The sequence below is a fragment of the Embleya sp. NBC_00896 genome, assembly GCF_045207785.1.
In the GTDB taxonomy this organism is placed as follows: domain Bacteria; phylum Actinomycetota; class Actinomycetes; order Streptomycetales; family Streptomycetaceae; genus Embleya.
This window is the reverse complement of sequence record NZ_CP108777.1, coordinates 974,869-1,089,373: the sequence shown is the minus strand read 5'-3', so window position 1 is coordinate 1,089,373 and position 114,505 is coordinate 974,869. Positions and strand designations below refer to the sequence as shown.

The following is a 114,505-nucleotide window of genomic DNA, read 5'->3' as shown; positions in this document are numbered from 1 at the left end:
CCTGCTGCCGGCGGTGTGGATCAACCGGATCTTCGAGCCGCAGAGCTCCGAGGCCGAGGAGCTGTGCCGACACACCATCACCGCGTTCCAACTCCTGGACTTCCTGTGGGACATCCACGAGGACCTGGAACTGGGCCGGCTCTACCTGCCGACCGAGCACCTGACCCGGTTCGGCATCGACCGCGATGGCATCGAACGGCTGGTCGGCAGCGGTCGGACCGACCGGGCGCTGCGCGAGCTGGTCCGGTTCGAGATCGAGGAGGCCAAGCGGCATCTCGACATCGGCCGGGCCTGGCCCGCCACGCTGCACCCGACGTCGCGTACCTTCATGCAGCTCGACATCGAGACGCACTACCTGATGATCGACGAACTCCTCGCCGACGACTGCGCGTTCTTCACCAAGCCGCGCAAGGGCATGGGCTTCGTCTCGCGCAAGGTGGTCCCGCGCACGCTGCTCGCGATCGGCCGGGCCAACCGGATCAACCGGCAGGCCGAGCTGAACGGCTTCCGGGTTCCCCCGCCGTATCAGCCGAGCAAGGGCTGAGGGGGCACCCGATGGGACGTTCCGCGGTCGTCGCCGGACTCGGCGCGTGGACCCCGCCGCGCGTGGTCACCAACGACATGCTCGCGGCCGAACTGGACACCTCCGACGAGTGGATCAGGACCCGGACCGGCATCGACCGACGCCATGTGGTCGATCCCGGCACCAGCACCGGACACCTCGCCACCGAGGCGGGCCGCCGGGCCCTGGAGTCGGCGGGGACGGCGCGGGTCGACCTGGTGGTGCTCGCCACCAGTACGCCGGACCGCCCGTGCCCGGCCACGGCGCCGGTGGTCGCCGCCCGGCTCGGCCTCGCCGGGGTCGGCGCGTTCGACGTGGCCGCGGTGTGCACGGGGTTCGTGTACGCGCTGGCGACCGCGGCGGGGCTGATCGGCACCTCGGTGGCCGACAGTGTCCTGGTGATCGGCGCGGACACCTTCTCGACCATCACGGACCCCGCCGACCGCACCACGCGCGTGGTCTTCGGCGACGGCGCCGGCGCAGTGGTGCTGCGCGCGGGTGACGACGAACAGCCGGGCGCGCTACGGGGGTTCGATCTGGGCAGCGACGGCAACGGGGTCGATCTGATCACCGTCGCGGCGGGCGGTTCCGAGCACCGGGAGGCCGACGCCGACGGCTGGTTCCGGATGGCGGGCGCGCAGGTCTTCGCCCAGGCGGTGCGCCGGATGAGCGAGTCGGTACGGACCTCGTTGACCCGGGTCGGGTGGACCGGCGACGACGTGGACCTGGTGGTGCCGCACCAGGCGAACGTCCGCATCCTCGACGCCTGCGCGCGCGACCTGGGCATCCCGACCGAGCGGGTGGCCAAGAACATCGACCGGGTCGGCAACACGGTCGCCGGCTCCATCCCGCTGGCCCTGGCCGACGCCGCTACGCGCGGTGTCCTCAAGCCCGACGCCAGGGTCGTCCTCACCGGCTTCGGCGGCGGCCTGACCTGGGGATCCACGGCGCTGACCTGGCCCGACATCACGGCCGCGTACGACGACTGAGAGCCCGCGAACCCGACAGCGGTCCGCGATTTCACCAGGGCTCCACGAAGAACGGCTCCACGAAGAACGGTACGACGAAGAACGGCACCACGATACGAAGAAAGAGAGGTCAGCCGTGGCCGAGTTGCAAAGCCGCCTCGAAGCGGTAATCAAGGAGACCTACCCGCCGGCGGCCGTCGATCTGTTGCTCGAAGGGGCCACCTTCGAGGCCGCGGGCGTGGACTCGCTGGGCGTGGTCGAGTTGCTCCTGCTCCTGCAGCGGGAGTTCGGGACCGCGATGGACGGCGACGAGCTGACCGTCCACTCGACGCTCACCGACACCGTCGACCTGCTGCGCTCCGAGGCCGCGGGCGGCTGACCCGCGCGCCTGCCCGCGACCCCGGCCGACACCCGACTCCACCGGCCCGCCGCATCCGCGGTGGGCCGGGTGGGCCGGGGCCGTCACGCAGCCGCCTCCTCCGCCAGTTCGGCCCAGGCCGCTCGGGCCCGCGGCCCCCACTCGGCGTGCAACCGTGCGAACAGCCCCGCCGCCCGGTCGCCGATCCAATGCGCCGGCAGCAGCGCGCTCGGCAACTGCGGGTCGAGCAGCGGAAACCGCCGCCACTCGTGCACCAGCCGCAGCTGCGCGAGCAGTACCTCGAACCGGGTCGTCGGACGCAGGTCGGAGAACTCGTCCAGGAACGCCCGATACCGCTCGGCGATCTCGGCGAGGTCCCACGCCTGGTCCACCATCGCCCGCTCGGAGCCGATCCCCCCGAACGCGCCCCGGAACGAGAATGCCGGTGCGTCCAGGCCCAGTTCACCCAGGATCCCGGCGGCCTCGGCCGCCCGGCCCGGGTCGGGGCCGATCCACAGGCCGGGCGCCGGGCTGCCGAACCCGGCCCAGGTGAGCTTCGTCCGCAGCTGGTGGCGTACTTTGCGCCGGCTCTCGGGCACGGTCACCATCAGCACCAGCCACGTCCCGTCCCACTCGGGGCGCGGCGCGCCGAACGAGTAGATCCGCTCGGCCCCCTCGGTGAGCAGCCGGCGTCCGGACGCGGTGATCACCCACCGGGTGCGCCGGCCGACCCGCTCCGCGTCGATCCGGCCGTCGGCGGCGGAGCGCGCGAGCGCCTGCCGGGCCGAGCGCTCCTCCACGCCGAGGCCGTCGAGGGCGGCCAGCAGCGTCGCCGTCCAAGCCGCGCCGCCGCCGGGCAGGACGCATTCGCCCAGCAGGGTCATCAGCCACGACGGGGCGCCGGCCGCTCCGAGCTTGTCCCGGCGCACGACCGGCGGCCGGGTGGCGGAAGCGGCCCGTACGGGCTTGGCGCCGGCGGGTGTTCCGGGCGCGGGCGGCATCGGTGTCGGTCGTTCCATGCCGGCCATTATGCCGGCCATATTCGACAAACTCTTGAAGCTACGTCGTTCTTGTGTAGAGGATTGAGCGGCCCGGTTTCACGCCCCACCCCACGGAGGCGTACAGCATGTCCATCACGGCGCAGCCCGAGACGACCCACGCCCCGGTCACCTTCGACACTCGCCCGGAGGCATATCGGCACTGGACGTTGGCGGTCGAGGGCCAGGTCGCGCGGCTGACCCTCGACGTCGACGAGGACGCCGGCCTGGTCTCCGGCTACGACCTCAAGCTCAACTCCTACGACCTCGGCGTCGACATCGAGCTCTACGACGCCGTGCAGCGGCTGCGCTTCGAGCACCCCAGGGTGCGCGCGGTCGTGGTCGGCAGCGGCAAGCCGAAGGTGTTCTGCGCCGGCGCGAACATCCGGATGCTGGCGGGCTCGTCGCACGCCTGGAAGGTGAACTTCTGCAAGTTCACCAACGAGACGCGCAACGGCATGGAGGACGCGTCGGCCCACTCCGGCCTCACGTTCATCGCCGCGATCGACGGCACCGCGGCCGGCGGCGGCTACGAACTCGCGTTGGCCTGCGACGAGATCGTGTTGCTCGACGACGGCTCGTCGGCCGTCTCGCTGCCCGAGGTGGCCCTGCTCGGCGTCCTCCCGGGCACCGGCGGCCTCACCCGCGTGGTCGACAAGCGCGGCGTCCGCAAGGATCTCGCCGATGTCTTCGCGACCAGGCCCGACGGAGTGCGCGGTCGGACCGCGGTGGACTGGGGCCTGGTCGACGAGGCCGTCCCGCGCAGCCGAGCCTGTACGACCTGCGCAAACCCTTCCAGGCCAATGTCGAAGAGGGCCGCCACCTGTGGGCGATGGTCTACCTTCCGCACGTTCACTTCGGTCGGGACGGGCGCGTGGAGGTCGAATCGCTGCTGCTGCGCAAGGCCGGCAGCGCGGACGCGCCGTGCATCCTGGGCGCGTTCAACGAGCCGACCATCGACTGGCTCGCGTTCTTCATCGGATATCTCCGAGGATTCCCCGGACTTTGGGTCGGGGAGGAATCGGACTCCTGCGGAGCTTGGCGGGGGCGGCGATTGGCCGTCCGGTGGATCGTCGTGCCCTGACCCGCAGGTTTGGTCTTTACTTGTTGTCGCACTATTTTGTGATGCATGAGTAATATCGGTGTGAAGCGGGCGTTCAAGTACCGCTTCTACCCGACCCATGCGCAGGCGGCCGAGTTGTCGCGGACATTCGGGTGTGTGCGGAAGGTCTACAATCTGGCGCTCGCGGTGCGTACGCAGGCATGGGCGCGACGGGAGCAGGTGGACTACGACCAGACTTCGGCGATGCTGACCGTGTGGAAGAAGACCGAGGAACTGGCCTACCTCTGCGAAGTGTCGTCGGTTCCGTTGCAACAGACGCTCCGGCACTTGCAGGGAGCGTTCACCAACTTCTTCGCGAAGCGGGCGAGGTACCCGCGTTTCAAGTCGCGGAAGAAGTCCCGCGCGAGCGCGGAGTACACCCGCTCCGCGTTCAGGTTCCGCGACGGCCGGATCACTCTGGCGAAGATGGCGGATCCCCTGGACATCGTGTGGTCCCGCCCTCTCCCCGAGGGTGTCGAGCCGACCAGGGTGACCGTCAGTCGCGACTCGGCGGGGCGCTGGTTCGTGTCGATGCTGTGTGACGACCCGTCCGTGAAGCCGCTGCCCGTCACGGATACGGCGGTCGGGGTAGACGTCGGCGTGACCCACCTGTTGACCCTCTCCACCGGTGAGAAGATCGCCAACCCCCGGCACGAACACAGGGAACGCGCCCGTCTGGGCAAGGCCCAACGAGCACTGTCCCGCAAGGCCGTGGGCAACGGCGCGAATCGGATCAAGGCACGGCGCAGGGTCGCCGGGATCCACGCGCGTATCGCGGACCGGCGCCGCGACCACCTGCACAAGCTGACCACTCGACTCGTTCGTGAGAACCAAACGATCGTGATCGAGGACCTGGCCGTCCGCAGCATGGTCGGGAACCATTCGCTGGCCCGTGCCATCTCGGACGCGGCGTGGTCGCAGTTCCGGAGCCTTCTGGAGTACAAGGCTGCCTGGTACGGGCGGGAAGTGATCGCGGTGGACCGCTTCTTCCCCTCCTCCAGGCTGTGTTCCACTTGCGGCGCCTTGCAGAAGAAGATGCCGCTCGGCGTTCGGACCTGGACGTGCGCCTGCGGAACGGCCCACGATCGGGACGTGAACGCAGCAAGGAACCTTCTGGCCGCCGGACTGGCGGTGACAGCCTGTGGAGCCGATGTAAGACCCCAACGGAACACTCCGGGCGGGCAGTCGGCGACGAAGCAGGAAAGCCCACGGCGCGAGCCGTAGGAGTCCCCCTCCTTCAGGAGGGGGAAGAAGTCAAGTTCACGTATTTCACCCGGGACGGCAAGTACCAACTGGGCACGTTGAAGGAGAGCGCGTTCGACCCGCTCGCCCGTACCTGCGAGTTCATGCTGAAGGAGGAGGCCCACCACATGATGGTGGGCACCACCGGCGTGGACCGGGTGGTCACCCGCACGGCGGAGCTGATGCGCGAGCACGACACCGACGACATCGCGCCGCACGGCGGCATCCCGCTCGCCGTGATCCAGCGCTACCTCAACTTCCACTACAGCGTCTCGCTCGACCTGTTCGGCTCGGAGACCTCGACCAACGTCGCGAACTACTTCACCAACGGCGTCAAGGGCCGCTGGCAGGAGGAGCGGCGCGCCGACGACCACGTGCTGACGGAGGGCCTGGTCGAGATCGAGACCGTCGCGGACGGGCGGTTCGCGTCGGTCGCGACCCCCGCGCTCGTGGCGCTCAACCAGGACCTGCGCGGGCGGTACTCGGCCGACTGCGCCACCGGCGTCACCCGCTGGAACCGTGTCCTGCGCGAGCACGGCGTCGACGCACGGCTCGCCCTCCCGCACGCCGGCTTCAACCGCGCCGTGGGCATGTTCGCGGGACACCACGTCAGCCCCGACGGGCGCCTGCTCGCGGCCGACGAGTGGGCGGCGCACCGCGACCACTGGCTGCCGAGCGCCGACGACCTGGCGCACGTCGCCTCGCTGATGCGGCCGGTGTTCGAGCCCGGACACGTGGCGGCGTGGATCGCCCCACCAAGACAGGGCATCGACGGCCACCCGTCCGACTTCGCCTACGTACACCTGACCTGACCCGACCCGACCCGACGCGACCCGAACCTCCGAGCCGGACCCACCCGCCCCCACCCGCTCCGACCGCGAGCGGAAGCCCGTGGCGTCTTGCGACGCCACGGGCGACCGTCCTACCGGGGTGCGACCACCCACGCGACGTCCGGCAGGTAATTGGGTGCGGACGTGAAGCCGGAGAGCTTCTTGCCGTTGAAGGCGTAGATGCCGTCCATCCGCATCACGGACACGAACCAGCCCTGGTCGACGACATAGCGCAGTACCTCCCCGTAGCGAGCCCCCTGCTGGTCGGCGGGCGCCGCGGCGGCCTCGGTCAGCCGGCGGGTGAGCCCGGGGTCCTCGGACGCGAACGGGTTGAACGCGGTGGCGTGCGGCAGCAGCCAGTCGAGCGACATCAGGTACGTGGGCGCCGCGCCGTAGCCGAAGGCGAGCACGGGGAACTTCTTGGAGGTGGCGTTGGTGAGCCACTGTCCGATGCTCGTGTCGGTGGTGACCTTGGCGTTGACGCCGATTTGCTTCCACTGCTCGACCACGGCCTGGGTGACCAGGTCCATCCCGAGCATGCCCATCGTCTCCATGTCGAAGGAGAAGCCGTTCGGGTAGCCGGCCTCGGTCAGCAACTGCTTGGCCTTCGCCGGGTCGTACGGATACCGTCGATCGGTCTCCGCCGAGAAGCCGTCGGCACCGGGCAGGGCGACCTGGGTGGTCGGCTGTCCGTACTGCTGCACCAGGGCCTTGGTGATGGTCTCCCGGTTGACGGCGTAGTTGAGCGCCTGTCGGACCCGGACGTCCTTGAGCGGCGGGGCCACCGTGCCGGCCCGGTCGACCAGGCTGACCCCGAGGGTGAACAGCGGTGTGTTGGTGATCTCCAGGCCGCCGGACTTGGCGGTGTCGACCTGACCGGCGGTGATGTTCAGGACATCGGCCTGGCCGGTCTTGACCGTCTGGAGCGCGGAGTTGGGGTTGGGGATGACCTTGATGACCACCTTCTTCCAGTGGATCTTGGTCTTGTCCCAGTAACCGGCGTTGGGCGTGTACGTGTAGTGGTCGCCCGACACCGTCTGACCCGCGTCGAGGACGTAGGGGCCGGCGCCGAACGAGGCGGTGCCCAGACTTTCGCCGGGTCCGCGAGGCCGGCCGGGCTGATCACCGAACCCACCAGGGACACATGGTCCAGGAGCCGGGGCAGGACCGGGTTCGGGGTGGCGCAGTGGATGCGCACGCTCAGCGGGCCGGTCGCGGTGATCGACTCGATCGACGACAACCAGGAGACGTTGAGGCCGTTCTTGCGGGTGTAGTTCAGCGACGCGGCCACCGACTCGGCGGTGAGCGGAGTGCCGTCCGCGAACTTCACACCCTCGCGCAGCTTGAACTCGAAGTCGGTGTTGCCGGCGCCGACATAGCCCCATTCGGTGGCCAGAGCCGGCTGGGTCTTCCCGTTCGCGTCGAGCCGAAGGAGCGTGTCGTAGGTCAGGTTCACGAACCAGTTGTCGGAGCCGACGTTGGCCTTGGCCGGGTCGAGGCTGGCCGGCGGGCTGAGCGAGACGAGGGTGAGCGTGTCGCCCTTGCCCCCCGAGCTCCCCGTCGACGAGCCGCCGCAACCGGCGGCGACCAGCACGAGCGCGGCAACAGCCGCTACCGCATGGGCTATTCGGAGTCTTCGCAAGACGATCCCTCTCTCACGTGATGACCGGTGGGAACCGGGTGATGCTTCGCCGAAGGGTTCGCGGCGACGGGGTGGGGGTGCAGTTCCGCACTGCGATGGCACGCGGCCGCGTGCGTGCTCGACGGGCCCGGGACGGCCCGCAGTTCGGGGCGCACGGTGTGGCAGATGTCCACGGCGTGCGCGCAGCGGTGCGCGAAGACGCAACCGGCCGCCGAGGGCGGGCGCGGGGGCTCGGCCGCGACGCGGCGTTGCCTGCGGGCGCGTTGGACGCGGGGGTCCGGTACCGGTACGGCGGCGAGCAGGGTCTGCGTGTACGGGTGGACGGGGTCGGTGTAGACCTCGTCCGCGGTGCCGGATTCCATCACCTGGCCGCGATAGAGCACGATGATGCGGTGCGACAGGTGGCGGACCACGGGCAGGTCGTGTGCGATGAAGAGGTAGCTGAGCGCGAACTCCCTTTGCAGGTCCCCCAGGAGGTTCATCACCTGGGCCTGGATCGACAGGTCGAGCGCGCTGACCGGTTCGTCGCAGATCACCAGCCGCGGGGAGATCATCAAGGCCCGGGCGATGGCGATCCGCTGGCGCTGTCCGCCGGAGAACTGGCCCGGGTAGCGGTCGGCGGTGTCGGCCGGCATGCCGACCCGCTCCAGCATCGTCGCGACCCGTTCGGCGATCTCCGTACGGTCCGATCGCCGGTGCGCCACGAGCGGTTCGGCCAGGGTCCGGCCGATCGTGCGCGCGGGGTTGAGCGAGGAGTACGGGTCCTGGAAGACCACCTGCAGGCGGGAGGCCAGGCCGCGGCGCGTGGCCCGGGCGGCGTGCGTGATGTCCGTGCCCTCGAAGTGCACCTGACCGGAGTGGATCGGGTTCAGGCCCAGCACGGCGCGCCCGATGGTGGATTTGCCGGAGCCGGATTCGCCGACCAGGCCGACGGTTTCGCCCTCCCGGATGCTCAGCGAGACGCCGTCCACCGCGCGCAGCGGCGGGATCCTTCGGCCCTGGCGGAACTCGACCGCCAGGTCGCGGATGTCGAGCACGAGCGGTGGTGTCATCGGCGGGATCCCTCCGTGAGCAGGTGCTCGGCGTGCACGCAGCGGGTGAGTCGCCCGGGTGCCGGTTCGACCAGGGCCACCGGCTCGCGGGTGCACTCGTCGGTGACGCGCGGGCAGCGCGCGGCGAACGCGCAGCCGTGTGGCCGGTTTCCGGGTGCGGGGACCGACCCGGGGATGGTCGGGAGCGGGCCGCGGGCGCCCGCGTGGTGGGGGTTGGCCGCCATCAGGCCGGCGGTGTAGGGGTGCAGTGGCACGTCGAACATCGCGTCCACGACGGCCTGTTCGACGACCTGGCCGGCGTACATGACCACGGCGCGCCGGCACAGGTCGGCGACCACGCCCCAGTCGTGGGTGACGATGAGGACGGCCATGCCGGTCTCGGCCTGGAGCGCGCGCAGCAGGTCGAGGATCTCCGCCTGGACGGTGACGTCCAGGGCGGTGGTCGGTTCGTCGGCGATCAGCAGCTTGGGTTCACCGGCCAGGGCCAGGGCGATGGCCACGCGTTGGGCCATGCCGCCGGAGAGCTGGTGCGGGTAGCGCGCGGCCACCGCCTCCGGGTTCGGCAGGTTGACCAGGTCCAGGAGTTCGCGGACACGCTGCCGGGCGGCGGCGCGATCGCAGCGACGGTGTCGGCGTACCGCTTCGGCCAGTTGGTGGCCCACGGGGTAGGTGGGGTCCAGGGCGACCATGGGTTCCTGGGAGACGTAGGCGATTCCCGATCCGCGCACGCGCGCCAACGCCTCGGGCCGGTCCACGAGTTCGGTTCCGTCGAAGACGACGCTGCCGGCGCTGATCCGGCCGCCGCCGGGGACCATGCCCAGGATGCCGAGCGAGGTGACCGACTTGCCGCAGCCGGATTCGCCGACCACGCCCAGGGTTTCCCCGGGGCGGACGTCGAGGCTGAGCCCCTGCACGACGAGCACGCCGCCGATCTCGATCGACAGGTCGCGGACCGAGAGCAGCGCCGTGGGATCCGGTGCGCTCGGCGTGGTCCCGACGGGTACGCGGTCGGCCTTCTCCCGCCGCGGGCCGCCGGAACCCTGCCGGACCGACCAGTTCTCCACGGCCGCGTCGCGGACCGCGTCGCCGAGCAGGGCGAGCGCGACGACGGTGATCACCATGGGGACGCCGGCGGGTACCAGCATCCAGGGGTCGCGGTCGATGGCCTGGGAGGCGTCGGAGACCAGGCCGCCCCAGGAGGGGTCGGGCGGTTGCGCTCCAAGGCCGAGGAAGCCGAGACCGGCCTGGATGGTGACCACGATGGCGGCGAAGAGCGCGGCCTGGACGATGACGATGCTCGCCATCCGGGGCAGGATGTGCCGCCACAGGATCCGCGGGTGGGACAGGCCCGCGACCTTGGCCGCGTCGACGTACAACTCCTCGCGGATGCCCAGGGTTTGCGAGCGCAGGATGCGGACGAGTCCGGGGCTGCCGAGCACCCCGAAGGTGATCATCGCGGCGTGCAGGTTGCCGGGGAAGACCGACAGCACCACCAGCACGATGATGATCCCGGGCAGCGCGAACATCAGGTCGGCCGTCCAGATGGTCAGCCGGTCGATCCGGCCGCCGAGGTAGCCCGCGAGCAGGCCGAGGGTCACCCCGATGAGCAGGTAGACCGCGAGCGCCTCGGCGACGGCCAAAAGGGTGGACCGGCCGCCGAACAGCAGCCGGCTGAGCAGGTCGCGGCCGAGGCCGTCGGTCCCGAGCAGGTGCGCCCCGGACGGTCCCGACAACACGCTGCCGAGATCCTGTTCGAGCGGCCCGTGCGCGGTGATCAGCGACGCGCCGGTGGTGGCGACGGTCAGCAGGACGAGCCATCCCAGCGCGAACATCGCGGCGGGTCGGCGGACCACGCGGCGGGCGAGACCGGCGCGCACGGGCTTGGTGGGAGCGCCCTGGACGGGCTTGGAAGTCACCGCGTCGGAAGGGATCGTCTTGGCGGTGGCGGTGTCGGAAGCGACGGTGTCGGAAGCGACGACTTCGGACGTGGCAGCGCCGGAAGTCGCGGCGGTGGTCGGCTCGTTCACGCCGCACGCACCCTCGGGTCGAGCCGGCTGTAGGCGAGGTCGACGAGCAGGTTGACCAGCACCACGAGCAGGGTGATGTACAGGACGGTGCCTTGGATGACGGGGATGTCGTGCTGGACGGTGGCCTGTTGGATCACGCCGCCCAGGCCCGGCATCGCGAACACGGTCTCGACGAAGACCGTGCCGGCGAGCAGGTTGACCAGGACGACGCCCAGGACGGTCACCACCGGCATGGCCGCGTTGCGCAGCACGTGGCGGTACAGGATCGAACGCGGCGAGAAGCCGTTCGCCTCCATGACCCGGATGAAGTCCTTGCCGGACACGTCCAACACGGAGTCGCGGGTCTGTTTGGCGATGATCGCGACCGCGCCCAGGGACAACGACAGGACGGGCAGGACCAGCGACCGGGCCCATTCGAAGGGATTCTCGGCGAGTGGTACGTAGCCGGTGACCGGGAACCAGGCGAGACGCACGGCCAGGCCGGCGATCAGCACCAGGGCCAGCCAGAACGCCGGGACGGCGAGCCCGAGCAGCGACAGCACGTCGACGGCCCGGACCAGCGTCCCGCCGCGTCGCGCGCTGAGCACGCCGAGCGCGACGCCGACGATCCCGGACAGCGCGGTGCCCGCCAGGATCAGCGACAGCGAGACCGGGACGCGGTTGTTGAGCATCGTGGTGACCGGCTCCCCGCTGAACAGCGAGGACCCCAGGTCGCCGCGCACGACGCCCTCCAGCCAGTGCCAGTACTGCACGGGCAGCGGTTGGTCCAGGCCCAGCTGGTCGCGAACGGTGTGGTACTGCGCTTCGGTCGCGTGCTGGCCGACGATGGTCCGCGCGGGGTCCCCGGGCACCAGGGACACCAGGACGAACGTGAGTGCGGAGACCGCGAACAACAGGGGGATCGAGGACAGCAGCCGTCTGGCCACTGTTCGGAGTACTGCCATGCGCTCACCTCATGGGGTGGGGTGTAGCCCGTCGGGCGCGGGGAGCGGGCGGCGCCATTGCCGTCACCGGGAGCGTTGAACGGAGTGGTCGGCCTGTGGCCTGCCGGCCGCAGCCGCCGGACGGGCCGGAAGAAGCACCGTCCGGCGCTGTGGGCAGGCTTTCGAGGTCGTGCGGTGAGCGGGACGGAGGCGGATCGCGCCGGTCCCTCGGCTGCGCGGTGGCGGAGCACCGCGCCGGGTCACCAACAACGCTGATTCGATTCAGCGATCAGCGGAATCGTACTGCGTTATTTTGACCACCGCTAGATTCACTGCATACGAGCGAGATTACAGTTCCGACCGCGCCCGCCACAGGCGGCGCGAGGCGGCGAGCGGATCCACGACCACGGTGGGATCGACGTCCCAGATCCGGGCCGAGGCCTCGGTCGCGGTGAACCGCGGCCAGCCGGGATCGCCGGTGGCCGCGAACGAGATCCACGCGGAGCGAAGTGCCGCGGACACCTTGAAGAAACTCGCCGGCGGCTGCTTGCCGCCGAACAGGAACCCGCCGAGCTCGCCCTTGGCGTGCCCGAAGGTCGCGGGCACGTCGAGCGTGTGGACCGCCCCCAGGACGCCCCCCAACGCCGGGCAGGGCCAAGCGAATTCGTACAGGAAGGCGCGTCCGCCGGCGGCCGCGTGCGCCTGCGCCAACCAGGTCGACGGCATCCGGAACAGCGAGTCGGAGAACATCGCGGTGTACACCTCGCCGTCGCTGCGCCCCGGCATCGCCGCCCGGTAGCCCGCCGGCGCGTCGGCGTCCAGCCCCAGCAGCTTCGCGACCTCGTCCAGGTCGATCGAGCGGCGCGCCGGCTTCGGCGTCGCCTTGTCCCGGGGCGGTCGGCTGCGCGCCATCGCCAGGAGCAGCGGCAGCGACTTGACCATGCCGATCAGGCTGGGCTTGATCGCGCCCTGCTGGAGCGACCACAGGGTGAACTCGTCGCGGGTGTACCCGGAGATCAGATCGATGTCGCGGGCGGCCCCCGAGGCCAGCGCGAGCCACGGCTTGTCCACGACCGTGACCCCGTCGATCGTCGGCGAGAACGCGGTGATGGCCTCCGGGGTGCTCCACGCGCCCGGATCCGCCTCCATCGCCGCGAGCGGGACGTCCTGGGCGGCCAGCAGGACCTCCGGCGGCACGTCGGCGAGGTGGTCCGGATCGACGCCCGCCGCGTCGGTGATCAGTTTCGAGATCCGCCGCGCCTCCTCCTCCGGGATGTAGCGGCCGGCCAGGCTCTGCACGATGGCGCGGTGGAACAGGCCGCGCGCGGCGGGCGCGGTCATCAGCGCGGCGATCGAGGCGCCACCGCCGGACTCGCCGAAGACGGTGACGTTGTCGGGGTCGCCGCCGAATCCCGCGATGTTGTCCCGGACCCAGGCCAGCGCCGCGATCTGGTCGAGGAAGCCGCGGTTGGCGGGGGCGCCGGGAACGTGGCCGAACCCCTCGAAGCCCACTCGGTAGTTGAAGGTGACCAGGACGACGCCGCCGCGCGCGAGCACCGCGCCGTCGTGGGTCGGGTCGCCGGAGTGCCCGGACTTCCAGGCGCCGCCGTGGATCCACACCATGACGGGCAGCCGATCGCCCGCGCCGCCCGGTGTCCAGACGTTGAGGCTCAGGCAGTCCATGCCGTCCTCGGGTCGCCACACCCTGGGCGCGCCGGGCACCAGCGGAAGCTGCGGCGGTGCCGCGCCGAACTCGCGCGCGGAGCGGACGCCCGCCCACTTGGGGGGCGCGCTCGGCGCCTGGAAGCGCAGCGGGCCCTCGGGTGGGGAGGCGAACGGGATCCCCTTGAAAACGGTCAGGGCGGTCGAGGTCACGCCTTCGACCTCACCGCCGGTTGTCTTGACGACCATGCCCATGGACTTCCTCCTGACCTCGACGTGCACCACCGTCGAGACGTGTCGAAACGTGGTCTGTCGTGGAACGCCGGCGTGGAGGCCGGGGCCCCAGTATCTTGATATCGGGACGACAGTCAATGAAACGCGATAGATGATGTGTCCGTCGCGATGGCGTCCACCCGCGGGGTCAGTGCGCTTCGGCGCGGTCGTCGAGCAGTCGCAGCACCCGGTCCGGGTCCTGTTCGACGCGCGACGCGTGATCGAACGCCATCGTGTGCCGGTGCACCCGGTCGTACGCCGGCCACGACCCCGGATCGCCGTCCCGGGCGAACGCCGCCCAGGCCCGGCCGAGGGTGTCCGCGAGCTCCTGCGGCGGCCGCGCACCGGTGAACCGCTCGACCCCGTCGACCGCCAAGTTGTCGAATACAAAGGCCAGTTCGAGCGAGTGGCAGGCCCCGAGCCGGCCGTCGAGCGCGGTCGAGGGCCAGCAGAACCGGTACCGCCACACCCCGGCGCCGTCGAGGCCGGCCCGCGCCTCGGCCAGCCGGCGGGTCGGGGCCCGGAAACCCTGGTCGCCGATCAGCGCCGACACCAGGCCGAGCGGCGAGGTGTCCGGCTCGACGCTGCGGAACGCCGCCAGGGCCGGCTCCGGCGCGCCGTACGTCGCGGCGAACATCGGCGCGAGCGCCGCCTCCGGCACCTCGCTCGCCGAGGGGTCGAGCACGGTGAACATCCGGCCCTCGTCGGCGTTGGCGCCCAGGATCAGCGGGATGTCGCCGCCCGCGCCCTTGCGGATCTCGGCCAGCGGCATCCCGGTCAGCGTCAGGCCGTCCATCACCGGCCCGAACGCCAGGGCCACGCTCTCGCTCTTCGCCCACCGTGCCCGGCTCACCGCGTCCTGGGCGCGGAGCAGGTCCTCGGTCGGCACCTCCCGGAGTCGACGCGCCTCGGCGGGATCGATTCCCAACTCGGCGAGCACTTCGCGGGCGACCTCGGCCGCCACGGCGGTGTCGTGGGCGCCCTCGCCGCTGCCGCTCTGCAGGATCGCCTTGTGGAACAGGCTGCCGGACCCGGGGGCCGACAGGTGGGCGGCGATGCTCCACGCGCCGGCCGACTGGCCGAACACCGTCACGTTGCCGGGGTCGCCGCCGAAGCCGGCGATGTTGTCGCGGACCCAGGCGAGCGCGGCGCGCTGGTCCAGCAGGCCGACGTTCCCGGATCGCTCGTAGTCCGCGCCGAGCAGTTCGCCGAGGTAGAGGAAGCCGAACGCGCCGAGGCGGTAGTTGATCGTGACCACGACCACGTCGTGCCGCTCCGCCAGGCGGACCCCGTCGAACACCGGGTCGCTGCCGCTGCCGGTGAGGAAGGCCCCGCCGTGCAGCCACACCATCACCGGCCGCCGCGCGGCGTCGGTGCCGGGCGTCCACACGTTCAGGTTCAGGCATTCCGCCTCGTCGTGCACGAACGGGGGATGGCCGAACATCCGCTCCAGGACGACATCGTGGTTCTGCGGCGCGACCGGCCCGTACGCACGGGCGTCACGGACTCCGATCCAGGGCTCCGGGGGCAGCGGCGGGCGGAAGCGCCGCGCGCCGATCGGAGGCGCGGCGTAGGGAACGCCCTTGAAGGCGAAGGTGTTTCCGTGCGCGGTGCCACGAATGCCGCCGTGTGTGGTCGGCACGACCGGGTCGGGAGGCGAATCCTGCATGGTCATGGTTTCCCTTCGGGTCCGCGCCGGATGCCCGTGCGGCGTCCGACGCCGAGGTCAGTATGTCGCTGATGTGACGACAGTCAAGGAAACTCGATCAATTCTTCCCGGGAGCTGCCACTAAGCTCGCGTCGGCGGCGGAACGGGGCGGGTCGCCCTGCTGATGCGCGCGCCCCGGTGGAAGCCCTCGACCGGGATCCGGCGAGGACGCCGGACGGGGGATCCGTTGCCCGAGCGGGACGAGGAAGTCGCGCGCGTGGGGCCGTATCGCCCGGAGCGTCTGCTCGGCGAGGGCGGCATGGGCCGGGTCCTGCTGGCGCGCCGGGTCGACGAGCCGGACGCGCCGGCGGTCGCGCTCAAGGTCGTGCACCGGCACCTGGCCCGGGACGCCGCGTTCCGGACCCGGTTCCGGCACGAGGTCGCCGCCGCGCGGGCGGTGGACAGCCGGTTCGTCGTGCCGATGGTGGACGCCGACACCGACGCCGCCGATCCGTGGCTGGCGACCGCGTACGTGCCCGGCCCCAGCCTGGCCCAGGCGATCGCCGCGACCGGGCCGCTGTCCGAGGAGCGGTTGGGCGAACTCGCGCTCGCGCTGGCCTCGGCGCTCGCCGACATCCACGCCGCGGGCCTGGTGCACCGGGACCTCAAGCCGTCCAACGTGCTCATTCATCCCGACGCCGGGCCGCTCGTGATCGACCTGGGCATCGCCCGCGCCGCCGACGCGACCCGGCTGACCGTGACCGGCATGGTGATCGGTACGCCCGGCTACATGGCGCCCGAGCAGTTCACCACCGGCGCGTCCGCGCCGACCGTCGACGTGTTCGCCCTGGGCGCGGTGCTGGCCTTCGCGGCCACCGGACGCAGGCCGTTCGGGGAGGGCTCCGCGCATCGGATCGGCTATCGCACGATCACCGACGAACCGGACCTGACCGACTGCCCGGAGTCGTGGCTGCCGCTGATCGGCGCCTGCCTGACCAAGGACCCGGCGGTACGGCCGACCGTGCCCGCGGTCCTGGCGGCGCTCGCCGGCGGCCCCGCCCCGCATCTGCCCGCGACGCCGGCCCCGGCGGCACCGCCGCCCGCCGCGCCGTCCCGGTTCACCCGCCGCCGTCGGGTCGCGCTCGCGGCCGGCCTGGCCCTCGTCCTCGTCGGCGGCGTGTCCGCGGTCGCGCTGCGGGGCGGCGACGAGACGGCGGGCGCGCACGGATCGCCGTCCGGTTCCCCGCCGGCCCCGGTCCCGTCCGGGCCTCCGCCGCTGCCGCAGCCGACCTCCGCGATGGGGCCCGTCGCCGCCGCGTCCGACTGGTCGCGGGCCTGGCAGGACCTGTATCGGTACGACAGGAATGCCGAGGCCGAGTGGAAGCGCCGGTCGGAGTGGGGGAGGGCCTATGCGATGGAGGTGTGGCTCACCGGCGACATCCTCGTCCGGGTCGGCAACGACGAGGTGCGGGGGCTGGCGCCGAGCAGCGGGAAGGTGCTGTGGACCCTGAAACCGCCGGCCCCCGGCATGGTGCCGTGCCGAGCCTCGCACACGGTGTCGGACGGGGTCGGCGTGGTCGTGTTCGGCAGCCGCGACGAACCTGAGGACCGCCCGGGGCACTGCGATCGCGTCGTCGCCGTGGACATCGCGACCGGGAGCGTGCGGTGGGAGCGCCGCCGCCCCGGCGACGCCCCGGATTCCCCGGGCGGCCCGCGGAGCGAGGAGATCGGGGTGACCGCGGACCGGGTGGTGGCGAAGTCCGGGGACCTGCTGACCGCGTGGCGGCTGCGCGACGGCGAACAGGTGTGGCAGTACGACGGTTCGGCCGAGAACTGCGCGCTCGACGCCATCGCGGTCGGCCAGTCCACCGTGGCCGCGGCGCTCACCTGCCCGAAGCCGCCGGGGCGGTCCCGGCGTCCGCGGCCGACCGTGGTGCGGTCCCTGAACGCCGCCGACGGCAGCCTGCGTTGGTCGGGATCGACACCGGGAGACGCGCCGATCGAGCAACTGGAGACCGCGGAACCGGTGTCGGTCAGTGTGTTCCCACCGCCCAAGGGACTGGACGACCTGGGCCCGATGCTGGTGTTCGACGACAACGGCAGGCCGGGCCCGCTGCTGCGCGCGACGCAGGACTTCGGCCCACTGGGCGCGTGGCCGCGCAATCGCGAACAGATCTCCCCACGCGTGTTCGGCTGGAAGGACACCGTCGTCACCACGACGGATCGCGGCGAATCGGGAAACCGGGCCAGGGAGGTCGTCGCCGTCGATGCCCGCACCGGTCGCATCCGATGGCACGTGCCGGTGCGGCCCGGATACATCCCGCTCGTCGCGGGTTTCGACGACGACGGGGTGCTGGTGCTCGAATGGGGCCCGGCGCCGGCCCTGGTGCGGTTGTCGGCGGACGCCGGCCGAGCGCGGTCGGCCGGCACGCTCTCCGGCGGCGCGTACGACGACTATCTGGACTTGAGGGGACTACGGGCTTCCGGTGGGTACCTGGCGGTGTTCACCAACGACGACACCATGCTGTTCGTCGGAGTGGTGATGCTCAAGGCGGCCGGCGGTGGCCCGTCGTGACGGGGTGCGGGCGACGAGCGAAGTGGAACGGGTGAGCGTGGACGTACCACCGTTGGCGGACGACGACCCGGAACAGGTCGGCGGATACCGCCTGTTGGGCCGACTCGGCCAAGGCGGCATGGGTCGGGTCTTCCTCGCCGAGGACGGCGAGGGTCATCGGGTGGCCGTCAAGATCGTGCACGAGGAGTTCGCCGCGAACCCCGAGTTCAGGTCCCGGTTCCGGCGCGAGGTGGAGGCCGCCGAGCGAGTGCTCGGCTACTTCACCGTGCCGCTGGTCGACGCCGGTCCGGACGCGGAAACCCCCTGGCTGGCCACGCAGTTCGTGCCCGGGCCGGCGCTGGGCACGGCGGTGCGCCGGGACGGCCCGATGCCGCTCGCCGAGTTGTGCACCCTGGCCGCGGCACTGAGCGAGGCCCTGATCGTCATCCACGCGGCCGGCGTGGTGCACCGCGACCTCAAGCCGTCCAACGTGCTGCTCGGCGAGGACGGGCCCCGCGTCATCGACTTCGGCATCGCCCGGGCCGCGGACGCGGAGGACCTGACCCGATCCGGCGCGGCCCTGGGCACGCTCGGCTACGCCGCGCCCGAGCTCTTCCTCGCGGACGGCCCGGTCGGGCCCGCCGCGGACGTCTTCGCGCTCGGCGGCGTGCTGCTGTTCGCGGCCACCGGGCGCGACCCGTTCGGGGACGGGCCGCAGGTCGCCCTGGTCTTTCGCACCGTGCACCTGGAACCCGACCTGACCGGTGTCCCCGCACCGCTCGTCGGCCTGATCGAGCGATGCCTGGACAAGGACCCGGCCGGACGGCCGACGCCGCGCCAGGTGCTGGCGGCCGCGCGCGCGGCGCAGTCCAGGGTGGAGCGGCCGGCGCAACCCCCGCTTTCGGTGGGGGAGTTCGAGGCGACGTCCGGGTTCGACGAGGCCGAGGAGACCTTGGGGACGGACGCCGCGGGGGAGATCACGCTTGCCGTACCGGTGGCGGGATACCCGGAGCCGTCGCGCCCCGCCCGGCCGCCGAACGACCGGGCCCCCGGCCGATCCCCCGGGTTCCGCCGGTCCCTCCGGGCCCGAATCCGGACCTCGGCGTCGACCTCGACCCGGACCCGGCGCCTCGGCCTGGTCGTCGCCGGTGTGGCCGGCACCACCGCGCTGGCGATCGTAGCCCTGCTCGCATTGCCGGACGGTGGCGGTGGCGCCGGCACCGGCACCGGCCGACCCACGGCGCCGGTGCTCGCGGCGGCCGCGTCCGGCGGCGACCCGCTGCCGCCCATCGCGGTCGAGGGCAACCGACAGAAGACCTGGTCGGCGATGACCCAGGACGCCGACCTGGACAGCGCCGTGGTGGGCCTGTGGCTCACCACGGACGTGCTGGTGCGCATCGACGCGTCCGGCGTGCGCGCGTACGACCCCGCGAAGGGCAACCAGCGGTGGGCGGTGGCCTCGCCGGTCGAGGGGATGGTCCCGTGCAGCGCCTCGCAGGGCCGGACGGCCACCAGCGGTGGGATCGGCGTGGTCGGCTATGGGAAGGCGTACTCGGATCCGGTCGTGTGCGAGGACATCGCCGCACTGGACATCGCCACCGGGAGGCTGCTGTGGCACCGGTCCGTCGGCCGCCCGCCGGGTGGGCGGCGGATCGCCGCCGTCGCCGGCGACACGTTCGTGGTGGCTGGTGAGGAGGGCCTGGTCGGTCTGGAGCGCGCGACCGGGCTGCTGCGCTGGACCTATCGCTGGGTCAACGGCGACTGCCGGGTGACCGACGTCCGCCCCGGCCCGTCGGCGATCGCGGTGGCCGAGTTCTGCGAACCGCCCAACCGCGGCGCTCTGACCACGCGACTGCTCGAACTCGACCCCGCCGGCGGCACGGAGCGGCGGCGGCAGGAGGTGTCCGCCTGGCGGGCGGCCGGGCTCGTCGGGGCCGACCCCCTGGTGGCCCACTACTCCGACGACTCGGGCTGGGACCATCTGGTCTCCTTTCCACCGAACGGCGGGCCCGCCCGGGACGTGCGGTCGGAGGTCTCGGTCGACGCGTTCAAGGGCGACATGTACGCCACCCCCGAGCTGCTGATCGCCCGGGTGAAGTCGACGAACACCGGGTTCGGGCCGGACGCCGAGGACTTGGTGGCCATCGAGCTCGCCACCGGGAAACTGCGATGGCGCCAGGTGCTGCCGACCGCGTACGGTTTCGAGCTGCTGGCATTCGAAGCCGACAGCATGGTCACGGTGGAGCCCCAGGCGCCCCAACGGTCCGACATCCTGCGGGTGACCCGACGCGACCTGTCCAACGGTGTGGTCTCCGCCAGTGGTGGCCTGCCGACCGCCTACGCCGAGCACAGCTTCGCCGATTACGTCGTCGCGGCCGGCGCCCTGGTGGTCCGGGTGGACGACCAACGACGCCCCGGCCTGGTCGCGTTCGAGGTACCACCGGACTGACCGGACCCGCCGTATGCGACTCGCCGAATCACCGACTCGCTGACTCACAGATCACAGATCACAGATCACAGATCACAGATCACAGATCACCGACTCATGGAATCACCCGAAACGTCGAAGAATGTGCCGCCGATCGCGGTGCGCCCGCGAGACGCTTCCGAGGTAGTGGTCGACACCTCACCCGGGAGCCTCCAGATGACCGACACCGGCCAACCGCCCGCGCGCTACGACGACCTGCGGGCGCTGTTCGTCAACTGCACGCTCAAGCGATCGCCCGAGGTCAGCAACACCCAGGGGCTGATCGACATCAGCCGCGGCATCCTGGCCGGGCACGGCGTCGCGGTCGACGAGATCCGGGCGGTGGACCACGACATCGCCACCGGTGTCTGGCCGGACATGACCGAGCACGGGGCGACAAGCGACGCGTGGCCGGCGCTGTACGAGCGGGTGATGGCGGCGGACATCCTGGTCCTGGCCGGGCCGATCTGGCTGGGCGACAACAGCTCGGTGACCAAGCGCGTGATCGAGCGCCTGTACGCGTGCTCCAGCCTGCTCAACGACGCGGGACAGTACGCCTACTACGGGCGGGTCGGCGGCTGCCTGATCACCGGGAACGAGGACGGCGTCAAGCACTGCGCGATGAACATCCTCTACAGCCTCCAACACCTCGGCTACGTGATCCCGCCGCAGGCGGACGCCGGCTGGATCGGCGAGGTGGGCCCGGGCGCGTCCTACCTGGACCCCGGGTCCGGCGGGCCGGAGAACGACTTCACCAACCGCAACACGACGTTCATGACCTGGAATCTCATGCACCTGGCCCGGCTGCTCAAGGACGCGGGCGGGATGCCGGCGTACGGCAACCAGCGGGCGGGTTGGGACGCGGGGTGCCGGTTCGACTTCGAGAACCCCGACTACCGCTGAGGCCGGGGCGTCGCGGCCAGCGCGGCGATGGCGGTCCGGGTCCAACTGCCGGCGGCGCCGGGGCAGCGGGCGAGGTAGCGCGCCGCCCGATCGGGCGACCAGCCGTGCGCCTCGGCCAGCCCGGCGGCCAGGTGCCGCAAGTAGGCGGCGGCCGGGGGGTTCCAGGCCACGTCGGCGCTGCGCCAGGGGGCGGTGAAGGTGAGGATCGGGAAGCCGGCGGCGGCACCCACCTTCACCAGCGTCTCGTAGCGGCCCGGTCCCAGGGTCGAGCGCCCGGCCGTCAGCGCCTCGGTGAGGTCGGCGTCGGGCTCGACGCCGGGCGGCCGGTACATCTCCTGCGCGGCCACGTCGTGGAACTGAGCCGTCGTCAGCAGGTAGGCCCGGGCGGGCATCCGGCCCGGATCCAGCGGATCGTACAGCGCGAGCCCACCGGTCCAGGCCGGAGACTCCAGCGCGAAGTACAGCCGTCCTGGGAGGAACACGGGCATCGTCTCGCGCGGCGCGGTGTGGTCCCGGCAGCCCGGATAGGTCCGCGCGCTGTCGGGCGGGGTGCCGCCGCGCAGGTAGTAGTCGAACCGGGCCGCGTGCATGTTGGACCCGTACGCGGCGTACCAGACGTGATCGGCGCTCAAGCCCCGAAGCCTATCGGCACGCCCCTTCGGGCCCGCGCACGCCGGACGGCCGGTGTCGGTGCCTCCGGCGCGCGTGGGCGGCGGTCGCGGCGTCCAGGACGGTCAGCGAATGACGACACGTCAGGCCCGGCCGCGAGCGTTCTCGTGTGTCCGGAATCACGCGCCCTGTCAGAGCGTCACCTCGCGATCGCGCAGTGGCGGTAAACCATAGGCGAGTTGATCGATGTGGCCGGAAAGCCACGTCGGATTCCGCAAAAGTTGATCACGCTCTCAAGATCAACTCCGTTAGTCTCGCCGTCGTCCTCAGCCGCACGGTGAGCCAAGGTGATCGACAAGTGACGCAGAGACTGGCCGTTCCCCCCATCTATTCGCCGTTCCAACCGGCCATCCACGCGCGGTATGCCGCGATCGACAAGCAGACGGCTGAGTGGGCCGACAAGTTCCGCATCGGCTCCGAAGAACTCCGAGCCAAGCTCGTCACCCAGGAGATCGGCACCTTCGCCGCGAGGATCCTGCCCGACGGCCAAGAGGAAGCCATCGGCATCATGGCGGACTTCGTCCTGTGGCTGTTCGGCGTCGACGACGGCTACTGCGAGGAGGGCAGCCTCGGCACGGACCCCGGTGGGCTGGTGGCCGTCCTGTCCCGGCTGACCCGCATCGCGCAGAACCCCGAAGCGCCGATGATGGTCGACGACCCGCTCGCCATGGGCCTGCGCGACCTGCGGCGCCGAATATCCGTGCACGCCACGCCCGTCCAGACGGCCCGCTGGGTCGACGCGCTGCGCGAGTACTTCATGTCCGTGGTGTGGGAGGCCTCGCATCGCAGGCTCGGCACCGTCCCGGACCTCAACGACTACACACTCATGCGGCTCTACGACGGGGCGACCTCGGTCGTACCGCCCATGATGGAGTTCGCGTACGGCTACGAACTGCCGCCCAACGAACGCGACGACCTGCGGGTGCGCGCGCTGGCGGAGATGGCGTACTTTCTCATCACGTGGGACAACGACATCTTCTCGTATCACAAGGAAAGTCGTGCCGGCCAGTACTACCTGAACGTCCTGCGGGTGCTCGAGCACCACGACAACCTCACCCCCGAAGAGGCGTTGCCGACGGTGATCGCTCAACGCGACCGCGTCACCTGCCTGTTCCTGCGCGTCCGCGAGCAGCTCTTCACCACCGCCGGCGCCGACTTGCGCCAGTACGTCGACAGCCTCGCGGCGTTCATCCGCGCCTCACAGGACTGGGGGGTCAGCTCCCATCGGTACACCACGCCCGACGACCCCGCGAATCTCCCTGCGGCGTTCCACGACACCCCGAGTGATTCGAGCACCGCCCCCCTGCCGATCCCGTGCATCGCCTGGTGGTGGGACCTCCTTCCCGGCTGAATCGATGAAGCTCACCAGGGCCGATCTCGACCGAGTGGCAACACGCTTTACCGACAAGGAGTATTCGCGATGACACGTGATCTGCGTTCGCTGCCCCGAGCACCCGGTCGGCTCCCGCTGGTGGGCCACGCGATACCGCTGCTTCGCCGTCCGTTGGAGTTCCTGAAGGCGCTCGCCGACAGCGGCGATATCGTCCGGGTCGACATCGGCACCATGCCGATCTACTTCGTCACCACCCCCCAACTGACCCACGACCTGCTCGTCGGCAAGGCGGGGGCGTTCGACAAGGGCAGGTTCTTCGACCGCGCCCGCGTGCTCCTGGGCAACGGGCTGGCCACCGCCGAGGCCAAGGCCCACCGCAGGAACCGCAGGCTCATGCAGCCCATGTTCCACCGCGCGCGCATCGCCGGCTACGCCGAGGCCATGTCCGCCCGGGCCCGGGCCGTGTCCGACTCCTGGGAGGAGGGCCGTACCGTCGCCCTCGACCAGGAGTTGTACAACTACTCCGTCAACGCCCTGTCCGACACGCTGTTCTCGTCTTCGATCGACAAGGAGACGGCCGAGGCGATCCGCCACGATGTGCCCATCCTCATCAAGTACGGCCTGGTCCGCGCCGTCCAGCCGACCGCTGTGGACCACCTCCCGCTGCGCGCCAACCGCCAGTTCGACGCGGCGTCGGCCCGGCTGCGCGCCATCATCGACGACATCGTCGCCGTCGCTCGGGACCGCGGCGACGACGGGCCGGACCTGCTGTCGTCGCTGCTGGCCGCGCGCGACGCCGACACCGGCGAGGCACTGACCGAGACCGAGGTGCGCGACGAACTGGTCACCATCCTGTTCGCCGGCACGGAGACCTCCGCCGCGACCCTCACGTGGGCCTTCCACGAACTGGCAGGCAACCCCGAGGCCGAACAGCGGGCCGTCGACGAGGTCCACGCGGTGGTCGGCCAGGGCCCCGTCGAGGCACACCACGTACCGCATCTGAAGTACCTCGCCCAGGTCGTCGACGAAACCGCCCGGCTGCACGCCCTCCCGCTGCTGATGCGCCGCGCGATCGAACCGGTCGAACTCGGCGGCGTCACCCTCCCGGCCGGCACCGAGATCGGCTTCAGCCTGTACGCGCTGCACCAGGACCGCCGCCTCTACCCCGACCCCCAGCGCTTCGACCCCGACCGCTGGGCCCCGGAGAACAGCGACGGCCGCCCCCGCGAGGCGTTCATCCCCTTCGGGGCGGGCGCCCGCAAGTGCATCGGCGACACGTTCGCGCGCATGGAGATGACGATCGGGCTGGCCACCTTGCTCGCCCGCTGGAAACTCGTGCCGGTCGAAGGCGTGCGCATCCGCGAGGTCACGGCGGCGGTCGCCCACTGCGACCGGATGCCGATGGTGCCGTACGCGCGGAACCCGCACGCGGCAACCACCGACGCGGCGGCGGCGCGGGAGGCGGGCACGCACTCGGGAACGTAGCCGCCGCATTGGCATGACGCACGGAACCGGGCCGCGGAACCCTCAGGTTCCGCGGCCCGGTTCGTCACGCGGAGGCGCCGACGTCGGCGTCCCGGCTACCTCCTGCGGCGCAGGCCGAACCAGCCCGCCACCCGATCGAGCAGCAACACGCGTTCCGGGGCGCGGGCCGGCACCGGAGCCGGGGGCGCCACGACGACGGCGTCCGAAGCCGACGCGAGGACCTCCGCGGCCGCACCCGCGGGCCGCTCGACCGGCGCCTCAGCCGCCACTGCCGCCGGCTGCCGGACCCTGGGCTCCCCCGTCTTCCCGGACGGCGGCGCCACGCGCGCCTTGGGGGTAAACCTCACCGGCAGCGAGGTCAGCTGCCGGGACAGCCAGGACGCGGCCCAGGTCAGCTCCTTCTCCTCGACCGCGAGCATGATGTCCGGCAGGCGCCCGATCAGCACGTCGATCGCGGTCTCGGTGATCGCGCGGCCGACGTCCTGCCCCGGGCACTCGTGCGGGCCGCCGCTGAACGCCAGGTGCGAGCGGTTGCCGTGCATCGGCGCGTCCAGGTCGGGCCGAACCTCCGGGTCGACGTTGCCCGCGGCCAGCCCCAGCAGCAGCATGTCACCGGCCTTGATCGACTTGCCGGCCAGCTCGGTGTCCCCCGTGGCCCAGCGTGCCGGGCACACGATCGTGGACGGCTCGTCCCACAGGATCTGCTCGAGCGCGTCCGGCAGCGTCATCCGCGCGCCCGCCAGCGACGCGCGGAAACGGTGGTCGGTCACCATGATCCGCAGCGTGTTGCCGATCAGGATGGTGGTGTTGATATGCGCCGACACCAGGATCAGCCGCAGGTGCTGGACCACCTCTTCGTCGGTCATCCCCACGCGGTGCTGCATCAGCGCGGACGCGAAGTCGACGCCCGGCGACTCGCGCAGCCTGGCCACGTGCGCACGGAGGGAGGCCACCACGAACTCGTTGCTCTCGAACGCGGTGCCGGTGCCGCGCGTCAGGTCCAGCGTGGCGTCCACCAGGCGAGGGCCGTACTCCTCCGGCATGCCGTACAGCTGCGTCAGCACGAGCATCGGCAGCTTCTCGGCGTATTCGACCATCAGGTCGGCCTCGCCCGTGGCACAGAACGCGTCGATGAGCTGGTCGGCGAAACGCGTGACGTGCCGACGCATGCCGCGCCGGTCCAGGCCGTCGACGCCGTCGGTGACCGCCGAGCGCAGCCGCTCGTGCTCGGCGCCGTCGACGAACACACACAGCGGCTGCCAGCCGACCAGGGGCAGCAACGGCGAGTCATCGGCGACCTCGCCGTCCCGCTGCGACTTCCACAGCCGGGAGTCGCGTGTGAACCGGCTGGCGGACCGCGCCACCTCCAGGTTCTCGCGGTACCCCAGCACCAGCCACGCGGGCAGGTCGCCCTCCATCAGGACCGGCGCGACGGCGCCGTGCTCGGCGCGCAGCCGCTCGTACAGGCCCATCGGGTCGGTGCGGTGCTCGATGCCGTAGATCCGGGCCAGGCCGCCCGGACCGTACGAGTCGGACCCGGCATGCGCGGGGCAGCCCGGCGGCGGGGCGAGCGCCTGGGCCCCTTCCGAGGCGCCGCCGACCGAGGGGGTGCTGCTCATGGTGTCTCCGAATCTGCGAGCGTCATCGCGTGCAGGTAGCGCGTGAGTTCGAGTAGGACATCGCGGCTGGACGAGCGGTTCCGGACGTCGCAGTCGAGCATCGGGATCCACGGCGGCAGGTCCAGCGCCTCGCGCAGTTCGGCCAGTTCGTGCCGCGGCGACGCGGGGAAGGCGTTGACAGCGACGACGAACGGCATACCGCGTTCCTCCAGGCGGCCGATCACGTCGAAGCTGACCTCGAGGCGGCGCGTGTCGACGAGGACCACCGCACCGAGCGCCCCGTCGAACAGCCCGTTCCACAGGAACCAGAACCGCTCCTGGCCGGGTGTGCCGAACAGGTAGAGGACCAGCCGCTCGTTGAGGCTGATGCGGCCGAAGTCCATCGCGACGGTGGTCTCGGTCTTGTCCTCGACACCGGTGACGACGTCGATGCCCTCCCCCGCCCGCGTCATGGTCTCCTCGGTGGTCAGCGGCCGGATCTCGCTGACCGAGCGGACCATCGTGGTCTTGCCGACACCGAAGCCGCCCACGATGACGATCTTGACGGCGGTGGTGGCCGTCTCCGGCAGGGTGTCCTGCGGGCGGGGGCCCGGGAAGTCCCGGGGTTCAAAGCTTTCGTAGTCCATGCATCACCGCCTCAAGCAGTTCCACGTCGGGCAGCGACGCGGCGGGGATCGGCGGGCGGGCCTCCACCCACCGCTGGGCGATCAGGTCGGTCAACAGCACCATGACCACGCTCGCGGGTAACGCCAGGTACGCGGAGACCTCCGCCACCGACAGGGGGGACGCGCACATCCGCACGATCGCGGCGTGCTCGGGTTGCAGGACCGGGTCCGGAGCCGACCGCGCCACGATCAGGGAGACCAGGTCGAGCGGCTCCCGCGCGGTCGAGCCGCTGCGGCCGCCGGTCAGGACGTACAGCCGCTCAGGGGACCCTTCGTCCCAGTCCAGTCGCCGCGGTCCGGTCACGTGGCCCGCCCTGCGGGGGTGGCCCGCGGCGGACTGCTGAGATGTTCCCCGATGCGGGCGACCAGGTCGCGCATGCGCTGGCCCATCAGGCCGGCGTCGACGCCCTCGTCGGCGAGCACCGCGAGGTACGCCCCGACCCCGGCGGCCATCAGGTAGAAGAACCCGCCGTTGACCTCGATGACGACCAGGCGCATGCGCCCGTCGCCGTGCGGCAGTTCCAGCGCGATCGCCGCCGAGAGGCTCTGCAGGCCCGCACAGGCCGCGGCAATGCGGTCCGCGGCGTCCTGGTCGCCGCCGTGCTGGGCGATGCACAGCCCGTCAGCGGACAGCACCACCACGTGCCGGGTCTGCGGGACGCCGTCGGCGAGGCCCTTGAGGATCCAGTCCAGATCGGCCCGGTTCTGCATCACCGCTCACCTTCTTTCTGGGGCGTGTCCTGGTGCTCGTCGCGGCTGTCCGCCGCGGCCCCGGACGTGGCTGCCTCTCCCGAGACGGCGCTCTGGAACGCGGCCAGCCACAGACCCGGTCCGGGTGCGTCGGTTTTATCCGTTCCGCTCTGCGCGGGAGGCGCGGACGCGGTCGCGGGGCCGGCCGGGTCGGGCGGTACGGACGCCAACCAGGGAGGGGTGGCCGCCGCACGCCGACGCCGCTGCGGCAGCCCGTTCGGGGTACGTCCCACCGGCTCGTTGTCGTCCTTCGGCGAAGTGGCTCCTCGGGTCGTGTCGGACGACGGGGTCCGGGTACGGGCCGCAGGCAGCGCGTCCAGGCCGGGGGCCGCGCCGGACACCACGGAGATCGGGGCGGTGGTGAGCAGGTCCGTGGGGACCACGAGGATCGCGCGGACGCCGCCATACGCCGAAGGGCGCAGTGACACGCGGAACCCGTGCTGCTGGGCCAGCCGGCCGACGACCGCCAGGCCGAGCCGCGGTGTCTCGCCCAGGTCGGTCAGGTCCAGGCCGGCGGACGCCTCTTCGAGCAGGCGCTCGACACGGCGGCGCGCCTCCTCGGCGAGGCCGATGCCGCCGTCCTCGATCTCGATGGCGACGCCGGTCTGCACCTCGCTCGCCGTGACCCGGACGACCGTCTTGGGCGGCGAGTAGCGGGTGGCGTTGTCCAGGAGTTCGGCCAGCGCGTGGATGAGCGGCTCGACCGACGAGCCGACGACCGCCACCTCGGCGACCGCCATCAGCTCGACGCGCGGGTAGTCGGTGATGCGGGAGACCGCACCGCGCAGCACGCTGTACAGCGCCACGTTGTTCTGCCACTGGCGGCCCGGTCGCGCGCCGCCGAGCACCGCGATGCTGTCCGCGAGCCGCCCGATCAGGGCGGTGCCGTGGTCCAGGCGCAGCAGGTCGCCGAAGACGTCCGGAGCGGCGCCGTGGCGCTCTTCCATCTCGCGCAGATCGGTGGCCTGCTGGTGGATGATCGCCTGGACGCGCCGGGCGATGTTGACGAACGCCCGCTGTGCCGAGTCGCGCAGGCCCTCCTCGGCCTCGACGGCCTCGGCGACCGAGCGCAGCAGGGTGCGCTGGGCGGCGGCGAACTCGGGGGTGACGTCGGGTGCGTCACCGAATTCGTGGACGATCTCCCGGGCGGACTCGCCCTGCTGGAGACGCAGGATCGTCTTGGGGAGCAACTCGTCGGTGAGCTGCAGCAGCGCGGCTTGCTGGGCCTCGAGGCGGCGGCGCAGGGTGGCCGCTTGGGCGTCGTCGCGGCTGTGCTGTTCGGCCACGGCGTTCTCGCGCAGGGCATTCAGCTGCCGTATTCGACGGCCTCTGCGGATCGCCTCCGCACAGGCCGCGCCTATCGCGAGGGTGGCCGCCGCGAGGCCGACGCCCAGCGGCAGACGCACATCGGCGTCCACCATGGCGACGGCGGCAACCGAACAGGCAAAAGAGAGAACCACCGGAAGCAGCCAGGCGGCACCGGCGGAGGTGGAACGTGGGGGCCCGGGGGGCGAGCCGATTCGAACCATGGACATCCTCGAAATCGTGCGGACGGGGCGGTGGGACACGCCGGCGCGTCAAGGTTCGCCGTCCAACACCGACGCGTGCTCGGCCCGGCGGACGGTTCGGCGCTTGTGGCGTGTCCGACTCGGGGCGATCGGCATCGGCGCGCACGCGCCGCGCGGCAGACGCCGTGGCCGTCAGGCACTTGGCGAAGCACACCCCGTTGCGCATGCCGCAGTCGTGGTACAGCGGCCCCTACCAACCCCGTCATCGCGGTCGGTGGTGCCCCGCAGTGCGCAACCACTGGCAGTAGTCGCCCGCACGTCACAGGGCCATGCATCCCGGAGCATAGCCGGTGGCACGCCCAGGCAATCACGGCCTCCCCCTTGCGAAGGGTGCCGAACCCCGGGGCGCACCAGGCCAGTTCAAACGCGCGTGTGTGGTGACAACGAACGGCCGCATGAAGGACGGTTCCCGCAATCAGCTCGGCGAAGTGGCGGGCGCTGCGGAATGGAGCGGCAGCAGCGGGGCGCCCGGCCCGGGGCGAGCGCAGTCGACCATGGGTCCACGTCGACCGGAACATCCGACCGGACCAGGAAGCGCCCGTCGTCCTGCGGCTTGATGGGCCGGAGTCGCGCGGGGCCGGGGCGACACCGGCGAAGGCGGCGAGGCGGTCGGGGGTGGCGAGCACGGTCGTGTCGCCGCCGGTCGCGACAAGGAACTCGGCGCGGCATTGGTGAGAATCAACTCACTTTCCAGAGAAGGAATACGCCGGTCGGCGGGGACCGCAGACGGTTGATCGAACGGGTGCGGTGGGCGGCGAGATCCATGCGATCGCCCGCGGCGCCGTCGGCCAGGTCCACCGCCCGGACGATCTCGTCGCCGAACCCAGGACGTCGGCCACCGGGTCGGGCAGTTCCGGCTCGTCGTTGGCCACCCGGCGCGAGAGCCGGCGTTTCCCGGTCTCGTCGATCGCCACGCAATGGTGATGGGTCTTCTTTCGAGCCCGTCCACGACCCCGGTGGCCCGGGGTGTTCGTTCGGGGTCGGCGGGGTCGGCGGCAGCGACACGGTTGGTCGAGCGCGGGCCCGTCGGGTGGGGCGCGCTCGTGCCTTGGACGTACGTCCACTCGCCGCACGAGTAGATCCGCGCGCGATGGGGCACCGGCTCGGGGCGGTGGGATCGGCGCGACGGCAAGGGATGGTCAACGGTGGAGATCGGCACGAGGGTCAAGGCGGTCAAGCAGCTCGGCGGCGGGTTCAAGCAGGAGGTGCCCGCGGACGCCGAGGGGTTCGTGGTGGCCAGGCGCTTCGGCGGCGACCTGGAGGTCGCCTTCACCCTGCCGGGGCTTCTCGGCGGCACCCGCACCGTGAACGTGCCGGTCGAGCCGTCGCACGTGGCACCGACCTGATCGCGGCACGATGCGCCCCTAGTCGCCGAGCAGTACCGGGAGTTCGCCGTAGCCGCGGAGCAGGAGGCGGTCGTGGCGGGTGGCGCCCGGGGCCTGGGTGAGCGCGGGGAAGCGGGCGAGCACCCGGGGGAAGGCGACGGTGGCCTCCAGGCGGGCGAGCATCGCGCCGACGCAGTAGTGGATGCCCGCGCCGAAACTCAGTGACCCGGTCTCGGCGCGCCACGGGTCGAAGCGCTGCGGTTCGGGGTAGCGCGCGGGGTCCCGGTTGGCCGCGCCGATCAGCAGCAGCACCTCGCCGTGCCGTGGCAGTGCCAGGCCCTCGACGTCCAGGCCGTCGCGCAGCGCGATCCGGGACGTGAGCTGGACCGGGGAGTCGTGGCGCAGCACCTCCTCGACGAAGTCGGCCGCGCGGAGCTCTCCGGCCGTGAGCGCCGCCCGCACGGAGGCGTGCCCGAAGAGCAGGGCCAGGCCGTTGCCGAGCAGGTTCGTGGTCGTCTCGAAGCCGGCCACGAGCAACACGACGAGATTGGCGATCAGTTCGGTGTCTGTGCCCTCCGGGTCCGGGTCCTCGTCGCGCAGGCGGACCAGGGCGCGCGTGTTACGGATAGCTGACTACCCGAAGGCGCCTTAAGGTCGGATCGGCTGTGCCGGCGGATCCCTTGTCTGCTCCTGGCTCGGCCCACGGGCCGCACGCCCATCGGCGGATGCTCCGGCCCCCGACACCGCCGTTTGTCATGCCACCTGGGGCGTTCGTCAGCCCGGGGGGCACGTCGACGGCGTTTCGCGGTGGTGGCCCGAACAGGAAAGTCAAAATTGAGTCAGGAACTGTCGACGGTCGAGCCGACGTGGACACCCGAACACGTCTCGTCCCGCGACGAGGAGGCCACGCCCACCGGCGTGAGTGGGAAGCCGGACTCTCCCGGTGCCGCCCTCGCGCGACCGAACCGCGCTCCCTATGCCTTGGCTGCGCTGGCGTTCGTGGTGTACACGACGCATTCGTTGTTGCGGCATCGGCGCATGGAGACCCACGGTTACGATCTCGGGATCTTCGAACAGGTCGTCCGTGCGTACGCCCATTTCGACGCGCCGGTCTCCGAAATTCGGGGTCTGGGTTTCAACACCATCGGCGAGCACTTCCATCCCATTCTCATCCTGCTCGCACCGATCTATCGGGTGTGCCCCTCGGCGCAGACGCTGTTGGTGGCGCAGGCCGTGCTGCTCGCGATTTCGGTGGTGCCCATCACGCGGATGGCGAGCGAGGTCCTGGGGACGCTCGGCGGCGCCGCCGTGGGTGGCGCCTATGCCATTTCCTGGGGCATCCAGTCCGCGGTCGATTTCGATTTCCACGAGATCTGTTTCGCCGTGCCGCTGCTGGCGTTCGGTCTGGAGCGCTTCCTGGTGGGCAGGTATCGGGCGGCCCTGTTGTGGTGGCTGCCGCTGTTGCTGGTCAAGGAAGACCTCGGGTTGACGATCGCCGCCGCGGCAGTCCCCCTGGCCTTCGCACGGCAGCGGCGCATGGCCGCGCTGCACGCGGCCATCGGCATCGCGGGTTTCCTCCTCACGGTCTTCGTGATCCTGCCCGCCCTGAACCCGTACGGTACGTTCGCGTTCTGGGGCTCGTTTGACGGGACATCCCAAAACGACAAGAGCAACAACGGCGCCTCACTGGGCAATGTGCCGATGATGCAGCTGCTCGTGGACCTGCCCAAGGCGATGATCCTCCCGGAGCAGAAGTGGATGACCCTGTTCACCCTCCTGGTGCCCACCGGATTCATCGCCTTGCGCTCACCGCTGGCCGCCATGCTGCTCCCGACCCTGCTGTGGCGCTTCACCTCTGACAATGCCTTTTACTGGGACACCCGCTACCACTACAGCGCGGTGCTGATGCCCATCGTCTTCGCCGCCTTCCTGGACGGACTGCGCCGTCTGCGTGCGGCCCGGACGGATTGGCTGCGCCGCTACGCGGCCAAGGCCGCCATCGTTCCGCTGGTGGCATCGCTCGCGCTGGCACGGGACTTCCCGCTCGTGGACCTGTTTCGCGGGGACAGTTGGCGCGTGCCCGACCGGGTCGTGGCCGCCCGGCGCGTCTTGGGCGCGATCCCCGACGGCGCTCAGGTCACCGTCACCGAGGCCTATGCGCCGCAACTCACCTCGCGCACCCGGGTCACCGAATTCCCCATCGTCCTTCCCGGCCCCGGATACGCGGTGATCGAGTTCTGGGACAACTACGCCGACTGGGGCAAGCACGCGGTGGAGGAACTCACGTCCCAGGGGTTCGAACTGATCGTCGAGGCCGAGGGAACCGTTCTGCTCAGGCGGTTTTGAGTCCGGGTGGGCACCGGACCCGACGGGGTGCGGCGCCCGGTGGAGTCTGCGGCCTACCGCAGAGCCGTACTGGCACCGGCCTCCTCTCGTCGGATGGACCGGCACGACAGCATCGGCTCAAGTTTCAGTGCCGCCAGGGTTTACGCGCGGGACAGGGGCGGGCTTCGGGAAGAGCACCCTGTGAAGGCCGGCGGCCAGGACGCCGCCCACGAGGGGGGCGACGATGAAGAGCCACACCTGATCGAGGGCTGTTCCGCCGACGATGAGGGCGGGGCCGAGACTGCGGGCCGGGTTCACCGACGTTCCGGTGACCGGAATCCCGATGAGGTGGCACACGGCGAGCGCCAGCCCGATGGTCAGTCCTGCCATCGTGGCATTCGCGGTTCTTCCCGTTACGCCGAGGACGACAAAGACGAAGAGGGCGGTCAGCACCACCTCGATCAGGAAGGCGCCGCCTCCGTTGATGTGGATGGCACTGGCGTCACCCCAGCCGTCGGCCCCAAGGCCGGTGGTCGAACGGCTGTAGGCGGGCGAACCGGCGAACGTGCCCCACAGGAGCAAAGCCCCGAGGATCCCCCCCACGAACTGCGCGCCCCAGTAACCGACCGCCTCGACCAGCGTAATCGAGCCGGCCAAGAGGGCTCCGAGGCTGACGGCCGGATTGACGTGACAGCCGGAGATGGGCCCGAGCACGTACGCCAGGGCCAGCAGGGTGAGGCCGAACGCGAGTGCGGTTGCGACCACACCTGCGGCGTAACTGGTCCCCGTGGTGCCGAAGCCGAACGACAGGGTTGCCACACCGACGGCGACGTACACGAGCAGTCCCGTCCCCAGCAATTCCGCAGCCAGCTTGCGGACCATGTCGTTCCCTTCCCGGACGGGTACATGCGGATCACTGCGGTCTGCGAAGCAAGTGCACGCGAGCCGGCACCCCTCACAAACGCAGAGAGTCATCGGAAAGTATCACAAAGTAGCAATTATTGAGTGATGTCGGTTTTGTTCGCCCGGCGGGTGGAGGCCACTGCCCGTACGGTCCTGCTGCGAGGGACGCGCAGGGCGAGCCGGTCGACGCACGTCGGCGTGGCCGCGCGGGAGCAGATCAGATCGGCTGGAGGCCGTGGCCGGTTTCGAGCGAGTACGCGTGGGTCGTCGGGGGCCCGACCCCGCCGGGAGGCGTAGGCGGCGAACATGCCTACGGCGCCGGCGTGTGTGGGCGGCGGCTCAGCCGTCGGTCTCGGTCTTGCGTTGTCGGGTCCAGTCGGATCGGGTCAGGGTGTATTCGACCTCGCCGTGTTCGGAGCCCTCGATGGCGTTGGACCAGTTGCCGAAGTAGGTGCGGGTGAAGGTCAGGCCGACCTTTGCCATCACGCTTCGCGAGGCGGTGTTGACCGTCATCGTGTTCGCGGTCACGCGTTGCACGTCGAAGTCGGTGAAGCCCTTGTGCACCAGGGCCCGCGAGCCCTCGGTCGCGTAGCCGACACCCCACGCGTCCCGGCGCAGCCGGTAGCCGAGTTCGACCACCTCCGCGCTGTCCTCAGCGAGCGGGAGGTATTCGAACCAGCCCAGGAAGCGCCCCGAGGACCGTTCCTCCGCGGCCCAGAAGCCGCGCGTGCCCAAGCAGGCGAAGTCGTGGAGCAGTTGGGGCATGACCCGACCGCGGACCCGTTCGCGAGGGGTCGGCCGGCCGCCGTTGATGAAGCGCATCACGGCCGGGTCGCTGTCGAGTTCGACCAGGTGGTCGACGTCGGACTCGGTGAACGCGCGCAGCACCAGGCGAGGGGTCTCCAGGAAGGTCGACACGAACTCATCTTCGTCGCCGTCGCCCGGCCCGGGCCAACGGATATTCGGGCCCCGCGCCACGACGACGGGTCGGCCGGATCCCGCCGCACTGTCCACACAGACGACGCTGCGATCCCGGGGCCACGCGCAGAACGCGGCGAGCAGGCCGATCACATCGGTCAACCATCAGCGGTTCGGCAATGCGGGACCGGCCGTCGAGGCCGTCGGTCCGAGCCGGTGATCGGGTCGGGCCGGGTCGTGCTCAGTGGGTCATCGTCGTGTTGTGTGCGCGGATCAACTCGATCGCCCGGTCCCGGTCGCGCGATTCCAGGGCGTCGACGATCTCGACGTGCAGCGTGTGGCGTTCGCGGATGTACTCCTGGAGGGGCTGCTCCCTCGCGGGCAACACGGACAGCGTGTGCGACTCGATGATCTCCAGCAGGCTGCCGTAGAGGGAGCGCAGCAGCGGGTTCGGGCTGATCGCGGCGATCCGGGCGTGCAGGTGCCAGTTGGCGTACGCGAAGGCATGGGGGTCCTCAGCCTCCACCGCCCGCTCCATGACCGCGAGTTCGCCGCGCAGGTCGGCGATGTCCGCCGGCGAGCCGTGCCACAGGGCGTCCTCGATCAGCAGTGGCTCGAGCGAGTCGCGGATGCGGATGGCGTCGGCCACGTCGGTCTGGTCGGCGTCCAGGGCGAGGACGGAGTTGCCGAGTCGGACCATGGGCGACTGCTCGGCGACGAACAATCCGCCGCCGGGGCCCGGGCGGACGGTGACCAGGCCGCGGGACTGCAACAGCCGCAGGGCCTCGTTGAAAGTGCCGACCGAGACCCCGCACATGCCGCGCAGTTCGTCCTTGGTGCCGAGCCGGGCGCCGGGCGCCGAGCGCTCGATCAGCGCGGCGATGCGGTCGGCGGCGATCTCGGCCCGGCCCTGGGACACGGGTCGCTCGGCGGCGTCGAACGCGCGCGGGGTCCGCCCAGGCGCGACGGCGTCGCCCGGCGCGCTCTTCCCGCCGCGGCGGGCCGGCACTGGGCGGGCGAGGTGGTCGTCTGCGGTGGCCAATGCGTCCTCAACCTTCGAATCAATTCATCATGATGATATCAGCGTGAGGTCCTTGACGTGCGTGTAGGCATGGCGCAACATCGTCATAATCATCATGATGATTGGAGGACGCGGCAGGCAGGCCAGGGCGACACAAGCCCGTCCGGCCCGACACGACAGATCCTCCGTTTCCTCGTTTCCCTGCTTCCCGCTTCCCGTTTTTCGCTTCCCAGAGGAGTCTTCCCGTGCGTATCGCCAATCTCTCCGGCCGCCTGGTTTTGCTGCACGAGGGGAAGGCCGTCGACGTGGAGCGGGCCAGTGCCGGCAGGTTCGGCCCCGACCCGCAGGCCGTGTACGAGCGGTGGGCGGAGTTCCGCGCCTGGGCCGCCGACGCCGAGCCCGGCGACACCGGTGTGTCCTTCGCGCCGGCAGACCTGGGCTCGCCCGCCCCGGCCCCGCGCCAGGTGCTGGCCGTCGGCCTGAACTACCGCGACCACGCCGCCGAGTCCGGGTTCGCCGTGCCGCAGGGCCTGCCGCCGGTCTTCACCAAGTTCGCCACCAGCGTCACCGGCCCGGTCACGGACGTCCGGCTGCCCGAGGGCGGGCACACCGACTGGGAAGTCGAACTCGTCGCAGTCGTCGGACGCCGGGCCCACCAGGTCTCCGCGGCCGATGCCTGGGGTCATGTCGCGGGCCTGGCCGTCGGCCAGGACATCTCCGAGCGGATTGCCCAACTCGCCGGACCCGCACCCCAGTTCAGCCTGGGCAAGTCCTTCCCCGGATTCGCCCCGATCGGCCCCTGGCTGGTCACCCCCGACGAGTTCGAGAACCCCGACGACCTCGAACTGCGGTGCGCGATCAACGGCGAACAGGTCCAGAAGGGCCGTACCCGGGACCTGATCTTCTCGGTGCCGGCGCTGATCGCCGGATTGTCCGCGGTGCTTCCGCTGCTGCCGGGCGACGTGATCTTCACCGGTACCCCGGCCGGCGTGGGCCTGGGGCGCAACCCTCAGCGTTGGCTCGCCGAAGGAGACGAGTTGGTCAGCACGATCGAGGGCATCGGCGAACTGCGGCAGCGCTTCACGAGCTGAACCTCCCTGCCCGACCGGCCCGCGTACCCGATGCCGCCCACCCCGTACAACGGACCGTCCCCGCCGCGAACGGCCCTCGGCGGGGACGGTCCCGGGTCAGGACGTCGCGGGGATGGCGATCCGCAGCGGGGCGGCGGTCGCCGCGACGACCTGGTCGACCGTCACATCCGGGGCGGTCTCGACCAGTTCGAGACCGGTCTCGGTCACGTCCAGGACCGCGAGGTCGGTGATGATCCGGTGCACGACGCCGCGGCCGGTGAGCGGCAGCGTGCAGCGTTCGACGATTTTCGCCTCACCCGTGCGGGTGGTGTGTTCCATCAGGACGATGACCCGGCGGGCGCCGTGGACGAGGTCCATCGCGCCGCCCATGCCCTTGACCATCCGGCCGGGGACGGTCCAGTTCGCGAGGTCGCCGCCGGCGGACACCTGCATGCCGCCCAGGACGGCGGTGTCGATGTGGCCGCCGCGGATCATCGCGAACGACAGCGCCGAGTCGAAGTAGGAGGCGCCCGGCCGGATGGTGACGGTCTCCTTTCCGGCGTTGATCAGGTCCGGGTCCACGTGCGCGTCGTCGGGGTAGGGGCCCACGCCCAGGATGCCGTTCTCGGAGTGCAGGACCACGTCCACCCCGGGCGGCAGGTGGTCGGGGATCAGGGTCGGCAGGCCGATGCCGAGGTTGACGTAGCTGCCGGAGCGCAGTTCGCGCGCGGCGCGGGCGGCCATGCCTTCGCGGGTGAGTGCCATCAGATCCCTGCCTGGTTCGGGGCGACGGGCGCCGTCGTGCGCTTCTCGATCCGCTTGCGGCTCGCGTCCGCGACCGTGACGACGCGTTGGACGAAGATCCCGGGGAGGTGGACATCGTCCGGGTCGAGGGTGCCGACCGGGACGAGGCGCTCGACCTCGGCGATCGTGATCCGGCCGGCCATCGCCGCCAGAGGGTTGAAGTTGCGGGCGGAGGAGTGGAACACGAGGTTGCCGTGTGCGTCGCCGACGGCGGCCCGCACCAGCGCGAAGTCGGTGGTCACGGACTCCTCGAGGACGTGCTCGACGCCGTTGAAGACCCGGGTCTCGCGCGCGGGGGAGGCCACGGCCACCGAACCGTCCTCGGCGTAGCGCCACGGCAGTCCGCCCTCGGCGACGGGCGTGCCCACCCCCGCGGTGGTGAAGAACGCCGGGATGCCCGAGCCGCCGGCCCGGAGCCGTTCCGCGAGCGTGCCCTGGGGGACGAGTTCCACCTCGAGTTCGCCGCCGAGGTAGCGGCGGGCGAACTCCTTGTTCTCGCCCACGTAGCTCGATGTCATCCGGGTGATCCGGCCGGCGCCGAGCAGGATGCCGAGGCCGCCGTCGTCGACCCCGCAATTGTTGGACACCACCCGCAGGTCGGTGGTGCCCGAGTCGAGCAGCGCGTGGATCAGGTCGTCGGGGATCCCGCACAGGCCGAACCCGCCGACGGCGATCGAGGCGCCGTTGGGGATGTCACCCACTGCGGCTGCTGCCGAGGATCGTGTCTTGTCCATGGTTCGCAGACGCTAGGCGCGCCGGAGGACCCGATCCATGTGGTGATGCGCCACAGTGTGGGGAATCGATGTGGGTGTGGCCCACATAGGTGGCGGATGTCGGCGGTCGTAGCCTCGCGGGCATGTCGAATCCTTCGCTCGGTACCGGTACGCCGCTCGTCGCGCTCGCCCTGTCCGGGCGCACGGCCCTGGTGACCGGTGGCGCGAGCGGCATCGGGCGCGCGTGCGTCACGCGGCTGGCCGCGGCCGGCGCGCACGTGCACGTCCTGGACCGGGATCCGGCGGCCGCCCAGGAGGCGGCGCGCGCGTGCGGCGGCACCGCGCACGTGGTCGACCTCACCGACATGGACGCGCTGGAACGGGTGTTGGAACGGCGCGGCCTGGCTCCCGATGTCGTGGTCAACAACGCGGGGTTCCAGGTGGTGGCCCCGATCCACGAGTTCGACCCCGAGGACTTCCGGCGGATCATGGCGGTCATGGTCGAGGCGCCGTTTCGGATCCTGCGCCGCGCGCTGCCGCACATGTACGCGAACAACTGGGGCCGCGTCGTCAACATCTCGTCGGTGCACGGCGTGCGCGCCTCGCCGTTCAAGTCGGCGTACGTCGCGGCCAAGCACGCGCTGGAAGGGCTGTCGAAGGTGACCGCGCTGGAGGGTGCCCCGCACGGGGTCACCTCGAACTGCGTCGACCCCGCGTACGTGCGCACCCCGCTGATGGAGCACCAGATCGCCGATCAGGCCGCCCTGCACGGCATCGCCCCCGACGACGTGGTGCGCGACGTGATGCTGGAGCGCACCGCGATCAAGCGGCTGATCGAGCCGGCCGAGGTCGCCGAGTTCGTCGCGTACCTGTGTACCGACGCGGCGTCGTTCATCAGCGGCGCGTCCCTGCCGATGGACGGGGCCTGGACCGCGCGCTGAGCGGTCGGGGCGCGGGCCGAACCCCCCGTGGGCGGCCGGCCGGGGCCACGCATAATGGCCGGATGGATCCCGTTTCGGCGGTGGCCGCCGTCCGGGCCCTGCTCGACCTGCTGCACCGCGACGCTCCCGCGGGCGAGTTCGAGCGCGCCGTCGTGGCGGCCCGGGCCGCCGGGGCGACGCCCGAGCTGCTCGCCGAGATCGACGGTGCCAAGGTCACCGCGTTGCGGCTGCGCGACGTGCTGCGGGAGCGCCGCCGCCGGGAGTCCGAGCTGGCCGCGCTCAACGAGACCGCGAGCGACCTCGCCGGCCTGCGCGACCTCGACCTGGTGCTGCGCGCGATCGTGCACCGCGCCCGATCGCTGCTGGGCACCGACACCGCCTATCTGTCGCTGCACGATCCGGTCGCGGGCGACACATACCTGCGGGTCACCGCCGGGTCGGTGTCCACCCGCTTCCAGCGGCTGCGGCTGGCCATGGGCGAGGGGCTCGGCGGCCTGGTCGCCGAACTGGCCACGCCCTACGTGACCGCCGACTACTTCGCCGACGACCGCTTCCTGCACACCCACACCATCGACGGCGGGGTCCGCGAGGAGGGGCTGGTGGCGATCCTGGGCGTGCCCCTGCTGCTGGGCGAGACCGTGATCGGCGTGCTGTTCGCGTCCGAGCGCAGGCCCCGGGTGTTCCGGCCCGACGAGATCTCGCTGCTGTGCTCGATGGCCGCCCACGCGGCCGTCGCCATCGACACCGCGAACCTCCTGGAGGAGACCCGGTCCGCGCTCGCCGACCTCGCCCGCGCCAACGAGCGGGCGGCCGCGCACAGCGCCTCGGTGGAGCGGGCCGCCTCGGCACACGACCGGTTCACCGAACTGGTCCTCGCGGGAGCCGGCGTGGACGACGTGGTGCGCGCCGTCGCGGAGGTCGTGGGCGGCGAGGCGACCCTGTGTCTGGGCGACCCGGATCCGGAAGCGGCCGGGCCGGGCGACCCCGACTTCGTGGCCGCCTCCGCGCAGGCCCAGGCCACCGGCCGCGCGGCCCGGGTCGGCCGGGTGCACATCGCGCCGGTGTCGGCCGGCACCGAGCACCTGGGCGTGCTGGTCCTGCACAGCGGCGACGACCAGGCCGCCTCGGACGCCCGGATCCTGGAACGGGCGGCGATGGTCATCGCCCTCCTGGTCCTGTTCCGCCGCTCGGCCACCGACGCCGAACACCGACTGCGCGGCGAGCTGCTGCACGAGATCCTGACGTCCACGGGCCGCGACCCGGCCGCGCTGACCGACCGCGCGGCCCGGCTCGGCGCCGACCTGGACCGCCCGCACGTCGCCGTGGTCGTCGACGCGCCCGACGCCGACCGCGCGCGCCTGGGCTCCGCCGTCGCGCACCTGGCCGCCACCGCGCACGGTCTCGCCGGCGAGTACGACGGCCACACGGTGCTGCTGCTGCCGGGCGACCGACCCGCCGAGCTCGCGCGCCGCGTCGCCGCCGACCTGCGGACGGCGCTGGGTCGCCCCGCGACGGCCGGCGCCGCCGGTCCCGCGCGCGGTGTGGCGGGCTGCGCGGACGCGTACGCCGAAGCGCGCCGCTGTCTGGAATCCCTGCGCGCGCTCGGCCGCGTGGGCGAGGGGGCCTGCACCGACGATCTCGGCTTCGTGGGCCTGCTGCTCGCCGAGCACAAGGACGTCGCGGGCTTCGTGCACCGCACCATCGGTCCCCTGCTCGACTACGACCGGGCCCGCGGCACGGAGCTGACCCGGACCCTGTCCGCCTACTTCGACTGCGGCGGCAGCCTCACCCGGACCCGTGAGCTGCTGCACGTGCACGTCAACACCGTGTCCCAGCGGCTGGAACGGGTGGCCGCGCTGCTCGGCCCCGACTGGCAGGACCCCGAGCGCGGCCTCCAGCTCCGCCTCGCGCTGCACCTGGCTCCCCTGGTGCCGTGACCGGAAAGGCTCACCGGCTCTCGGCGCCTGACCCGGGCCGGTGACGACACCGCTTCCGCGCCCTGTCCCGACCCCGCCGCGATCGGGTCGGTCGGCCTCTCGTAGCATGGCCGGCGATCAACCGCCGCAACGTCACCCGGCGTGGTCGTACCGTCGTGCGCGCCGGTGGGGATCCTCCGCCCGAACTCCGTCGTCGGCCTTCGCCGCCAGTCCCGGTGCGAGGTGTCGTGGCGCGCCCTCGTGCGGGCCGAAGGCGCCTCGTCGGGTCCTGGCGCCTCGGCCCCGAGTCGGCAGTCTTCCGGAAGGACCCGATGCATGGCGCTCACCGAGGCCCTCAGCGAAACTCGGCAACGCGCCGCCGCCCGGCTGGAGCGCGTGGCCGTCCCGCGCCGGCTGCGCAGTCGACGCGCCGTCGAGTGGTGGATCGCCGCCCTCTTCGTCTGCGCGGGCTTTTGGCTGTACAAGGACCTGTGGGCGGATCTCGACCACGCCTACCTGGTCAACGGCGGCCAGGACCAGAACATGTGGGAGTGGTTCTTCACCGTCACCGCCGACGCGACCGTGAACCTCCGCGATCCGCTGTTCACCGAACTCCAGAATCATCCGCTCGGCGTGAACATGATGGCCAACACGGCCATGCTCGGCCTGGGCATCCCGCTGACTCCGGTGACCCTGATCTTCGGGGCCTCCACCACCTGGGCCATCGTGCTCACCGGCGGCCTGTCCGGTACCGCGTTTGCCTGGTACCGGTTGCTCTCGCGGCATCTGGTCCTCTCCCGCGTGGCGGCGGTGATCGGCGCCGCGCTGTGCGCGTTCGCGCCGCCGATCGTCTCGCACGCCAACGCGCACCCCAACTTCGCGGTGTTGTTCGTGTTCCCGCTGATCGCGGGGGTGCTGATCCGGCTGTGGCGCGGCGAGCCGCCGATCCGCAACGGCATCGTGCTCGGGCTGCTGATCGCCTTCCAGATCTTCGTCGGCGAGGAGCCGCTGCTCTTCGCCGCCACCGGGTTCTTCGTGTTCGGGGTCGTGTACGCGCTCGCGTCGCCCCGCGAGGCCCGGGCCGCGGCGCGGCCGTTGGGCATCGGCCTGCTCGTGGCGGCGGCGCTGTCGCTGGTGTTGGTGGCCTACCCGCTGTGGGTGCAGTTCTTCGGGCCGCAGAGCTACACCGGGATCGAGCACGAGGCGGGCAACGACGCGGCCGCCTTCGTGGGGTATGCGAGCGATTCGCTGGCCGGCGACCGGGCCGGCGCGGCCACGTTGTCGGTCAACCAGACCGAGGAGAACGCGTTCTACGGCTGGCCGCTGGTGATCCTCGCGGTCTTCCTCGCGATCTGGCTGTGGCGCATGGCCGTCGCCCGTGCCGCCGCGATCACCGCGCTGGTCGCGGCGGTGCTGTCGCTGGGCGTGACGATCGTCGTCGACCACGAGGACACCGACATCACCGGGCCGTGGAAGTGGGTGAACGAGCTGCCGCTGTTCGAGTCGACGCTGGAGTCGCGGTTCGCCCTGGTCTGCGCGCCCGCGTTGGGGATATTGCTCGCGCTGGCCACCGACCGGGTGTCGGCCTTGGTCCGGTCGTGGTCCGGAGCCGTGCCCGGGGTCCCGATTCGGCTGATCTGGGCGGGGGTGCTGACCATGGCGCTGTTGCCGATCATGCCCACCCCGCTGGACGTCGCGGATCGGCGACCCGTGCCGCGGTTCTTCGCCGAGGGGGACTGGCGGCGGTACGTGGACGACGGGTCGGTGGTCGTGGTGCCGCTGCCGAACGCCGGCGACGCCGACGCGCTGCACTGGCAGAACGAGGCGGGGAGTGGCTTCCCGCTCGCGGAGGGCTACTTCGTCGGGCCGTGGGGTCCCGACCGGATCGGCGTGTACGGCTCCCCGTACCGCCCCACCTCCGCACTGCTCGGCAAGGTCGCCGCCGAGGGCGTGGTCTCCGAGATCACCGACGACCAGCGGCGCGAGGCCCGTGAGGACATGGCGTACTGGCGCGCCGACGTCGTCGTACTCCCCGAGCGTGAGCACGAGTCCGAACTCGTCGCGACCCTCGAAGCCCTCCTGGGCCCGAGCGAGCGCGCCGCGGACGTATGGGTCTGGGACGTCCGCCGCCTCGTCCCGTGACAACCGCGGAGCATTCGCCGGGCCGGGTTACGACGAGCCGGCGGAGTGTGTTTGTTAATGGCTGGTCGTGGGCTCGGATCGGTTGGATGATCCGGGTGGGCCGACGGCCTCGGCCGGGGCGCCGAGTTCCTCGAGGGTCGTCGAACAGGAACCCGCTTCGAGCGCGGTGTTCCGGTGAACCGTTGGGAGGAAACAGCCGCGTGAAACACCTGAGCGAAGCGTTGGAAGCGCTCGACGCCCAAGACACCCGGACGCGTGACATCGCCGCCGACCGGCTCGGCGACCTCTTGCAAGGCACCGCTTTGCCGCAGGCCGACGCCGAACTGGTCGTGTCGCGGCTGGTCGCCCTCTTCGTCCGTGACTCGGACCACGGCGTTCGGGAGGCCGCGCTCAACTCGGTCTGCGAGGCGTGCAATCGCCGCCGACTACCGCTACGACTGTTCGAGGACCTGGTCCCGATTCCGCCGACCCTGAGGAACGACCTTCTCGCGTACACCCTCTACATCCTCGGCTCGACCCGGGATCCCGCCGCCGAAGAGGTGATCAGCCCCTTCGTCACCCACGCCGACGCCTCCGTCCGGGAAGAGGCCGCCCTCGCTCTCGACGAGATCCACGCAGCCCAAGGACCCCGGAACGCATCCCCGCCCCACAGCTCTTGACGCACGCCGCGCTGGGCAGACTGAGCCGGCGGGAGCGAGAGGTGGCCGCCGCGGTCGGCCAGGGCCGCTCCAATGCCGAGATCAGCCGCGAGCTCTTCATGAGCGTGGCCACCGTCAAGGCCCATGTCTCCTCCGTGCTGACCAAGCTGGACCTGAACAACCGCACCCAACTGGCCATCCTCGTCCACGACGCCGGTCCGACCGGCTGACCGGCACACCCGCCGGCCGCGTGGCCCCACCGGACCGGTCGGGTGCGTGGTGTCGGTCACCCGCTCGTCCCGGTTGTCGGGGATCGTGGGAGGCTGCGTTCTGTGACTGTTCTTGTCGGTGCGCCGCTTTTCGTTGGCCGTGAACCCGAGTTGGCGAGGCTCGTGGAGGCGCTGCGGGACGCCGACGGCGGGGTGCCCCGGGTCGTCCTGGTGACCGGTGAGGCCGGCGTCGGCAAGACCCGGTTGCTCGACGAATTCCTCGGTACGGCGGGGGGATGGTCCGAGAACGCCGTCGTCGCGGTCGGCTCGTGCCTGGAACTGGGCGCCGAGGGGCTGCCGTTCGCCCCGTTCGCCGGGGTCCTGCGCGCCCTCGCCGGGGCGCTGGGGGACGACTTCGAGGCCGCCGCCGCGGACCGCCGGCGCGAACTGGCCTGGATCTCGCCGACGCTGGCCGACGAAGCCGCCGACGGGGTGCCGCCCGAGCGGGCGCGGTTGTACGAGACCGCGCTGCGGCTGCTGGAGCGGCTGGGCGAGGATCGCCCGCTCGTCATCGCGTTCGAGGACCTGCACTGGGCCGACTCGGCGACCCGCGAGCTGCTCGCGTTCCTGGTCCGCTCGCTGCGCCGCGGCCGGATCCTGATCGTCGGCACCCTGCGCGCCGACGCGATGGACCGCAGCCACCCGATGCGCCGCCTGGTCGCCGAGCTCGAACGCATCCGCACCGTCACCCGGATCGAACTCGGCCGACTGACCATGTCCCAGGTCGAGCAGCACCTGGGCGGCCTGCTCGGCACCACCCCCTCGCACGCCCTGACCCGCCAGGTGTTCGAGCGCTCCGAGGGCAACGCCTTCTTCGTCGAGGAACTCGCCGCCGGCGTGCGCGACGGCCGGCTCACCGACCTCTCCGACACGCTGCGCGACCTGCTCCTGATCCGCATCGAGCAGTTGCCCGAATCGGCTCGCCGGGTGGTTCGGCTCGCGGCCGTCGGCGGCATCGGCGTCGAACACCCGCTGCTGGCCGAGGTGGCCGGCCTCGACCCCGACACGCTGGAGACGGCGCTGCGCGCGGCGGTCTCGGGCCATGTCCTGGTGTCCGACCCCGACGGCTACTCGTTCCGGCACGCCCTGGTCCGCGAGGCGGCCCTCGACGACCTGCTCCCGGGCGAGCGGATGCGGATGTACGCGGCGTTCGCCGAGGCGCTCGACGCGCTCGTGGCCCGCGGCGAACTGCCGGCCCGGCGTGAACACGTCGACCGCAGGGCGCGCTACTGGTTTGCCGCGGGCCGCCCCGCGCAGGCGCTACCCGCGTGCGTGACCGCCGCGGCGGCCGCGACCGACCGCTACGCGTTCGGCGAGGCGTGGGCCCTGTACGAGAGCGCCCTCGCGCTGTGGGACCAGGTCCCCGACCCGGAGACGGCCACCGGTACGACCATGGCGGAGCTGCTCGACGGGGCCATCGCGGCGGCCCACTACGACAACGCCGGCGATCGCGAACTCGCGCTGCTGCGCCAGGCGTTGGACCTGGTCGACGAGGAGCGCGAGCCGTACCGCGCGGCCGCGTTGTGGACCCGGCGGGCGAAGACCCTGTGCCGGCTGGCCCGCAGTTCGGGCATGACCGAACTCGAACGCGCCGAGCGACTGCTCGTGGGACTGCCGGAATCGAACGAATACGCGGCCGTGGTGATCCGGATCGCCCGCACACACTTCCTGGAGGGGAACGGCGAGGAGGCGCCGGCGGTCGCTCGCCAGGCGCTGGCCATCGCGCGCCGGGTCGGCGACGAGGACGTCATCGCCGGCATGGAGCAGATGCTCTCGTGGTTCCTCGCCGGGGTCGGCGAGATCGAGGAGAGCCTGGCGCACGGCCGCGAGGCGCTGCGCATCGCGGAACGCGCGCACGGCGAGCCGGACACGCTCGTGTTCGTGCTCGGCAACTGGGCCTCGGTGCTGGAGGGGCTCGGTCGGCACGAGGAGTCCGTCGCAGCGGCCCGCCGGGCCCTGGACGTCTCGCGCGACCGCGGCCTGATGCGCGTCAGCGCGGCGTTCATCCTGGGCAACCTCGCCGAGAGCCTGTTCTCGCTGGGCCGCTGGGACGAGGTCGCCAAGGCGGTGGACGACCTGCGCGAGCACGACCCCGACCGATTCGCCACCGGTCACGCGGAACGGTCCCTGGCCCTGTCCCACCTCCTGCGCGGCGACGTGGCCGAGGCCGCCGCGCTGCTGGCCCGGACGCAGGAGAACGGCCGGACCGCCTACCAGGAGGCCCAGCACCGGATCCCGCAGTCGGCCGCCGAGATCGCGCTGGCCCGAGTGCAGGGGAATCGGACCGCGCTGCGCGAGATCCTGGACGCGGAACTGCGCGCCGGATTCCCGGTCGGCAACCAGCGGTTCGCGTTCCCGCTGCTGGTCGAGGCGGCCCGCGCGTACGCCGCGGACGCGGGCACGGACGAGGCCCGCGAGGACCTGCGCCGGATCCGCGAGGCCGGCGCCGCGCTCGCGCTCGACTGCGACCTCGACCGGGCGCACGCGGTGACCCTGACCGCGCTGCTCGCCCGCGCCGAGGGCACCGACACCCTCGCCCGGTGGCAGACGGCCGCGGCGGCGTGGGAGCGGACCACCCAGCCCTACCTCACGGCCCAGGTCCAGGCCGACCTCGGCGCCGCGCTGATCACCGCCGGCGACCGCGTCGGCGCGACCGAGGCGCTCACCCGCGCGCACGCCGAGGCCGACCGCCTCGGCGCCGTACCGCTGCGCGAGCAGGTCGAACTCCTGGCCCGCCGCGCCCGCATCGACCTGGCCGTGCGCACCACCGGCCCGGCCCGACCCACCCATCAGGTCGGCGACCTGACCCCTCGCGAGCGCGAGGTGCTGCGCCTGGTCGCCGACGGCCGCACCAATCGACAGATCGCCGAAGAGCTGTTCATCAGCGTCAAGACGGCGAGCGTCCACGTCTCCAACATCCTCGCCAAACTGGAGGTCGCCACCCGAGGCGAGGCGGCGGCCTTGACGCACCGCGTCCACCTCCTCGAAGACCCCCCAGCCGAACAGGCGGCGTCCTCGGGGACTTCCGGCGTGCTCTAAGGTAAGGCTTACCTCCATACCTTCACGCGCCAAGGAACCAGGACCCATGCCGATACCTCGCCGCCGGATCGCCGCCGTGGCCGTGACCCTGTCCGCCGCCCTGCTCACCGGGGCCTGTGGCAGCTCCGACAGCTCGGACGGCTCGGACAAGACCAAGCCGGCCGTGGCCCAGGGCGGCAAGGAGTTCGGCAGCGCCGGCCAGGTCACCACCGGGCTCGGCACGGACGCGGCCCCCGGGCAGTTCCCGCGCACGATCCGCACCGCGATGGGCGACGTGACGCTCAAGAGCCAACCGAAGCGGGTCGTGGTCCTGGACACCGGCGAGCTCGACAACGTCGCGGCGCTCGGCGTCCAGCCGGTCGGCGTCGCGTTCACCGACGGCTCGCAGGAACTGCCCGCCTACCTGGACGGCAAGGCCGGCAAGCCGCAGAAGGTCGGCACGATCAACAACCTCAACCTCGAGGCGATCGAGAACCTCAAGCCCGACCTGATCCTCGGCAGCAAGCTGCGCGCCGAGCAGCAGTACCAGGTGCTGTCCAAGATCGCGCCCACGGTGTTCTCGGTCCGGCCCGGCTACACGTGGAAGGAAAACTTCCTGCTCAACGCCGCGGCCCTGGACAAGACGGCGGACGCCAAGCGGCAGCTGGACGCCTACCAGGCGCGGGCCAAGGCGCTCGGCGACAAGCTCGGCCCGAACAAGCCGACCATCTCCATGGTCCGCTTCATGCCGGGCAAGATCAGGCTGTACGCGAACAAGTCGCTGATCGGCACCGTGCTCCAGGACGTCGGCCTGCCCCGTCCGGCCAACCAGAACATCGACGACCTGGCCGTCGAGCTGTCCGAGGAGCGGATCACCGAGGCCGACGCCGACCGAATCTTCGTGGGCACGTACGGCCCGGCCGACAAGACGGCCCAGACCCGGGTGACCGACAACCCCCTGTGGAAGAAGCTCGGCGCGGTCGAGAAGGGCAAGGCCGTCACGGTCCCCGACGAAACCTGGTATCTCGGCCTGGGCGTAGTGGCCGCCGACTCGATCCTCACCGACCTGGAAAAGCACCTGACGTCCTGACCCGGCACCCGAAGACGGCGGGCCCGCCATTCCCGAAGACGGCGGGTCCGCCATTCCCAGCCCGTCCGGCGTTTGAGGACAAGCGGGCCGCAGGCCGGCCAAGTCAGTCGAGGATCAACGGTGCCCGCCCCGCATGCGCCAACATGTTCGCAACGCCGGCCGCGGGCCCCTCGGCCCGCCGCCAATACTCGTCCCGATCAGTGAGCACCGCGAACAACCGCTGCCACGACCGATCCTCGGTACCCAGCAACTCACCGGCCAGCGCCGCGATCTCCGCGCACGCCGCGTCCGCGGCCACCCGCACCGCCTCCGGCAGGTCGATCCGAACCCGCGCGTCCGCGACGTAGTTCAGCACCCGATCCGCGCACCCGACCTCGTGCACCAGATCGTGCGCGGTCAGCAACCCCTCCTCCAGGAGCGTCTCGACCACGACGTACCACTCGCCGGTAGCGCCATGCGGTATCACCCACGCGACCACCGCCCGAGCCACCTCCGGGCCGCGCCGCGCCACATCGATCGCGTCGCCGGAGTACAGGCGCTGCACGGCCGCGAGCACCACGTGGTCCGGCGCGTCCGGCAGCTCCGCCAGCGCCCGCCACACGTCGGCGGCGAACGGCTCCTGGGCGTGCTCGGCGGCCAGCACCGACCAGTCGCGGGCGTAGGGCTGCTCGAGGACCCGCTCCGCGTCCGCACCGCGCTCGCACGTGCGCAGCTTCGCGACCAGCCGGGCGGTGGACCGTTCGCGATCGAGGCGAGCGGTCAGCACGGCCACGCCCGCGTCCACCCCGCCGGCGTCCAGTGCCTTCTTGGCGATCCGGATCGCGCCGGCGCCGAGCAGTCCCGCGTCGATCAAAGAGCGCAGGTGGTCCGGGCCGCCGAAGCGCAACGAGTTTCGGGCGGCGGCCAGTTGCTCCGGAAGCGAAAGCTTTCCGCGCAGCGCGGTCAGCGCCGCCGCGACCACCTCCGGGTCCGCCGCCTCGACGGTCACAAGGAGCGCGTCCGCCCGGTACTTCGAGAACACGCCGGGTTCGAGCAGCCGCGCCCGCAGCCTGGGCGACACCGGTCCGGGGTCGTCGACCGCGCGGGACAGGATCCGACGCCGCTCCGCCGTGTCGCCACTGCGCTTGACGTCGCCGTACAGGCGGTCGTCGACCATCGGATCGCGCAGGCTCAGCAGCCGATCGCGGACGTATCGCGCGCAGGCCGACCGGGACCGGCCCTGTGCGAGCGCGAGCGCGGCGGCGCGATCGGGCAGCTCCAGCACGTACTCGACGAGGTCGTCGTGCACGAACCGACCCTGGTTGGCGTAGTTCACCAGCGCGAGCGGGGCGTCCCCCTTGAAGTGCGGGATCACCGCGCGGAGCACGCTCAGGTCGGCGTACACGAGCAGACTCGCCGCCTCCGGCGAGAGCAGCGCGGGCGCCGGCGGCTCCTGCCCGGCGGCGTGTTCCAGCAGCTCGGGGAGGGGCAGCTCGGCGCTGTCGGTCTCCATCGCGGCCAGCGCGGCGAGCCACCGGTCCGGGTCGGTGCCCAGTCGCTCGGCGACCAGCGCGCGCACGGCCCGGGTGAGGGGCCGCCGGAGCAGTTGCGCGAACGCACCCGGGCGCGGCGCGTTCAGCGCGCGGGCGGGCATCGCGGCGAGCAGGTGAGCGGGTCCGATCAGGCCCGCGCGGTAGCGCAGCGCGGCCGAGGCGTGCCGCTGGAAGTCCCGTCGCATGCGGGGCACGAGCTCGCGCGTGCGCTCCGCCGGAGCGGTCGCGCATGCCGTGCGCAGCCACTCCGGGTGGTACAGGCCCGGTGCGTCGGCGGCCGAGGTGTCGGCGAACGCCGCGAGCACGCTCGGATCGGACGGGATCGGCGCGCCCGGGACGAGCGAGCGCAGCAGGTGCGCCGCCGCGAGCGAGCACGTGCGATCGCGATTGGGACCCTGGCGGGGCGGGATCGGCAGGGTCGACGCCACCTGGTCGCGGGTTGCGCCCGGCGCCTGCGCGGCCGCGAGCACACGCGCGAACTCGGCGATCTCCGCGTCGCCGCGCGCGGTGGTCTCGGCGTCCGGCCGTTGCCCGGCCGCCTGGGCGGCGACGGTGAGCAGCTCGGCGAGGGTACCGGCGAAGGTGTCGAGCAGGCCGAGCGCGACGGCCACCGCCTCGGGGTGACCGGCGAGGTGGGTCCGCACGAGTGCCGCGATCGCGTCGCGGATGGGCTTCGCCACGGTCTCCGGGTCCAGTTCGGGCAGGATCCACAGCAGCGCCGAGGCCGGATGGGCGGTGTCCACGAGCCGCGCGGGATCGAGCAGCCCATGGCCGACCAGGCCGTCGACCCAGACTCCGTCGCCGGTGTGCAGCGGGACGGCCGTGAGCCGGTCGACGGGTTCGGCGTTGAGCGCCTCGGATCGTGTGCCGTGCGCGCGATTGACCTGGGCCAGTCGCAGCAGGCGGCCGGGTTCGCCGTCGGCGTGCTCGTGGCGCAGGAGTTCGTCGATCGACTCGGGCGCGTACGGCGTGGTGCGGTGGGTCGCGACCAGGCGCGGCAGGTCGTACACGTAGGGCTCGTGCACGATCGCCTGCATCAGTCTGCGGGTGGCGTTGCGACCGCGGTCGGTGGCGAACACGCGGGGCAGGGCGTCGGGATCCTCGAACGGGATGGCCGACGCGGCCAGTTCGCGCATCCCGTCGGGCGAGTCGAGCGCGGCGACCGCGGTGGCCGCCAGGTTCGAGCCGTCGGGTCCGCCCAGCAGGTCGACGAGCCGGCGCACCGCGTCCGGGCCGCCGCGCTCGTGGATCCGGACGACCGCGAAATGGCGCGCGTCGTCGGAGACGGCCGAGTGCAGCGCGCGGTAGACGAGGTCGGGGTCGCCGCTGGTGAGCAGGGGCGTGGTCAGCCGTTGGTCGGGGCAGGCGAGCAGGTCCGCGCGTAGACCGGAGTCCAGGGGGACGAATTCGGTGCGGCCGGGGGTGCGCGGCAGGCCCGACGCGATCGTGCGGCGCAGCGTGAGCGGGGCGTGGTGGTGGCGATACACGGCCGCGTCGATGGTGGGTTCGTCCCGGGCGACGAGTCGGCACAGGTCGCGCGGGTCCAGGGCGGTGTTGCGGGCGATGGCGGCGGCCGGCCGCGGGTCGGGGGTGGCGAGCGCGATGTCGAGGGCGTGTGGGGGGAGCGGGCCCCTGCCCAGGAGCTCGCACAGCAGCGCGTCGGGCAGCTTGGGCAGGAGGTCGCGCAGGTCGTCGTGGTCGGCGGCGTACAGCAGGAAGCGCAAGGGTTTGGCCAGCGCCGTCGGCGCGGCCGAGCCGGCGTCGGGGGCCGGTATCGAACCGTCGGCTATGCCGGTCAGCAGATCGGTCAGGGTGCCGCGATAGCGCGAGAGCGTGGCCCGCAGGGTCGCCCAACGCGGTGCCGAGGCGCCCAGGTGACGGTGGATCAGCTCGGTGAGGGCGGTGCTGGGGGGTAGTTGCGCGAGCGTGCCGACGGCGGTCCGGGCGGGGGTGACGGCGAACAGGACGAGCCGGGCGTGGCTCTCGGCGGCGAGTCCGGCGGCGGTGGTGGTGCCGGCGAGGTGGGCCAGTTCGGGGTGACCCGGGGTGTGCGCGGCGGCCCGGAGCAGGGCGGCGTTGGGTGGGGCGGCGTGCGCGACGGCGGCCGGGTGGGCGCGGTAGAGGTCCACCAGGACGCCGGTCGGGCAGTCGGGGCGGGCGGCCAGCGCCGCGGCGGCGGGCTCGGGGAGGGGCTGCGATCGGTGGGCCAGGTGCAGGCCGGCCCAGTCGAGCCGGCGGCGCCAGGTGGGTTCGGGCTCGCCGGCGCGGAGACCGGCCACCAGGCCGTCGAGGCTCTCGGCCGCGGTGAGGGCCTCGCGGAGGTGGGCGGGGCCGGCGTCGAGGGCGGCGGTGGCGATGGCGGCGACGTCGGGGTACAGCGGTGGCGGCGGGTCCGCGTCGCGCACGTCCACGAGCAACCCGCGCAGCCGCTCGGGATCTCGGAACAGCCCCAGCAGGCCGCCCAGTTGCTCGGCCCGGGTCAGGCGCGCACCGCCGACGCGCAGCGCGTGTTCGACCAGTTCCGGGACGGCGGACACCACGGCGGCGGCGACGAAGTGCGGGCGTTCGGGCGGATCCTCGGTGCTCGCGCGGATTTCCTCCCACAGCGGGCCGAGCGCACCCGGGGCGGTGTGCCGGCCCGGCGCGAGCACCGCGCGCCGCATCCACGGGACGGCGGCGGCGTGCCGGTACACGAGCGCGTCCACGACCGGGTCGGGCTGCTCCAGGAGCGTGGCCAGGTCGGCCGCCGTGGCCCGGCGATTGCGGGCCACGGACCGGCGGACGAGCACGTCGCGATCGCGAACGGCGGCCTCCCGCGCGGCGATCGGCAGCGACACATCGCTCAGGAAGCTGAGTTCGGCGGTACCGAGCCGATGCCGCAGGCGCCCCGCGTCACCGGGTTCGCCGCCCGCCACCGCGAGTCCGAGCAGCACCTCGCCGGACCGGGCGTACCTCCGCGTCGCCCCGTGTGTCACCGTGCGTGCCTCCGTCGTTCACCGCTTTCGACCCGTCGGGCGGCCGGGCGGCCGCGCGACGCTACGACGAACACCCCATCACAGTCCGCCGACGACCTGTCACGAGAGCGCCTGCCCGGGGTGTTCCGGCGGCCGCCGATGCCCCCGGCGCGTGGGCCTGTTCGACGCGGCGGCCGCCCGGGTCGCGGTCAGCCGGGTCCCGGTGCGCGCGAAGTGGCCGGGGCCGGTGCCCAGGAGGCGCTTGAAGTGCCTGGTCAGGTGCGACTGGTCGTAGAACCCGGCGGTCGCGGCGACGGTGCGCGCCGGCATTCCGTCCAGCAGCAGGCCGCGCGCGAGATCGACCCGGCGGCCGGTGAGGTATTGATGCGGTCCGATCCCGAACTCCCGGCTGAAGGCCCGCACGAGGTGGGTGGGGTGCGCGTACAGCAGGTCGGCCGCCTCGCGCAGGGTCAGGCCCGTCACGAACCGCTCGTCCAGCAGGTCGCGCAACCGGTGCGCGATCCCGGGGTCGCGCACGGCGGGCGGGTCGACGACCCGGCCTCGCAGGTGCGCGCGCAGCCGTTCGGTGACGAACGCGAGCCTGCTCTCCGCCTCCAACTCCTCGCCGGCGTGCAGCAACGATGTGTGCAACTGGTGCACGCGCCGGCGCAGCCCGGGATCGTCGAGTACGGGGTGGGCCACGGCGGGTCCGATCAGTTCGTCGGCCACCTGTGTGGAATCGAGGTAGAGCACCCGCTTGCGAAAGCCCGCCGGCGTGACGGCGCAGCCGTTGTGTGGGACATGTGGGGGCAGGAGGGTCACGGTGCGCCGCAGCGGGCCGTGTTCGTGCCGGTCCAGGTCGTACTTCACCATGCCGTGGTCGACGATCAGCAGCGTCCACGCGGCGTGCGTGTGCATCGGATAGACGTGGTCGGTCATGTGCGCGTGCAGGATCTCGGTCACCCCGGCCACGGGCGGGCGCCACGCGACGATGTCCGAGCCGGCGATCATGCAAGGATCGTACAAGACTCGCTTCCGGCGACTCGGAAACAATTCCGGGCATGGCATCCGAGAACGCGCCCGTCCGCTTCGACACCAAAATCGCCGTCCTGCTGCGCGAGGACCTGCCCACGTGGCAGCGCCTGAACGTCACCGCTTTCGTGGTCAGCGGCATCGGCAGCCGGGTCCCGGAGGTGATCGGCGAGCCCTACGCGGACGCCGACGACACCGAGTACCTGCCGATGTTCCGCCAGCCGGTGCTGGTCTTCGAGGGCACCAAGGAGGCGCTGACCTCGGCGCACACCCGCGCACTCGGCCGGGACCTGCCGATGGCGGTGTTCACCTCGGACCTCTTCGGCACGGGCAACGACCGCGACAACCGCGCCATGGTGCGGGCGATTCCGCGGGCCGATCTCGACCTGGTGGGAATGGCGGTATACGGCCCGCGCAACGTGGTGGACAAGATTCTCAAGGGCGCCAGGATGCACCCGTAGAAGGAAAGCCGGAGTAGGTACACCTTCCGTGGGCACTACCCCTACCTCTGGACGATCACTGCGGGGTGCGGAAGGGCGGAAACGATGAGCGACACGGATCGGGGCGACCCGGTCGGTCCGAGCGACCGGGCCGGCGACATCGGCGACTTCGGCGAGTTCGTCGACGGACTCGACTATCCGATGTTCGTCGTCACCGCGTCCCGCCCGGACTCCGGTGAACCGTCCGGCTGCCTGGTCGGGTTCGCGTCGCAATGCAGCATCGACCCGCCGCGGTTCCTGGTCTGCGTCTCGGTCGCCAACCACACGCACGCGGTAGCCGAAGCCGCGCGCACGCTCGCGGTGCACGCGCTGAACGCGCGTCAGCACCCGCTGGCCGCCCTGTTCGGCGAGGAGACCGGCGATCTGACGGACAAGTTCGCGCACTGCGCGTGGACCGAGGGCCCCGACGGTGTCCCGCTGCTGACGGAGTGCCCGCATCGATTCGTCGGTCGTGTGTTGCACACCGTCGCCCTCGGTGACCACACCGGCTTCGTCCTCGAACCGCTGGAAGCCGCCGGCCGCGGTACCAAGGAGCGCCCCCGACTCCTGATGCTCGCCGATGTCCGGGATCTGGAGCCGGGCCACTCCAGCTGACCGCGACGCGCGGAAATCGCGGGCCGTACCCGGGTGTGCCAGGCCGAAAAGACCTGGATGCTCACCGAGGCAGGCCCGCAACGCAGCCGTCGAGTCGTCGTTCCGGACCGCCGCGAGGCGACGAACTCAACGGATCACGAGCAGGGCGGCCAAAGCCGGGCCGAACGCGCCGCCCAGTAGGTAGCAGAGGTTGAACAGCCCGATCGCCGTGGGCCGTTGGGCCACGGGCGCCGACCCGGCCGCGAGCACGGCCAGGGTGGCCTGGCCGGAGGTCGCGGTGAACACCGCGATCGCGGTCACCCCGAGCAGCAGCGGCGCCCACGGGCCGACGACGGCGGTCAACGGCGCCAGCACACCCAGCACGATCAGCACGGTGAGCGTGGTCGACCTGCGCAGCCGGCCGGAGACGGTCGCGAAGCCCCAGGTCGCCGCCGAGCCGACCAGCAGCGCGGCCATCTGGACGAGACCGATGTGACCGGTGCTCCAGCCGGTCTCCCGGGCGAGCAGTCGCGGTACGGCGAACAGCAGCGTGAAGTAGGACGTGGACAACGCGAGGGTGACGACGGCGGCCAGGACGAACGTCGGGCTGCGCAGCACCGCGACCGGGACGAACCCGTCGGGCCGGGCCCGCAACCGCACCACCAGGATCGCGAGCGCGACGACGGCGGCGATCGGCGCGGGCAGCGGGTACTGCGGGACGAGCACGAGCGCCGACACCAGCGCCGCCAGGAGCAGCGCCCCCGTCAGGTCGAACCGGCCCGACTCGGCCGCGGGGGGCCGCGCCGGCGCACGTCCGGCCACGAACGGCACGGCGAGCAGGCCCACCGCCGAGACCACGAGCGCGACGCGCCAGGACAGCGCGCCCCCGATCAGCACACCGGCGGTCGGGCCGACCGCGCCGAACATCCCGAACATCGCGGTGATCACGCCCATCCGGCGGACCGACCCCGCGAGGTTCATCGCGACGGTGGTCAACCCCGCACCGCCGAACGCCTGCGCGGCCCGCCCCGAGATCAGCAGCGGCAACCACGGCGCGAGGGCCACCACGACCGTGCCGAGGGCGACCAGGGCGGCGGAGACGGTCAGCGTGACGCGCGCGCCGCGACGCCGCATCAGGGCGGCGGCGAGCGGCGTACCGATGGCGATCGCCCAGCCGAACACGCTGACCAGCCACGATCCGGTGGCCACCGAGACGCCCAGGTCGGCGGAAATGCCGGGCAGGATCAGTACCGGACTGTTCGCGGTGATCGCCACGGGCGCGGCGAGCAGGGCCAACACGAGGGCGGGGACGGGGCGTTCGGTCCGCGTGGGGCGCGGCACTGGCCGCGGGCGAGTCGCCGCGGTGTCGTCGCGCCGGACGGGAATGGTCCGGGGCGCGAGGGCCGTGCTCAGGGTCGTGCTCATCGTGACTCCTTGCTGGGGCGGGCCGGGAAGACTTTGTCCCGGCCGCCGGACGGGCTCGGTGGAAACCGTCCGGCGGTCGCGGACAGCGGGCCGTGGGCCGGCCCCTACGACTCAGGCCCCGGTCAGGGTCCGGCGCCAGACGGGGCTGTCGACGTAGTGGTTGTCGAAGCGCTCGGACGTCGCGCGGAGTTCGGCGATGTCGGCCTCGCCCTTGTGGACGCGCTCCAGGAGTCGGTAGTAGTCGAAGCGGTCCATGCCGGGGGTGAACACCACGAGCATCTTGGCCTCGGTGTCCGGCGCCGGGGCGAACGCGTGCGGCACGGTCGGCGGCACCACGAGGAAGTCACCGGTCTCCAGGGTGACGATCTCCTCGCCGAGCAGGATGCGCATGGTGCCCTCGAGGACGTGGAACATCTCGCTGGCCCGGGTGTGGAAGTGGGCCGGCGCGCCGGGGGAGCCCTTGGCGAAGGTGGCCAGGTTGGCGGTGAGCCCGGGGGTGTCGGCGAGCAGGGTGATCAGGCTGGTGGGGCCGTCCTGGACGACCTCGGCGTCGTGCGTGCGGACCAGGATCGGGCTGTTCGGGTCGGTCAGGTCGGTCAGGTTGCTCAGGTTGGTCGGGTCGATGTTGTTCGCGGGCATGGTCGCTCCTCGGAAGGGGGTCTTCGGTGGGTCCTGCGGGCGGTCGGTGCTTGCTTTCGCTGCCCGGTTCCGCCGTTCGTTGGTACGAATCTATCGGCGTATTCGACCGGCCCCATGGTGCACTTCGATGCCGAATGCATGGGTCAATTCGATCGCGGGGTCCGGGGCCACGGCATCCGCCACGTCGACTTCGGCGCCGCGACCATCCCGATCACCTTCCTTGCACCCGGGCGGCGAGCGGGATGGCCATTGTCCGGTCCCACAGCCCGGCGGACGGCGGTGTCATGTCGTCTGTTGTGATCCAACACACATGCATCCATTCCATCCCCCGATGCGTATGGATCAGGGACGGATACAGCTCGAAGGGAGGAGGTCGGGGATGGGCCCGCAGGGTCGAGAGGGATTCACCGAGTTCGCCCGGACCTCGGCGCAGCGCCTGTGCCAGACGGCGTACCTGCTGTGCGGCGATTGGCATCTCGCCGAGGACCTCACCCAGATCGCCCTGGAGAAGCTGTACGTCGCGTGGCGCCGGATCGAGCACACCGACCAGCCCTACGCGTACGCGAAACGTGTGCTCCTCAACGCCTATCTCGACCGCAGGCGCCGCCGAAGCTCCACCGAGATCCCCGGCATCGACGCCGCGGCACTCGAACGCAGGCCCGACGCGGCGGCCGCGGCCGATCGCCCGGACGTACGAATGACACTGATCGACGCGCTCATGCTGCTGCCGCCGCGCGATCGGGCGGTGGTGGTCCTGCGCTACTGGGAGGACCACAGCGTGGAGGCGGTCGCCGAGATGCTCGGCATGTCCCGGTCCGCCGTGAAGAGCGCGGGTCCGCGCGCGCTGGCCCGGCTGCGCGGCACGCTCATGGTCAATCCGCTGGTGAGCTGAGCGGAACACGATCGGATGAGAAGACCACGAAGGATTTCCCCGAAACGACCGATGACCAATGGAGGAGGTGACATGGAACCGGAGCTGGACCCGAAGCCGGACCCCGATCGGGCACCCGTACGCGAAACCGAATCCGCACTCGACGTCGAACTCCAACTCGAACGTCAGCTCGAACTCGAACGGGAGCAGGCGTTGGAAGGCGCCTTCAGACGACAGTTGCAGGATGAACTGACCAGCCAGGGAAGCCGACCGATGGCGGCGGTCGTCGAACGCGCGGCGGCGCGCGGCAGGCGGCGTGTCCTCGTCCGCATCGCGGCCTCGGCCGCGGCGGCACTGGCGATCGTCGGCGTGGCGGCGGTGGTCGCCCCCGTCGACGACGACGGCCCCGGCGCGGGACGCGTGGCCGGGCCCGCCTCGGCCGCGGCGCCCGCCTCGGCCGCGGCGCCCGCCTCGGCCACGGTGCCCGCCTCGGCCACGGGACCCGAGTCGCGCCCGCCGTCGATGGCGGATCCCTCACGCGACGAGATCCGCACGGCCCTCGCCCGGGAGCTCGGCGACGTGCTGCCCAAACTGCTGCCGGCGGCCGGCGTCCCGTCGGCGCTGATCACCCGGTACACCCCGGAGGCCGGCATCTCGGCCGAGCTGACGTGGGACGACGGACGGGGACCGGTCGGCGTGTCCCTCACGATCAAACCGATCGAGCTGACAGCGTGCCGGAAGAACGCCTCACCCACGGGCGAGGGCCTGGACGATCACGGGGTCACCCATACGGTGACGTGCACGAATCCCGGTAGGGGGCTGGACATGTACGCGGCGGAGACCTTCACCGCCCGCGACGGCGGGTTCCTCGCCCATGGCGTGGCGAGGCCCCTGGGCCCGAGCACGCTCCGGCTGATCTGGGGCAACGGACCGCTCGACTGGCAGAACCCCGGGAACGCCCTCCGGAAGCTGCCGTTCTCCGATGAGCAGGGAGTGGAGATCGCGATGAACCCGCGCTGGGAATCGGTCGCCCGGCGGCTCGAGGAAACCATGACAGGGATGGGGTGAGTACGCACAACATGGGTCGTCGATCGAAATCGCCCGCGCGCGCCGAGACCCGGACGCGCGCCCGAGCCCGCGCCCGGGCCCGCTCGCGCATGCGGACCCGCGTGTTGACGGCGTCGGGCATCGTGGCCGGCGCGCTGCTGGTGTTCGCCGTCGTGCCGAAGGTCTCCGGGGGCAACCACTCGGCGCCCGACCGCGACGACGCCGAGGTCTCGTTGTCCGAAGGCCCGCCGGTACCGCCGATCGCCCCCGAGGAGCCTTCCGCCCGGCGGGATTTACCGGACCGGCCGGCGGAGAGTGCCTCGGAATCGCCGCCGTCGGCGGAGGACATCGCGGCCCGGATCGCGGTGCGTTTTCCGCTGGAACCCACGCTGCGGCTCGGCGGCAAGTTCACGACCGTGCCCGGTGACGAGGCGGCACCCGGGACGGGCCGCAAGGTCACGTACCGCGTGGAGATCGAGGAGGGCCTCGCGCTCGACGGGGGGTTGTTCGCCGCGATCGTCCAGCGCACGCTCAACGATCCGCGCAGCTGGTCCAGGGACGGCAAGACCTTCGAACGCACCGACAGCGGAGGCGCGTCCTTCGTGATCCGCCTGTCCAGTCCGGGGACCCTGCACCGGATCTGCTCCCCGATAGTGGGTGACACGAGCAGGAACAACGTGTCCTGCAACGCCACCGGAACGCCGTGGGTGATGATCAACGGCTGGCGCTGGGCCCAGGGTTCGACGGCGTACGGCGACGACATAGTGGGCTACCGGGAGATGCTGATCAACCACGAGGTCGGCCACCGCCTGGGCCACCAGCACTCCACCCGGTGCGCGTCCGGCGGCCTGGCCCCGGTGATGATGCAACAGACCAAGAGCCGAAAGGCCGACAACGGCACCATCTGCACCGCCAACCCCTGGCCCTACCCGGCCGCCACCGGTTAGCCGGCCGCCACCGGTCGGGTCGGCCGCGTCGCCGACCCACGAACGCACACGAACACGCACACGAACACGAATACGGACGGGCCCGACGCGTCATGCGCCGGGCCCGTCCCATGTCATGGGCGGGTCGCGGTCGGGCGGGCGCGGCCGACTGTCACATTCGGCGGGGCTGTCCGGTTCTCTGCTGGTGATCGCCGACGCGGCAGGCCCGCGGACGCGATGACCCGACAGCCGCGCGATGACCGGTGCCGTCACCGCGCTCCACGGAAGGCGGCAACCCGTGACGAACACGGACCCGAACACGAACCCGAACGCAGTCCCGAGCGCGGACCCCGACGTGGGCGGTGCCGGCTCCGCACCGGGGAACACGCGGGTGCGCGCCTGGCTGCGTGCCGGCCTGGCGTTCCTCACCGCGGTCCAGTTCGGCGTCGGCTGCTGGGCGTTGTTGTTCCCGCGCTCCTTCTTCGACGTCCAGTGGGTGGGCATGGGGATGGCGTACAACGCGCACCTGATGATGGACTACGGCGCGATGAGCCTGGCCACCTCGGTCGTGCTCGGTGTCGGCGTCGTCACCATGCGGCGGACCATCGTCCGGACCGCCCTCGCGGTGTATCTGGTGTTCGCCGGGCCGCACTTCGTGATCCACGTCCGCCTGCTGCATCACCTCTCGCCCACGCAGGGAAGGCTGTTGTTGAGCATGCTCGCGGGCGCGATCGTGATTCCCACGGTGTTGCTGTTCCTGAGCCGCCACGCCCCGGCCGAGGGAGGACGCCCCACACGGCCCGGTGGCCGGTGGCGCGGCGGCGTCGCCGACCGGTCCGCGACCCGGGCCACGCCGGGGGACTTCGCCGGGTGAATCGGCGGGGGCAAGGGTCGGTCGGACGCGTCAGATGTGCTCCATGACCATGACCGCGGTGGTGTCCGGTTCGAGGGCCTTGAAGATGTGCGGGGCGTCGCCGGGATAGGTGACGTAGTCGCCCGGGGTCAGTTCGATCGGGGCGTCGACCGGGCCGATCAGGGCGCGGCCGGTGGCGAGCACCACGTGCTCGGTGGTGCCGGGCATGTGTGGGGCCGAGGTGCGCGGTTCGCCGGGTTGGACGACCAGGCGGTAGACGTCCCGGCGGGCGTGGGGTGGGCAGGCGGCGAGCAACGTCGCCGAGTAGTCGGCCTGCTCCGAGTGGGTGACGGGTCCCTCGCCGGCGCGGATCACCCGGACGTTGCTGTGCGGCGGGTCCACCAGCCGGCTGAAGGGGACGCCGAGGGCGACGCCCAGCGCCCACAGGGTCTCCACGCTGGGGTTGCCCTGGCCCGCTTCGAGCTGGGACAGCGTGGACTTGGCGATGCCGGCGCGCTTGGCCAACTCGGTCAGGGACAGGCCCGTACGGTTGCGCTCGCGCCGGACGGATGCGGCGATCAAGGCGATCGGGTCGGCTCCGGTTCCGGTTCCGGTTCCGGGTTCGATGGGGGCGCTGGCGCTGCCCATATGTTCGCTCCAGACGTCGCTTTGTTCGACTTGACGAACGTCGCTGATTCGTTCACTGTACCGGATATGCGTTCGTCATACCGAACACTCGATCGCGGCACGCTCCGCGACATCCTGCTGGTCTGTCTCGCCGACGCGATAGTCGGCGCCTCCTTCGGGGCGATCGCCGTCTCCGGCGGCCTCGAACCGTGGGTGCCGATCGTGATGTCCGTGATCGTCTTCGCGGGCGGTGCCCAGTTCGCCGCGGTGGGCGTCGTGCTCGCGGGCGGCAGCCCGATCGCCGCCGTCACGGCCGCGCTGATCCTGAACGCCCGCCTGCTGCCGTTCGGGTTCGCCATCGCCGACGTGCTCGACGGCCGCCGCCGGATCCGCCTGCCGGGCGCCCACCTGATCACCGACGAGTCGGTGGCGTTCGCCCTGCGTCATACCGATCCGGCCAAGCGCCGTGCCGCGTTCCGGGTCTGCGGGATCGGCGTGTTCGTGTCCTGGAACGTGGCCGTGGTGATCGGCGCGCTGGCCGGGACCGGCCTGGGCGACACCGACGTGCTGGGTCTGGACGCGGCGTTCCCCGCCGTCCTGCTCGCGCTCGTGCTCCCCGCGCTCCGCGACCGCGACACCCGCAACGCCGCCCTGCTCGGCGCGGCCGTCGCCATCGCGAGCACCCCGTTCCTGCCCGCCGGCGTGCCGGTCCTGCTCGCGCTGGTCGGCGTCCTGCCGGTGCTGCTGCGTCCGCGCGTCGAAGCCGCCCCGGACCCGGGACCCGACCCCGACCCACGGCCCGACCCGTCCCGAAAGGCGTCCTGATGCCGCTGCTCGCCATCGTCCTCCTGGCCGCCGGAACCTACGCCTTCCGCCTGGTGGGCCCGGTCTCCCGGGACCGGCTGCACGTACCCGAACGCGTCCAGGGCCTGCTGGCGGTCGCCGCCGCCGTACTGCTGATCTCGCTCGTGGCCATCGGCGCGCTCACCCAGGGCCACGGCTTCGCGGGCTGGGCCCGACCGGCCGGCGTCCTGGTCGCGGCAGCCCTCGCCCTGCGCCGCGCGCCATTCCCGGCGGTGGTCCTCGCGGCGATCGCCACGACGGCCCTGCTGCGCGCGCTCGGGGTGTCCTGAGCGGATCCCGCGGTGACCCTCGCGGCGCACACCGACCGCGGCCCGGTGACCCGGGACGACGTCGCCGCCGTGCTTGCCGGGCTGCTGCTCGCACCGGGCACGGCCGGCCTGTCGTTGGACCTGATCGGCGGCCGGACAACGATCGACGAAGCGGTCGCCGCGCTCGGCTGATCGGTCGATCAGCCGGCGTCCGAGGCGGGCGGCAGCATTCGCACGGGCGACGGCCGGGTGCTGTTGGCAATCGTGGACGCACTCGACCTGACGCCGCGTCCCGTGCGCGGGGTGCTGATCGGTGTCGCGGCGGCGATCAAGCTGACCCCGCTGCTGTTCGTGCCGTATCTGTGGATCACGGGTCGGCGCCGCGACGCGGTGCGCGCGGCTGCGTCGTTCGCGGCGTGTACGGGTCTGGCACACCTGTTGTGGCCGGCCGCGTCCACGACGTTCTGGACCGACGCGATCTTCAGCACCTCGCGGATCGGGAACCTGGCCGCGACCGGGAACCAGTCGCTCAACGGCGCGCTGATTCGCGTCGGGGTGGTGCCGCCGGAGCGCGCCGCGGCGTGGCTGCTCCTGTCCGCGCTGGTGTGCGTGGTGGCGTTGGTCGGTGCGCGTCAGTGCCATCGTGAGGGCCGGTCGGTGCAGGGCGTGGTGGTCGTGGGGTGCGCGACGGTGATGGCCTCGCCCGTGTCGTGGACGCACCACCAGGTGTGGCTCGTCCTGGCCGGTCTCCTGCTGGTCGCAGGTCCCCGCAAGGCCCGGATGCTGTGGGGCGCGGTGCTGCTCGTGGCCATGACGATCAGCGTGGGTGGGTGGCTCCCGGTCGGCTTCGCGCGCGAGAACGTGCGGTTGCTCGCGGCGCTCGCGGTGTGCACGTGGGGGCTCGCGCCGCTACGGGATCGGGCCCCGGCGACGGTCGGACTCCTGCCGGGCGTGCGGTTGGTGGTACGCCCGCGCACGGCCATGGCGTACGCGGGCGTGCTCGCGGTGGCCGCGGGCGGCGTGATGCTCCTCGTCCGGGAATCGCCGATCGCCGTGCGGTTCGAGACGCCCGGCCATCGCGACGAGGCGTTGTGGGGGCCGCCGACGAACGGGTGCGACACGTACGGGTCGATGCAACGGGCGGACGGCACCGTCGGCTACGCGTGCCAGAGCTCGGTGGATCCGGTGGGCGGACGGCAGCTCAACTTCGGTGGTGGGGCTGGTGGTCCGGGCGGGATGGTCACGATTCAGGGCCAAGTCGGCCCGGAGGTGGCCCGCCTGGTCTTCGTCCCCGTCGAGGGCACGAAAGCCGTCGACGTCCCCCTCCTACCCCAGCCCGGCCCCGGCAGCGGACCGGTGTACGGTCCCCGGCTGGGACCTCCCGGCATGACCACGTCCGGACCGATCGAGGACCGCCGCATCGACGGCGCCCGCGGCTTCTCCATCGCCGCGACCAACACCGACCACGCCCGGCTCCTGGCCTACGGCGCGGACGGAAGACTGATCGCCGAAGGCGGCGAGAAGCTCCACATGCGCTGACCGTGAGGGGCCGCCGACCGGGAGTCCGCGCCATGAGCCGATCCGTGCTGAACCCATCCATCCCGCGGCAGGCGGCGCGTGGGACGGCGGCGTCCGATCGCCACTCACCGCGCTCGTGCCGCCCGAAGGCGGGCCGGTGAGCGAGTTCGCGCTGGGCTACTACGGCACCACGACCAGCCCCTACCTCGCGGTCCGACACAGCGACGAACTCCTGTTCCTGCGAGGCGCCGAGGCCGAGGACCCGCGCGACACGACCCGGGACGTGTGGGTCGTGGCCGTCGATCCGCCACACGGGCCCGGCGACGCCCCCGAGGTCCGCCCGCTCTTTCCGATGGAGTGGGACGCCGAGCGTGACGCGTTCGTGTACGGCGGGCCCGCGCTGCGCATCACCGACCGCGCCGGGTCGGCGCTGGTCCATGCCGGCGAGGTGTCACGGCTGTGGGGACGCGAGATCATCGAGACCTTCGTCGTACGCCGAAGCTTCCCCGACGGCGCGGCGCAATGGGTGTTCACGGCCGAGGACCCGGTCACCGCGTTGGACGTCGACACGGACGAGGACACCGGCACCGGCACGATCTACGCAGCGTTCAAGTCCGGCCTGATCGTCGCCCTCGACGCCGTCGACGGTCGTGTTCGATGGCAACACCGGCTGCGCGTCGGTGGGTTCGTGGTTGAACCGCTTTCGATGGTGGTCCCGGCCCCGGCCGACTCCTGATCGGCACCAGCGACGGCCGGATCCTCGACTGTGTCGATCGGGGGTGACGCTCAGGCCGATTCGAGCTCCGCTGCCGTGTCCAACCCGATCAGAACGACGCCGGTGGTCCGTTCGGCCGAACGCGCCGCCTTGTTTCGCCGCTGCGCGAAACCCTGGACCGGGCACGACGCGTATGAACAACCTGACCGCATGTCGACGATCAGCCTGCCCCGCCAGTTCATCCGCACGCGCCGCTTCACCCTCGGCGTCCCCTCCGCGATCACCGTCGCCCCGAACGGGGCGTCGGTCCTGTTCCTTCGCGGCCGGTCCGGCGACGATCCGGCCGCGTGCCTGTGGGTCCTGGACCTGGACCCGGCCCCGGCCCCGGCCCCGGATTCGGACTCGGACCCGGATCCCGCCCCGGACTCGGCCCCCGACCGGGCAGCGGAACGCCTGCTCGTGGACCCGGCGGAGCTCCGCACGGACGCCGGGATCACCGCCTACGCCACCGACGACGCCTTCACCCTCGCCGCCTTCGCGCTGCCGAGCGGACTGTGGGTGGTGGACGTCGCGACCGGCCGGGTCCGCCGGCTGCCGGCGAAGGGACCGGTGCTCGACCCCCGCCCCGACCCCACCGGACGGCGGATCGCGTACGTCGCCGGCGGCACGCTGCGGGTGATCGAGGCGGACGGGTCGGCCGACCGCGAGGTCGCCGGGCCCGACGATGGCGACCGCCCCGACGTGCGGTTCGGCGTCGCCGAGTACGCCGCGTCCGCGTCGATAAACCGTTCACGCGGCTACTGGTGGTCGCCCGACGGCACCCGACTCCTGGTCGCCCGGGTGGACGAGAGCGCCGTGCCGCTGTGGCACATCGCCGACCCGGCTGATCCGGCCCGCCCACCGCGCACGGTGCGCTACCCGGCGGCGGGGACGACCAACGCCGACGTCGGCCTGTGGTTGGTCGCCCTGGACGGCAAGCGAATCGAAGTCCCCTGGGACCGCGCGGCGTTCGAATACCTGACCGCCGCCGGCTGGGACGCACACGGCCCGTTCGCGGCGGTCCAGACCCGCGACCAACGCACGGTCCACACCCTGGCCGTCGACCCCGACGACGGCCGCACCCGCCTGCTCGCCGAACGGCGCGACCCGCACTGGGTACACCTGCTCCCGGGCACCCCCGCGCGCACCGCGACGGGCGCGCTGATCGGGCACGCCGACACGCCCGGCGCCCGACGGCTCACCGTGGACGGCGTCGCGGTCACCCCGCCCGGCCTGCACGTGCGCGAAGTCCTCGGCGTGGACGGCGACGACGTCCTGTTCACCGCGTCGACCGACCCCACCGAGGCACACCTGTGGACGTACCGGAAGGGCGAGGCGACCCCGCTCGACACCGAACCGGGCGTACACACAGGCGTACAGCGCGGCGCCACCCTGGTGCACGTCGCCCGCACCCCCGATCGTCCCGGCTCCCGAACCACGGTGCTGCGCCCGGATCGGCCCGCCGTCACCATCGAATCGCACGGCGCGCAGCCGGTGTTGGGACTGCGTTCGATCGACCTCACCACCACGGCGCGCCAGCTCCGCAGTCGACTGCTGCTGCCCTCCTGGTACCGCGCGGGCGACCCGCGACTGCCCGTCCTGGTCGATCCCTACGCGGGCCCGGCGTTGCAGCGGGTGACCGCGAACCAGGGCCCGATGCAGTTCGTCTCGCAGTGGTTCGCCGAGCGGGGCTTCGCCGTGCTGATCACCGACGGCCGCGGGACGCCCGGTCGCGGCCCCGCCTGGGAGCGCGAGGTGTCCGGCGACATCCTCGGCCCGGTTCTGGACGACCAGGTGGACGCCCTGCGCGAGACCGTGCGCCGGCACCCCGAGCTGGACCCGGGCCGGGTCGCCGTCCGGGGCTGGTCGTTCAGCGGGACGCTGGCCGTCGCGGCGGTGTTGCGCCACCCCGACGTCTTCCACGCCGCCATCGCCGGCGCCGGGCTCAGCGACCAGCGTCTGTACGACACGCACTGGCGCGAACGCTTCCTCGGCCACCCCGACGAGCACCCGCAACGCTACGACGCATGCTCGCCGTTGGCCTCGGCGGCACAGCTGACCCGGCCGCTGCTCCTGATCCACGGCCTGGCCGACGACAACGTCTTCCCGGCCAACACCCTGCGCCTGTCCGCCGAACTGCTCGCCGCGGGGCGCCCGCACGAAGTCCTACCACTGACCGGCACGGGGCACGCCCCGGCGGACGAGCACGTCTTCGAGAACCTCCTGCTCCATCAACTCGACTTCCTGCGACGGCACTTGGGCATTGCCACGCGATAGCGCCCGGACACTCGAACACTCCAACACTCGGAGGGCCCGGAGGTCCGGGTGTCCGAACATCCGAACGTCCGAACGAGTGTCCGGCGCCGCGTCACAGCGTCCGGTCGGGCTGTACGCCGGCGAGCTTGTCCGGGTTGACCTGGAAGCGGAGGTTGCACAGCAGGCCGTCGGACAGGTCGAAGGTCAGCGTCCCGACCGGGACATCGCCGACGACGCAGAGCACGCCGAGTTCACCGTTGAGGTGTGCGGTCCGGAAGGACATGGGCGCCAGTTCGGGCTTGGCGAGCACACCCAGGAACCAACGGGCCACCTTGTCCATGCCGTGCACCGGGCGCCTGGCCGCGGTGACCTTGCCGCCACCGTCGTTCCACATGGTGACGTCCGGGGCGAGCAGTTCCATCACCGCGTTCAGGTCGCCGCCCGCACAGGCCGCCATGAACCGGTCGGTCACCTCGCGGCGCTGCGCCGGATCGCTGTCGAAGCGCGGCCGGCGGGCCTGGACGTGGGACCGGGCGCGGTGGCCGATCTGGCGGACCGTCGGTTCCGGACGGTCCAGGACGTCGGCGATCTCGGCGTGCGAGTAGCCGAACACCTCGCGGAGCACGAACACCGCCCGCTCGACCGGCGTGAGGCTCTCCAGGACCACCAGCATCGCGGAGGAGACGGAGTCCGCCAGTTCGGTCTCCTCCGCGACGTCGGGCGAGGTCAGCAACGGCTCGGGCAACCACGGGCCGACGTAGCTCTCGCGGGTGGCGCGGGCGGAGGTGAGCCGGTTCAGGGACAGGTTGGTGACGGTGCGCACCAGATAGGACTTGGGGTGGCGGACCGTGTCGCGATTCGCCCCGCTCCAGCTCAACCACGCGTCCTGGAGCACGTCCTCGGCGTCGGCCACGCTGCCCAGCATCCGGTAGGCGGTGCCGAACAGCAGCCTGCGGTGCTCGATGAAGGGGTCGCCCACGACCGCTCCGGCGCCGGAACCATCTGATATGTCCGGAGTATCCACACCGGTGGTGGCGCCTGTGGCATCCGTCGCGTCGATCATCGGATCAGGCTGCCGGCGTCACCGCACGCCGGGCAAGGCTTCACGGGCGCCGGCGGCACCCCGACGTCCCCTCGGGACCATGGCGCGCCCGTCCCCACCGGGCCGCGGCGACCCGGCCCGGCGGCGTTCAGCCCGTGATGCCGTCCGCGACCGCGTCCACGGACGAGGTGAGCACCGTGTACGCCCGCGAGGCGTTGGTCGCCGGGTCGGGCTGCTCGGTCCGGTCGGGGGTCGTGACGGCGACGTCGTGACCGGTGGTGTCCGCACTCGCGGCGGGGGCGGCGAGCACGGCGGCACCCGCGGTCAGGAGGACGGCGGTGAGAATACGTCGGGTCTGGGTCATGCCGTGCTCAACGCCGGCGAACGCCCCAGGGCTACGCGATGTCACCCGCCTGGACCCGTGACGAGGCCTATCAGCCCACGAACTCCCGGTCGCCGTAGTGAACCTACCGGAGAGTTGCCAATGGTCGCCCCAGCGTGACGACGGCCCGACCCCGCTCGGCGAGCCCCGGGGAGGGAGCGGCGTCATCGGGGCCGCCGCTCCTGCCGGACCGCTCACACCCGCAGGTTGTCCCGCTCCGCCCGAAAGATCGTGAACAGCACGCGCAGGACCAGGACGCAGCTGACGACCAGGAGGTTGTACCCGAACACCTGGTACAGCCCGACGTCGTCGCCCACTTGCGGCCCGCCCTCGGTGCCGAGCAGCAGGACGGCCATGATCCCGGCGGTCGCGCCGAGCACCGTCAGCAGCGTCCGGTGCAGGAGCGAGGTGAGCACCCGGCGGTCGCGCTCGTCGGCCAGGAACCTGACGTTGACGCCGAGCCTGCCCTCCTCCAGGGCCCCGGCGACCCGCTCGAATCGGCGCGGCAACCGACGCAACACCGGGAGCAGGTGCAGCAGTTCGCCGGTCGCGGCCTCGCGCAGGCTGGTCGGCTTCAGCTGTTCGGTGACGTGTTCGGTCGCGTAGCCGCGAGCCTCGGCGAAGATGTCGAAGCCCGGCTCGATCCCGGTGAGCGTGCCCTCGACCGTGGCGAGCGCCCGGAAGACCGCGGCGATCTCGGGCGCGACCGTCAGCTCGAACGTGGACACGAGCCGGAACAGGTCGGTGAACATGGCCATGTCCGGGGCCAGTCCCGCACTGAGATGCCGGGCCATGAACTGGCCCAGCGCGCGCTGGAGTCGGTGCTCGTCCAGCTCCGGCGGGCGGGTCACCACCTGGAGCAGCGCGTCGCACATCGCGGCCGGATCGGCCCGGCCGAGCGCGAGCAGGAGATCCTGCAGCCCGGCCCGCAGTTGCGCGTCGATCCGGCCGACCGAACCGAAGTCCAGCAGCGCGAGCCGGCCGTCGGCGAGCAGCATGATGTTGCCGGGATGCGGGTCGGCGTGGAACACGCCGTCGAACATGATCTGCCGGAGCAGTTCGCCGAGCAGCGTACGGGCCAACTTGCCCCGGTCGACCCCGCGTTCGTCCAGCGTCGCGACGGCCGTGCCGAGCGGTACGCCGTCCAACCATTCGAGCACCAGTACGCGCCCGGTGCTCAACTCGGGGTGCAGGCGGGGCAGGATCAGGTTCGCGTCGCGCCGCGCGGCGCCCGCGGCGATCACCGCGTTGGTGTTGCGCGCCTCGATCCGGAAGTCCAACTCCTCGCGCAGCGCGTCCGCGAAGCCGTCGGCGAGCTCGACCAGGCCCAGCGCGTGCCCCCACGTGGTGCGCCGGTCGAGGGTGACCGCGAGCCGGGCCAGGATGTCCAGGTCCCGCTCGACGACCGGGCCGATCCCCGGACGCTGCACCTTGACCACGACCTCCGTACCCGAGCGCAGCCGCGCGCGGTGCACCTGCGCTATCGACGCGGCCGCGAGCGGCTCGGGATCGAACTCGGCGAACACCTCCGATACCGGCGCCCCGAGCTCGGCGGCCAGGACGGCCTCCACCTCCGCCCACGGCGCGGGCGCGACCCGGTGTTGGAGCAGCGCGAGCTCGTCGACGAACTCGGCCGGGAGCAGGTCCCGACGCGTGGACAGCACCTGGCCGAGCTTGACGAAGGTGACCCCACCGTCCTGTAGCGCCTGTTGCAGCGAGCGGGCGAGCGAGCCCCGCCGGCCCGCCTCGTCCGAGCGCCGCCGCCGGCCGCGCAGGTACGGGCCGAGCCCGTGCCGGGCTGCGATCCGGCTGATCTGCGAATACCGGCGACCGCGGGCCAGGCGCCTGCGCAGCCCGCGCACGAACTCCAGGGTCCCGGGCCACGATCCGCTCGGCACAAGGGCCTCGGCGATGACGATGAAGGTCATCGAAGCGAGCAGCGACACGCCGAGCGTGACCGTCATGAACACGCCGGGCTGGTCGCGCTGGATGCTGGCGCCCAGCGCCCCCGACACGACCAACCCGAGCACGCCGGCAACGAGCGTGCGTCGGGTGCCGACCGGCAGTCCCAGCAACCGCCGCGTGGCCCACGCGAGCCCCAGCGTGAGCACGAGCGCGGTGATCGCGGTGGCGACCCACAGCACGGCCGGGTTCAGGTCCGGCTCACTCGCGCTCACGCGCCGTACCTCCGCTCGCCGCGCCCGAGACGGGACGAGAGCCGGTCGCGGGTCGACCGCCCGCTACCGGAGACGCGCCTGTCAATGGGCGCCGGAAATCTACGCGACATGCCGATGAGACCTTCCCCGAGTGATCACGCACGTGCGGGGAGAACCTATCGCCCGCGACCGCGCGTCCCACGGTGGCGTGCGCTCCCGAGGCGGCATGCGGTCGGCGCGTTCGGCCTGCGTACAGCCTGTGCACGGCCTGCGTACGATCTGCGCGCGACCTGCGCACGGCTGCGCACGGTCCTCGCCCGCTCCAGAGCGAAAACCTGAGTACGGGCACTCAGGACACCCCGTCGCGCGGTGAGCCAGGATGATCCACATGACCTACCGCCAGCCGCAACCGATGTGGCAGCCGCCGATCCGCACGCGTCCGCACGGCGCGTGGTACATCGCCCCCGCCGCGACGGTCGGGCTGAGCGCGATGTGCCTGGTGGCGGCCGGCGTGGTGTGGATGGGAGTGCGGGCGCGGAAGTCACTGCGCGACACCACCACGTACGGGGACGGATCCCAGGTGCCGTCCTACCCGTGGAACGACCACCAGGGCACGGTGAACCTGTGGCTCATCATGGCCGCGGTGACCGCCACGCTCGCCGTCGCCGGCTTCGTCGGCCTCGCGACCGTCCGAGGCCGCAACAGGCGCGAAGCCGCGCGGCTCGGGCCTGCCCCGTACCGGGGCTGACCCGCCGCCGGAGGGCGCCGAGGCCACCGCGGCGTCGTGGCGCCACGGAGCGTCGGCCTCGGCGGTGACGATGCCCACGAGCGCCGGCGCCGGCACTCGCCCTCGTGCCCGGCCGGCGGTTCGCCGCGCGCTAATCTGCCGATCATGTGGATCGATACGGTGACCGGAATCCTGCATGAAGCGGCCGCCGCGGCGATCCTTCCCCGCTACCGGGCCCTGACCGCCGGGGATGTCACGGAGAAGACCCCCGGCGAGGTGGTCACGGTGGCCGACCGGGAGGCCGAGGAACTGATCACCCGCGGCCTGCGCACCGTGTTCGACATCCCGGTCGTGGGCGAGGAAGCCACGGCCGCCTCTCCCGGACTGGTCACCGCACTCCGCGACGCGCCCGCGGCCTGGCTGGTCGATCCGCTGGACGGGACGGCCAACTTCGTCGCCGGCCGACCCGAATACGCGGTGCTGGCCGCCCTGGTGCGACACGGGCGGACCGTCGCGTCGTGGATCGTACAACCGGCCGAGGGCCGCACCTACGTGGCCGAGACGGGCTCCGGCGCCTGGCGGGACGGGGTACGGATGCACCGGGCGCCCGCGCCCACCGACCCCGCGGCGCTGCGCGGCGCGGCGCCGACGAAGTTCCTCGATCCGCCGGGGCAGGCCCGCGTCGCCGCCGCCGCGTCCCGGTTCGCCGCCCTGGACCAAGGCGCCATGTGCGCCGGGTTCGACTACCCCCGACTGGTGGCCGGCGAGCAGGACTTCGTCCTGTACCAACGCACGCTGCCGTGGGACCACGCGCCGGGCGCCCTGCTCCTGACCGAGGCGGGCGGCCTCGCCCGACGTCCCGACGGAACCCCCTACCGGCCCACCGACACCAAGCGCGGCCTGCTGATCGCCGCGGACGCGCGCTGCTGGCGGACCGTCCGCGCGATCCTGGCCCCCGGTCCGATCAGCGCTCCACCGGCGTGATCTCGGCGTGCGCCTGCGCCAGGAACTGGTAGCCCGTGCTGTTGGCCTTGATCCCGGAGCGCTCGTCCTCCGTGAGTTCGCGCCTGACCTTGGCCGGCACGCCCGCCACCAGCGACCCCGGCGGCACCCGCATGCCCTGCGTCACCACCGCGCCGGCCGCGACCAACGAGCCCGCGCCGATGTGCGCGCCGTTGAGGACGGTCGCGTTCATGCCGACCAGTACGTCGTCCTCCACGGTGCAGCCGTGCAGCACCGCGTTGTGGCCCACCGACACCCGCTCGCCGATCACCGTCGGGAAGTGGAGATCGCTGTGCACGGTGCAGTTGTCCTGGATGTTGGTGTCCGCGCCCACGGTGATCGAATCGGCGTCGCCGCGGAGCACCGCGCCGTACCAGACGCTCGACCCGGCGGCCAGCGTGACCGCCCCGACCACCACCGCGTTGGCGGCCACGAAGGCCGCCGGGTCGACCTGCGGCACCTGATTCGCGACCGCGGCGATCAGCGGGTTCGGCATGGCTTGGGCCCCCTCGTATCCGGCTCGCATCCGTTCGGACGCACATCGGCCGGCCGACGCGGCCGACGCGACCGCACTCTAGTGCGGTGGGTGCGGTGGGTGCGGTGGGTTACGTGGGGTGCGGTGGGTTACGTGGGGTGCGGTGACCGGGCGCGCCCCGGCCGAGCCGCCCACGGGGTGTCCGATCGAATCGGCATACTTGCGGCATGGCGAGCACGGGGAACACGCGGAACGCGGGGAATGCGGGAAACGCGGGGAACGCGACAACCGCGGGAAAGATCACGGCGGAGCGGCTCAAGAGCATGTGCCTCGCGTTCAACGGAGCCGGCGAGGAGTTTCCGTTCGCCCGGAATCCGGAGCTGTCGACGTTCAAGGTCGGTGGCAAGATCTTCGCGTTCACCGTGCTCACCGACCCGCTGCCGCTGCGGGTGAGCCTCAAGTGCGACCCCGAACTCGCGGTCCGGTTGCGCGCGGACCACCCCGCGATCGTCGGCGGGTGGCACCTGAACAAGCGGCACTGGAACACCGTCACGCTGGACGGATCGCTGCCGGAGTCGATGGTGCGGGACATGATCGAGGACTCCTACGACCTCATCGTCGCGGCGCTGCCGAAACTGGTCCGCCTGAAGCTGGATTGGCCGGGTCGGGAGGCGGGTCGGGACACCGGGCGGAAGGCATAGGGAGACCGGGCCCGAACCTCGCCGCCGAGCGCCCGTCCGCGACGTGGACGGCATGCCGCTTCGGCCCGGCTCCGGTACGCTCTGCCGCATGTATCCGGTTCGTCTCGTCGCGCGACTCCATGTCGACCTGCGGCGCGTGGCGACCGCGATCTGTCCGGATTCCCTTCGCCGCGCCTGATCGGCGCGCGCCCCGCTCGTTTCGCCGTCCGCTGTGCCGTGCCACCGGGATGAGTTTGATGAGTCCGCGATTCCATTGGTTCCTGCCCACCTCCGGTGACGGCCGCCAGGTCGGCGCCGCCACCACCACGGTCGGCTCGCTCGCGCACTCCCGCCCGCCGACCCTCGGCTACCTCGCACAGGTGGCCGCGGCGGCGGAACAGGTGGGCTTCGACGCGGTGTTGACGCCCGTCGGCGCCGGCTGCCCCGATCCGTGGATCGTCTGCTCGGCGCTGATCGAGCGCACCAGGACGCTGCGCTTCCTGGTCGCGTTCCGACCCGGCTTCGTGCTGCCCACCCTCGCCGCGCAACAGGCCCGCACCTTCGCCGAGTTCTCCGGCGGACGCCTCGCGGTCAACATCGTCACCGGCGGCGACCCGCACGAACAGCGGGCGTACGGCGACTTCCTCGGCCACGATGACCGCTACGCGCGCACCGCCGAGTTCCTCGACGTGCTGCGTCGATCCTGGGCCGGCGAACCGTTCGGCTTCGCCGGTACGCACTACCGGATCGAGGACGGCCTGGCGACCGGCTCGGCCGGCGACGAACCGCCCGTGTACTTCGGCGGCGCCTCGCCCGCGGCAGAGGACGTGGCCGCGCGCCATGCCGACGTGTACCTGCTGTGGGGCGAGCCGGGCCCGGCGGTCGCGCAACGGGTCGAGCGGGTCCGGGCCAAGGCCCACGCGCACGGCCGTAGGCCCCGCTTCGGGCTGCGCCTGCACGTGATCGCGCGCGACACCGCGGCCGAGGCCTGGGCCGAGGCACATCGCCTGCTCGACGGCATGGACCCCGCGCGGATCGCCGCCGCCCAGGCGCGGTTCGCCGCGATGGAGTCGGTCGGCCAGGCCCGCATGGCGGCGCTGCACGGCGGCGACGCCCGCGACCTGGAGGTCGCGCCGAACCTGTGGGCCGGGATCGGCCTGGTCCGTGAGGGCGCCGGCACCGCGCTCGTCGGCAGCCACGAGCAGGTCGCCGAGCGCCTCGCCGAGTACGCGGCCCTGGGCATCGACGAGTTCATCCTGTCCGGGTGGCCGCACCTGGAGGAGGCGTACCGCGTCGGCGAACGCGTCGTCCCCCTGGTCCGCGCCGCCACGTTCGCCCCGGTCGCCCGATGAGCGGCCTGGAGGCCACGTCCAGACCTGGCTCAAGGAGCGGGACCGCGCGGTCAAGCCGATCCGCAACCGGCCCGACGAGGCAGCCGGCGCGATCGGCGCGGAGCTGAACACCCCGGCGGACCAGGCCCGGGCGCAGATCGCCGAGCCGGTCCTGCCCGACGCCGCGCAGCCGAAGTCCGCCCAGTAATCCGGGCGCGCCGGCCGCGGCGGCGGCGTTCGCGCGGAACCTGCTCGGGGCGGCCGAGTTCCTCAAGGGCCGCGGCAAGCTCGACGCGGTGCCGCCGCCGGCGACGTTCCGGGCAATGCGCGGGCCCGGTGGTCGGGGATCGCGGGGTGGCCGTCCGGCAGTCGCGGCTGTTCCCGTGGGTTGGGGTGCGGCGCAAGGCCGAGTTCGGCCTGCGCGGGGCGGTGGCCTTCGGCGCCGCGCGCGACCGGCCCAACCCCGGGGCGCGGCGCGGCGGGCCCGGGCGCGGGAGCCGCTGCGCACGGTGGGTCTGGAGGAGGTCGCCGACGCGCGCCCATGTGAGCTGTCGACCGGCATACGACAACGTGTCGCGATCGCCCGCGCGCCGGCTCCGGGCCCGGCGATCCTGCCGATGGACGAGCCGTTCTCGGCCCTGGACGAGCTCACGCGCGAGCAGTTCCAGGACGAATCGCGGGCGCTGCGGCTGCGCTGGGGCAAGACCGTCGTCCTGATCACGCCCAGCGTGGACGAGGCCGCCTACCTCGTGCCGCGCCACCTCGCGACGCGCGTCATTGCACTCGGCGGCTGGCCGCGGTGGGCGGTCCTGGACCGGGTATCCGCGCTGCCGCGTGCGGAGGGCGGCACGGGTGCGCTCGACCCCGGAGTTCATCGCGCTGTGGGACGAGATCGGCGCGGCGGTTCGGGGTGAGGCGGCGGGGGCTTGGAGAGTCCGTCCTCGACGCCGGACGGGCTGATTCGGGCGTGTTCGGTGGCCTGGGACGGGACGGGGGTGGTGGGCCGCGCGGGAGCGTCGGAGGCGCGGGCGTGAGGCGTTTGCGTGGGGTGTGAGCGGGCCGATCGGGCTCCGTCGGGAACAGGGCCCTGCTGCGGGTTGGTCGGCCGAGGGGACGTGGCCGCCTTCACCAGGGGACCAGCGCCTCGTGGGCGGCGGCGCGGCGGGCTGGGACGGGCCGGCATGGCGGTGGACGGGGTCGTACGCGCCCGAGGGCCGCGCCGGTGGCCCGCGTGGGCGCGCCGGTGGCCCGCGTGGGCGCGCCGGGTCGTCGTCGGAGCGCAGCGGTACCCGTGGGCCGGCCGGGTGTCCGTACGGGCAGGTCGCGCGGGGACGCCACTGGGCGCCCGCTCAGCCCCGGCGGAACGTCCCGGATCCGGGCCCGCCCTTGGCGGACGGGCGCGGGGGCGATCCCGGGGTATGGCGTGGCGACGCCGCCCATCCGCCGCCCGGTGCCGCGCGGGGTCCGTGTACGCCACCACCAGGTCACATGCCCTCACCCGCAGCGTCGGCGCCCGTGCCCGAATCCAGCAGGGTCACCGCCGGCCTGGCCGGCACAGGCGGTCGTACGAACGTCCTGGCGTCCAGGGCGGCCCGTCATACGCACGACGAGGCGGGGGTGGCGGATCCCGCCGGGCAGCAGCGAATCGAGCGTGAGCAGAAGCAGAAGCGGGAGCTACCGCGCGTACGTCGGTGCGAACGCAGCGATAACGCGCGAGCCCCTGAGCGGCCGCTGCGGGCTGCCCCAGACAGCCGGGCGGACGACCGACCGACCGACGTCCTCGCGGATACCAACGGGACGTCGGGTGCGGCGAGTTCGTGGGCATCCGGGTGGATCCCGGCGAGCCGATCCGGGCCCCGCGTGCCGGAAGGCTCGCCGCCGCCCGGCGTGGCGAGCTCGCACGGGGCCGTGCCGCAGTGGTTCGGCGCCGGTGGCGATACCCCGGGGCCGGCCGGCCGGATCGGCGCTCGGCGGCCCGGGGCTTGCGGGGGACCGGTCGACCTCGGCGGATTCGGCTGCCCGACACACCCGGATCGCGGCCTTGTCCGCCGAATTCGCGACGCGTCCACCTGCCCGTACGCCGCCTGTACGCCCGTTCTCGTTTCGGGGTGCCGCTGCGGGTTCTTTCGGTGGCGCCGTGCCGCCTCGGGGAGAAAATCCCGCTCCATGTCGTGCCCGTCCCGTGCTGTCGAGTCGTCGAGCGGGTGAGGACTGGGCGGCTCGGCGCCCGAGGGCGGCGGAAACCGGCCGCAGTCGGCGGCGGAAACCGGCCACAACCGCGGGCCGGGAAGGGAATCCGGCTCCTTCCGCGCCGCGACGACGGCCGCCCGCGCGGGGGAGCGCCCCGGTTTCGGGCGGTGCATTCCGCCGGTTCGGCCGCCCGAGGGCCCTCCACGGCGTCCCGGGCCAACTCCCGCCCGTCCGGGAGGCCGTGGGGTGCCCGCCCACCTGCGGTGATCGCACCATGGTTGCAGGCCACACGGATCACGCCCGGCCGCCGGACAAGGCCGGGCGCGGGGCGGCTGTTCGGGTCGGAGCCGGCGCTCGGCGAAGGCGGATTCGACCGCGTGCGGACCCCGGAAGCCCCCACCACCACGCTCGCCGAGCACGCCGCGGCGCCGCCGGACGCTGCGCCGGATGGTGGGCCCAAGCTCCGCCCGTGTACTGCTTTTGGAGGATCTCGCCCCAAATTTGCGGCCGGGTCTTCGATCGGTCGGATTCGACCCCGAACGGTGCCGCGCAAACCGACTTCGGCCCGGTTTCCGCGAGTTGCCGACGGCTCGCGGCACGGACCTCGTGTGCGGGCGGACGTTGGCCCGATCGCGGCCCGAAATCGGCCCCGGTGGCGGCCCGCCCGAGCCGTACATCCCAATAATTGCAAGGGAATGCGCCGTTTTGGGAGCCGTCACCGTGCGTCAGATCCGCCGCCGCCGAGTCGCCGAAAACCTGGCCGGCGGCGCCGGGAACGACCGCCGTCGGGCGCACATCGGGGCCCGCCGGCAGGATTTGCCGACCACTCCGATGGAGTGCCGCGAAGGGTCCCTACCGATAGCCGTGATGGGTGATTCGAGGCCCTTGGGCGCGTCGTTCGAAATGCCCTCCATGTGACGGAGAGTTACAGTCGTGGAAATGGGTATCGGCGCAACGGCGTTCGACCCGCTCGACCGGGAACTCTCGGTCGGACGGATGCGATCGATACCTCCACACCACGAAGGGCATCTCATGAACAAGGCACAACTCGTCGAAGCGGTCGCCGACAAGGTCGGTGGCCGCGCCGCCGCCGAGGAAGCGGTCGACGCGGTGCTGGACACCATCATCCGCTCGGTCATCGCCGGAGACCGGGTGTCGGTCACCGGCTTCGGGTCGTTCGAGAAGGTCGAGCGCGCCGCCCGCTACGCCCGCAACCCTCAGACGGGCGAGCGGGTTCGGGTCAAGAAGACCTCGGTTCCGCGCTTCCGCCCCGGTCAGGGCTTCAAGGACCTCGCCGGCGGCGCGAAGAAGCTCCCCCGCGCCGGTACCGCGATCAAGAAGGCGTCCCCGGGGACGCTGACCGGCACGGCGACCGTCGCGGCGAAGAAGGCGACGGCCAAGAAGACCACGGCCAAGAAGGCCGCCCCCGCCAAGGCGGCGGCGAAGAAGACCACCGCCACGAAGGCGACGGCCGCCAAGAAGGCCGCTCCCGCCAAGGCCACCGCCAAGAAGGCGACGGCCAGGAAGACGGCGGTCAAGGCGACCACGGCGGCGAAGAAGGCCACGGCCAAGAAGACCACGGCGAAGAAGACGGTCGCCAAGAAGGCCGTCGCGAAGAAGACCACGGCGAAGAAGACGGCCCCCGCGAAGACGGCGACCGCCAAGAAGGCCGCCACGAAGAAGACCAGCGCGCCCGGCCGCAAGACGGCCGCGACCAAGCGCGCCCCTGCGAAGCGCTGACGACGCTCGACCCTCCCGCCGCGACCGGCGGGACCGGAGGTCGGACCGCCGTGACGGGCGGTCCGACCGGGGGCGTCGGCCACCGCCTCAGCGCTTGACCCGGCCGCGCACCGCCGACAGGGCGAGTGCGAGCCGTACGGGCCCGGTGAGGCGGGACGCCATATCGACGTACGTTCCAGCCTCGTACGTGCCGGCCTCGTACGTTCCAGCCTCGTACGTGCCGACCTCGGTCAGGTCCCGTTCCTCGGCCAAGGTGCGGCGGCGGCCAGGCCGGGGGCAGGGGCCGAAGCGAGGACGAATGCCGCGGGCAAACCCCAATCCGCCCGCGGGGGTTCCTGGCCCCGACGTAGCATTGTCGGGTGCCCAGACACGTGGAGTTCGATCGCCTGCACAACTTTCGGGACATGGGCGGCTACACCACCGCCGACGGTCGGGCGGTGCGGTGGGGTCGCCTGTACCGGGCCGACGCGCTCTCCAATCTCGCGGGCGCGGACTGGGACCGGTTTCGGGCACTGGGCGTGCGTACGGTGATCGACCTGCGCTTTCCGGCGGAGATCGGCCGAGCCGGGCGGATCCCCGAGCACGACGGCATCACCTACCACAACCTCAGCATCGAGCATCGCTCCTGGGACCGGCCGGAGCTCGACCGCTCCATCGATCCCGCGCGGTTCCTGGCCGACCGCTACGCCGAGATCGTCGCCGACGGCCTCGTCGAGCTGCGCGAGGTCCTGGAGGTGATCGCCGGCACCGGTGACGCGCCGCTCGTCTTCCACTGTGCGTCGGGCAAGGACCGGACCGGCGTGGTGGCCGCGCTGGTGCTGAGCCTGCTGGGAATCGCCGAGCGGGACATCGTCGCCGACTTCGCCCTGACCGGCCTGGCGACCGACCGGCTGATCGCCGACTGGCGAGCCGCCCACCCCGACCGCCCGATCACCTGGCCGGGCCACGGCCAGGCCCCGGCCGACGCGATGCGCTTGTTCCTGGCGGAACTGACCCGGGACCACGGTTCGGTGCGCGGCTACGTGATCGACCGCCTCGGCTGCGCCCAAGACCTGATCCCAACCCTGCAGACCCGCTTCCTGGCGCCTGCGCACGCCGCCTGAACCCACCCCGCCTGAACCCACCCGGCCAACGGGCGACGCCGTCCCGTGGTCCGAAGCCTTCCGTCGCGGCCGTGGGGCGGGCCGCCGGGCCGGGGATCACGGTGCGGTTCGTATAGGTGACCGCGGGTACTGCCCGAACCTGGCGCGAACGCGAACGCGAACGCGAACGGGAACGCGGCCCCGGCTTCGGACCCGAACCCGGCCCCGGCCCCGGCCCCGGCCCCGGCCCCACACACCGTCCCGGATCCGGATCCCCCGCGACCCCGCGCTCGACCGTCGATCACGACCGTCCCGAGCGCGGTGACCCGCCCCCGGACGGGCGCGCTGCCCCGCCGGCCCCACCCCGCGTCGGTGGTTGAGCGGGATCGCCGGGCCGGGTCGAAGCAATGTGTGAATACCGACCCGACAATCACCGAATCGATCATGTTTCGCAGAACACGAGGCCATGACTCGGCCTTTCCTTCGCGACGGGATAATGCGCTTCGCAAGTAAATCCGCGCGGTTAACCAACGTTCTCCGACTTGCCGAACCCTGGCGTTCCCGGCAAGAGTGCCAGGGCTCGATCCGCTCGGTATCTTGGCAGCGTAGAAGCCGGATTCCGCTTCCACCAGGGAGATTTCTGGCCGTCTCGAATGGCCGGTAATGGTTCTTGTTCAATCGCGGATTCAACGCTTAGCGTCCTCACCGAGATCGACCGGATCTCACCAGGATTCGCTGCACACACCCCGTGCGGCGACCGATTCTGCGGGAGTTGTCATGAACGACAAGATTCTGCTCGAAGAAACCAACGAGACGCGCGACTTCGCCGACCTGGACCTCGATGTCCGGATCGCCGAGACCGACCTGGAGGCCGCCGAGTTCGGCACCGCCGGCGGTTGGACCTCCCCCAGCACGTACGGCGTGCAGTCGCGTTGTCCGCTCTGCTGCGCCTGACCTGAAGTTCCGGGGGCGGGCGGGGTTGCCCGCCCCCGGGTGCCATCTTCCGGCCACGGCCGACAACGCGGGGACATGAGGTCGGTGCGGGACTCTGTACGCAATTCTTGGCGAGACGACGAATACGAAGCGGCCGGACCGATCTTCGTGCGCATGGCGAGTGTGCCGCGCACCGGGATCGACGCCGCCGAGCAGACACGGGACGCGGACACGGTCGCGGGCATCCGGCGGATCACCGCCGACCCGATGCTGCGCGAGGCCGTACGCGTGGCGAGCGGCAGCCTGTCCGCGTCGCTCGACCGGCTCGACGCCGGCGCGGACCTCGGCCCGAAGCGGCTGCTCGGCACCGCCCTGTCGGTGACCAGGTACGCCCTGCGCATGGCCGGCCGGCCGACCCCCTTCGGGTTGTTCGCGGGCGTGACCGCCGCGCGCCTGGGGCCGGCCGCGAGCATCACCGTCCGCGGCCCGGGCGCCAAGGCCGCCCGACTCGACGGCGGCCGGTTGCACGAGCGCGTCCGGGCCTGGCTCGCCGAGCCCGAGGTCCGCCGCCGCGTCGACATCGTCCGCAACGACCTGTGCCGGGTCCGCGACGGACGCCTGATCCTGCCCGGCGCCGAGCGGGAGATCTCGGTCCGCCACAACGCGCTGGTCGCGCACCTGTGCGCGGCGACCACACACCCCGTCGCGTACGGCACCCTCCTCGACCGGGCCGAAGCGGCCTTCCCCCAGGCGGGTCGCGAACAAGTCGACGCCGCGATCGCGCAACTGCTGCGGCACGGCTTCCTGCTCACCTCGATCACGCCGCACCGCATCGACGACGCTCTGCTCGATCGGATCGACGCGGCGGTCGAGGAACTGCCGGGCGAGGCCGAGGCGTTGCGGACCACCCGGACCGCGATCCGCGAGTACGAGAAGGCCCTCCCCGGGGAGGGCGGCGCGGCGTGGGGTCGGCTGATGGAACTGGTCGATCCGGCCGCGAGCGCCGCCCATCCGCCGGTCCAGGTCGACCTGCGGATGGACGCCGACATCACCCTGCCCCGCGCCGTGGGCGAAGAGGCCGGTCGCTACGCCGCCGCGATGTGGGCGATGTCGGACGCGTGGGTGACCCACGCGCACATGCGCGACTACCGGGGTCGGTTCATCGAGAAGTACGGCACCAGCCGATCCGTCCCGCTGGCCGAACTCGTGGACCCGCACCGGGGATTGGGATTCCCCAAGGGATATGGGGAACGGGTGCCCCTCGGCGAGCAGCCGGCCGGCGAGTATCGCCCCGGCCGCGACCGGCGGATCCTGACCTCGGAGCTGGTCCAGGAGGCACTCCTTCGCGACGACCTCGAACTGCGCCTGACCCCGGATCTGATCGGCCGGCTGGCCGCCACCACCCACACCGAGGGGGTCGAACTCGCCACGCCGCCAACCTCGTTGGAACTGTGCTTCCAACTCCTCGCGGACGATGTCGCCGCTCTGGACGAGGGCCGATTCCGGCTCGTCAACACGCCGCTGTCCGGCTCGTGGGTGGCCGGTGCGATGGCCGGTAGATTCGCCGAACTCACGGACGGCACCGCGGACCTGACGAGGATGGTCGAGCGCGTCGCCGACGCCGGCGCGGTGCCGGCGCAGGTCACCTTCCGCCCGCACAGCGTCCGCGCGTTGAACATGATCCAGGTGCCCCGGCTGCTGCCGCACGAGATCCCCGTCGGGGTGTACGCCGACCGGCGCGATCCCGGCTGCCTGGACTGGCGCGAGCTGCTCGTCGGCGTCGACGAGGCCGGCCTGCGGCTGACCCTGCCCGGGACCGGGCAGCGAGTCGTACCCGTGGTCCCGCACATGCTGGCCCTGGATCGCGAGGCGCCCATGGTGGTGCGCCTGATGGTGGACATCGTCTTCGGCCGCGCCCGGACCTGGACCGGATGGGACTGGGTCGGCCTGGAGGCGCTGCCGCTGCTGCCGAGGGTGACGTTCGGCCGGGTCACCGTCTCGCCCCGGCGCTGGACCCCCGACCGCGCGATGCGCGAGGCGGCCGGCGACCCGCGCGGGTTCGAGCGCGCGCTGCGCGAGTGGCAGGACCGCTACACGGTGCCCGCGCAGGTGCGGGTCGTGCACTGGGATCGCGTGTACGGCATCGACCTGGACACCCCGTGGCACCGCACACTGCTGCGCCACGAGGTGCGCAAGGGCGCGATCGCGCTGACCGAGGACCTGACGGCGAACGGGCGCGGCTTCGGCTGGGCGGACGGGCACGGTACGGAGGTCGTGATCCCGCTGACCAGGCGGGGGACCACCCCGGTCGCGACCGGGACCGCCGAGACCGACCCGCCCGCCCCGATCACCGTCGCGGCCGGCGCGGCCACCGCTGCGGCGACGCCGCGCGCCGAGTCGGCCGGCTACCATCTCCCCGGCGAGGACTGGCTGTTCGCGAAGCTGTACGCGACCTCCGACACCCACGACGAGCTGCTTCGGGTTCATCTGCCCGCACTGCTCGGCGACGTCGGGGAACACCTCGACCGTTGGTTCTTCATGCGCTACCAGGACCCCGAGGCGCACCTGCGGATCCGCTTCCACGGTGATCCGGAGGCGCTGCGCGGCCGGGTCCTGCCCGAACTCGCCCGACACGTACGGATGATGCGTGAGGCGGGCGCGATCCGGACGATGGCGCTCGACGTGTACGAACCCGAGGCCGAACGCTACGGCGGCCTGGCCGCGCTGCCGCACGCGGAGCGGCTGTTCGCGCTGGACAGTCGATCGGCCATCGTCCAGCTGGGCCTGCGGGCCCGCGGCGCGCTCGCGGTGCCCGACGAGGTGCTGATCGCCGTCAACCACGCGTTGCTCCTGGAATCCCTGGGCGATTGGGACTGGTGCTCGTGGGTCGAGTACGCGTTCGCCAAGGGGCCGGAGCAGGCCAGTTTCCGGCAGCACCGCGCGCTCGCCCGGGAGTTGATCCGGCCCGGCCGGATGGCGGCGACGTGCGCCGACCGGCTCAAGGCGCCGGCCCTGGCCGAATTGTGGTCCCGCGCGCCGGAACCGGGTGCCTACGGGGCGATCGTGCTGTCCGACGCCGGCCGCCGGCCCGCCGGTGCCGCGCACGACAACGCGGTCCTGGGCCTGCTGCACATGCAGCACAACCGGCTCCTGGGCATCGACCGGGCGGGCGAGTACCGGGGGTACGCCGTCCTGCGCGGCATCGCCTGCGACCATCTGGGACGCCTGGCGCACGCGGCCGACCGCGCGCGCGACGAGGACGGGAGCAGCCGCGATGCGTGACCGTACGAGTGGTGGTACCTCGGCCCGACCCCGACACGCGGACGAGGCCCGCGCCGTCGTCGCGCGCGTGCTCGACACGCTCGCCGACCCCGCGGCCGTCGCCGCCGACACCCGCATCCCCGGCGCCGCGGCGTGGGACGGCGAGGACCTGCCGCTGTGGGTGGACCTGTCGCTGTCCAGCGGATTCCCCGGCGTCTCGCTGGCGTTCAGCGGCACGACGCCGCGCGGGCCCGACCACGCGGCCCGGGCGCACGACTACCTGGCGCGGTCGATGGGGGTACTGGCCCGGGAGCGGTTCCCGGCGGGCGGCATCTACCTGGGGCCGGGCTCGGTCGCGGTCGCGGCGCTGATCGCGCACCGCGCGACCGGCGGGTACGTGTCCGCCGTCGACCGTCTGGACGACCATCAGCGGCGCGTGGTGCGGGCCGCGCTGGCCCGCCCGCGCCTCGACGCCCCCGTGGCCACGAACGGCGAGTTCGAGACCGTCCGCGGGCTGAGCGGGATCGGCCGGTACCTGCTCGCGCGCGGCGCGAACTGCGCCGAGGAACTGCGGATGGTGCTGTCCTACCTGGTCGAGCTGGCCGAGGGCGAGGTGACCCACCGCGGGCACAAGGTGCCGCGGTGGTGGGCCATGGCCGCACCCAAACTGGGTCAGGAGCACGAACTCCCGGACGGCCACCTCAACCTCGGCCTGTCGCACGGCGTCGCGGGTCCGCTCGCCCTGTTATCGCTGGCCTCGCGCGAGGGGATCGAGGTAAGCGGCCAGCGCGCGGCGATCGAGAACATCGTGGCCCTGCTCGCCCGCTGCGCCGTGCCCGACGGGGATGCCGTGTCGTGGCCCGCGATCCGCACGCTGGAGCAATGGGTGACGGGCCCCGCCCCGAACGCCCCCGCGCAGCGGCCCTCCTGGTGCTACGGAGCCCCCGGGGTGTCCCGGGCGATCCAGCTCGCGGCGCTCGCGTTGGACCGCCCGGACTGGCACGACCTCACCCGCCGCTCGCTCGCCGGCCTGCTGGCCACCCCGGTCCGGGACTGGCCCGTCGACGACCCGGCGCTGTGCCACGGCTGGAGCGGCCTGATGCACCTGCTGGGTCTGCTCGCGGAGCACCTCGACGACGACCGACTCCCCGACATCCGGGACGAGTTGGCCGCGCTCGTCCTCGCGCAGTACCGCGAGGAGCACCGCTTCGGCTTCCGCTCGACGATGACGCACGTACCCCAGGGCGCCGACGTACCGGCCTTCCTCGAGGGCGCCGCCGGCGTGGCCATGGCTCTGGACGCGTACGCGGAGGGCCGCCCGGCGGGCGGCTGGGACATGGCGTTGCTGGTGGCGTGAACACGCGGCCGGCGCGCCCTCGGAGGTATGGATCCGGCCGTCTCGCGGGCGAGGGCCGCGCGGGGGTCCACAACGTGGACGGTCCGGTGTAGCTTCCCCTGCCATGGACTCATCCAGCGGTATACCGGCCGCCCGGCCCCGGCGCGGCAACCGCCCGAAGGCGCGGCGACTTCGGCGGGGCGGGCCCTCCGGACGAGGGTTGCTCGTCATGGTGATCGCGCTCCTGGCGGCGCTCGTCCCGGTGACGGCCTCGGCCGGCTCCGCCGCCCCCCGCACCGCCGCGGAGCAGCGTTGGGGCGACGAACGGCTCGACCGGGTCGCGTCGTTGACCACGCACAACTCCTTCACCAACTACGAGGACTCGCGGTGGTCCTCGGTCAACCAGGCCGAGTCGATCCGCGGCCAGTTGGACCGCGGCGTACGCGGACTGATGCTCGACACGCACTGGTACTCGCACAGCACCGCGTTGTGCGTGATCAGCTTCGGCAGCGACTGCTACCCCAGTGACGTGTACCTGTGCCACGGCGAGTGCAAGACGTTCGCGGGCGTGACCTACGCCCTCCCACGGCAGTCCTTCCACGGGACGATGCAAACGGTCGTCGACTTCCTGAACGCCCATCCGCTGGAGGTGGTGACGGTCTTCCTGGAGGACTACGTCGGCGCCGACCAGCTCGGACAGTCGCTGAACAAGGTGCGCGGGCTGCGCGATCTGCTGTACCGCCCCGATGTCGCGGGGGTCCGCGAGAACGGCTGGCCCAAGGTGGCCGACATGGTGACCGCGAACAAGCGGCTGCTGCTGTTCTCCGACAAGCCCGACCGGCAACAGCTGGGGGTGATGTACGACAAGGACTGGACGGTGCAGAACTACTGGAGCATCGGTGACCTGGGCAACGACCTGGCGTGCACCAGCCGTTGGTCCGATGTACCGCTGGACCGGCAGGAGCCGGGCTTCAACCGGCTGTTCGTGATGAGCCACTTCCGCAACGTGCCGACCATCGCCACCGCCGGCGCCGACAACGGCACCAAACTGCGCAACCGCGTGGCACAACAGTGCCGGACGGCGGCGGGCCGAAACCCCAACTTCGTGGCCGTCGACTTCCACCGCCAATCCGACGGCAGCGGCCACACCCCACAGTCGATCGTCGCCGAACTCGGCGGCTGACCGCGCGCCGGACCGACACCGGCACCGCCACAAGGCCCTCCAACCGGGGGCCTTGTGGCGGTGCCGGGGCGCGTGGTCGGTGAGGCGGGTCAGTCGCCGCGGACCGCCGTGCGGAGGCGGGTGCCCACGGTGGTGAGGAAGGCGTCCGCAAAGGAGTCGAAGGGGTTGTCGTGGACCATGTAGGTCCACGTCGAGCCGGGGCGCTTGAGGTCGCTCAGGTCGGCGTCGAGGCCGGCCCCGGTGATGTGCGCCGTGTCGAAGGATTCCGCCGCGCGGCGGTGGGCGCGCGTGATCAGCGTCGCGAAGGCGTGCTGGGTCTCGGCGTGGAAGGCCATGATCGGGCTCTGCCGGCCGAGGGCGCGCAGGTGGATGCCCTCGCGCAGTTCGGTGGTGAAGCCCAGGTGGTCGCTCCACGCCCGGTCGAGTTCGTACAGCAGGATCTGTCGGGCGGCCTCGGCCAGGACGGCCTCGCCGACCGTCTCGCGCAGCCGCGCCCAACGGTCGGGGCGGCGTTCTTCGAGGAGGTCGGCGGCCGTGTCGCCGTGCAGGACCTCCCGGCGGTGGGCGAGGACCTCCTCGCGCTGGAGGTGCAGTTGGCGGTTGTAGCGCCATGTGGTGCGGTGCGTGTCGAGCAGTGCGCCCTCGGCCACCCGCTGGGCGTGCTCGACGTGCCGCCGGGCCGCGTCGTCGTCGATCGGCCCGTCGGCGTCGGCGGTCGACACGTCGGGAACGTCGGGGGCGTGCCGGGTGATCAGGTCGTCGTCGAGGCCGGTGAGGAACACCGACGTGCCCGGGTCGCCCTGGCGGCCGGCGCGTCCGCGCAACTGATCGTCCAGCCGCCGGGTGTGGTACCTGCCGACACCGATCACCAACAGGCCGCCGAGGTCGGCGACTTGGTCGTGGTCGGCGCCGTCGGGGCCGCCGAGACGGATGTCGGTGCCGCGGCCGGCCATCTGGGTGGAGACGGTGATCGCGCCGATCGCCCCCGCGCCGGCGATGATCGCGGCCTCCTCGGTGTCGTCCCTGGCGTTGAGGACCGCACAGTTCAGGCCCAGGTCGCGCAGCGCGGCGCCGATGCGCTCGGACGTCGACACGTCCCGGGAGCCCACCAGGACCGGGCGGCCGGTGGCGTGGGTGCGTTCGATCAGGTCGATCAGCGCCGCGTCGCGCGCCTCGCGGCCGGCGTACAGCCGGTCCGGCTCGTCGACCCGGACGCAGGGGAGGTTGGTCGGCAGGGCGCCGGTCTCCAACCGGTAGAACTCGCGCAGTTGTTCGGCCACGATCACCGCGGTCCCGGTCATGCCGCACACGGTCGGGTAGCCGGCGATCAGGTCCTGCACGATCAGCTGATCGAGGACCTCCCCGCGCGGGCCGACGGTCAGGCCCTCCTTGGCCTCCACCGCCGCGTGCAGACCGTCCGGCCAGCGCCGGCGCTGCGCCACCCGGCCCCGGTTGGCGTCGACGAGGCGGACGCTGCCCTCGGTCACCAGGTAGTCGACGTCCCGGCGCAGCAGCACACTCGCGTACAGGGCGACGTTGACCTGGGAGAACCGCACCTCCATCCCGAGCGCGTACAGGTCCGCCACGCCCAGCGCGCGCTCGACCTCCGCCACGCCCGCGTCGGTGAGGTGGACCGTCAGCCCGCCGGCATCGGCCTCGTAGTGCCGCCCCTCGACCAGGCCCGCCACGGCCCGCGCGACCTCGGCGTCACTGGTCCCGGGGTCGATGCCGCCGGCCAGGACGAGCGGAATCCGCGCCTCGTCGATCATCACCGCGTCGGCCTCGTCGACGATGGCCACGTCCGGGTCGGGCAGCACCACGTCCGCCGAATCGGTGCACAGTCGGTCGCGCAGGGTGTCGAAGCCGACCTCGCCGACCGCGACGTGCACGACGTCGCGGGCGTAGGCGTCGCGTCGCTCCCGCCGGGTGGACTCCTGCGTCACGTGGGCCACGCTCACACCGAGGAGGTCGTACACGGGGCCCATCCACTCCGCGTCGCGTCGGGCCAGGTAGTCGTTGACCGACAGCACGTGCACGCGCCGCCCCCGGAGGGCGAAGGCCGCCGCGGCCAGGGCGCCGACGAGGGTCTTGCCCTCGCCGGTGGCCATCTCCACCACCGTCCCGCGCAACAGGCTGAGCACGCCGACGAGTTGCACGTCGAAGGCGCGTTCGCCGAGGGCGCGGCGGGCGGCCTCGCGACCCAGCGCGCACACCTCGACCGAGGCGTCGTCGTCCCAGCGGCCGTCGGCTCCCTGGACGCGGGAACGCAGCGCGTCGGCCGCCTCGCGCAGGCCCGCGTCGGAGAGTTCGCGCAGCGCCGCCTCCCGTTCGCCGGCGCGCCGGACCAAGGGCCGCAGGCCGGTCGGTTGTACGGATCCGGGCCGGCCCAGCAGCCGACGCACCGATCGGGCAAGAGCACCGGACGATCCCACTGAGCCTCCACCTCCGCACGAGAGCGGCACTCCCGTGTCGCCGACCGACCCGACCCCGTGCGGGCGGCCGGCCTTGCGCATGCCGGGCGTAGAGCTCCCGGATCCGGTCGCCGGACGCGACCCGAGAGCCACGGAGCAACCGCCGAAACAACGCGGCAGGATCCCCGACCGTTCCCGGCCACCCGTCCACCCGTTCGATCGTCGGCGAGCCGGGAAGGGTCGGTGACGCGATGGGCCGAATGCGGAGCCCGCTCAGGGGGTGTCGTGCGCGGCAAGCCATTCGGGGGCGAGTACCGACCAGATCTCGGTGTCCTGGAGCACGCCCCGGTAGGTGAAGTTCTCGCGCCGGACTCCGTCGCGGCTCATGCCGAGGCGCTTGGCCACCTTGATGCTCGGTGTGTTCTCGGAGGGCACCAGCCACTCCACCCGGTGCATTCCGCGTTCCCGGATCGCCCAGTCGATGATCACGCGCGCGGCGCGGGTGACCAGGCCGCGGCCGGCGGCGGCCGGCTCCAGCCAGCAGCCGGCCTCGCAATTGCGCATGGCCGCGTCGAAGACCGGGAAGAGGACGCCGCCGAGGAGGAGGTCGTCGAGCCAGATGCCGTAGAGCCGGCCGGTGTCGGCGGCGGTCTTGTCGGCGTACGACTGGAGCCACTTGCGTGTGGATTCGAGGTCGGTCGTGAGGTCGGGGAGCCCGACGTGCCGGCCGATGAATTCGCGGCCGCGGTCCATGTGGGCCAGGAACTCCTCGGCCTGCCAGGGCTCCAGCGGTCGCAGTTCGGCGCCGTCACCCAGGGATATCGCGAACATTCTCGTCCTCCACAGTGGCCGTGCACGGTTCCTGGATCTTCGCACGCCCACCGCGTGTTCCGAGGGCCGGCCGAGACGCGCCTCGGCGGGCCCAGGGGGCGACGAAGGGTCCCTGGCCGGGGATGAGGCCGCGGCCGCAGACGGGGAGGAGGGAGGATCACGACGGCTTCGGGAAGGGCGTCGAGAGCGGACCGCGGATTCGCGGCGCATAAGGAACCGGTAGGGTTGCCGGTGGTGTGCCGGGAAGCCTGGTCGGCGAACAAGGGATCAATCTCTTCGCTGATCGGAGCTCACAACATGGTGCCGGCCGCCCTCTCTGGTGTCGCACGCGCGATGGACCGGAACACCAAGCGCCTCGCCGTAGCCGCCGCCGTCCTGATCCTCGTCCTGGCCGGCTGCGAGGACGAGGACGGCGCGCACGCCGAGCCGACCACCGACAGTGCAGCCACAGCGCGCGCCGAGCGCGCCAACGCCGCCATGGCGGCAACCACCTTCCACGCCACGGGGACCAGCACAGCGGTGTCGAACGCCACCGTCGAGACCTGGTACGACCCCGCGCAGGGCCTGCACTCGGTCGTGAAACGGAATTTCGCGGTCATCGGCCGGATCATCTGCCGCGACGGTGTATCCGCCATGAGCCGGTCGCTGACCAGCGACAACCCGGCACTGGCGGATGACTACATCGTCTCCCGGCTGCCCGGCGGCTGCGCCCAGCTGTTCACGATCCCGCTCTCCGTGCAGGCACCCCTCACCTCGGATGGAAGCGGTGCCGTCAACGGCGTCCGGGCGGACGCCGTCAAAGCGGTGACGGAACAGGAGACCGCGGTCTTCCGGATCGCCGCGGAAGGCCGGCCGTACATCCTCCGCCAGGAATCCACCCGCGGCCATCTGACCAGCCACACCGAGTACGGCGAATTCGGCCGACCCGTCACGATCCCGCCGCTGCCCCCGAAATGACCCTTCGGGCACGGGAAACGCGCTCGGTACCCGCACCTCGGGACGCCGGCCACAACCGCCCCCGAATGCTGTGGCGATTCGTCGGTGGGCCGCGCTAGCATCCGGTCGGTTGTACTTGAACGCGCAACCGGCGGGTGGGGGAACCGGTCGTGTGCGCACGGGAGTTCGCGGGTGACAGGGGCCAACTGTCGGGGCGCCTTTCCGGAAGAGCTGGATGATTCCCATACGCAAGAAGCTCCTGTCCGCCCTCTCCGCCGGCGCCTTCGCGGCCACCGGCCTGGTGATGCTGGGCGCCGCTCCGGCCGGCGCCACGTTGCCGGGGGACAACGGACTCATCGTCTACACCCGCTTCAACGACGCGCCGTACGAACAGACCGACCAGTACCGGGTCGTCGTCGTGGACCCCGCGACCGGTCAGTCGCGGATGCTGCCGCTGCCGAGCGGGATGGGCTCCGCCAAGGACGCCGTCTTCTCGCCCGACGGCTCGCGCGTCGCCTACTGGGCCGTTCGGCACGGCCAGACCGAGTACGGCTGGCAGTTGTTCACGGCCCGCGCGGACGGCTCGGACATCCGCGCCGTGGACACCGGCTCGAAGGCGACCAACGAGACGGCCGGGCCGATCGCGTGGTGGCCCGGGGGCGGTTGGCTGTTGTTCACCCACGGCACCGGTCCGCAGACCAACCACGACGTCTACACCGTGCCCGCGAACGGTGGTGAGGCGGAGTCGTACATCCAGTTCGGCCCGATGGAGCCGACGGGTACGCCCGGCATCACCTCGATGTCCGTCGCCGAGGACGGGTCGGTCGTGGTGAGCACGAAGTCGTCCGGCGTCGGTTCGGCCCAACGCGTGTGGCTGCACAAGCAGGACGGCACGCTCCGCAAGCTCCGGGACGACGCCAGGGACGCCGAGTTCGACCCGTCGGGCAAGGTCGTCACCTTCCGGGCGCCGACGGTCGCGGGACAGCCCGAGTCGGAGTGGCGGCCCGCCGCGATGAACCCGGACGGCGCTTCCGTGGACCTGCCCGGGATCGACCCGGCCACGAACTACGGCCACCTGTCGCCCTCCCCGGACGGCAACGATCTGGCGTACACCAAGCGGCTGCCCAGCCTCGGCTGCGACGTCCTGGCGGTCCGCCGGTCCGGCGCGCCGGAGCAGGTCCTCGCCGGCGGCCAGGGCAACTGCATCCGGAACGCGTCCTGGCAGCCGGTCCGCAAGAACTACGTGAACCGCCTGGGCGGCGACAGTTCGGTGGAGACCGCGACCACCGCGTCGCAGGCGCTGTGGTCCGACAACGGCGTCGCCAGGCCGGGGTTCCGGCAGGCCAAGTCCGCGGTGATCACGCGCAACGACCACTTCGGTGACGGCCTGGTCGCCGTACCGCTGGCGGCGGCCAAGGAAGGGCCGCTGCTGCTGTCCGAGCCCGACCGGCTCCCGGACGCCACGGCGGAGGAGATCACGCGCATCCTGCCGCGCGGGTCGACCGTATACCTGCTGGGCGGCGCGCTCGCGATCAACACGGACGTCGAGGACCGGGTGCGGGACCTGGGCTACACCGTGAAGCGGTTGGCCGGGAACTCGCAGTACGAGACCGCCATCGCGATCGCGAACGAGACCAACCCGAACCCGAAGCACGTGCTCTTCGCGACCGGCCACGAGTACTACGACGCGCTCTCCGCGGGTCCGGCGGCGGCCAACCTGGACGCGGTCGTGCTGCTCACCGACGGCGGGAGCCTGCCCGCATCGGTGCAGAACTACCTCGCGCAGCACCCCTCCGCCGACGTCTGGGGAGTCGGAACGCCGGCCGCGACCGCCCTGTACGAGGACGGTGACCGCGACTACTACGCGGTCGAGGGCTCCGACGCCGTGGAGACCGCGAGCAGTGCGGCCCGGACCTTCTTCTACCCGACCCGCATCGCCGGCGTGGCCACGATGGCCTCGTTCCACGACGCGATGTCCGGCGGCGCGCTGCTGGCCGCGGCCGGCGGGCCGATCCTGCTGAGCGAGCCGGACGACATGAGCTGGGCGACCTACGACTACCTGACCGAGAACAGCGGGGCGGTCAATTTCGTCGCGATCTTCGGCGGCGAGGACGCGCTGTCGAGCGCCGTCGCCGACGGCGCCGGGGAAGCGATCGCGCTGCCCGGCACGGTCGAGTACCAGGACGGCAACACCGCGGCGCAGAGCAACGCCAAGAGCCGCTCCGCCCAGTCCGCACCCGCCGCCGCGTCCTTCGGCGCGACGACCGACGAGACGCCCGGCAAGGGCCTTCCGCAGCTGCCGCAGAAGGCGCAGGCCAAGGCCACCCACAAGGGCTGACATCCCCTTCCGCACCACCGATTCCACCACCGGCGCCGGCCCCCGCGAGGGAGCCGGCGCCGGTTCGCGTCGGTGTGCTCGTACGCGGCGACGCCCGGGTGGGCTCGGCCCGTGCGGGGAGCCCGGCTCGCGGGTCGGTCGGGGCGGCTGGTTGGATGTGGCATGAGCGAAGGACTGCCGGACGGCTACGAGATATCCACCGACCCCGTGCGCCTGGATGCGGCGTTGATCCATCGGTGGTTGTCGCAGGATGCCTACTGGGCCCTCGGCCGGTCCCGGGAGAAGCAGGATGTGGCCATCGCCGGTTCCCTCAACTTCGGGCTCTACGACAGTGCTTCCGGGGCCCAGGTCGGGTACGCGCGGATCGTGACCGACCGGGCCACCTTCGCCTGGTTGTGCGACGTCTACATCGCGCCCGCCGTCCGCGGCAAGGGCCTGGGGACCGCGTTGACCACCGCCGTCCGCGACCACCTCGCGCCGTTCGGCCTGCGCCGCATCATGCTGGCCACCGCGGACGCCCACGAGGTCTACGCCAAGGTGGGTTTCGTGTCCCTGACGAAGCCGGAGAAGTGGATGGCACTGGGCGAGCAGTGACCCGTCGGTGCCGGGTCCTCAGGCCAGGGTCACCGTCACCGGGAGTTCCTTGATGCCGTTGACGAAGTTGGAGCGGACCCTGCGGACCTCGCCGGCGAGGCGGATGTCGGCGATGCGCGGCAGGAGTTCCTCGAACATGATGCGCATCTCCAGCCGGGCCAGCGCGTTGCCGAGGCAGAAGTGCGGGCCGCCCTTGCCGAAGGTGACGTGGTCGACGTTCTTGCGCGTGACGTCGAAGTCGTACGGGTTCTCGAATACGGACTCGTCGCGGTTGCCGGACGCGAACCACAGCACCACCTTGTCGCCCTCCCGCACCTGCCGGCCGCCGAGTTCGGTGTCGCGGGTCGCGGTGCGGCGGAAGTGGTAGACCGGGGAGGCCCAGCGCAGGAACTCCTCGACCGCGTCCGGCATCAGCGCGAGGTCGTCGCGCAACCTCGCCATCTGCTCCGGGTTCTGGATCAGCGCGAGCATCGAGTGCGAGATCGCGTGCCGGGTGGTCTCGTTGCCCGCGACGACCAGGAGCAGGAAGTAGTTGTCGAAGTCGTGCCGCGACAGCGGGACACCGTCGGACGGGGTCTGGTTGACCAGCCGGCTGACCAGGTCGGTGCCCTCGCCGCCGCGCCGCTTGGCGGCCAACTCACGGCCGTAGGCGAAGACTTCGAGTGAGGCGGGACTGCGGAAGGGCAGGTCGCGGTACTGCTCGCTCTCCGCGCTCTCCAGCAGCACGTCGGCGTAGTCGGGGTCGGTGTTGCCGATGATCCGGTTGCCCCAGTCGATCAGCTTCTCGGTGTCCTCGCCCGGCACGTCCAGCATCTTCGCGAGCACGTTGATCGGGAAGTCGGCGGAGACCTCGTGCACGAAGTCGAACGTGCCCTTGGCCAACGCGTTGTCGAGGGTGCGGGCGGTCAGCCCGCGCAGGAAGGTGCCGTAGTCGGCGATCGCGCGTGGCGTGAACTGCTTCTGAAGCAGCTTGCGCAGCGCACCGTGCCGCAGCCCGTCCGTCTCCAGCATCGACCGCCGGATGGCGATCTGCGAGTCGTCGACCTCCTCCAGGTTGGTGAACCGCGAGGAGGTGAAGGTCGCCGGGTCGCGGTCGACGGCGACGATGTCCGCGTGCCGGGTCAGGGCCCAGAAGCCGCTGTTGGGGGCCGCCTCGGGCTGCCAGTGCACGGGGTCCTCGCGGCGCAGCGTGTGGAACATCCGCCACGGCGTGGCGCCGTCCAGGAAGCGGTCGTTGTCGGCGAGGTCGATCTCGTCGAGCGGCATCGGCTCGGGGGCCACGGAGGCGGCGGTGGTGGTGCTCACGGGAACTCCTCGCGGGGGATGCGGAAACGGGTCACTGGCAGCGGGTCACAGGTTCAGAGGTGGTACGCGTACTCGGTGAACTCCCAATCGGTGACGTGCCGCCGGAAGCGCGCGACCTCGTCGCGCTTGTAGGTCAGGAACGCGTCGGCGAACTGCCTGCCGAGCAGTTCGGTGATCGCCTCGTCGCCCTCGAAGGCGTCGAGCGCCTCGGTCAGCGTCGCGGGCAGCTGCGGGGCCTTGTCGGTGTCGTACCCGTAGCCCTCCAACGGCGCCGGCGGTGTCAGCTTGTCCCGCAGGCCGATGTGTACGGCGGCGAGGAGTCCGGCCATCGCGAGGTAGGGGTTGGCGCTCGCGTCGCCCAGCCGGACCTCCAGGCGTGCGCCCGCGCCGCGCTCGGGCGGGACGCGCACCATCGCGCTGCGGTTGTCCAGGCCCCAGTCGATCAGCCACGGCGCGAGCGTGTCCGGGCCGAAGCGCTTGTACGAGTTGACCGTCGGGTTCAGCAGTGCGGCCAGCGCGGGGGCGTGCGCCAGGACGCCGGCGATCGCGTGCAGCGCGGCGGAGGACAGGCCGTACGCGCCGTCCGGGTCGTCGAAGGCGTTGGTGCCGTCGGCGTCCACGCAGCTCAGGTGCAGGTGGAAGCCCGACCCGCCCTCGTCGTTGAACGGTTTGGCCATGAAGGTGGCCAACCGCCCCTCCAGGCGCGCGAGTTCCTTGACGGATGCCTTGAACCGGAAGGCCCGGTCGGCCGCGTCGAGCGCGTCCGAGTGGTCGAGGTTGATCTCGAATTGGCCCGAGGAGTACTCGTGGTTGCCGGTGGTGGCGCCGATCCCGAGCGCGCCCAGGTGCCGCAGCGTGCGCAGCAGGTGCCCGTCCGGGTCGCCGCGCCGCCCGGCCACGTACACGTTGCCGGGCGCCTCGCCGTACCGGCGCCACCCGCCCTCGCGCGCCGGATCCGGCTCGCACAGGAAGTACTCGAGTTCGGGCCCGACCACCGGCCGCAGGCCGACCTCGTCGGCCATCCGGGCCAGTACGTCGCGCAGCAGTGAGCGCGGTGCCTCGGGGGCGAGCCGCCCGGTCGCCGGGTCCATCGTCTCGCCCAGGCACCACGCGACGCCGGGCTCCCAGGGGATCGCGACGAGGGTGTCCAGGTCGGGGTAGACGCAGATGTCCGGCAGGCCCGCCTCCACGCCGCCGGCCACCGGGACGGTCTCGCCCCGCGGCGTGGTGTGGAAGACCGCCCGGCAGAACGCGAGCCCGTGTGCGCACACCGATGACAGGTGATCCACGAGGACGTCACGTCCTCGATCGGTGCCGATCAGGTCCGGGTAGGCGACGCGCACGACGTCGATGCCCCGATCCTTGAGATCGGCGACGACTTCGTGGACCCGGCCCGGTATGGATGGATTCACCGGATTCTCCTCGCGCAGGGCAGGCGGCGGCAGGACGGCCGATTCGTTTGAGCCCAAACCATATGGACGTGGAACCGGTCGCACAAGGGTTTGGGGAAGGCTTTGCGGCCGACGGCGCCCGGTGGTGGCCGGGTGTGACGGGCGTCGCGTGCGCGCGTGACGGCGAGTCGGGATCGGGCGTGACAACGCGCCGTGCGAGGCATATCGTACGGACCCAAACGATCCATCGATGCCGCATTCGGTCTTCGTGCTCCAGTGCTTCGTATTTCAGTGCTTCGTGCTTCGTGCTTCATGCTTCGAGGGAGGCGCCCATGACCGGCGTACACGGTTTCTTCCACCCCAAGACCGGCACCGGCCGGTCGTCGATGATCCCCGCGCCTCCGTGGCAGTACTCCGGGGACCTGCTCACCATCGAGTACCGCACCGACCCCGCGCGCGTCGCCGAACTGCTGCCCCCGCAGCTCGCGCTCGCCGACGAGGACCCGGGCGCCGTCGCGCTGATCTGGGCCGACTGGCAGTCCTGCTCGGGCGGCCGGGCGGAACTGCTGGACCCGGTGCGCGGCCAGTACAAGGAATGCTTCGCGGTGGTGCGCTGCCAGTACGCGGGGGTCACCTACTCGCGCTGCGTGTACATCTGGGTCGACAAGGACTTCGCGATCGCCCGCGGCCTGCACCAGGGCTACCCGAAGAAGCTCGGCTCGATCCACCAGACGCGGCCGCACCCGTACGGTCCCGCGCCCCGGATCGAGGCGGGCGCCACCTTCGGCGCGACCCTGGCCGCCGCCGACCGCCGGCTCGCCGAGGCCGTGGTGACGCTGCGCGAGCCGTCCGCGAGCAACGGCTTCGTCAACGGGCACCCGATGGCGCACCACCGCTGGCTGCCGTCGATCGAGCCGGGCAGGGGCCTCGCCCTCGACGAACTGATCGTCACCGGCGCCGAGTCCGCCGAGGGCGGCCAGGCCTGGACGGGCGACGCGGATCTGACCCTGTTCGAGGCCCCCACCGAGGAACTCGCCCGTCTGGAGGTCGACGAGGTGATCGGCGCGTACTACCGCCAGGTCGGCGTCGTCTGGAACGGCGGCACGCTCCTCGCGAGCGGCGGCTCGGGCGGGTAGTGGTCACGGTTGTCCTGAAGCACGGTCGTCCTCGAACGCCGGACGGGCTGAATCAGCCCGTCCGGCGTTCGAGGGTGTACGGGCGGGAATTCAGCCTGTCCGGCGTTTGAGGACAAGCGGGCCGCAGGCCGGCCGGATCCAGCCCGGCCGGCGCTTGAGGCCGAGGGCGGCGCTGCCGGCGCCCGGAAGGTGGGCCCGTGGGGCGCCCGGGCACGAGCGCCCGGCCACGGCACAGGCCGCGCCCGGCAACGTTGGTCCGTCGCGGCGCCCGGCACGGCCCCTCGACGCACCGCCGAAACGTCCAAGTACTCCAGTGCGAGAACGTTCCGGCGGCACGCCGAGGCACCGCACCGGACACCGCGACGGGGCAAACGTTGCCGGGCGCGGCACTAGATTGCTGGGGGAAGGCGGATCGAGCGACCGCTCGGGCGCCGACGACGTGGAAGGCGGGGCAAGTGATCGGCAAGCGGTCCATCACCGAGACGGAGAAGGCCGTCCAGGCACGACTGGGCGACATTCCGCTACGGCGCGAGCAGATGGCCGCGGTGTCGAACATCTATCGCGCGGCCGCCGCCGTGCGACAGCACCTGGAGAACTCGGTCCTGCGCGACGCCGAACTGACCTGGACCGCCTTCACCGTCCTGTGGGAGGTGTGGATCTGGGGCGAGAGCGAGACGCGCCACGTCGCCGAGGAGGCGGGCATCTCCAAGGGCACGCTCACCGGCGTCGCCCGCACCCTGGAGACCCGCGGCCTGCTCGTCCGTACCGCGCACGCCACCGACGGCCGGCTCGTCCTGTTGTCCCTGACGGCGGCGGGCGAGGAACTGATGTCCCGTATCTTCCCGGCCTTCAACGCCGAGGAGGCCTTCGTCGCCGACGACCTCACCCCCGACGAGTGCCTCACCCTCGCCGACAGCCTCCGCCGGATCGTCGCCCAGTTGGAGGCCAAGGGCGAGGACCGCCGCCAGGAACTCCTCGCCGGCAACAGCCCGAAGCCCCGGCGCGGGGGACGACGGGCGAAGGGCTAGCCCTTCGGTCGGGTCGGGGACGCCGGCTACGGTTCGGCGCCGACCTCGGGCCGAGCCACCTCCCAGGCGCTGATCGGCGCGCATGTCCCGGCCGGCGATCCGGCCGCGGCGGCGCGCCCGCGATCCGCACCGGGCAAGGGTGCGGATCGGGGCCGGCGGGATTCACCACGCGGAGGCGGGTGGGCAGGCGGGGGAGCAGACGCGGGGCGTTGTCGCGGTTGACGCGGCGGCGGCTCAGCCGTTGGCGAACTCGTGTACGCCCCACCAGCCGCTCTCGTCCCGGTACAGGCCGATGCCGACCTCGGTGTGCGAACGGTCGGTCTGGTTGCGGTAGTGGCCGGGGCTGTGCCGCCACATGTCCTGGAACTTCTCGGCCGCCTGACGGGCCGTCATGGACCCGTCGCTGAACCAGACGATGTTCTCGGACACCCCGGTACGGGCGCCCTTGACCAGGACGTCGACCTCACGGCCCGAGTGCGCGAACCCGGTCCGGCGCATGTACTCGGCCCACTTCCGGGCGAAGTCGTCGAGGTCGGACGCGCGCCGGACCGGGGCCAGGCCGACCCTGGCGCGTTCGACGTTGAGCAGTTCCAGGGACATCGCCTCGGCGTCGGATACCGCCCGGGACGACGAACTGCCGCCCGCGACGGTGGGGTTCGCGCCGACGGGGCCGTCGGCGGGGGTGTTGCGTCCGGGGGGCGTGGACGCCTTGCCCGCGTTGGTCGCGGGCTTGCGCGTGGCCGGGGTGGACGGGGTCGCGCCGGCGGACTTGGCCGGCGGTCGGCTCGCGGACGGGTCGGCCGACGCGGTGGGCGACGCCGAGGCGGCGGGCGCGGCGCTCGACGCGGACGCGGACGCGGATGTGGCGGCGGACGGTATGGCCGAGGCGGTCGCGGCACTGCCGGGGGTGGCGGCCTCGGCGCGGTCCCGGGGCTTGGCGGACGATCCGCACGCGGCGGTCACGACCGCGATGGCGGCGACGGCGAGTGACATGGACAACGTCCGGCGATGACTGCGCTGCACGATTGACGACTCCTCGAAGCGATCGACTCGGGTGAGCGGGCCGCGTGGGGAGCACCGCCGCCGAGTGGGCTCGTGAACGCCCGGGGGCTCGGCGGCCGTGTGGTCGCGGCCCGCTCCGCCGGCGGCCTGGACGCCGCCGACACCAAGAGAGACCCGCGGGGGTGACGGCGATAACGAAAAGTCAGCCGAAGATGTTTTTTCGAGCGGACCGCGCCGGCTCAGGCGGGTGCGGCGAACGTCTGGGTCCACCAGGTCGTGCCGCCGGGGGTGATGGTGACGCCGACGCCGATGTCCTTGAAGCCGCAGGACAGGATGTTGTCGCGATGGATCGGGCTGGCCATCCAGTCCGCGACCACCTGCGCGGCGTCGTACCGGCCGCGGTCGAGGTTCTCGCCCCACTGGCGCCAGCGATAGCCGGCGGCCGAGATCCGTTGCTCGGGGCGGACGCCGTCCGGGCCGACGTGGTCGTAGAAGTTCCCGGCGGCCATGGCGTCGGAGTGCTTGCGCGCGACGCTGCGGAGGCGGTCGTCCACGCGCACCGGACCGCATCCGTGCTCGGCGCGGCGGGCGTTGACCAGGTCGACGACCCGGCTTTCGAGCGCGCGCCGCGGATCGGCGGACTCCGTCGGGCGGGTCGTGGGCGTGGCCGACGGGGCCGGGGGCGGGGTGGTCGGCTCGGTGGGCGGGGGCGTCGTGGCGGGCACGGACGGTATCGACGGCGCGGTGGCCGCGACGGGCGGCGGCACGGGCGCGGCGGTACGGGGGACGGGTCCGCGTCCGGCCGGGTCAGGACGACGACGGCGAGCAGCGCCGCGACGACGACGAGGGCGGCCGCGGCGAGCGCGAGGTATCGACGCCGCGGGCGCGGCGCGCGCCTGGACACGGGGCGGCCGGCACCCGCGCCGCCCCCGGCCGCACCCCCGGCCGTGGCGGCGGATGCCACCGCCTGCGCTCCGCCGGCACCCGCGCCGCCCGCGGCGAACGCCACCGGAGTCCCCGCGTGTCCGAGCCCGTACCCCAGCAGCCCGACGGCCGGCGGCACCAGCGCCAGGCCGGCGAGCAGCCCCTCGGCCGGCGCGAGGCCGCGCTCCTGCTCGCCGCACACGGCGCAGCCGCGCGTGCCGGGAGATCCGCTTGCGCCACAGCGGCGTCGGCAGGCCGTCCCACGCGCCGGTCACCGCACCGAGGTCCGCACACGGCGGCGCCGCCGCGAGCGCCCGCACCACCACGCGGGCCGCGGCCAACTGCTCCTTCATGCGCTGGATCCGGACCGCCGCGTGCTGCGCCGTCAGCTCGACGGCGGCCACCAGTTCGGCCCGGCTCAGCTCGCCGGCCACCTCCAGCCACCACAGCGCCAGCAGTGCCCGGTCGTCGGCGTCCAGCCAGCGGGTCGCCTCGGTGACCTCGCGGCGCTGCCCCGACAGGCCCAGGCGCAGGATGGTCAGGTCCACGAAGTCGCCGCCGGGATCGGCGTACTCGCCGACCTCGTCGAGCGGCGCCGCGGTGGAGCGCCGGGTGTACCGGCTGCGGACCTGGTTGAGCGCTATGGCCACGAGCCACGACCTGAAGGCGGCGGGATCACGCAGTCCGTCCAGCCCGTCGATCGCGCGCAGCATGGTCTCCTGCACGACGTCGTCGACGTCGGCGTGCCCGCCGAGCGCCCGGCCGACCACGTTGTACACCAGCGGCAGGCAGGCCGCGACCAACTCGTCCCGCGCCCGCAGATCCCCCGTCTGCGCGGCGACCACCAGGGCCGTCCCGTACTCGTTCTCCACGCCCATCCAACTCTCTCGACCGACCGACCAGCCCGGGCCCTCCGCGCGTCGAACGCCAAATGCGCGACCCCCGCGGCACAGCCCGTGCCTGGGAGACCCGGCGGCCCGACGCGGATAACGAAAAGCCCGAGGCGAATCCCCACGGGTCGGGTCCACCCCGAGCGGAGGCCACCCCAACCCCGCCCCGAGACCCGGCCGCCTCGCCCTGCCCCTTGCGCCGGCGCTTGTCCCGTCCCTTGTCCCGCCCTTGTCCCGCCTTCATTGTCCTCACCGCGATCGCCGCCGCCGCGGTGCGTGTCCCGGACGTCCGGGTCGCGACGCGGGTCTGCGTCAACTTGCCGTTTCGGCCTCGGAGTTGCCTACTAGGGTGACTTCGATGAGCGACGATCCGGTGATACTGCGCCCGGCCCGCGAGGACGACCTGGCGCTGTTCGAGCTGTTCGTGACCGACCCGGACGCGACCGGGCGGTTCCAATGGCAGGGCTGGTCGGATCCGGGGCGTTGGCGGCGAACATGGGCGGAGAACGGACTGTTGGGGGAGGACGCCGGCCAGTTGATCGTGGCAGCCGGCGCCGACCGACTCGGCTTCGTCGCCTGGCGCAAGGCCGTCACCTCGCGGACCTCGTGGTGCTGGAACATCGGCATCCAGCTGCTCCCGCAGGCCCAGGGGCGCGGCGTCGGCACGCGGGCCCAGCTGATGCTGGTGCGGTACCTATTCGCGCACACGCCGGTGGTCCGGATCGAGGCGGACACCGAGACGGAGAACATCGCCGAGCAGCGTGCCCTGGAGAAGTGCGGCCTCACCAGGGAGGGCGTGTTGCGAAGCCTGGTCTTCCGCGACGGCCGGTGGCGGGACGTCGTGCGCTACAGCGTCCTGCGCACCGACCTCGCCCCGGAGTAACCGCCGACCCGGGCAGCCGCGACGCCCCGACCGAGACGGGGGCGCACGCGCCCCTAGAGAGCCGCCTCGATCAACGACTCGAAGAGGGCCCGTTGGGTCGGGTCGGTGGTGGCGGTGTCCTCCGGGTGCCATTGGACCGCGACGAACCAGCCGGCGGGGGACAGCGGCTCGACGGCCTCGATGGTGCCGTCGGGGGTGGTGCCGGTGACGCGCAGGCCGGGGGCCAGGCGGTCGACGGCCTGGTGGTGATAGCAGGAGGCGTGGAGCCGCTCGGTGCCGGCGGCGCGGGCCGTGGTCGAGTCGGGGAGCAGGGTCACCCGGTGCACGACGTGGCGGTGGTGGACGGGCATGTCCTGGGTCAGGGTGCCGCCGAGGGCGACGTTGACGACCTGGAGGCCGCGGCAGACGGCCAGGGTGGGCAGGCCGGTGGTGAGCGCGTGGCGGGCGGCGGCGAGGTCGAAGGCGTCCTGGGCCGGGTCGACGTCGTAGACCTCGCCGTGCACCGTGCGCGCGCCGTAGGTGGTCGGTGCCAGGTCGCCGCCGCCGGGCAGCAGCAGCGCGTCGGCCCGGGCCAGCCGGGCGGCGGCGCCGGCGGGTTCGGCCGGGTGCATCATGAACGGCTCGCCACCCGCCGCGTACACCGCCTCCGCGAGGGCGCGCGCGGTGACCTCGGCGGCGAAGCGCAGCGCGGAGGTGGTGGCCGCGAACCGGCACGGCAGCGCGATCAGGGGCCGGGTCACAGCTGCATCCAGGTGGTCTTGAGGTCGGTGTACTTCTCGAGCGCGTGCAGCGACTTGTCCCGGCCGTGGCCGGATTGCCGGACGCCGCCGAAGGGCACGTTCAGGCCGCCCTCCTCGTAGCAGTTCACCCACACCGTGCCGGCCCGGAGGGCGCGGGAGATCCGGTGCGCGGCCGACAGGTTCGAGGTCCACAGGCCCGCGGCGAGGCCGTACTCGGTCGCGTTCGCGAGCCGTACCGCCTCGTCCTCGGTGTCGAAGGTCAGGACCGCGAGGACCGGGCCGAACACCTCGTCGCGGGCGAGCGCCATGTCCGGGGCGACCCGGTCGAACACGGTCGGCTCCAGGTAGTGGCCGGGGCGATCGACCCGCTGCCCGCCGGTGCGCAGTCGCGCGCCGTCCGCGTGCGCCCGCGCGATGTGGCCCTGGACGCGGGCCAGGTGGTCCGCCGTCACCAGCGCGCCCATCGTGGTCGCGGGGTCGAGCGGGTCGCCGAGCCGCAGCGACTCGGCGTGCGCGACGACCGCGTCCACGACGTCGTCGGCGATCGAGGAGTGCACGAGCAGCCGCGAGGGGGCGGTGCACATCTCGCCCTGGTTGAAGAACACGCCCCAGGCCGCGCTCGCCGCGGCGGCGGCCACATCCGCGTCCGGGAGCACGATGTTGGGCGACTTGCCGCCCAGTTCGAGCCAGACCCGCTTGAGGTTCGAGTCGGCCGCGTAGCGCAGGAAGTGCCGGCCGACGGCGGTCGAGCCGGTGAAGGCGAGTACGTCCACCTCCGGGTGCAGGCCCAGCGCGCGGCCCGCCGTCGGGCCCTCGCCCGCGACCACGTTGAACGCGCCCGGCGGCAGCCCGGCCTCGCCGGCCAGCCGGCCCAGGCGCAGCGCGGACAGGGGGGACTGCTCGGCGGGCTTGAGTACGACCGTGCATCCGGCGGCCAGGGCGGGCGCGACCTTCCACGCGGCCATCGTGAGCGGGAAGTTCCACGGTACGACCGCCGCGACCACGCCCACGGGCTCGCGGGTGACCAGCGCGACCGCGTCGGCGGCGGTCTGTGGCGCCTCGTCGATCAGCTTGTCGGCGACCTCGCCGTACCAGCGGAACGTCGCCGCGACCGCGCGCAGCTCGATCCCGTACGCCTCGGCGACCGGCTTGCCCATCTCGAGCGCGATGGTCAGCGCCAGCTCCTCGCGGTGTGCCTCGATCGCGTCGGCGAACCGGATCAGCGCGCGCCCGCGCTCGGCGGGGGCGAGTCGTGGCCAGGGCCCGGTGTCGAAGGCGCGCCGCGCGGCGGCCACCGCGAGGTCCACCTCGGCCGGGCCCGCCCGGGCGACCCGCGCGAGTGGTTCGCCGTCGCGCGGCGCGATCACGGTGAACGTGTCGCCCGTGCCCGCGTGGTCGGCGCCGTCGATGTGGTGGACCGTGACGGGGCGCAGTCGCGCCGCCCGTTCGAGCCAGTCCGCGTGGGTGAGGTCGGCCATGACGCCCGCTTTCGCCGTTCGCTCCGAGGATCCCGCTTTCGGGAGCCGCCTGACGGTCCCGCGGGGAGGGGCCGGTCCTGGTGCCGTGGCCGGGAGCTCGCGGCGGGATCGCACACCCCAGCGGGATTGTTTGGGGGCAAACGATACAGCTCGACGCCGTCGACGGAAGGGCTTGACCGGCGCGATCGTGACTCAGTAAATTGTTTGGGGTCAAACGATTTGGAGGGTTTTCCATGACCGAGGTCACCGTCGCGGGCGTCATCGTCGACACCCGGCACTGGATCGGTGGCGAGCGCGTCGGGTCTTCGGACACCTTCACCGACGTCTCGCCGATCGACGGCAGCACCATCGGCGAGATCGCCCGGGCCGGCCGCGCCGAGGCCGACGCGGCCGTCGCCGCCGCGCGCGCCGCCTTCCCGGCCTGGGCCGCCACGCCCCCCGCCGAGCGGGCCCGGCTGCTGCACGCGATCGCCGACGGCGTCGAGGCCCGACTCGCCGATCTGGCGATCGTCGAGACCACCGACAACGGCGCACTGCTGCGTTCGCACCTGCGCGGCGTGATGCCTCGCGTCGCGCACAACTTCCGCTTCTTCGCCGACTGGCTCACCGACCACCTGGCGCACGACGACTTCGACACCCGCGGCCACGGCAATCACGTCTCGTGGGACCCCGCCGGGCCGTGCGTGCTGATCACGCCGTGGAACGCGCCGCTGATGCTGGCCACGTGGAAGATCGCCCCCGCGCTCGCGGCCGGCAACACCGTCGTGCTCAAGGCCGCCGAGTGGACGCCGCTGACCGCGTCGCTGCTCGCGGACATCACCGCCGAGGCGGGCCTGCCGGCCGGCGTGTTCAACGTCGTCCAGGGCTACGGCGAGGAGGTCGGCGCGGCGCTGACCGCGCACCCCGACGTGCGCCGGATCAGCTTCACCGGCTCGGTGCCCACCGCGCGCCGCATCGGCGCCGCGGCGGCTTCGAACCTGACCCCCGTCAGCCTCGAACTCGGCGGCAAGTCACCGCTGTTGGTCTTCGCCGACGCCGACCTCGAGCTCGCCGTCGACCTCGCGGTCGAGCAGTACGACAACGCCGGCCAGGTCTGCCTCGCCGCGACCCGCCTGCTCGTGGACGCGGCCGTCGCCGACGAGTTCACCGCGCGCTTCCTGGCCAGGGCCAAGACCCTGGTACAGGGCGATCCACGCGAGCCGGCCACCGACATGGGCCCCAACATCCACGCCGACCACGTCGAGCGCGTCGACGGCTTCGTCCGCCGCGCCCTCGACGCCGGCGCCAAGGCCCCGCTCGGCGGCGAGCGCAACGCCGACCTCGGCGGCCTGTACTACCGGCCCACCCTGCTCACCGACGTCGCCCAGGACAGCGAGATCGTCCAGGAGGAGGTCTTCGGCCCGGTGCTCACCCTCCAGACCTTCACCACCGAGGACGAGGCGATCACCCTCGCCAACGACACCCGATTCGGGCTCGCGGCAACGCTGGTGACGGGGGATCAGGAGCGCGCGGAGCGGGTCGGCGGACAGCTCGTCGCCGGAACGCTGTGGATCAACTGCTTCTTCGTCCGCGACCTCCGGGCACCGTTCGGCGGTTCGCGCCACTCCGGCGTCGGCCGCGAGGGCGGCACGTGGAGCTTCGACTTCTACTGCGACGTCAAGAACACCGTGACCTCGCCGAACGGATGGCAGTGACCATGGGAGAGATCGTCGGCGCGGGCATCCTCGCCCATTCGCCCACCATCATGCTGCCGCGCGAGATCCGCTACGAGCTCAACGAGGGCAAGGAGATCAGCCTCGTCCCCGCGCTCGCCCGGCTGCGCACCGAGGTCTTCGAGAGCCTCGACTACGACACCGTCGTCGTCTTCGACTCGCACTGGGCCACCACCGTCGAGTACGTGATCGCCGCGCACGCGCACCGGTCGGGCCTGTACACCTCCGAGGAACTCCCGCGCGGCATGCGGCAGATCCCGTACGACTTCCCCGGCGACCCCGAACTCGCGCACGCCACCGCCGGGTTCGCCGGCAGGCACGGCACCTGGATCACCCCGATCGAGGACCCGCACCTGCCGATCCACTACGCGACCGTCAACCTGTGGCACCACCTCGGCGTCCCCGGCAAGCGCTGGCTGGGCATCGGCTGCTGCCAGACCGCCGACGTCGAGGACAACCTGCGGCTCGGCCGCGCGCTCGCTGACGGCATCGCCGCCACCGACCGCAAGGTGCTCCTGATCGCGTCCGGCGCGTTCTCGCACACCTTCTGGAACCTGCGCGAACTGCGCGACCACGAGGCGTCCGACCCGGTCAACGTCCGCACCCCGCAGGCCCGCGCGGCCGACGAGCGGCGGATCGCCTGGATGGAGCGGGGCGACCACGCGAGCGTGCTCGCGGGCATGCCCGACTTCATGCAGTACAAGCCCGAGGCGCGCTTCGGGCACTACCTGATGATGCTCGGCGCGCTCGGCGAGGACCGGTGCACCGCGCCCGGCCGCCTCGTCGGCGACTACGAGAACGCCACCGGCACCGGCCAGGCCCACGTCTGGTTCGACCGGCCCGCCGCCGGCTGGACCGCCCCCACCCTCCAAGGACAGGCTTCATGACCACCACCGAGTACCGCCGCATCCTGCTCGACGGCGCCGTCGTCGAGGTCGTCCGCGAGGGCGCCGAACTGATCGCCGCCGACGGCCGCACCATCAAGACCGCCGACGCGCAACACCTGCCGCCGGTGGTGCCCGGCAAGATCATCGCCGTCCACCTCAACCACCGCAGCCGCGTCGACGAGTTCGGCACCTCGCTGCCGCCCGCGCCGACCTACTTCCACAAGCCGACGTCCTCGCTGAACGCGCACGGCGGCGCCGTGGTCCGCCCGCTCGGCTGCGATTACCTCAACTACGAGGGCGAGATCGCGATCGTCATCGGCCGCACCTGCCGCAACATCGCCCCGAGCGAGGCCGGCGCGTACATCCGCGGCTACACCGTCGCCAACGACTACGGCCTGCACGACTTCCGCGACACCGACGCGGGCTCGATGCTGCGGGTCAAGGGCTCGGACACGCTGTGCCCGCTGGGCCCCGGCCTGGTCGAGGGCTGGGACTTCCGCGGCAAGACCCTGCGCACCTTCGTCAACGGCATGGTCGTACAGGAGGGCACGACCGACGAGATGGAATGGGACATGCACTACCTCGTCGCCGACATCGCCCGCACGATCACGCTGAACCCCGGCGACGTGCTCCTGTCGGGCACGCCCGCCGGCTCGCGTCCGGTGCAGCCGGGCGACGTGGTCGAGGTCGAGGCCGAGGGCCTGGGCCGACTCACCAACCACATCGTCACCGGCCCGACCCCGATCCGCGCCGACTGCGGCGCCCAGCCCACCGCGTCCGAGGAGGTCCTGTCCACGGCCATGGGCGGGGACTGGGAGTTCCGCGGGATCCGGCCCCCCAAGCGTTGATCACGGCTTCGACCGGCGCCTCGCCCGGTAGGGCCGTAGAGCCGACCGTCATTTCGCTGCGCAGGGCCGACCATCGCTTCGCACACCAGAGAGGAACGTCGCTGTGAAGGTCATCGTCGACATGAACCGGTGCCAGGACCACGGACAGTGTGTGTTCGCCGCGCCCGAGGTCTTCCAGATCAACGCCGCGGGCCGGCTCGAATTCGTCGGCGACCCCGACGACGCGCTGCGCGACGAGGTCGAAGAGGCCGCCGACGTGTGCCCACTCCAGGCCATCACGATCGAGGACTGATCCCATGACCGATCGTCGGGTCGTCGTCGTGGGCGCGTCCATGGGCGGACTGCGCGCGGCCGAACAACTGCGCGCGGCCGGCTGGACCGGCGGTATCACGGTCGTCGGCGACGAGAAGCACATGCCGTACAACCGGCCGCCGCTGTCCAAGGACGTGCTCGCGGGCGAGGTGTCGCACGCCGCGGTCGCCTTCCGGCCGCGGGCGAGCTGCGCCGACGTCGACTGGCGACTCGGCGACGCGGTGGTCGGCGCCGACCTGACCGCGCGCACGGTACGGTTCGCCGGCGGCGACTCGCTGTCCTACGCCGGCCTCGTGGTCGCCACGGGACTGCGCCCGCGCCGGCTGACCTGCCCGGGACCGAGCGCGGGCCGCCACGTGGTGCGCACCCTGGACGACGCGCAGGCGTTGCGCGCCGCGCTCGGTCCGGGCCGCCGCGTGGTGGTCGTGGGCGCCGGGTTCATCGGGTGCGAGGTCGCCGCGACCGCGCGCTCGCTCGGCGCCGACGTCACCGTGGTCGCGCCCGAGGCGGAGCCCATGCAGCGCCCGCTGGGCACCGAGCTCGGGGCGGCGCTGCGCCGACGTCATCTCGCGCACGGCGTCCGGTTCGAACTCGGCCGCACGGTGGGGCACTTGGTGGGCGAGGAGCGCGTGCGCGGCATCGTCCTGGACGACGGCCGCGAACTGCCCGCGGATACCGTGGTCGAGGCGGTCGGCTCGATCCCCAACACCGAATGGCTCGCCGACAACGGCCTCGACCTCGGCGACGGGGTGCGCTGCGACGCGCTGTTGCGGGTCGAGTCGCGCCCGGACGTGGTCGCGGTCGGGGACGTGGCCCGGTTCGCGAACCCGCGCTACGACGACGTCCCGCGCCGGGTCGAACACTGGAGCATCCCCACCGACAGCGCCAAACACGCGGCCCGGACGCTGGCGGCGCACCTGGCGGGCGTGGCGCACGACGCGTCCGCGTTCGCGCCGCTGCCGACGTTCTGGTCGGACCAGTACGAGGAGCGGCTTCAGTCGTTCGGGGCGCCGGGGCTGGGGGGCGGGGACGTCCGCCTGCTGGAGGGGGAGTGGGACGGGGACTGCGCGGTGGGGTACTACCGCGACGGGGAGCTGATGGGAGTGGTGGCGTTGGGGGGCAAGGCGATCGCGTTGGCGGGGAAGTATCGACGCGAGTTGGTGGCCTGAGGGGCGCCGGACCGCGGGTGCCGGGCGCACCGGGTCCGGCCGGCCGCATCACGACGGAACACATTGCGGCCGGGCTCGACCGCTTGCCGGCGGGCCACGTGTGTAGTATCGAGATTCCTCGAATTGTTGTGCTCGACCCTACGCGTCTCGACGGCCCATGACGACACACGCGAACCCCGCACCGGACAACGCCGCGCAGCTCCTTGACGTGTTCAAGGCGCTCGCCAATCCCGTGCGGCTCCAGATGCTCGAGTGGCTGCGCGATCCCGAGCGTCATTTTCCTGTGGAGCAGGCGATCGCCGACGACGTCGGTGTGTGCGTGAGCCACATCCAGGCCAAGACCGGGTTGGCACAGTCGACCGTCTCCGCCTACATGGCATCGCTGGAGCGTGCCGGGCTGGTCCGGTCCACCCGCGTCGGGAAGTGGACGCACTACCGGCGCGACGAGCAACACATCGCCCGGATCGTCGACGTGCTCGGACGCTCGCTCTAGTCCTCGGTCGGCACGGCCCCGGGTTGGGAGCAGCGGCTCGCCGCCGTCCAGTCTCGCCGTCGTCCAGTGGTCTTGCGGTCTTGCGGTCTTGCGGTCTTGATTCATATCGATCTTCTGCGATACTTCGATTCGTTCGAATTTCGCGAGGGGCGGTCACGTACCGTCGATCAGGAGGAGACATGGGCGCCATCGACGGGATGGATCTGGGGCGCTTCGGGGTCTGGACGTTCGACTTCGAAGACCAGCCCGCGAGCCTGATGCGAGACTCCATCCAGGAACTCGAAGGGCTCGGCTGGCAGGCGTTCTGGATACCGGAGCGGGACGGCCGCGAGGCGCTGACGCATGCCGGGTTCCTGCTGTCCAGTACCGAGCGGATCAACATCGTCAACGGCATCGCGGGGATCTGGTCCCGCGAGCCGCAGTGGACCAAGGGCGCGGCGCTGCTGCTGGCCGACGCCTACCCGGATCGCCACCTGCTCGGCCTCGGTTTCGGCGGCGAGCGGCCCGGGACCAGGCCGCTACAGGCGATGAGCGACTACCTGGACGCCATGGACGCGGCGACGAGCGCGAACCCTCTTCCGAAGGCGCCCATGCGACGCGTGCTGGCGGCGTACGGGCCGAAGATGCTCGAGATGGCCCGCGACCGCTCCCAGGGCGCGCACACCTACCACGTGACGGTGCGGCACACGGCGCAGGCGCGGGAGGTGCTGGGCGAGGGCCCGTTCCTCGGGGTCGAGCACGCGGTGCTCTTCGAAAGCGACCCGGACAAGGCACGCGAGATCGCGCGCGAGCACCTGCACGTGTACTTCACCACGAAGTACAACATCGCCAAGTTCCTTCGCCTGGGCTACACCGAAGCCGACATCGACGGCGGCCGCGGCAGCGACCGCCTCGTCGACGACCTGGTGTTCTGGGGCGACCTCGACACGATCGTCCGCAAGCTGCACGGCCACCTCGACGCCGGCGCCGACCACGTCGGCATCCAGGTGCTGGGCACCGAACCCGGGCGATCGGCCATGCCGCAGTGGCGGCGGCTGGCCGAGGCGCTGCTGCCCGGGCCGGTCGCTACGTAAGCCGTGCGGCCGGCGCGGGAGGCGGCACGGATCGGGAACGTCGGCGCGGTCGTCGGCGGGGGCATCCCGTAAAGACCGCGTTCGGGCACCCGAGTACGGTCGGGTGGATGACAGACCGGATTTCTTTCGCGCCCGGCCAGGTGGTCACCGTCTTCCGCTCCCGGCTGCGGGACGAGGCCGCGCCCGAGTTCGGGGAGTTGGCGGCCGAGATGCTCGAAGCGGCGCGGTCGATGCCCGGCTTCGTCGACTACAAGGTCTACTTCGCGGACGACGGCGAGCGGGTGTCGGTGATCGTCTTCGACCGCCTCGAATCCCAGCGCGCCTGGGCCGCCGACCCCCGCCACCGCGCGGCGCAACAGGCCGGCCGCGACCGCTTCTACAGCGAGTACAGCCTGCAGGTCTCGATGTGTGTGGAGGCGTGGGAGTTCCCGGCGGTGGGGTGAGCGGCTCGGGGCGGGGTCACAGGGCGGCGACGCGTCGCACGATCTCTTTGCACAAGGGGCCCACCTCGGCCAGGTCGTCGGTGTACTGGGACGGCTTGACGCAAATGGTGGTGAAGCCGCGGGCCAGTTGCTCGGGGATCGATTCCAGGGCGAGGGCGATCGGGGCCGGGCTGTGCGCGTCCGGGAAGGTGGGCCGGATCCCGCCGACCATCTCCAGGTCGGCCGGGTCGCGCCCGGCCTCGGTCAGGGCGGCGCGCAGCGCGGTCAGCTCCGCGTCCGTCGGCTGCCCGAGCGGGTGGAAGCCGTGGCCGTACCGGACCAGTCGGCGCAGCAGCGCGTCGTGCAGCGAACTGCCGCCCAGCCAAAGGCGCGGGCCGGACTCGCGGTAGGCCTTGGGCACGAGGTAGGCGTCCTGGAACCGGTAGTGCTCCCCGGCGTACGAGGCGGGAGTGTCCCGCCACAGCACCTCCCAGGCGGCCAGGTGTTCGTCGAGCAGCCGCCCGCGCAGCCTGAACGACACGTCCAGGGCCTCGTACTCGGGACGGTGCCAGCTCACGATCGGCTGCGCGACCAGGCGCCCCTCGCTGAGCAGGTCGAGCGTGGCCAACTGCTGCGCCAGCGCGATCGGGTGGCGCAGCGGCGCGATGACGCCGGCCGCGATCAGCCGCAGGCGGGTGGTCCGCGCGGCGATCGCGGACAGCAGGAGCAGCGAGTTGGGCCAGGGCGTCGCCGGGTCCTGGTTGCCCGGGAGCGCGTACTCGCGCGGGTTGGCCATCAGCCCGTTCGCGTCCGAGCCGGGACCGAGCACGATGTGCTCGCTGGCCATGACGCCGTCGAACCCGGCGTCCTCCGCCTCGACGGCGACGCGCACCAGGGCACGCAGGTCGCGCGGGTCGGTGAGGGTCCAGTTCTCGCTGAGGACGAGGATCAGGCGTGGGGCGGACATGGTGTTCCCTTCGGGTGCGGGTGCGGGTACGCGTGCGGGTGCATCGGGCTCGGCCACGGCACAAGGGCGTGTCTCCAATCCTCTCGATATTATTTGAGGCCAAACGATATGGACCTTGTCGCTGTTGTCACAAGAGTTCAAGGGAGATTATTTGGTAGCAAACGAGAGTGGGCCCCGCGCTTGACGGCCCGGCGACCCGGCGGTCGCCGCGTCTTGTGGCGTGGGTTCGGCCGGCTTATCGTTTGGGATCAAATTAATTTGCCGTCGACGGAAAGCCGGGTCCGGTGCGCGCCTTGATCATTCGCCACGATCACCCCTCGAACGCCGGGTTCGTCGGCGAACGACTGGCCGAACGTGGCTTCGTGCCGCACGAGGTCACCGTCGTCCCCGAGGAGCGGTTCCATTCCCCCGACGTGCGCGTCGACTTCCCCCGACCCGACGACTACGACGTCGTCGTATCGCTCGGCGCTCCGTGGTCGGTGTACGACACGGCGGCGATCGGCACCTGGATCGACGACGAACTCACGCTGCTGCGCGAGGCGTTCAAGGCGGACGTCCCCGTCCTGGGGATCTGCTTCGGCGCCCAGGCCCTGGCCGCGGCACTCGGCGGCACGGTCGAGCGGGCGCCCTCGTTCGAGATCGGCCGGCACGAGGTCGACTCCGACGACCCGGCTCTGATCGCGCCGGGCCCGTGGTACCAGTGGCACTTCGACCGCTTCACCGTCCCTCCGGGCGCCCGTGAGATCGCCCGCTCGGCGGCCGGCCCGCAGGCGTACGTGGTGGGTCGCTCGCTCGGCGTGCAGTTCCACCCCGAGGTAACGCCGGAGATCATGACGGCGTGGCTGGAGAACGGCGGCGACACGCAGGCCGAGGAACTGGGCCTGGACGTGGCGGCCCTGCGGCTGCCCTTGCCGGGCGCACGGGAGCGGGCGCATGCCCTGGTGGACGCGTTCCTGGCGGACGTCGCGAAGCTTTGAGGTGGGCTCGGTGGCATCGGTCGCGTCGGTGAGGCGCTGGGGATCGCTACTCGTCCGGTGACGAACCGCCCGTGGGCAGCACAGGAGACCCGAGCCGGCCCCGCCCGATCGACGCGAGTTCCCGCAGTGTGCCTTGCTGTACGAAGTCGTACACCTGGAGCCGTTCGCCGGCCGCTTCGAGGTAGTCGGCCGTCGGGGCGTATCGCCAGAACACGGCGTCGTCGCCGGTCGCACCGAGCACCTCGGGGAAATCGACGTGTGCCCAGGGTCCGCCCACCTCGAACCGTTCACCGTCACGCGGTCCGCCACTGCATACGGCGTTGTAACCCATGTCCTGGTCTCCTTCGGGCGGCCGCCCCCTGACCCCAGTGTCCGTCTCGGCCACCGGAGCCCGCGCGCCGAGCGCACTCCCCGGCGTCGGCGGGCTCGTCGTCAGTGCCCCAGCGCCGCCTTGGCGGCCACGATGACCAGGCCGAGGACGAGGTTGACCGCACCCTCGGCGATCACCAGGCCGCGGGTGGCGCCGGCTCGGGCGGCGCCGAGGGACGCCCAGAGGACCTGCTGGAACACGGCGATACCGAGGGCGAGCCATCCGGCGGAGTTCACGCTCAACCCCAGGACGGGGCTGACGGCCACGGCGGCGGCGGGCAGCGCGGCGGCCTCGACGATGGACCACTCGTGCCCCGCGACCCGGCGGACTTCGCGCCAGGTCCAGGACTGGCCCACCAGTCGTTCACCCACCAGGTGCGCGTAGACGTGCGCGGCCCAGAACACCAGTCCGGTGATGATCAGCATCAGGATGAGCTGAAGGCGCGGAAATTGACCGAGGGTCCCGGCGGCGGCCACCACGGAGGCGGCGAGCAGCGATCCGTACACGGCACCCGCGTAGTCGGTCCGGGAGGCACCGGGCCGGTTGTCGTCCCGCATGCTCTCGGACGCTTCGGGGGAACCACGCACTTTCCCACGATATGAGGCCGGCGAGGGCGGTGCCTGTTGAACACGTCGCTCGTGTGCGGCGATCGTGTCGCCCGGCAGGCCCCCGGGAGCGAGGGGTCGCCGAAGCCACGAGATCGCGGGCCGGCCCGTCCGCTCGACGCATCGTGAGAGCGACCATAGACAGACCTGTCTGTAGGCGTCAAATCCATGATCGTGGCGGCTTCGAGGCGGTGCGACGGGCACGTGTGCGC

General features: G+C 72.2%; 97 protein-coding genes and 6 pseudogenes (1 of these 103 cut by a window edge). 61 read left to right on the top strand and 42 right to left on the bottom strand.

Annotated features, from left to right (window positions below; genetic code table 11):
* From OG928_RS38110 to OG928_RS38100, 3 genes are all read left to right on the top strand, one after another.
* Positions 1-544: the 3' portion of a squalene/phytoene synthase family protein gene (locus OG928_RS38110; protein ID WP_331766571.1), read on the top strand. The gene continues 470 nt to the left of window position 1, outside the view; the window shows 544 of its 1,014 coding nt (coding positions 471-1,014); its start codon lies off the left edge, out of view; its stop codon occupies positions 542-544.
* 11 nt (positions 545-555) lie between these two features.
* Positions 556-1,551, top strand: a complete 996-nt coding sequence (locus OG928_RS38105; protein WP_331766570.1) for a beta-ketoacyl-ACP synthase III — start codon at positions 556-558, stop codon at positions 1,549-1,551.
* A gap of 115 nt (positions 1,552-1,666) precedes the next feature.
* Positions 1,667-1,909 (top strand): phosphopantetheine-binding protein, encoded by a 243-nt coding sequence (locus OG928_RS38100; RefSeq protein WP_331766569.1) that lies wholly within the window; start codon positions 1,667-1,669, stop codon positions 1,907-1,909.
* Between the two features lie 83 nt (positions 1,910-1,992).
* Here the strand turns inward: OG928_RS38100 and OG928_RS38095 are convergent, their stop codons facing one another.
* Positions 1,993-2,907: a PaaX family transcriptional regulator C-terminal domain-containing protein gene (locus tag OG928_RS38095; RefSeq protein ID WP_406291570.1), complete on the bottom strand. Its 915-nt coding sequence runs from the start codon at positions 2,905-2,907 to the stop codon at positions 1,993-1,995.
* 107 nt (positions 2,908-3,014) lie between these two features.
* On the opposite strand from OG928_RS38095, the pseudogene OG928_RS38090 reads away from it, so the two are divergent.
* The 4 genes and pseudogenes from OG928_RS38090 to OG928_RS38075 form a co-directional block, all read left to right on the top strand.
* A pseudogene (locus tag OG928_RS38090) lies at positions 3,015-3,689 on the top strand (enoyl-CoA hydratase-related protein); the annotation flags it as partial.
* Between the two features lie 2 nt (positions 3,690-3,691).
* Positions 3,692-3,904: pseudogene (locus OG928_RS38085) on the top strand (benzoyl-CoA 2,3-epoxidase subunit BoxB); the annotation flags it as partial.
* A 150-nt stretch (positions 3,905-4,054) separates the two neighbouring features.
* Positions 4,055-5,251: an RNA-guided endonuclease TnpB family protein gene (locus OG928_RS38080; protein WP_331766567.1), complete on the top strand. Its 1,197-nt coding sequence runs from the start codon at positions 4,055-4,057 to the stop codon at positions 5,249-5,251.
* Between the two features lie 35 nt (positions 5,252-5,286).
* Positions 5,287-6,081: pseudogene (locus OG928_RS38075) on the top strand (benzoyl-CoA 2,3-epoxidase subunit BoxB); the annotation flags it as partial.
* A gap of 110 nt (positions 6,082-6,191) precedes the next feature.
* Here the strand turns inward: OG928_RS38075 and OG928_RS38070 are convergent.
* The 7 genes and pseudogenes from OG928_RS38070 to OG928_RS38040 all read right to left on the bottom strand — a co-directional run bounded on the left by OG928_RS38070 (position 6,192) and on the right by OG928_RS38040 (position 15,353).
* Positions 6,192-7,187 (bottom strand): ABC transporter substrate-binding protein, encoded by a 996-nt coding sequence (locus OG928_RS38070; protein ID WP_406292097.1) that lies wholly within the window; start codon positions 7,185-7,187, stop codon positions 6,192-6,194.
* A gap of 113 nt (positions 7,188-7,300) precedes the next feature.
* Positions 7,301-7,555: pseudogene (locus tag OG928_RS38065) on the bottom strand (ABC transporter substrate-binding protein); the annotation flags it as partial.
* Positions 7,556-7,722: 167 nt separating this feature from the next.
* Positions 7,723-8,793: an oligopeptide/dipeptide ABC transporter ATP-binding protein gene (locus OG928_RS38060; protein ID WP_331766565.1), complete on the bottom strand. Its 1,071-nt coding sequence runs from the start codon at positions 8,791-8,793 to the stop codon at positions 7,723-7,725.
* A complete protein-coding gene (locus tag OG928_RS38055) occupies positions 8,790-10,820 on the bottom strand; it encodes a dipeptide/oligopeptide/nickel ABC transporter permease/ATP-binding protein (RefSeq protein ID WP_331766564.1) in 2,031 nt (676 codons plus the stop codon). The genes OG928_RS38060 and OG928_RS38055 overlap by 4 nt, the downstream gene beginning before the upstream one ends.
* Entirely contained in the window at positions 10,817-11,764 is a 948-nt protein-coding gene (locus OG928_RS38050; RefSeq protein ID WP_331766563.1) for an ABC transporter permease, read from the bottom strand. The genes OG928_RS38055 and OG928_RS38050 overlap by 4 nt, the downstream gene beginning before the upstream one ends.
* A gap of 327 nt (positions 11,765-12,091) precedes the next feature.
* Positions 12,092-13,654 carry a carboxylesterase/lipase family protein gene (locus OG928_RS38045; RefSeq protein ID WP_406291569.1) on the bottom strand — a complete coding sequence of 521 codons (1,563 nt, stop codon included), beginning with the start codon at positions 13,652-13,654 and terminating at the stop codon, positions 12,092-12,094.
* A 172-nt stretch (positions 13,655-13,826) separates the two neighbouring features.
* On the bottom strand, positions 13,827-15,353 hold the full coding sequence (locus OG928_RS38040; RefSeq protein WP_331766561.1) for a carboxylesterase/lipase family protein: 1,527 nt from the start codon (positions 15,351-15,353) through the stop codon (positions 13,827-13,829).
* A gap of 250 nt (positions 15,354-15,603) precedes the next feature.
* On the opposite strand from OG928_RS38040, the gene OG928_RS38035 reads away from it, so the two are divergent.
* The 3 genes from OG928_RS38035 to OG928_RS38025 all read left to right on the top strand — a co-directional run bounded on the left by OG928_RS38035 (position 15,604) and on the right by OG928_RS38025 (position 21,250).
* Positions 15,604-17,901, top strand: coding sequence for a protein kinase domain-containing protein (locus tag OG928_RS38035; RefSeq protein ID WP_406291568.1), 2,298 nt, complete (start codon positions 15,604-15,606; stop codon positions 17,899-17,901).
* A complete protein-coding gene (locus OG928_RS38030; protein WP_331766559.1) occupies positions 17,888-20,329 on the top strand; it encodes a protein kinase domain-containing protein in 2,442 nt (813 codons plus the stop codon). Before OG928_RS38035 ends, OG928_RS38030 begins: the two co-directional genes overlap by 14 nt.
* A 195-nt stretch (positions 20,330-20,524) precedes the next feature.
* Positions 20,525-21,250: a flavodoxin family protein gene (locus tag OG928_RS38025; protein ID WP_331766558.1), complete on the top strand. Its 726-nt coding sequence runs from the start codon at positions 20,525-20,527 to the stop codon at positions 21,248-21,250.
* Here the strand turns inward: OG928_RS38025 and OG928_RS38020 are convergent.
* A complete protein-coding gene (locus OG928_RS38020; protein WP_331768260.1) occupies positions 21,241-21,840 on the bottom strand; it encodes a histone deacetylase in 600 nt (199 codons plus the stop codon). The genes OG928_RS38025 and OG928_RS38020 overlap by 10 nt on opposite strands.
* Before the next feature lie 377 nt (positions 21,841-22,217).
* Here OG928_RS38020 and OG928_RS38015 point away from each other — a divergent pair, with 377 nt between their 5' ends.
* The gene (locus OG928_RS38015; protein ID WP_331766557.1) at positions 22,218-23,270 is read left to right on the top strand and encodes a selina-4(15),7(11)-diene synthase; all 1,053 of its coding nucleotides are present in this window, start codon (positions 22,218-22,220) and stop codon (positions 23,268-23,270) included.
* 69 nt (positions 23,271-23,339) lie between these two features.
* The gene (locus tag OG928_RS38010; protein ID WP_331766556.1) at positions 23,340-24,737 is read left to right on the top strand and encodes a cytochrome P450; all 1,398 of its coding nucleotides are present in this window, start codon (positions 23,340-23,342) and stop codon (positions 24,735-24,737) included.
* 95 nt (positions 24,738-24,832) lie between these two features.
* On the opposite strand, the gene OG928_RS38005 is transcribed toward OG928_RS38010, so the two are convergent.
* The 6 genes and pseudogenes from OG928_RS38005 to OG928_RS37980 form a co-directional block, all read right to left on the bottom strand.
* Positions 24,833-26,356 carry a cytochrome P450 gene (locus tag OG928_RS38005; protein ID WP_331766555.1) on the bottom strand — a complete coding sequence of 508 codons (1,524 nt, stop codon included), beginning with the start codon at positions 26,354-26,356 and terminating at the stop codon, positions 24,833-24,835.
* Positions 26,353-26,982 (bottom strand): ATP/GTP-binding protein, encoded by a 630-nt coding sequence (locus tag OG928_RS38000; RefSeq protein WP_331766554.1) that lies wholly within the window; start codon positions 26,980-26,982, stop codon positions 26,353-26,355. The genes OG928_RS38005 and OG928_RS38000 overlap by 4 nt, the downstream gene beginning before the upstream one ends.
* Positions 26,963-27,325, bottom strand: coding sequence for a DUF742 domain-containing protein (locus OG928_RS37995; RefSeq protein WP_331766553.1), 363 nt, complete (start codon positions 27,323-27,325; stop codon positions 26,963-26,965). The genes OG928_RS38000 and OG928_RS37995 overlap by 20 nt, the downstream gene beginning before the upstream one ends.
* The gene (locus OG928_RS37990; RefSeq protein WP_406291567.1) at positions 27,322-27,732 is read right to left on the bottom strand and encodes a roadblock/LC7 domain-containing protein; all 411 of its coding nucleotides are present in this window, start codon (positions 27,730-27,732) and stop codon (positions 27,322-27,324) included. The genes OG928_RS37995 and OG928_RS37990 overlap by 4 nt, the downstream gene beginning before the upstream one ends.
* Positions 27,732-29,300 (bottom strand): ATP-binding protein, encoded by a 1,569-nt coding sequence (locus OG928_RS37985; RefSeq protein WP_406292095.1) that lies wholly within the window; start codon positions 29,298-29,300, stop codon positions 27,732-27,734. The genes OG928_RS37990 and OG928_RS37985 overlap by 1 nt, the downstream gene beginning before the upstream one ends.
* 575 nt (positions 29,301-29,875) lie before the next feature.
* Positions 29,876-30,001 (bottom strand): annotated as a pseudogene (locus OG928_RS37980) (transposase); the annotation flags it as partial.
* A gap of 483 nt (positions 30,002-30,484) precedes the next feature.
* Between OG928_RS37980 and OG928_RS37975 the strand changes: the two are divergent.
* Positions 30,485-30,685 carry a hypothetical protein gene (locus tag OG928_RS37975; protein ID WP_331766549.1) on the top strand — a complete coding sequence of 67 codons (201 nt, stop codon included), beginning with the start codon at positions 30,485-30,487 and terminating at the stop codon, positions 30,683-30,685.
* An 18-nt stretch (positions 30,686-30,703) separates the two neighbouring features.
* On the opposite strand, the gene OG928_RS37970 is transcribed toward OG928_RS37975, so the two are convergent.
* Complete coding sequence (locus tag OG928_RS37970; RefSeq protein WP_331766548.1) at positions 30,704-31,204, bottom strand: cytochrome P450; 501 nt, start codon at positions 31,202-31,204, stop codon at positions 30,704-30,706.
* A gap of 267 nt (positions 31,205-31,471) precedes the next feature.
* Between OG928_RS37970 and OG928_RS37965 the strand changes: the two genes are divergently transcribed.
* Positions 31,472-33,010 (top strand): DUF2079 domain-containing protein, encoded by a 1,539-nt coding sequence (locus OG928_RS37965; protein WP_406291566.1) that lies wholly within the window; start codon positions 31,472-31,474, stop codon positions 33,008-33,010.
* A gap of 117 nt (positions 33,011-33,127) precedes the next feature.
* On the opposite strand, the gene OG928_RS37960 is transcribed toward OG928_RS37965, so the two are convergent.
* From OG928_RS37960 to OG928_RS37950, 3 genes are all read right to left on the bottom strand, one after another.
* Positions 33,128-33,871, bottom strand: coding sequence for an aquaporin (locus OG928_RS37960; RefSeq protein ID WP_331766546.1), 744 nt, complete (start codon positions 33,869-33,871; stop codon positions 33,128-33,130).
* Between the two features lie 360 nt (positions 33,872-34,231).
* Entirely contained in the window at positions 34,232-34,810 is a 579-nt protein-coding gene (locus tag OG928_RS37955; RefSeq protein ID WP_331768259.1) for a GNAT family N-acetyltransferase, read from the bottom strand.
* A 241-nt stretch (positions 34,811-35,051) separates the two neighbouring features.
* The gene (locus OG928_RS37950; protein WP_331766545.1) at positions 35,052-35,852 is read right to left on the bottom strand and encodes an FCD domain-containing protein; all 801 of its coding nucleotides are present in this window, start codon (positions 35,850-35,852) and stop codon (positions 35,052-35,054) included.
* Positions 35,853-36,076: 224 nt separating this feature from the next.
* Here OG928_RS37950 and OG928_RS37945 point away from each other — a divergent pair, with 224 nt between their 5' ends.
* On the top strand, positions 36,077-36,922 hold the full coding sequence (locus OG928_RS37945) for a fumarylacetoacetate hydrolase family protein (protein WP_331766544.1): 846 nt from the start codon (positions 36,077-36,079) through the stop codon (positions 36,920-36,922).
* A 96-nt stretch (positions 36,923-37,018) separates the two neighbouring features.
* Here the strand turns inward: OG928_RS37945 and OG928_RS37940 are convergent, their stop codons facing one another.
* Positions 37,019-37,666 (bottom strand): CoA transferase subunit B, encoded by a 648-nt coding sequence (locus OG928_RS37940; protein WP_331766543.1) that lies wholly within the window; start codon positions 37,664-37,666, stop codon positions 37,019-37,021.
* Positions 37,666-38,439, bottom strand: a complete 774-nt coding sequence (locus tag OG928_RS37935; protein ID WP_331766542.1) for a CoA transferase subunit A — start codon at positions 38,437-38,439, stop codon at positions 37,666-37,668. The genes OG928_RS37940 and OG928_RS37935 overlap by 1 nt, the downstream gene beginning before the upstream one ends.
* Before the next feature lie 122 nt (positions 38,440-38,561).
* Between OG928_RS37935 and OG928_RS37930 the strand changes: the two genes are divergently transcribed.
* The 7 genes and pseudogenes from OG928_RS37930 to OG928_RS37900 all read left to right on the top strand — a co-directional run bounded on the left by OG928_RS37930 (position 38,562) and on the right by OG928_RS37900 (position 48,432).
* Positions 38,562-39,359 carry a 3-hydroxybutyrate dehydrogenase gene (locus OG928_RS37930; RefSeq protein WP_331766541.1) on the top strand — a complete coding sequence of 266 codons (798 nt, stop codon included), beginning with the start codon at positions 38,562-38,564 and terminating at the stop codon, positions 39,357-39,359.
* Positions 39,360-39,421: 62 nt separating this feature from the next.
* Positions 39,422-41,296, top strand: coding sequence for a GAF domain-containing protein (locus OG928_RS37925; RefSeq protein WP_331766540.1), 1,875 nt, complete (start codon positions 39,422-39,424; stop codon positions 41,294-41,296).
* Positions 41,297-41,611: 315 nt separating this feature from the next.
* Positions 41,612-43,417 (top strand): glycosyl transferase, encoded by a 1,806-nt coding sequence (locus tag OG928_RS37920; protein ID WP_331766539.1) that lies wholly within the window; start codon positions 41,612-41,614, stop codon positions 43,415-43,417.
* Positions 43,418-43,617: 200 nt separating this feature from the next.
* The gene (locus OG928_RS37915) at positions 43,618-44,076 is read left to right on the top strand and encodes a hypothetical protein (RefSeq protein WP_331766538.1); all 459 of its coding nucleotides are present in this window, start codon (positions 43,618-43,620) and stop codon (positions 44,074-44,076) included.
* Positions 44,077-44,087: 11 nt separating this feature from the next.
* A pseudogene (locus OG928_RS37910) lies at positions 44,088-44,285 on the top strand (response regulator transcription factor); the annotation flags it as partial.
* Positions 44,286-44,387: 102 nt separating this feature from the next.
* Positions 44,388-47,363 (top strand): AAA family ATPase, encoded by a 2,976-nt coding sequence (locus OG928_RS37905; protein ID WP_331766537.1) that lies wholly within the window; start codon positions 44,388-44,390, stop codon positions 47,361-47,363.
* 46 nt (positions 47,364-47,409) lie between these two features.
* A complete protein-coding gene (locus OG928_RS37900) occupies positions 47,410-48,432 on the top strand; it encodes an iron-siderophore ABC transporter substrate-binding protein (protein WP_331766536.1) in 1,023 nt (340 codons plus the stop codon).
* Between the two features lie 103 nt (positions 48,433-48,535).
* Here the strand turns inward: OG928_RS37900 and OG928_RS37895 are convergent, their stop codons facing one another.
* Together OG928_RS37895 and OG928_RS37890 are read right to left on the bottom strand one after the other, a co-directional pair.
* On the bottom strand, positions 48,536-52,939 hold the full coding sequence (locus tag OG928_RS37895) for a hypothetical protein (protein ID WP_331766535.1): 4,404 nt from the start codon (positions 52,937-52,939) through the stop codon (positions 48,536-48,538).
* 99 nt (positions 52,940-53,038) lie between these two features.
* Complete coding sequence (locus tag OG928_RS37890; RefSeq protein ID WP_331766534.1) at positions 53,039-53,929, bottom strand: AraC family transcriptional regulator; 891 nt, start codon at positions 53,927-53,929, stop codon at positions 53,039-53,041.
* Positions 53,930-53,979: 50 nt separating this feature from the next.
* Here OG928_RS37890 and OG928_RS37885 point away from each other — a divergent pair, with 50 nt between their 5' ends.
* Entirely contained in the window at positions 53,980-54,411 is a 432-nt protein-coding gene (locus OG928_RS37885; RefSeq protein WP_331766533.1) for a DUF2000 domain-containing protein, read from the top strand.
* Positions 54,412-54,495: 84 nt separating this feature from the next.
* Positions 54,496-55,044 (top strand): flavin reductase family protein, encoded by a 549-nt coding sequence (locus OG928_RS37880; protein WP_331766532.1) that lies wholly within the window; start codon positions 54,496-54,498, stop codon positions 55,042-55,044.
* A 126-nt stretch (positions 55,045-55,170) separates the two neighbouring features.
* Here OG928_RS37880 and OG928_RS37875 read toward each other — a convergent pair whose 3' ends face one another.
* Both OG928_RS37875 and OG928_RS37870 read right to left on the bottom strand, forming a co-directional pair.
* Positions 55,171-56,448, bottom strand: a complete 1,278-nt coding sequence (locus OG928_RS37875; RefSeq protein WP_331766531.1) for an MFS transporter — start codon at positions 56,446-56,448, stop codon at positions 55,171-55,173.
* Between the two features lie 111 nt (positions 56,449-56,559).
* Positions 56,560-57,087 carry a cupin domain-containing protein gene (locus OG928_RS37870; RefSeq protein ID WP_331766530.1) on the bottom strand — a complete coding sequence of 176 codons (528 nt, stop codon included), beginning with the start codon at positions 57,085-57,087 and terminating at the stop codon, positions 56,560-56,562.
* Between the two features lie 379 nt (positions 57,088-57,466).
* Here OG928_RS37870 and OG928_RS37865 point away from each other — a divergent pair, with 379 nt between their 5' ends.
* From OG928_RS37865 to OG928_RS37850, 4 genes are all read left to right on the top strand, one after another.
* On the top strand, positions 57,467-57,979 hold the full coding sequence (locus OG928_RS37865) for a SigE family RNA polymerase sigma factor (RefSeq protein WP_331766529.1): 513 nt from the start codon (positions 57,467-57,469) through the stop codon (positions 57,977-57,979).
* Between the two features lie 72 nt (positions 57,980-58,051).
* Positions 58,052-59,026, top strand: a complete 975-nt coding sequence (locus tag OG928_RS37860) for a hypothetical protein (protein ID WP_331766528.1) — start codon at positions 58,052-58,054, stop codon at positions 59,024-59,026.
* Positions 59,023-59,952: a DUF3152 domain-containing protein gene (locus OG928_RS37855; RefSeq protein ID WP_331766527.1), complete on the top strand. Its 930-nt coding sequence runs from the start codon at positions 59,023-59,025 to the stop codon at positions 59,950-59,952. Before OG928_RS37860 ends, OG928_RS37855 begins: the two co-directional genes overlap by 4 nt.
* Before the next feature lie 277 nt (positions 59,953-60,229).
* Positions 60,230-60,805, top strand: a complete 576-nt coding sequence (locus OG928_RS37850; protein WP_331766526.1) for a hypothetical protein — start codon at positions 60,230-60,232, stop codon at positions 60,803-60,805.
* 30 nt (positions 60,806-60,835) lie between these two features.
* Here OG928_RS37850 and OG928_RS37845 read toward each other — a convergent pair whose 3' ends face one another.
* On the bottom strand, positions 60,836-61,432 hold the full coding sequence (locus OG928_RS37845; RefSeq protein ID WP_331766525.1) for a helix-turn-helix domain-containing protein: 597 nt from the start codon (positions 61,430-61,432) through the stop codon (positions 60,836-60,838).
* Between the two features lie 66 nt (positions 61,433-61,498).
* On the opposite strand from OG928_RS37845, the gene OG928_RS37840 reads away from it, so the two are divergent.
* The 6 genes from OG928_RS37840 to OG928_RS37815 all read left to right on the top strand — a co-directional run bounded on the left by OG928_RS37840 (position 61,499) and on the right by OG928_RS37815 (position 67,072).
* Positions 61,499-62,236 (top strand): AzlC family ABC transporter permease, encoded by a 738-nt coding sequence (locus OG928_RS37840; protein WP_331766524.1) that lies wholly within the window; start codon positions 61,499-61,501, stop codon positions 62,234-62,236.
* Entirely contained in the window at positions 62,236-62,544 is a 309-nt protein-coding gene (locus tag OG928_RS37835; RefSeq protein ID WP_331766523.1) for an AzlD domain-containing protein, read from the top strand. Before OG928_RS37840 ends, OG928_RS37835 begins: the two co-directional genes overlap by 1 nt.
* Before the next feature lie 12 nt (positions 62,545-62,556).
* Positions 62,557-62,715 carry a hypothetical protein gene (locus OG928_RS37830; RefSeq protein ID WP_331766522.1) on the top strand — a complete coding sequence of 53 codons (159 nt, stop codon included), beginning with the start codon at positions 62,557-62,559 and terminating at the stop codon, positions 62,713-62,715.
* Positions 62,716-62,787: 72 nt separating this feature from the next.
* Positions 62,788-64,062 carry a glycosyltransferase 87 family protein gene (locus OG928_RS37825; protein ID WP_406291565.1) on the top strand — a complete coding sequence of 425 codons (1,275 nt, stop codon included), beginning with the start codon at positions 62,788-62,790 and terminating at the stop codon, positions 64,060-64,062.
* Between the two features lie 136 nt (positions 64,063-64,198).
* Positions 64,199-64,777: a hypothetical protein gene (locus OG928_RS37820; protein ID WP_331766520.1), complete on the top strand. Its 579-nt coding sequence runs from the start codon at positions 64,199-64,201 to the stop codon at positions 64,775-64,777.
* A gap of 189 nt (positions 64,778-64,966) precedes the next feature.
* Positions 64,967-67,072 carry a prolyl oligopeptidase family serine peptidase gene (locus tag OG928_RS37815; protein WP_331766519.1) on the top strand — a complete coding sequence of 702 codons (2,106 nt, stop codon included), beginning with the start codon at positions 64,967-64,969 and terminating at the stop codon, positions 67,070-67,072.
* Positions 67,073-67,163: 91 nt separating this feature from the next.
* On the opposite strand, the gene OG928_RS37810 is transcribed toward OG928_RS37815, so the two are convergent.
* The 3 genes from OG928_RS37810 to OG928_RS37800 form a co-directional block, all read right to left on the bottom strand.
* A complete protein-coding gene (locus OG928_RS37810) occupies positions 67,164-68,114 on the bottom strand; it encodes an RNA polymerase sigma-70 factor (RefSeq protein WP_331766518.1) in 951 nt (316 codons plus the stop codon).
* 127 nt (positions 68,115-68,241) lie between these two features.
* Entirely contained in the window at positions 68,242-68,457 is a 216-nt protein-coding gene (locus OG928_RS37805; RefSeq protein WP_331766517.1) for a hypothetical protein, read from the bottom strand.
* A gap of 212 nt (positions 68,458-68,669) precedes the next feature.
* Positions 68,670-70,652, bottom strand: coding sequence for an AarF/UbiB family protein (locus tag OG928_RS37800; RefSeq protein ID WP_331766516.1), 1,983 nt, complete (start codon positions 70,650-70,652; stop codon positions 68,670-68,672).
* 367 nt (positions 70,653-71,019) lie between these two features.
* Here OG928_RS37800 and OG928_RS37795 point away from each other — a divergent pair, with 367 nt between their 5' ends.
* Positions 71,020-71,379: a hypothetical protein gene (locus OG928_RS37795; RefSeq protein ID WP_331766515.1), complete on the top strand. Its 360-nt coding sequence runs from the start codon at positions 71,020-71,022 to the stop codon at positions 71,377-71,379.
* A gap of 144 nt (positions 71,380-71,523) precedes the next feature.
* Positions 71,524-72,342, top strand: a complete 819-nt coding sequence (locus OG928_RS37790; protein WP_406291564.1) for an inositol monophosphatase family protein — start codon at positions 71,524-71,526, stop codon at positions 72,340-72,342.
* Here the strand turns inward: OG928_RS37790 and OG928_RS37785 are convergent.
* Complete coding sequence (locus OG928_RS37785) at positions 72,323-72,856, bottom strand: gamma carbonic anhydrase family protein (RefSeq protein ID WP_331766513.1); 534 nt, start codon at positions 72,854-72,856, stop codon at positions 72,323-72,325. The two genes, OG928_RS37790 and OG928_RS37785, sit on opposite strands and share 20 nt — an antisense overlap.
* 278 nt (positions 72,857-73,134) lie before the next feature.
* On the opposite strand from OG928_RS37785, the gene OG928_RS37780 reads away from it, so the two are divergent.
* The 5 genes from OG928_RS37780 (at position 73,135) to OG928_RS37760 (ending at position 78,776) form a co-directional block, all read left to right on the top strand.
* On the top strand, positions 73,135-73,536 hold the full coding sequence (locus OG928_RS37780) for an MmcQ/YjbR family DNA-binding protein (protein ID WP_331768258.1): 402 nt from the start codon (positions 73,135-73,137) through the stop codon (positions 73,534-73,536).
* A 52-nt stretch (positions 73,537-73,588) separates the two neighbouring features.
* Positions 73,589-73,714: a putative leader peptide gene (locus tag OG928_RS37775; protein ID WP_406292093.1), complete on the top strand. Its 126-nt coding sequence runs from the start codon at positions 73,589-73,591 to the stop codon at positions 73,712-73,714.
* A gap of 58 nt (positions 73,715-73,772) precedes the next feature.
* Positions 73,773-74,867 carry an LLM class flavin-dependent oxidoreductase gene (locus OG928_RS37770; protein WP_331766512.1) on the top strand — a complete coding sequence of 365 codons (1,095 nt, stop codon included), beginning with the start codon at positions 73,773-73,775 and terminating at the stop codon, positions 74,865-74,867.
* A gap of 302 nt (positions 74,868-75,169) precedes the next feature.
* Complete coding sequence (locus OG928_RS37765; RefSeq protein WP_331766511.1) at positions 75,170-75,760, top strand: ATP-binding cassette domain-containing protein; 591 nt, start codon at positions 75,170-75,172, stop codon at positions 75,758-75,760.
* A 2,308-nt stretch (positions 75,761-78,068) separates the two neighbouring features.
* Positions 78,069-78,776, top strand: a complete 708-nt coding sequence (locus tag OG928_RS37760) for an HU family DNA-binding protein (protein ID WP_331766510.1) — start codon at positions 78,069-78,071, stop codon at positions 78,774-78,776.
* An 87-nt stretch (positions 78,777-78,863) separates the two neighbouring features.
* On the opposite strand, the gene OG928_RS37755 is transcribed toward OG928_RS37760, so the two are convergent.
* A complete protein-coding gene (locus tag OG928_RS37755; RefSeq protein WP_331766509.1) occupies positions 78,864-79,028 on the bottom strand; it encodes a hypothetical protein in 165 nt (54 codons plus the stop codon).
* A gap of 107 nt (positions 79,029-79,135) precedes the next feature.
* Here OG928_RS37755 and OG928_RS37750 point away from each other — a divergent pair, with 107 nt between their 5' ends.
* The 5 genes from OG928_RS37750 to OG928_RS37730 all read left to right on the top strand — a co-directional run bounded on the left by OG928_RS37750 (position 79,136) and on the right by OG928_RS37730 (position 86,571).
* On the top strand, positions 79,136-79,879 hold the full coding sequence (locus tag OG928_RS37750; protein ID WP_331766508.1) for a tyrosine-protein phosphatase: 744 nt from the start codon (positions 79,136-79,138) through the stop codon (positions 79,877-79,879).
* Between the two features lie 756 nt (positions 79,880-80,635).
* Positions 80,636-80,812, top strand: a complete 177-nt coding sequence (lanA, locus tag OG928_RS37745; RefSeq protein WP_331766507.1) for an SCO0268 family class II lanthipeptide — start codon at positions 80,636-80,638, stop codon at positions 80,810-80,812.
* 153 nt (positions 80,813-80,965) lie between these two features.
* Positions 80,966-84,073 carry a lantibiotic dehydratase gene (locus OG928_RS37740; protein ID WP_406291563.1) on the top strand — a complete coding sequence of 1,036 codons (3,108 nt, stop codon included), beginning with the start codon at positions 80,966-80,968 and terminating at the stop codon, positions 84,071-84,073.
* Positions 84,066-85,409, top strand: a complete 1,344-nt coding sequence (locus OG928_RS37735; RefSeq protein ID WP_331766505.1) for a lanthionine synthetase C family protein — start codon at positions 84,066-84,068, stop codon at positions 85,407-85,409. Before OG928_RS37740 ends, OG928_RS37735 begins: the two co-directional genes overlap by 8 nt.
* Before the next feature lie 208 nt (positions 85,410-85,617).
* On the top strand, positions 85,618-86,571 hold the full coding sequence (locus OG928_RS37730) for a PI-PLC domain-containing protein (RefSeq protein ID WP_331766504.1): 954 nt from the start codon (positions 85,618-85,620) through the stop codon (positions 86,569-86,571).
* An 89-nt stretch (positions 86,572-86,660) separates the two neighbouring features.
* On the opposite strand, the gene secA2 is transcribed toward OG928_RS37730, so the two are convergent.
* A complete protein-coding gene (gene secA2, locus OG928_RS37725) occupies positions 86,661-89,003 on the bottom strand; it encodes an accessory Sec system translocase SecA2 (protein ID WP_331766503.1) in 2,343 nt (780 codons plus the stop codon).
* Between the two features lie 252 nt (positions 89,004-89,255).
* The gene (locus OG928_RS37720; protein WP_331766502.1) at positions 89,256-89,813 is read right to left on the bottom strand and encodes a GNAT family protein; all 558 of its coding nucleotides are present in this window, start codon (positions 89,811-89,813) and stop codon (positions 89,256-89,258) included.
* Positions 89,814-90,146: 333 nt separating this feature from the next.
* On the opposite strand from OG928_RS37720, the gene OG928_RS37715 reads away from it, so the two are divergent.
* The 3 genes from OG928_RS37715 to OG928_RS37705 all read left to right on the top strand — a co-directional run bounded on the left by OG928_RS37715 (position 90,147) and on the right by OG928_RS37705 (position 93,681).
* Positions 90,147-90,770 (top strand): hypothetical protein, encoded by a 624-nt coding sequence (locus OG928_RS37715; RefSeq protein WP_406291562.1) that lies wholly within the window; start codon positions 90,147-90,149, stop codon positions 90,768-90,770.
* Positions 90,771-90,984: 214 nt separating this feature from the next.
* Positions 90,985-93,087: a cell wall-binding repeat-containing protein gene (locus OG928_RS37710; RefSeq protein WP_331766500.1), complete on the top strand. Its 2,103-nt coding sequence runs from the start codon at positions 90,985-90,987 to the stop codon at positions 93,085-93,087.
* Between the two features lie 162 nt (positions 93,088-93,249).
* Positions 93,250-93,681, top strand: a complete 432-nt coding sequence (locus OG928_RS37705; RefSeq protein ID WP_331766499.1) for a GNAT family N-acetyltransferase — start codon at positions 93,250-93,252, stop codon at positions 93,679-93,681.
* An 18-nt stretch (positions 93,682-93,699) separates the two neighbouring features.
* On the opposite strand, the gene OG928_RS37700 is transcribed toward OG928_RS37705, so the two are convergent.
* Together OG928_RS37700 and OG928_RS37695 are read right to left on the bottom strand one after the other, a co-directional pair.
* Positions 93,700-94,947: a cytochrome P450 gene (locus tag OG928_RS37700; protein ID WP_331768257.1), complete on the bottom strand. Its 1,248-nt coding sequence runs from the start codon at positions 94,945-94,947 to the stop codon at positions 93,700-93,702.
* 92 nt (positions 94,948-95,039) lie between these two features.
* On the bottom strand, positions 95,040-96,398 hold the full coding sequence (locus tag OG928_RS37695; RefSeq protein WP_331766498.1) for a glutamine synthetase family protein: 1,359 nt from the start codon (positions 96,396-96,398) through the stop codon (positions 95,040-95,042).
* Between the two features lie 311 nt (positions 96,399-96,709).
* Here OG928_RS37695 and OG928_RS37690 point away from each other — a divergent pair, with 311 nt between their 5' ends.
* Positions 96,710-97,513 carry an acetoacetate decarboxylase family protein gene (locus OG928_RS37690; protein WP_331766497.1) on the top strand — a complete coding sequence of 268 codons (804 nt, stop codon included), beginning with the start codon at positions 96,710-96,712 and terminating at the stop codon, positions 97,511-97,513.
* Between the two features lie 455 nt (positions 97,514-97,968).
* Positions 97,969-98,541 carry a MarR family transcriptional regulator gene (locus OG928_RS37685; protein WP_331766496.1) on the top strand — a complete coding sequence of 191 codons (573 nt, stop codon included), beginning with the start codon at positions 97,969-97,971 and terminating at the stop codon, positions 98,539-98,541.
* 234 nt (positions 98,542-98,775) lie between these two features.
* On the opposite strand, the gene OG928_RS37680 is transcribed toward OG928_RS37685, so the two are convergent.
* Both OG928_RS37680 and OG928_RS37675 read right to left on the bottom strand, forming a co-directional pair.
* Entirely contained in the window at positions 98,776-99,564 is a 789-nt protein-coding gene (locus OG928_RS37680) for a CAP domain-containing protein (RefSeq protein ID WP_331766495.1), read from the bottom strand.
* A 218-nt stretch (positions 99,565-99,782) separates the two neighbouring features.
* The gene (locus tag OG928_RS37675; protein ID WP_331766494.1) at positions 99,783-101,345 is read right to left on the bottom strand and encodes a sigma-70 family RNA polymerase sigma factor; all 1,563 of its coding nucleotides are present in this window, start codon (positions 101,343-101,345) and stop codon (positions 99,783-99,785) included.
* Positions 101,346-101,715: 370 nt separating this feature from the next.
* Here OG928_RS37675 and OG928_RS37670 point away from each other — a divergent pair, with 370 nt between their 5' ends.
* The gene (locus OG928_RS37670; protein WP_331766493.1) at positions 101,716-102,240 is read left to right on the top strand and encodes a GNAT family protein; all 525 of its coding nucleotides are present in this window, start codon (positions 101,716-101,718) and stop codon (positions 102,238-102,240) included.
* A gap of 53 nt (positions 102,241-102,293) precedes the next feature.
* Here the strand turns inward: OG928_RS37670 and OG928_RS37665 are convergent, their stop codons facing one another.
* Positions 102,294-102,980 carry a type 1 glutamine amidotransferase gene (locus OG928_RS37665; RefSeq protein WP_331766492.1) on the bottom strand — a complete coding sequence of 229 codons (687 nt, stop codon included), beginning with the start codon at positions 102,978-102,980 and terminating at the stop codon, positions 102,294-102,296.
* Positions 102,977-104,458, bottom strand: coding sequence for an aldehyde dehydrogenase (locus OG928_RS37660; protein WP_331766491.1), 1,482 nt, complete (start codon positions 104,456-104,458; stop codon positions 102,977-102,979). The genes OG928_RS37665 and OG928_RS37660 overlap by 4 nt, the downstream gene beginning before the upstream one ends.
* Positions 104,459-104,691: 233 nt before the next feature.
* Between OG928_RS37660 and OG928_RS37655 the strand changes: the two genes are divergently transcribed.
* The 8 genes from OG928_RS37655 (at position 104,692) to OG928_RS37620 (ending at position 111,395) form a co-directional block, all read left to right on the top strand.
* Positions 104,692-106,152, top strand: coding sequence for an aldehyde dehydrogenase (locus OG928_RS37655; protein ID WP_331766490.1), 1,461 nt, complete (start codon positions 104,692-104,694; stop codon positions 106,150-106,152).
* 2 nt (positions 106,153-106,154) lie between these two features.
* Positions 106,155-107,057 (top strand): catechol 1,2-dioxygenase, encoded by a 903-nt coding sequence (locus OG928_RS37650; protein ID WP_331766489.1) that lies wholly within the window; start codon positions 106,155-106,157, stop codon positions 107,055-107,057.
* On the top strand, positions 107,054-107,905 hold the full coding sequence (locus OG928_RS37645) for a fumarylacetoacetate hydrolase family protein (protein ID WP_331766488.1): 852 nt from the start codon (positions 107,054-107,056) through the stop codon (positions 107,903-107,905). Before OG928_RS37650 ends, OG928_RS37645 begins: the two co-directional genes overlap by 4 nt.
* 103 nt (positions 107,906-108,008) lie before the next feature.
* Entirely contained in the window at positions 108,009-108,197 is a 189-nt protein-coding gene (locus OG928_RS37640; protein ID WP_331766487.1) for a ferredoxin, read from the top strand.
* Positions 108,198-108,201: 4 nt separating this feature from the next.
* Positions 108,202-109,386, top strand: a complete 1,185-nt coding sequence (locus tag OG928_RS37635; RefSeq protein ID WP_331766486.1) for an FAD-dependent oxidoreductase — start codon at positions 108,202-108,204, stop codon at positions 109,384-109,386.
* Positions 109,387-109,543: 157 nt separating this feature from the next.
* Positions 109,544-109,879, top strand: coding sequence for a metalloregulator ArsR/SmtB family transcription factor (locus OG928_RS37630; protein ID WP_331766485.1), 336 nt, complete (start codon positions 109,544-109,546; stop codon positions 109,877-109,879).
* Positions 109,880-110,076: 197 nt separating this feature from the next.
* Entirely contained in the window at positions 110,077-110,952 is an 876-nt protein-coding gene (locus tag OG928_RS37625; RefSeq protein ID WP_331768256.1) for a TIGR03620 family F420-dependent LLM class oxidoreductase, read from the top strand.
* A gap of 107 nt (positions 110,953-111,059) precedes the next feature.
* Positions 111,060-111,395: an antibiotic biosynthesis monooxygenase gene (locus OG928_RS37620; protein ID WP_331766484.1), complete on the top strand. Its 336-nt coding sequence runs from the start codon at positions 111,060-111,062 to the stop codon at positions 111,393-111,395.
* A gap of 16 nt (positions 111,396-111,411) precedes the next feature.
* Here the strand turns inward: OG928_RS37620 and OG928_RS37615 are convergent, their stop codons facing one another.
* On the bottom strand, positions 111,412-112,341 hold the full coding sequence (locus tag OG928_RS37615; RefSeq protein ID WP_331766483.1) for a TIGR03619 family F420-dependent LLM class oxidoreductase: 930 nt from the start codon (positions 112,339-112,341) through the stop codon (positions 111,412-111,414).
* Between the two features lie 284 nt (positions 112,342-112,625).
* On the opposite strand from OG928_RS37615, the gene OG928_RS37610 reads away from it, so the two are divergent.
* Entirely contained in the window at positions 112,626-113,318 is a 693-nt protein-coding gene (locus OG928_RS37610) for a glutamine amidotransferase-related protein (protein WP_331766482.1), read from the top strand.
* 46 nt (positions 113,319-113,364) lie between these two features.
* On the opposite strand, the gene OG928_RS37605 is transcribed toward OG928_RS37610, so the two are convergent.
* Positions 113,365-113,649 (bottom strand): hypothetical protein, encoded by a 285-nt coding sequence (locus tag OG928_RS37605; protein ID WP_331766481.1) that lies wholly within the window; start codon positions 113,647-113,649, stop codon positions 113,365-113,367.
* A gap of 101 nt (positions 113,650-113,750) precedes the next feature.
* Positions 113,751-114,245 carry a hypothetical protein gene (locus OG928_RS37600; protein WP_331766480.1) on the bottom strand — a complete coding sequence of 165 codons (495 nt, stop codon included), beginning with the start codon at positions 114,243-114,245 and terminating at the stop codon, positions 113,751-113,753.
* Between the last annotated feature and the right edge of the window lie 260 nt (positions 114,246-114,505).

Excerpts from the sequence above, each read along its gene's own strand:
- OG928_RS38105 (WP_331766570.1), top strand. The coding sequence starts at position 556 with ATGGGACGTTCCGCGGTCGTCGCCGGACTCGGCGCGTGGACCCCGCCG.
- OG928_RS38095 (WP_406291570.1), bottom strand. The coding sequence starts at position 2,907 with ATGGAACGACCGACACCGATGCCGCCCGCGCCCGGAACACCCGCCGGC.
- OG928_RS38080 (WP_331766567.1), top strand. The coding sequence starts at position 4,055 with ATGAGTAATATCGGTGTGAAGCGGGCGTTCAAGTACCGCTTCTACCCG.
- OG928_RS38060 (WP_331766565.1), bottom strand. The coding sequence starts at position 8,793 with ATGACACCACCGCTCGTGCTCGACATCCGCGACCTGGCGGTCGAGTTC.
- OG928_RS38050 (WP_331766563.1), bottom strand. The coding sequence starts at position 11,764 with ATGGCAGTACTCCGAACAGTGGCCAGACGGCTGCTGTCCTCGATCCCC.
- OG928_RS38045 (WP_406291569.1), bottom strand. The coding sequence starts at position 13,654 with ATGGTCGTCAAGACAACCGGCGGTGAGGTCGAAGGCGTGACCTCGACC.
- OG928_RS38040 (WP_331766561.1), bottom strand. The coding sequence starts at position 15,353 with ATGACCATGCAGGATTCGCCTCCCGACCCGGTCGTGCCGACCACACAC.
- OG928_RS38025 (WP_331766558.1), top strand. The coding sequence starts at position 20,525 with ATGACCGACACCGGCCAACCGCCCGCGCGCTACGACGACCTGCGGGCG.
- OG928_RS38020 (WP_331768260.1), bottom strand. The coding sequence starts at position 21,840 with ATGCACGCGGCCCGGTTCGACTACTACCTGCGCGGCGGCACCCCGCCC.
- OG928_RS38010 (WP_331766556.1), top strand. The coding sequence starts at position 23,340 with ATGACACGTGATCTGCGTTCGCTGCCCCGAGCACCCGGTCGGCTCCCG.
- OG928_RS38005 (WP_331766555.1), bottom strand. The coding sequence starts at position 26,356 with ATGAGCAGCACCCCCTCGGTCGGCGGCGCCTCGGAAGGGGCCCAGGCG.
- OG928_RS38000 (WP_331766554.1), bottom strand. The coding sequence starts at position 26,982 with ATGGACTACGAAAGCTTTGAACCCCGGGACTTCCCGGGCCCCCGCCCG.
- OG928_RS37990 (WP_406291567.1), bottom strand. The coding sequence starts at position 27,732 with ATGCAGAACCGGGCCGATCTGGACTGGATCCTCAAGGGCCTCGCCGAC.
- OG928_RS37985 (WP_406292095.1), bottom strand. The coding sequence starts at position 29,300 with ATGGTTCGAATCGGCTCGCCCCCCGGGCCCCCACGTTCCACCTCCGCC.
- OG928_RS37960 (WP_331766546.1), bottom strand. The coding sequence starts at position 33,871 with ATGGTCCGCAAGCTGGCTGCGGAATTGCTGGGGACGGGACTGCTCGTG.
- OG928_RS37940 (WP_331766543.1), bottom strand. The coding sequence starts at position 37,666 with ATGGCACTCACCCGCGAAGGCATGGCCGCCCGCGCCGCGCGCGAACTG.
- OG928_RS37935 (WP_331766542.1), bottom strand. The coding sequence starts at position 38,439 with ATGGACAAGACACGATCCTCGGCAGCAGCCGCAGTGGGTGACATCCCC.
- OG928_RS37930 (WP_331766541.1), top strand. The coding sequence starts at position 38,562 with ATGTCGAATCCTTCGCTCGGTACCGGTACGCCGCTCGTCGCGCTCGCC.
- OG928_RS37925 (WP_331766540.1), top strand. The coding sequence starts at position 39,422 with ATGGATCCCGTTTCGGCGGTGGCCGCCGTCCGGGCCCTGCTCGACCTG.
- OG928_RS37920 (WP_331766539.1), top strand. The coding sequence starts at position 41,612 with ATGGCGCTCACCGAGGCCCTCAGCGAAACTCGGCAACGCGCCGCCGCC.
- OG928_RS37900 (WP_331766536.1), top strand. The coding sequence starts at position 47,410 with ATGCCGATACCTCGCCGCCGGATCGCCGCCGTGGCCGTGACCCTGTCC.
- OG928_RS37890 (WP_331766534.1), bottom strand. The coding sequence starts at position 53,929 with ATGATCGCCGGCTCGGACATCGTCGCGTGGCGCCCGCCCGTGGCCGGG.
- OG928_RS37885 (WP_331766533.1), top strand. The coding sequence starts at position 53,980 with ATGGCATCCGAGAACGCGCCCGTCCGCTTCGACACCAAAATCGCCGTC.
- OG928_RS37880 (WP_331766532.1), top strand. The coding sequence starts at position 54,496 with ATGAGCGACACGGATCGGGGCGACCCGGTCGGTCCGAGCGACCGGGCC.
- OG928_RS37875 (WP_331766531.1), bottom strand. The coding sequence starts at position 56,448 with ATGAGCACGACCCTGAGCACGGCCCTCGCGCCCCGGACCATTCCCGTC.
- OG928_RS37870 (WP_331766530.1), bottom strand. The coding sequence starts at position 57,087 with ATGCCCGCGAACAACATCGACCCGACCAACCTGAGCAACCTGACCGAC.
- OG928_RS37865 (WP_331766529.1), top strand. The coding sequence starts at position 57,467 with ATGGGCCCGCAGGGTCGAGAGGGATTCACCGAGTTCGCCCGGACCTCG.
- OG928_RS37860 (WP_331766528.1), top strand. The coding sequence starts at position 58,052 with ATGGAACCGGAGCTGGACCCGAAGCCGGACCCCGATCGGGCACCCGTA.
- OG928_RS37845 (WP_331766525.1), bottom strand. The coding sequence starts at position 61,432 with ATGGGCAGCGCCAGCGCCCCCATCGAACCCGGAACCGGAACCGGAACC.
- OG928_RS37840 (WP_331766524.1), top strand. The coding sequence starts at position 61,499 with ATGCGTTCGTCATACCGAACACTCGATCGCGGCACGCTCCGCGACATC.
- OG928_RS37835 (WP_331766523.1), top strand. The coding sequence starts at position 62,236 with ATGCCGCTGCTCGCCATCGTCCTCCTGGCCGCCGGAACCTACGCCTTC.
- OG928_RS37815 (WP_331766519.1), top strand. The coding sequence starts at position 64,967 with ATGTCGACGATCAGCCTGCCCCGCCAGTTCATCCGCACGCGCCGCTTC.
- OG928_RS37810 (WP_331766518.1), bottom strand. The coding sequence starts at position 68,114 with ATGATCGACGCGACGGATGCCACAGGCGCCACCACCGGTGTGGATACT.
- OG928_RS37805 (WP_331766517.1), bottom strand. The coding sequence starts at position 68,457 with ATGACCCAGACCCGACGTATTCTCACCGCCGTCCTCCTGACCGCGGGT.
- OG928_RS37795 (WP_331766515.1), top strand. The coding sequence starts at position 71,020 with ATGACCTACCGCCAGCCGCAACCGATGTGGCAGCCGCCGATCCGCACG.
- OG928_RS37790 (WP_406291564.1), top strand. The coding sequence starts at position 71,524 with ATGTGGATCGATACGGTGACCGGAATCCTGCATGAAGCGGCCGCCGCG.
- OG928_RS37785 (WP_331766513.1), bottom strand. The coding sequence starts at position 72,856 with ATGCCGAACCCGCTGATCGCCGCGGTCGCGAATCAGGTGCCGCAGGTC.
- OG928_RS37775 (WP_406292093.1), top strand. The coding sequence starts at position 73,589 with ATGCCGCTTCGGCCCGGCTCCGGTACGCTCTGCCGCATGTATCCGGTT.
- OG928_RS37770 (WP_331766512.1), top strand. The coding sequence starts at position 73,773 with ATGAGTCCGCGATTCCATTGGTTCCTGCCCACCTCCGGTGACGGCCGC.
- OG928_RS37765 (WP_331766511.1), top strand. The coding sequence starts at position 75,170 with ATGCGCGGGCCCGGTGGTCGGGGATCGCGGGGTGGCCGTCCGGCAGTC.
- OG928_RS37760 (WP_331766510.1), top strand. The coding sequence starts at position 78,069 with ATGAACAAGGCACAACTCGTCGAAGCGGTCGCCGACAAGGTCGGTGGC.
- lanA (WP_331766507.1), top strand. The coding sequence starts at position 80,636 with ATGAACGACAAGATTCTGCTCGAAGAAACCAACGAGACGCGCGACTTC.
- OG928_RS37740 (WP_406291563.1), top strand. The coding sequence starts at position 80,966 with ATGGCGAGTGTGCCGCGCACCGGGATCGACGCCGCCGAGCAGACACGG.
- OG928_RS37735 (WP_331766505.1), top strand. The coding sequence starts at position 84,066 with ATGCGTGACCGTACGAGTGGTGGTACCTCGGCCCGACCCCGACACGCG.
- OG928_RS37730 (WP_331766504.1), top strand. The coding sequence starts at position 85,618 with ATGGTGATCGCGCTCCTGGCGGCGCTCGTCCCGGTGACGGCCTCGGCC.
- OG928_RS37720 (WP_331766502.1), bottom strand. The coding sequence starts at position 89,813 with ATGTTCGCGATATCCCTGGGTGACGGCGCCGAACTGCGACCGCTGGAG.
- OG928_RS37715 (WP_406291562.1), top strand. The coding sequence starts at position 90,147 with ATGGACCGGAACACCAAGCGCCTCGCCGTAGCCGCCGCCGTCCTGATC.
- OG928_RS37710 (WP_331766500.1), top strand. The coding sequence starts at position 90,985 with ATGATTCCCATACGCAAGAAGCTCCTGTCCGCCCTCTCCGCCGGCGCC.
- OG928_RS37705 (WP_331766499.1), top strand. The coding sequence starts at position 93,250 with ATGAGCGAAGGACTGCCGGACGGCTACGAGATATCCACCGACCCCGTG.
- OG928_RS37700 (WP_331768257.1), bottom strand. The coding sequence starts at position 94,947 with ATGCCGCTCGACGAGATCGACCTCGCCGACAACGACCGCTTCCTGGAC.
- OG928_RS37690 (WP_331766497.1), top strand. The coding sequence starts at position 96,710 with ATGACCGGCGTACACGGTTTCTTCCACCCCAAGACCGGCACCGGCCGG.
- OG928_RS37675 (WP_331766494.1), bottom strand. The coding sequence starts at position 101,345 with ATGGGCGTGGAGAACGAGTACGGGACGGCCCTGGTGGTCGCCGCGCAG.
- OG928_RS37670 (WP_331766493.1), top strand. The coding sequence starts at position 101,716 with ATGAGCGACGATCCGGTGATACTGCGCCCGGCCCGCGAGGACGACCTG.
- OG928_RS37660 (WP_331766491.1), bottom strand. The coding sequence starts at position 104,458 with ATGGCCGACCTCACCCACGCGGACTGGCTCGAACGGGCGGCGCGACTG.
- OG928_RS37655 (WP_331766490.1), top strand. The coding sequence starts at position 104,692 with ATGACCGAGGTCACCGTCGCGGGCGTCATCGTCGACACCCGGCACTGG.
- OG928_RS37650 (WP_331766489.1), top strand. The coding sequence starts at position 106,155 with ATGGGAGAGATCGTCGGCGCGGGCATCCTCGCCCATTCGCCCACCATC.
- OG928_RS37645 (WP_331766488.1), top strand. The coding sequence starts at position 107,054 with ATGACCACCACCGAGTACCGCCGCATCCTGCTCGACGGCGCCGTCGTC.
- OG928_RS37635 (WP_331766486.1), top strand. The coding sequence starts at position 108,202 with ATGACCGATCGTCGGGTCGTCGTCGTGGGCGCGTCCATGGGCGGACTG.
- OG928_RS37630 (WP_331766485.1), top strand. The coding sequence starts at position 109,544 with ATGACGACACACGCGAACCCCGCACCGGACAACGCCGCGCAGCTCCTT.
- OG928_RS37625 (WP_331768256.1), top strand. The coding sequence starts at position 110,077 with ATGGATCTGGGGCGCTTCGGGGTCTGGACGTTCGACTTCGAAGACCAG.
- OG928_RS37620 (WP_331766484.1), top strand. The coding sequence starts at position 111,060 with ATGACAGACCGGATTTCTTTCGCGCCCGGCCAGGTGGTCACCGTCTTC.
- OG928_RS37615 (WP_331766483.1), bottom strand. The coding sequence starts at position 112,341 with ATGTCCGCCCCACGCCTGATCCTCGTCCTCAGCGAGAACTGGACCCTC.
- OG928_RS37605 (WP_331766481.1), bottom strand. The coding sequence starts at position 113,649 with ATGGGTTACAACGCCGTATGCAGTGGCGGACCGCGTGACGGTGAACGG.
- OG928_RS37600 (WP_331766480.1), bottom strand. The coding sequence starts at position 114,245 with ATGCGGGACGACAACCGGCCCGGTGCCTCCCGGACCGACTACGCGGGT.